Below are 108,382 nucleotides of genomic sequence, written 5' to 3' on the forward strand. Positions count from 1 at the left end.
AGCGTGGTGCGACGAGAACGGCGTGGACGCCGGAACCGATTCCGCGTCGGACATCGCCGCGGCGTTGATCGACTGGTATCTGTTCAAGGTGGACGACCGAAACCTGCTCAAGCTTTCCCTGGATGACGAGGGCCCGGCCGCCACCCCGCAATTGCAGCGGCTCGTCGGAAAGCTCGACGATATCGGATGAGCGAAGCAGGGTCGCCATCCACCCGCCCCGTCTTTTGCGCGGTCTGCAGAGCCGGAAGCCACGTGCCCCTTTTCTCTTCGGCGGCTCTCGCCTAGGGTCGCACCATGTCCTTCCTTGCTTCTCCCCGAAAGTCATTCGCTGCTGCCGCCTGCCTGATGGCGGTCTTCATCGCCGCTGGTGCCGCAAGTGCCGAACCTGCTCCGCCATCTTCGGCCGTCGCCTTTCCGCCTGCGCCATTGCCTCCCGCCGAGCCCTGGCAGCCGCTGGAACAGGTGAAGACCTATTCGGTCCGCGGCACGACCGGTATCGATCTCTACCGCTCGATCGGCGACCGGGGCCCTGCGGCCGGCGTCGGGCAGGCCGTGGCGATCACCGGATTCAAGCTTACCTGGACCCGCGATTATCGTCCCCAGCCCGACGGTTCCTGCATACTCGCCGTCGCCAAGCCGAAGCTCGTGATCACCTATACGCTGCCGAAAGCACCGTCCGGCCTGCCGCCGGTGGTCGCGACCAAGTGGAAGCGCTTTATCGAGGGCGTCGAGAAGCACGAGCGGGTGCACGGCGCGCAGATCATCGACATGGTGCGGGACATAGAGGCGTTCAGTCGCGGGCTGGCCGCCGAAGGCGACCCGAAATGCCAGAAGGTGCGCCAAAAACTCCAGGCGAGGCTCAAGGAATTCTCCGACGAGCGGGTCCGCCTATCGCGCGAATTCGACGCCGTCGAACTGACGGAGGGAGGCGCGGTCCACCAGCTTATCCTCGCGCTCGTCAACACCCCTGATTACTGATCGCAGAAAAAATCCCCCGCGACGGATGCCGCGGGGGATCTTTCTTTGGTCGGGGGAAAGCGGTTTTTACTGCTGTCCCTGGGTCTCCGTGCGCAGGCCCTCGAAGGCCGGGGCATCCTCGAGCTGCTGCCGCGTGACGTTGACGACGATCCGCTCCGGCAGGCCGTCCTCGCCGATCATGATGGCACCGCTTTCGCTGGTCGCTTCGGCCATCTGGTCGTTCCCGGTTGCGGGCATGCCTGTGCCGGTGGTGCCGCTATTGTTGGTCATCGCCGTATCCGTGCCGGTTGTGCCGGCGGCCGGAGGCGTCGTACCGGTGGCGGTACCGGTCGCGGCAGTGGTTTCTCCCGAAACACTGCCCGGCGCGGCTGCCGGATTGGACTTCGAGACTTGGTCGGCCTCGGCCTGCGTGGCGCCCGGGCCAAGCTCCAGCGCGCTGATGTCCACGGCGACGTCCTTCTCGCCGATCCCGAGGAAGCCGCCGACCCCGATGATCACGGCATTCACGGAGCCGTCCTGGCTGACGAGCACGTCGTTGATCTCGCCTATGCTCTCGCCATCAGCGCCGTAGACCGATTTGCCCTCGAAGTCGCTGACGCGCCATGCGCCGGTTTCCGGCACCGTGACGAATGGACCTTCGGTCGTGGCGCTGGCGTCAGCCGACTGGTCCATCGGTTTCGGCGTCGTCGCATCCTGGGCATTCTGGTCTGCGGCACTGCCCGGATTGGTGATCGTCGTGCCGGATTGGCCGGCTGCGGTCTGTGCCATCGCCGCCATCGGAAATGCAGCAGAGAGGAGAAGAACGGAAAGTATGCGCTTGGCCATGAGAAAGCTCCTTGTTGGGTTGTCGTTTCGCGTGTGCAAGGGACAGCGATCTAACCCGAGGGCCAAGCCATGGTTCCGGAGTGGTGCAGGTAAACTAGATGTGATGCCTCTCCCGTCAGCCGGCCTGCCGTTTGGCACCGGCATCGAGGTCGACGACCGCAAACGCCGCAGCGATGACCTCGGGCCCCGCTCCCGGCTGCGTCGAGTCGGTCGACAGGATCTGCCGGTAGCGCCGGGCTCCCGCAAAGCCCTGGAACAGTCCCACCATGTGGCGGGTGACATGGTTCAGACGCCCGCCTGAGGCGATCACCCGCTCCGCATAGGCCATCATCCTGTCGCGGAGCGTGAGCCAGTCGGGCTCCCCAAGGGGAGAAGAACGCGTCTCGCCGAAGATCTTCTCGTCCACTTCGGCCAGCAGTCCCGCATTCTGGTAGGCTGCCCGCCCGAGCATGACCCCGTCCATGACCTCGAGATGCCGGGCGGCCTCGTCAAGATCGGGGATACCGCCGTTGATGCCGAGAAAGACATCCGGGTTCTCCCGCTTCATCCGGTGGACGATATCGTAGTCGAGCGGCGGGATCTCGCGGTTCTCCTTGGGCGACAGGCCCTGGAGCCAGGCCTTGCGCGCATGGATCCAGACCCCATCGGCACCGGCGCCGGTCATCCTCGACAGGAAGTCCGGCAGCACGGCCTGCGGCTCCTGCTCGTCGACGCCAATCCGGCATTTCACCGTCACCGGCACGGAGGAGACGCGCTTCATCGCGCGAACGCAGTCCGCCACCAGATCCGGCGTCTTCATCAGGCAGGCGCCGAACGTGCCGGACTGGACCCTGTCCGACGGACAGCCGACATTGAGGTTGATTTCGTCATACCCGTAGTCTGCGGCGATCCTGACCGCTTCGGCGAGCTTTGCCGTGTCCGACCCGCCCAGCTGCAGCGCCACGGGATGCTCTTCCGGCGAATAGGACAGGAGCCGCTCGCGTGGTCCATGGATGATCGCATCGGCGACGATCATCTCGGTATAGAGAAGCGCATGCGCCGTCAGCTGCCGATGGAAATACCGGCAGTGCCGATCGGTCCAGTCGATCATCGGGGCGACCGCGAAGATCTTGCGGCCGGTTTTCAACGCCTCTGCATACATGGCAAACCTTTCATTGACCGCAGCTCATACATGAAGCGCCTCGCCTTCGCCAGTTTTGCCGAAGCGCCGCTGCCGTTAGGATAGGAGGGAATCGCCCCGGCCGAGCGCCACGGGGTCATCAGAACGGGGAGGAGATTATCATGCCGCTTTACGCCCTAGGGCCAACCCAGCCGAAAACCCCTGCCCCCGACCGTTACTGGATCGCGCCGACGGCGACCGTCATCGGCGATGTCCATATCGGTGAGGATGTCGGCATATGGTTCGGAGCGGTGCTGCGCGGCGACAACGAACCGATCCTGCTCGGCGACGGCACCAATATCCAGGAAGGCGTGATGATCCACAACGACAAGGGCTTCCCGGTCGCGATCGGCGCCGGCTGCACCATCGGCCACCACGCCATCATCCATGGCTGCACCATCGGCGAAAACTCGCTCGTCGGCATGGGCGCCACCATCCTCAACGGCGCGAGGATCGGCAATAACTGCCTTGTCGGCGCCAATGCCCTCGTCACCGAGGGCAAGGAATTCCCGGACAATTCGCTGATCGTCGGCTCGCCGGCCAAGGTTGTCCGTACCCTCGACGAGGCGGCCGTGGCGTCGCTCCGGAAGTCGGCCGCCCATTATGTCGACCGCTGGAAGCTCTACGCCCGGGACCTGCGCCCGCTCTGATATCGGCGGGCTCGCAAGGCTTACTTGATCTTCAGGAGATGGATCTTGCCGGCCATCGTGATGGCGTGCGGGGATTCTTCCGGCGTCAGCGCGCCATCCAGCGGCTTCACCAGTCCGTGTTCGCGCAGTTCCGCCAGAGTGGCCGTCGTCAGCGACTTGATCTTCTGCGGCCGCTCCTTGAAGCGGTCGTTCCTCGCGTAGGTCACCTGCGCATTGAGGTGGGTCCACTTCTTGCCTTCCTGCGGATGGACGTCGCCGTCCTTCACGAGCTTCAGTCCACGGATCTGGGTCGGCGTCAGTTCGATCATTCTTTTTGTCTTTCGTGTCGGGGATAGGGAAGGCAGAGACTGCCTTCAATTCTTGGACTGGCGCGCCTTGCGGGCCGCGTAGCGACGGTCGCGCTCTGCCTTGCGGGCAGCTTCGTCGGCGATCACGCGGGCGACGCGATCGGCTACCTCGGCCTGCCGGGCTTCGGCTCCGGCCCGTTCCTCTGCTTCGGCGGCGGCCGCCAGTGCAGCCGCTTCGGCCAGTTCGCGCTCGCGTTCGGCAGCCTTCTGCGCCTCACGTTCGGCACGCCGCGCTTCCCGGGCTAGGCTCACCGCCTCGCGGGCAGCGAGCTTCTCGCGCATTTCGGGATCTGTCGGCTTCGGCGCGGATGCGAACTTGGCCAGAAGCTGGCGCTTTGAATCTGCCGCGGCGGTGCGCCGCTCGGCAAAACCGTTATCTCTCGGATGTTTCAATCGTTGATCCTCCTGATTGTCATCTGGGTTGTCGATGGCTTCCGCCTGGCCCGGTGGTCCGGAGTGACCTTGGCCGGAAACGGAAAAAGGCCAGACGCAGCGCCCAGCCTTCTTGAACGTCTTGCCGCAATGCCAGTACATCCGTGGTCATTGGCGGCTGAAAACGTCAGGCAGCGCGAAGCTGGCCTGCGGACATCTTGCCCGACTTGTGATCGCGCTCAAGTTCAAAACCGAGCTTCTGGCCCTCGACGATCGAGCCCATGCCGGCGCGTTCTACGGCCGAGATGTGGACGAATACGTCGGCGCTGCCGTCGTCCGGCTGAATGAAGCCGAAGCCCTTGGTGGAGTTGAACCATTTTACTGTGCCAGTGGTCATAACGAACCCTTTCTTAGCAACGAGAATAGCCACCGGACGACGCCCGGCGGGGTTTCGATCTTTGAGAGAGGGAATTTCGTCAAGAAACGCGCCAGGCGCGGAAAACAACAAATATCGGCAAACAAACCATCGATGTCTCTCTATAGGCGAGAACGGCCGGGCGGTCAACTTTTGGTACGGAGGGAAAAGGATCACCGCCCAAAGCCGAGCATTTCCGGGCTGCCCGCATCACCTGCGGCTGGCCCGGAACCGATACGCAGTGCCCAGGATCAATGATCAGGCGGCGCAGGCCTGGCAGAGGCCGCGAATCTCGATGGTCGTCTTTGCGGGCCTGAAGTTGCGCTGCCTGGCCCAGTCCTCGAGCCGGTGATCGACCGCGTGGTCGTGGAATTCGACCACATGCCCGCAGCTGTCGCAGATCGCGAACGCCACGGTCCCATGGCCATGGCCGCCGCAGCACTCCTTTTCCTGGTGCGCGCAGGCCACGAAGGCATTGAGGCTTTCGAGCCGGTGCACCAGGCCGCGCTCCAGAAGCTTGTCGAGCGCACGGTAGACCTGGAGCGGCGCGCGGAAGCCCTGGTCCCTCAGCTTGTCGAGGATCGTATAGGCGCTGAGCGGCGCGTCTGATTTCGACAGGACGTCGAAGACCAGCGTCTGGTTCTTGGTCAGGGCGGCAGCGGTCATGGGCGCATTCCTCTGGTGGCGCTGTCGGTCCCGGCGCGTCTGAGCGGCAACAGGCTGACGATGAAGAGCAGCAGCGCTGCGACGACGATCGAGGGACCGGACGGCGTATCGTAATGTAGGGAGCCGAACAGCCCTCCTACAACCGCGGCAACGCCGATGAGCGACGCAAGCACCGCCATCCGCTCCGGGCTCGCGGAAAATCGCCGGGCGGTGGCGGCGGGGATGATCAGCAGCGCGGTGATCAGCATGATTCCGACGATCTTCATGGCAATCGCGATGACGAGCGCCATCAGCAGCATGAAGACGAGGCGTGCCCGCTCCGGCTTCAACCCCTCCGCCTCGGCGATTTCCTCGCTGACGGTGGAGGCGACCAGGGGGCGCCAGAGCCATGCGACGACCGAGAGCACCAGCAGGCCGCCGCCGAAGATCAGCGCGATATCGCCCGTGGTGACGGCGAGGATGTCGCCGAAGAGGAAGGCCATCAGGTCGATCCGGACCCAACTCATGAAGGCGACGATCACCAGCCCGATCGCCAGCGTCGAATGCGACAGGATGCCGAGCAGCGCATCGGACGACAATGCCTGTCGCCGCTGCAGCAGGAGGAGCAGCAGGGAGACCGCGACGGCGACCGCGAAGACGCTGACAAGAAGGTTCAGCTGGAAGAGCAGTGAGAGCGCCACGCCGAGCAGCGCGGAATGCGCCATGGTATCCCCGAAATAGGCCATCCTCCGCCAGACGACGAAGCAGCCGAGGGGACCCGCGGTCAGCGCCACGCCGACGCCGGCGATCAGGGCGCGAAGAAAGAAATCGTCAAGCATGGTGCGATGTCTTCCCGCTCCCGCTCCCGCTCCCGGCCCCGCCCTCGGCATGGTGGCCGTGCCCGTGGCCATGCGCATGGTCATGGTCGTGATGATGGCCGTGCTCGCCCTGCGGATGATCGGGACCGTGATCTTCCCCGTGGTGATGGTGGCCGTCTTCCGGATGGCAGTGGTCGGTGATCGAGCCGTCGCCATGCAGCACGCGCCCGTCCGGCAGATGAGTGTGATCATGCTGGTGGCTGTAGCGTGCCACGGCACGGGCATTGACGCCGAAGAGCCGCTGGTAGTCCTCGCTGCGGCTGACGCTGTCGGGCGTGCCGCGGCAACAGACATGTCCGTTGAGGCAGATCACCGTGTCCGTCGCGGCCATCACCATGTGAAGGTCGTGCGAGATGAGCAGGATGCCGCAGCCGGTCGTGTCCCGGATCTGGCGGATGAGATCGTAGAGCGCGGTCTCGCCGGCGAAATCCACGCCTTGTACCGGCTCGTCCAGCACCAGGAGATCCGGCTTTCGCGCTATCGCCCGTGCAAGAAGCGCGCGCTGGAACTCGCCTCCGGAGAGATGGCGCACCTCGGCGTCGGCAAGGTGCCTGATCCCGGTCGCCTCCAGGGCGGCGAGGAGGTCGGCATCGGAATGGCCGTCCGTCAGGCGCATCAGCCTGCGGACGGTCAGCGGCATGGTCCAGTCGATGGAGAGCTTCTGCGGCACATATCCGATGCGGATATCCGGGCGGCGCGTGACGCTCCCCTCGTCCGGGCGAAGCACTCCGGTGACGAGCTTGGCGGTGGTCGACTTGCCCGCGCCATTGGGGCCTATGAGGGTAAGGATTTCGCCGCGTCCGATGGAAAGATCGACGCCCCGCACGAGCCAGCGCCCGCTGCGCTGGATGCCGGCCTTCTGCAGGTCTACCAGTTGATCGGAAAGTGGTGGCCCGCCCTTGTTTTCCATCAGCATCTTTTTCTTGCGCCCTGTTGCCTGTCGATATGACACACGTTATAGCATAACGCAATTGATGTAATAACATTACGTTTGCATGCAGTCGAACCTGGAAGGAAATGCGCGATGAAAGTCCCGGCCCTGCTTCTGTCCACTTCCATCCTTTTCGGCGCCACCGCCGCCAATGCGGCGCCGAATGTCGTCGTCTCGATCAAGCCGATCCACTCGCTGGTCGCAGCCGTCATGGAGGGTGTCGGCGAGCCGGCGCTGATCGTCGAGGGGGCCGCCTCGCCGCACACCTTCACGATGAAGCCGTCCAACGCCCGCGCCGTGCAGGAGGCGGACCTGGTCTTCTGGATGGGTCCCAACATGGAGGCCTTCCTGGAGAAGCCGCTGACGGCGCTGGCATCGGACGCGACGGTGATCGAGCTCGACGAGGCGCAGGGCCTTACGAAGCTTCCCTTCCGTGAGGGAGGCGCCTTCGAGGCACACGACCACGGGGAGCACGAGGAGGCCGGGCATGCGAAAGATCATGACCACGATCATGATCACGAGGAGCATTCCGGTGAGACCGACGAACACTCCCATGACCATGGGGAATTCGACACACACCTCTGGCTCGACCCGTCGAACGCCAAGGCGATGGCCGTCGCGATCGAGAAGGCGCTTTCCGCCGCCGATCCCGAAAACGCGAAGGCCTATGGCGCCAACCTCGAGACGCTAAGCCAGAAGATCGACGCCCTCGACAGGGAAATTGCCGGAACGGTGGCGCCGGTAAAGGACAAGCCCTTCGTCGTCTTCCATGACGCCTACCAGTATTTCGAAGACCATTACGGCGTGCGCGTGGTGGGCTCGATCACCGTCAGTCCGGAAATCATGCCGGGCGCTGAGCGCGTCAGGGAAATCCAGGACCGCATCAAAACGCTGGGGGCGGCCTGCGTCTTCGCCGAACCCCAGTTCGAGCCGAAGCTGATCCAGGTGGTGACGGAAGGAACCGATGCCCGTTCCGGAACGCTCGACCCCGAAGGCGCGACGCTGGCGGAAGGCCCCGATCTCTACTTCGAACTGATGCGCTCGATCGCGACCAGCCTGAACGAATGCCTTTCGGGCGGATGATACGCTCCGCCGGGGCGTGAGGGGCGGCCGCTGCCGCCCCCTTTTCTCAGGTCACCGGCCGGCGATGATCCCCGCGATGATGCCCGAGGTGATCCCGACCAGCAGGAAGTCGTTGTCGACCTGGACCCAGCGATGGCCGCGCGGCGGCGCGGAGAGCCGGTGGCGACGATAATCCCGCACGTCGCGCATGTGGCGACGCTCGGCGGCCGACATCCGATGCCCCTTGCTCCAGCGATGCTTCCGGACCACCTTCTTGTCCATCTTGGCGGGACGCTCGACATGGCGGCCACGGTCGTGACCGCGCTGATGGTCAAAGGCGTGCGCGGCAGGAGCGGCAAGGACGGTGGCGGCAAGCATGAGCGTAACGAGCTTCTTCATCGGTCTTCCTCGTGTTGTTGACGAGAACGACGCTAGGCGCTTTGCGATGAACGAAGTCTGAACTTAAGATTACACTTATGTAATGATCGCCGCGACTTATTCATGTTGCCTTATGTACAACCTCATCCTGACAACGCCTCGTAGACGAAACGGCTGAAGTCCGCGGGGCGGCCCCGCCCGGATGTGTCGAAGGCAACCATGCCGGCAAACGCCCCGGTAAACGACCCGTGTTCGCCGCGCCCGCCCTCATCGGAAATGACGCCCGCATCGAGCGCTGGTCCGAGCGCCTGCCAATCGTTGCTGCCGCCGGCACGCCAGGAGAACTGCAGGTCATTCTCCCTGATTTCCATAGCAAGGTCGACCGGTCCGTCCGGGATCGAGACCCCGCTGTCGGCAGGAAAGACCATCCGCCCGTGCGGGAAGTCGCCGGGGCAGGAGAAGATCGTCACCACCCTCCCGAGCCTTTCGTGCAGCGTCACCACCACGGCGTGGAACTTGTGCCGGTTGTAGTAGTGCGTCAGGCCCGCCACCTGTTGATAGGTATCGGGGGTAAAGTCGATGGTCGTCTCGGCGCGGAAGGAATGATGCTCCTGCCGGCGTGCCACCAGCGCCTGCTCGAACCAGGAACCGATGCTTTCGCGACCGTAGAGGCGCAGATGCCCGGGTCTCTCCGACAGGCTGAAGATGCGCTCCGGCTGGGGCGTGCGAAGCCACTGGAATTCCATCGGCAGCGGACCGGGAGAAAACTGCGTCTCGATCCGCACCGGCTGCTCGTTCGGCTCGACATCCGTGGGCGCCGGGACGTCGACCTCCGGAACGACACCGCCCTGCGCGAGGTAAAGCCAGTCGTCGTCCTTCCAGACGCATTTCTGCAGCGCGGTTTCGCGGCCGAGCGTGCAGCGCCGCTTCGGCGGCATGGGCCGGCCGCAGAGATGCGTGTGATACGCCTGCCCGTCCGGCGTCTCGACATACTGCCCGTGCCCTGCCCTCTGCAGCACCGCGTCCGGTGCATCCTTGGACGTGATGAGATGCAGGTTCGGATGCATCTCGTAGGGCCCATCGATCGAACGCGCGCGTGCCATTGTCACGGCGTGATTGTAACCGGTCCCCCCTTCGGCGGTCGTCACGTAGTACCAGCCGTTGCGCTTGAAGAGGTGCGGACCCTCCACGAGGCCGAGCGGGCTGCCCGCGAAGATGTTGCGGATCGGCCCCTTCAGAGCCTTCGTCTGCGGGTCCCATTCCTGCAGCAGGATGCCGTCGAAGGCCGGACTCTTCGGCGCGCCGCCATAGCTTTCGGTCCGATGGTTCCACTGCATGTTCACGAACCACTTGCGACCGTCATCGTCGTGGAAGAGCGACGGATCGAAGCCGGATGAATTCACGTAGACGGGGTCGGACCACTCGTCCTCGATCCGGGGAGCGGTGACGATGTAGTTGTGGGCGTCCTTGAAGTTGCCGTCGTAGCGCTTCACGTCGGTATAGACGAGCCAGAACAGCCCGTCCGCGTAGGAAAGGCACGGTGCCCAGATCCCGCAGCTGTCGGGATTGCCACGCATGTCGAGCTGGCTTTGCCGCTCCAGGGGGCGCCGCACCAGCGTCCAGTTCACGAGGTCCCTGGAGTGGTGGATCTGCACGCCCGGATACCATTCGAAGGTGGAGGTAGCGATGTAGTAATCCTCACCGACGCGGCAGATGGACGGGTCCGGATTGAAACCCGGCAGGATCGGATTGCGGATCATGATGTCTCCTCCAGGATAATGCCCCTCCAGCCCCGTCCCCGGAGGCTGGAGCCGTTCTTCTCTAGCGTTTCGGCCCCTGCCGTTCCGCCGAGGCGGCCCACAGGTTGATGTTGCCTTCCCGGGCATGCCTGTCGATCTCGGCGAGTTCGTCCGGCGTGAAGTCCGGGTTGTCGAGAGCCCGGACGCAATCCTCGACCTGTTCCGGCCGGCTCGCGCCGATCAGCGCCGTGGTCACCCGGCCGCCGCGCAGCACCCAGGCGATCGCCATCTGCGCAAGCGTCTGGCCGCGCCTCTCGGCGATCGCATTGAGCGCCCGCAGGTTCTGGATGTTCTCCTCGCTCAAAAACTCCGAGCGCAGCGACTTGCCCTGCGCCGCCCGGCTGTCGTCCGGAATGCCGCCGAGATACTTGGAGGTGAGCATGCCTTGCGCAAGCGGCGAGAACACGATGGAGCCGATGCCCAGCTCCTCGATCGTGTCCAGCAGTCCGTCCTCCTCGATCCACCGATTGATCATCGAATAACTGGGCTGGTGGATGAGGATCGGCGTGCCGAGTTCCTTCAGGATCGCGGCCGCCTCCCGGGTGCGCTGCGAATTGTAGGAGGAGATGCCGATATAGAGCGCCCTGCCCGACCGGACGATCTGGTCGAGCGCGCCGCAGGTTTCCTCAAGCGGCGTCTCCGGATCGAAGCGGTGCGAATAGAAGATGTCGACATAGTCGAGACCCATGCGCTTCAGGCTCTGGTCGCACGAGGCGATCAGGTACTTGCGGCTCCCCCATTCGCCATAGGGCCCGGGCCACATCCCGTAGCCCGCCTTGGACGAGATGATCAGTTCGTCGCGATACCCTGCGAAATCCGCCCGCAGGATCTCGCCGAAGGCTGTCTCCGCGCTTCCGCCCGGCGGCCCGTAATTGTTGGCGAGGTCGAAATGGGTAATCCCGAGATCGAACGCCTTGCGGCAGATCGCCTGCTTGCGCTCATGCGGCGTGTCGTTGCCGAAATTGTGCCAGAGGCCGAGCGAGACGGCCGGAAGCTTGAGCCCCGAGCGTCCGCAGCGGTTGTACTCCATTTTCGAATAGCGATCGTCTGCCGGTTGCCAGCCCACGACATCCTCCTTCTGGCCTGATGCGAAGCGGGCACGGACGGCCCGCCTCGCAGTGATAGCCCATCAGCGCAGAAGCGCCAGCGCCTCGTCGATGCCGAGCGGCGCCGGCTGGGTGCAGGTCGTCGTCATTTCGATGAAGCGCCCCTCCTCGCCCGACCTGAGGATCGAGGTCAGCACGTCGATGCCGTGCAGCGACCTTTCGAGCGAGCAGCGCGGGTCGCGGTTCTCGATCAGCGCCATCGCCATGTCCGCGAGCCCGGCGGTGCGATAGTTCGCCCGGGGGCCGTTGGCATGTTCCTGGTTCGGCTTCGAGAACGGATGGTTCCATTCCGACAGCGGCTTGATGTCCTTGTCGCGACCGGACGCCTCGACGAGCCCGCCGAAGAAGTTCGGGTCGGGGACGTAGAGCGAGCCATCCGTGCCGTAGAGTTCCATGTTGCCGTGGCGATGCGACCAGACATCCCAGCTGGTCGACATCGTGATCGTCGCGCCATTCACGAATTCGAGCAGCGCATGGATGTTCGTCGGCGTCTCGACGGGAAGAACCGTGCCGGCGAGCGGCTGGCTGGTGACGGTGCGAGTGGGGCTCGCCATGGAGCTCATCGCCGCGACACGCTTCACCGGACCGATGAGATTGATGAGGTTGGCGACGTAATAGGGCCCGAGATCGAGGATTGGCCCGCCCCCCTTGAGGAAGAAGAAGCCGGGATTGGGATGCCACATCTCCATCCCGGGGCTCATCACATGGCAGGTGCCGGCGGTGATGCGTCCGACGCCGCCCTCGTCGATGTATTTGCGGGCAAGCTGGTGCGCGCCGCCGAGGAAGGTGTCAGGAGCGCATCCGATCGCCAGTCCCTTCTCCTTCGCGAGCCGCCGCAGTTCCTCGCCTTCCTCCAGCGAGAGCACGAGCGGCTTTTCCGAATAGACGTGCTTGCCCGCCTCGAGGATCGCCCGTGAGACCGCAAAATGCGCGTCGGGGATGGTCAGGTTGACGATGACGTCCAGTTCGTCATTGGCGAGCAGTTCGTCGATCGACTGCGCCTTGACGCCGTATTCCTCCGCCCGCAGTTCCGCTGCGCTGCGGTTGAGGTCGGCGCAGGCGAGCATCTTGATGCCCTTGAACAGCGGCGCCAGCGCCAGGTAGGTGATGGAAATATTGCCGCATCCGATGATGCCGACGCCGAGTTCCTTGGCCATGGTGGGCTCCGAAATGCAGTTGTCTCAATAGGTCTTGAAGGCGGCGATGGACCGGGAAATCAACCGCTCCAGGTCGTTTGGATTGTCATGCTCGACGATGAAGTGCTTCGCCGGCGTCTTGCTCCGGAGGACCTTCATCAGCCCCTTCCAGTCGACCGTCCCGTGTCCCACGTCCGCCCAGCCGTCCTCGTCGGCATTCTCGCCGGCAGGCGCGATGTCCTTGACGTGCACGGCGGTGATGCGGTCGCCGAAGCGGTCGATCCAGGCGAGCGGGTCCGCTCCGCCGCGGATGACCCAGGCGATGTCCGCCTCCCAGGAAAGATCGGGGCCTCCCTCGAAGATCCGCTCCTGCGGCAGGGTCCCGTCGGACAGCGCCTTGAACTCGAAGTCATGGTTATGCCATCCGAACGTGTAGCCGGCGTCGCGATAGCGCTTTCCGGCTTCCGACAGCCGCTTGCCGAAAGCGCGCCAGCCGGCCGCATCGGTCGGGCGAAGGTCCGCGACGAGATGAGGGCAGTAGATCGCCTCCATCCCGAGCGTTTTGGCGATCAGCAGGGCCTGTTCCGGCTGCTTCTCGAGAAGATCGAGGCCGAAATGCCCGGTCGGCATGGTCAGGCCGTTGGCCTCTAGATCCGCCTTCATGGCCTTCAGTTGGCTCTCGTCCATGCTGGCGTAGAGGGCGCCGTACCCCTCCACCTCCGCGTAGCCCGCCTTGGCGAGCGCGCTCAGGGTATCCGCGAGAGGCGGGAAGTTGCGGGCGCTGTAGAGCTGGAAGCCGAGTCTGGTCATGTCATCCTCCCTGGGCCTCGTGGCCCGTCTGCAAGAAAGTGTTCAACCCGCCGCCTGGCAGGAATAGAGGTCGTAGGTCCGGAACGCGGGCGTGCCCGCCCCCGGCACCGAAGGAGTGAAGGTGATCCTGCGGTTTTCGCCCGCAGCAAGATCGAAGGCATTGTCGGAGTAGCGCCCGGGCGTATCGCTCTCGACCATCACGAAGAGGGCCAGCCCCGAGGCCTCGACGAGGATGTCGAAGCTTCCGTCACCGGTCGGGGACACGAGGGTTTCGAGACCTGGCGGCTCGAGCTCGAGCGCCTTGTACGTCCCGGGTACGAAGTGCCCCTCGCCGCCCGTGCCGTTCGAGGCCGTAAAGCTCCAGAAAAGGATGCCCTGGGGCAAGATATCCGTCGCCGGCAGGGTTATCGCGGTCACCGCCGCATCGGGAGAGCAGACCGCCTCCACGCTTCGGAGCGACGTCCGGCGGCCGTCCAGCGCAACCATCGAGAGATTGATGGTCACGGTGATGTCGTCGATCGTGTCGTTGACCAGCGAGATGCGGATCTCCGTGCCGTCCTCCGACGGGATCGCGGCGACCGCCACCGGCTGGAAGAAGCGGCGCGCCACGTAATGGAGGATCTTCCAGCCGCCGCCATAGTCGAGGCTCGACCAGGACGCGACCGGCCAGGTATCGTTGAGCTGCCAGTAGAGCGTGCCCATGCAGTGAGGCTTCAGCGACCGCCAGTAATCCACCGCGGTGCGGATCGCCAGCGCCTGCTGCACCTGGCTGAGATAGACGAAGTTGGCGAAGTCTCGCGGGAACCGGAAATAGCGGAACATGGTCGCCGCGATACGCTCGTTGCCGCCGGCGTTCTTCTGGTGGTGCTCCATCACGGGCGAAGCGATGTTCATGTCCTCGCGTGCCGCATAGGTCTGGATGACCGGCAGCGAGGTATAGGACTGGAAGCCGAACTCCGAGCAGAAGCGCGGGCGCACGGAACGGTAGTTGTCGAACGACTTGTTCTCGTGCCAGACCGACCAGTAGTGCATGTCGCCGGACCCGTCCGCATGCCAGGCGTCGCCATAGTCGAGATAGCCGGACGCAGGGCTCGACGGCCACCAGATGGCCTCGGGTGCCGCCTTCTTCATGGCCTGCTCGATCGTCCGGTTCAGACGGTCGTAGGACACGAGATAGCGGTCGCGGTTCTCGATCGATTCCTTGAACCAGTTGAGCGCCCCGACGAGTTCGTTGTCTCCGCACCACAGCACGATCGACGGATGGCTGACCAGGCGCCGGACCTGGTAATCCACCTCCTCTGCCACGTCGTCGAGGAAATCAGGCGTCGAGGGGTAGAGATTGCAGGCGAACTGGAAGTCCTGCCAGACCATAAGCCCGAACCGGTCGCAGAGATCGTAGAACCAGTCCTGTTCGTAGAAGCCGCCGCCCCATACGCGGATCATGTTCATGTTGGCGTCGACGGCCGATTGCAGGAGGTCTTCCGTCTTTTCCCGGCTCGAGCGCGAGAACAGCGCATCCGCCGGGATCCAGTTGGCGCCGCGGCAGAAGATTTCGCGACCGTTGACCCGGAAGGAAAAGCGGGCGCCGGCCTCGTCCTCGTCCGTCAACAGCTCGACCGTGCGCAGGCCGATCTGCCGGGTCACCGTCTCGCCCGGTATCTCGACCGTCAGCCGGTAGAGATGCTGCTCGCCGCTGCCGGCCGGCCACCACAGCCGTGGGTGCTCGATCTCGAACACGTGGTGAATTACAGTCTCCCCGGCCGCGATGCCGCAATCCAGCCGGACGCGCTCACCATCCAGTCCGAAGTGGACCGGAACGATTCCCGGATCCCTGGCAAAGAGCGTCAGTGCCACATGCAGTTCGACCTTGCCGTCGACATGTCTCTGGCTGGTGACGACATGCTCGATCCGCGCCACTTCAAGCCGTCTGAGCGAAATCTCGCCGTAGAGGCCAAGCGGCGCGAGCGCGATATTCCAGTCCCAGCCGAAATGGCATTGCGGCTTTCGCAGCATGTTGCCGTTCGGGATCGGGCAATTGCCGGTGGAATAGGGAATGTAGAACGGCTGGCGGGCCTGTCGCTCGGCGCCGGCGGCGATGCTGGAATGGAAGTGGATGCGGATCGTGTTCTCGCCCGACTGCAGCGCGGCCGACACATCGGGACGGTAGCGGCGGAAGCAGTTGTCGGCCGACAGGACCGGAACGTCGTTGATGAAGACGACCGCGACCGTGTCGAGATAGGTGACGTCGAGGTACCAGCTGCCATCCGGATCATCGATCACGAACTGCCGCTCTATCTCCCACTCCCGTTGCGCGACCCATTGCACCTTGTCCTCGTTCCGGCCGGAATAAGGATCGGGAATGATGCCCGCGTCCTTCAGCGCGGTATGGACATCCCCCGGAACCTGCATGGTGGAGCGATGTGCTCCGCCTGCTTCGGCAAGCTGCCAGGTTCCGGCGAGATCGAGGTGGGAAATGGACATGAGACGTCAGATCCGTACTTCGGTCTCGGCATCGAACAGGGAGGCGACGGACATGTCGAAGGACAGCTGGAGCTTGGTCCCGGGCGCAAACCGCTTGGCCCCGCCGGTTCTGACCGACATCGTGTGGCCCGCATGCTTGAGCCACAGGAGGTTGTCGGCGCCCATGGGCTCCTCGATGTCGACCACCGCGTCGTGCATCTCGGCGCCTGCCTTGTGGTTGTCGACGTGAATGTGCTCGGGACGGACCCCGAGGATCACCTTCCGGCCGGGCGTCAGCGGCTCCGCCGTGTCGTATCCGTCCAGCGAGAAGGAAACCCCGTGGGTCCTGAAGACCGGCCGCCCGCCCTCCTCCGCCAGTTCGCCGCGCAGGAAGTTCATCGACGGCGAACCTATGAAGCCGGCCACGAAGAGATTGACCGGTCGATTGTAGATCGTCACCGGGTCGTCGAGCTGCTGGATGACGCCGCTCTTCATGATGGCGATCCGGTCGGCAAGCGTCAGCGCCTCGATCTGGTCGTGGGTGACGTAGATCATCGTGTTCTTGAGCGAATGGTGGAGCCGCTTGATCTCGACGCGCAGTTCCGACCGGAGCTTGGCGTCGAGGTTGGACAGCGGTTCGTCGAACAGGAAGACATCGACGTCACGGACCAGCGCGCGGCCGATCGCCACGCGCTGCCGCTGTCCGCCGGAAAGTTCGGCCGGCTTGCGGTTGAGGAGCGGCTGGATCTGGAGGATATCGGCGGCCCGCGCTATGCGCCGCTGGATGTCCTCCTTGGGGACCTTGGCGACCCGAAGGCCGAAGGACAGGTTCTTCTCCACCGTCATCTGCGGATAGAGAGCATAGGACTGGAACACCATGCCGATGCCGCGGTCCTTGGGCTCTTCCCAGGTGACGTTGCGCCCCTTGATGAAGATCTGCCCTTCCGTCGGCTCCAGCAGCCCGGCGATGCAGTTGAGGAGGGTCGACTTGCCGCAGCCCGACGAGCCGAGCAGGACGAGGAACTCGCCGTCGCGGATATCCAGGTTGAGGTTCTGCAGGACGCTGACCGCGCCGAAGGAGAGCGAAAGGTCGCGGATGGATACGCTGTTGTTCATGGACTGATCTACCCCTTCACTGCACCTGCGGCGATGCCGCGTACGAAAAGCCGGCCGGACAGGAAGTAGACGATCAGCGGGACCGCCCCCGTCAGCAGCGTTGCGGCCATGTTGACGTTGTACTCCTTCACACCCTGGACGGAGTTGACGATGTTGTTGAGCTGGACGGTCATCGGATAGACGTCCGGCCGGGTGAACACGACGCCGAACAGGAAGTCGTTCCAGATGCCCGTCACCTGCAGGATCATCGCCACGACGAAGATCGGCAGCGACATCGGCAGCATGATCCTCAGGTAGATCTGCCAGAAGCCCGCCCCGTCGATGCGGGCAGCCTTGAACAGTTCCACCGGAAGGGACGCGAAATAGTTCCGGAAGAGGAGCGTCAGGATCGGCATCCCGAAGATGGTGTGGACGATGACCAACCCGGTCAGCGTGCCGTAGACCCCGATTTCGCGCAGCGCGATGACGACCGGATAGATCATTACCTGGTAGGGAATGAAGGCGCCGATGATGAGGATCGAGAAGAAGAATTCCGATCCCTTGAAGCGCCAGTTGGCAAGCGCGTAGCCGCTGACCGAGGCGACCGCGATCGAGACCACGACCGACGGTATGAGGATACGGACCGAATTCCAGAAGCCGCGCGACAGGCCATCGCAGTTCAACCCGGTACAGGCTTGCGCCCAGGCCTTTACCCAGGGCTCGAAGGTGATCTCCATGGGCGGCGAAAAGATGTTGCCCATGCGCACTTCCGGCATGCCCTTGAGCGAGGTCACCACCATCACGTAGAGCGGCAGGAGATAGTAGAGCGCCGCGACGAAAAGCGTGCCGTAGAGCATGATGTTGCGGGCCGACATCGCGCGGCGCGGCCGCCGTCCGCTCGGGCCGCTGCCGACATATTCGGACACGGCATCGAAACCGGCGGCAGTGGTGTTGAGGGTGGAGATGTTAGCCACGCTTCTTCCCTCCGAATTCGAGATAGGCCCAGGGGATGATGATGATCGCGACGGTCAGCAGCATCATCGTCGACGCCGCAAACCCCTGGCCGAGGTTCTGGGCCTGGAACATGTAGTCGTAGACGTATTTCGCCGGCACTTCCGAAGCGTTGCCCGGACCGCCGCTCGTCTGCGCCACCACGAGGTCGTAGACCTTGACGATACCGCTCGCGATGATGACGAGCGTCGTGATGAAGACCGGCCGCATCATCGGAATGACGATGAAGAGATAGGTCCGCCACATCGGGATGCCGTCGACGCGGGCGGCCTTCCAGATGTCCTCGTCGATGCCACGCAGGCCGGCGAGCATCAGGCACATGACGAGGCCCGTGCCCTGCCAGAGCGCCGCGATCAGGATGCCGTAGATGACGATCTGCGGATTGTAGAGCGGATCGAAGGTGAAGCTTTCCCAGCCCATGGACCGGACGATGCCCTGGATCCCGAACTCCGGGTTGAGGATCCACTGCCACACCAGCCCGGTGACGATGAAGGACAGCGCGAACGGATAGAGGAAGATCGTGCGGAACGTGTTCTCGAACCGTATCTTCTGGTCCATCAGCGCCGCCAGCATGAACCCGATCACCATGCTGAAGATCAGCGACAGTATCCCGTAGATCGCCAGGTTCTGGATCGAGATGATCCAGCGCGACGAGGCCCACAGCCGTTCGAACTGGTCGAGACCGACGAAGGTCGCCCGCGGCAGGAGCTTCGAATTCGTGAACGAGTAGACGACGGTCCAGAGAGAGCCACCGAGGAAGATCCCGACCGCAATCAGGATCATCGGAATGGAAGCAATCTTGGCGTTGAGATTTCTGAAGAGCTGGTTCGGGCGTTTGGCAGGCGCCATACCTGTCATGTATCGATCCTCCTCGAGCAGTGGCCGCGACAGTCCGGCAGGCAGCCGGAACCGTTCCGGCGACGCCGGTCCAACCGGCCGACGCTCGCTTGGAGCGCCGGCCGGCCGCGGTCGCTTGGGATTAGTCTGCCGAGGAGATGATCTCCGCGAACCGCTCCTGTGCCGCCTCGGGTGTCATCGAGGTGCTGGAGAAGAACTCGGTCATCAGGTCCTGCTTCTGGCTCTGCGAGTCTGGCGACAGCAGTTGGTCGGTGCTGGTGAGCGCATTGCCCTTGGCAACGATTTCCAGCCCCTTCTTCATGCAGTCGTTGGCCGTTGCGAGATCGACGTCGCCGCGGATCGGCAGCGAGCCTTTCTTCAGGTTGAAGGCGACCTGCGTCTCAGGCGCGACCAGCACTTCCGCCAGCGCGTCCTGGGCCTTCGACCCTTCCTCGTCATCAAGGACGGGGAAATAGAAGGCGTCGCCGCCGGTGGTGATGTACGGGCTGACGCCCAGGCCCGGGAGGCAGCTGTAGTCCTCGCCCGCCTTCATCCCGGCGATCTGGAACTCGCCCTGCGCCCAGTCACCCATGACCTGGCCTGCGGCCTTGCCGGTGATGACCATGTTGGTCGCCTGGTTCCAGTCCTGCACATTGGTGCCGATGGAGAGTTCGCGTGCCTGCGCCGCGGCCTCGAAGATCTTGGCCACCTCGGGTCCGGCCGCAACCTCGCCGTCCTTCTCCACATAGACCTTCTGGTGCAGGTCCTTGCCGCCGAGTGCCAGCAGCAGCGTGTCGAACAGGCCGTTCGCCTGCCACGGCTGCCCGCCGAGCGCCAGCGGATGGATGCCCGCTTCCTTGAGCTTCGGGCCGGCGGCCACGAACTCGTTCCAGTCCTTCGGAACCGCAACGCCGGCCTTCTCGAAGGCGTCGTTGTTGAGCCACAGCCACTGCCAGGAGTGGATGTTGACTGGGACGCAATAGATCTTGCCGTCGATGGTGCAGCTGTCGAGCAGGCTGGCAGGCTTGATGACGTCCTTCCAGTTGCCCTTCTCGGCAACGTCGGAAAGATCACGCATCAAGCCGGCTTCGACCAGTTCCTGGGCCTGGCGCCCGTGGTTGAACTGCGTCGCACCCATCGGGTCGCCGCCGGTGATGCGGCTGATCATGATCGGGCGGGCGGTGCTTCCGCCCCCGGCAATGGCGCCGTCAACCCATTTATTGCCGGTGGCGTCGAACGCCTTGGCGAACTCGCCGACCGCGGCGGCTTCGCCACCGGAAGTCCACCAATGGGTCACTTCCAAATCGGCAGCCTGCGCCAGACCGAACGGCATGGCGACAGTGGCAGCTAGTACGGCTGCTGCGCTACGAAAATTCATGAGTCTCCTCCCTCACTGAAACGTTGCCGTAAAAACCTATTCGAAACGTTTTGAACACGCAACAGACTCGGCGAAGAAAAATATCGAGCCATCAATCTCACCACCAGGTTGCAGCCCTTGGCGTTCGCCGTTGCATGTCCCAACGGCCGCCTCCCGCACTGCAAAACAGGCCAATTTCGCCTTAAACACCGGCATTATGACGCGTATGTGGGCGATATTTCACGGCCAACGCCCTCCTCGGCATCTCGCAGATGCACAACTTCGCCGTTGTCTCCCGTCATGCAATCATCAGTAAGTCGTGCAACCAGGAGAAGACAGGCCCAAGCTATATTTCTACTGTATCGTTACAGTTTTTGCAGTTATTGCTGGCAGGACGGTCACTGACAGCGCATTGGACGAACGCGCGAGATCCTATAAAGGACGGCACGAATACGTGGGGTGGGAAATGGCTGAGGCATACGACGACGAAGGCCGGGCAAGGCTGCGCGAAAGACCGACACTGAAGACGATCGCCTTCATGACAGGCCTCGGGATCACGACGGTCTCCCGTGCGCTGAAGGACGCGCCCGACATCGGAGCCGAGACGAAGGAGCGCGTCAGGATGGTGGCCCGCCAGCTCGGCTACCAGCCCAACCGCGCGGGCGTGCGCCTGAGGACGGGCAAGACCAACGTGATCGCGCTCGTCCTGTCGATCGACGAAGAGATCATGGGCTTTTCCAGCCAGATCATCTTCGGCATTTCCGAGGTTCTCAGCGGAACCCCCTACCACGTGGTGGTGACGCCGCATTCCCACAGCAGGGATTCGATGCTGCCGGTCCGCTACATCCTCGACACGGGATCGGCCGACGGCGTCATCATCTCCCGCATCGAACCGGACGATCCCCGCGTCCGGTTGCTGGAGGAGCGCAACATGCCGTTTGCCACCCATGGGCGGACGAGCGCCGACGTCGTCCACCCCTACCACGACTTCGACAACGAGGCCTTTGCCTACCAGGCGGTCGAGAAACTGGCGAAGCGCGGCAGGAACCGGCTGGCGCTGCTTTCACCGCCGAAATCGCTCACCTATGCCGCGCATATGCGGGCCGGCTTTCAGCGGGGCCTCGTCGATTTCGGCCGCCAGGAGGCCCCGGTTGCCGTCGATATCGACATGCCGCTCGTCCACACCCGCGACGCGATCGAGGCGCTGATGCGCTCCCCGGAACGGCCGGACGGCATCGTCTGCTCCTCTGGCAGCGCGGCGATTGCCGTAAACGCGGCGATCGAGGCCGCGGGACTTCGCGTCGGACATGACGTGGATCTCGTATCGAAGCAGGGCCTGCCGATACTGAAATGGATCCGCCCGGAAATCATCACGGCGCAGGAGGACGTCAGGCTGGCCGGACGCGAACTCGCGAAGGCCGTCATCGCACGGATCGACGGCATCGCGCCCGAAATGCTGCAAAGCGTCAGTCAGCCGATCTGGCCCCCCGAGAGCAACTGAGAGCCTTGAACGCCGCTGACGCCGTTGGAAGCCTGACGTCCTCGATGTTCCCCTGAACGAGAAAAGCCCGGCGAGATGCCGGGCTTTTCGTCAGTTTTTCAGGGATCGCCTTCCTCAGAACGTCGCGGCGCCGCTGCCCCAGGGGCCGTGCGGCTGGTCGAGCCCATCGACGCGTTCGAAGCCGTGAGCACCGAAGAAGTCGCGCTGCGCCTGGATAAGGTTGGCCGTCCCGCGACCGCGCCGATATGCGTCGAAATAGGAAAGCGCCGAGGAAAGCGCCGGCACCGGCAGGCCCGAAAGGACGGCATAGGAGACGACGTTGCGCAACGCCCCGTCAGTTTCCTTGACCATCTGCGAGAAGGCCGGAGTGACGATCAGGTTGACGTCGGGATCCTTTGTGAAGGCCGAGGTGATCTCGTCGAGGAACTGCGAGCGGATGATGCAGCCCGCGCGCCAGATGCGGGCGATCGTCGGCATGGGCAGGTTCCAGCCGAACTCTGCGGAAGCCGCCGACATCACCGCGAAACCTTGCGCATAGGCGCCGATCTTGGCGGCGAGCAGCGCGCTTTCGAGGTCGGCGAGAAACGCTTCGCGGTCCTTCGGCGCAGGCGCAAGCGGCGGCAGGCCGAGGATCTTCTCGGCAATCTCCCGTTCGCCCTTCTGGGACGACAGGATCCGTCCCGCCACGGCGGCCTCGATGGCAGTCGCCGCGACGCCGAGATTCTGTGCCTCGATGACCGACCATTTGCCGGTGCCCTTCTGGCCGGCCTTGTCGACGATCATGTCGACCATCGGCTTGCCGGTGACCGGATCGGTCGCCTTCAGCACCTTCTCGGTGATCTCGATCAGGTAGGAGTTGAGCCTGCCCTTGTTCCAGCGGCCGAAGACCTCGCCGATCTCGGCGGCCTCCATCCCCAGGCCGTCGCGCAGGATGCCGTAGATCTCGGCGATCATCTGCATGTCGGCATATTCGATGCCGTTATGGATCGTCTTGACGAAATGGCCCGCGCCATTCTCGCCGAGCCATGCCACGCAGGGCTCGCCGTTGAACTTGGCGGAGATCGAGGTCAGCACGTTCTCGACGCGCTTCCAGCTCTCTTCGGTACCGCCCACCATGATCGAAGGACCGTGCCGCGCGCCCTCCTCGCCGCCGGAGACGCCCATGCCGATAAAGGTGAGGCCGGAATCCTTCAGGCTCTCGAAGCGGCGCATCGTGTCGCGGAAGTTGGCATTGCCGGCGTCGATCATGATATCGCCGGCGGAAAGATAGGGCTTCAGCGCCTCCATCTGCTGGTCGACGGGGTCACCCGCCTTGATCATGATGATGATCGGCCGCGGCGGCCGTATCGCGGCGACGAACTGATCGAGGGTCTCGCAGGGAACGATCTGCCCCTGCAGGTCGCCGGCGTCCGCGAAGAACTTCCGCGTCGCTTCGGTACTACGATTGAAGACCGCGATCCGATTGCCCTTTTCGGCGATATTGAGCGCGAGGTTCGAGCCCATGACGCCGAGCCCGATAAGGCCGATTTCTGCCTGTTCCACGGATGTGCCTCCATTGTTCATTGGGCGGCTGTTTTGGCACCGCCCGTCTTAAACGGCAAGGCTGAAACGATTAGATGGCAGCCTAATCCGCCGCTCAGCCGGCAGGACGATCGTCGTCGTCGTCGATGGCGCGCCAGGCGGCACCATCGAGATCGTCATACTGGCCGCTCTTGAGGGACCAGAGGAAGGCGACGAGCCCGAGCCCGCCGAGCAGGAGGGCGATCGGGATGAGATAGACCAGCATGTTCATGCCAGGCGCGCCTCCGTTGGTATCGGGCCCGAAGCCGCCGGCGTGGCAAGCTTTCTCTCCGCGCCCACCAGCCTGTTCAGCCGAAGTGCGTTGACGACGACGATCAGCGACGAGGTGGACATGGCGACCGCGGCAATCAGCGGGGTCGCATAGCCTGCCAGCGCGATCGGCACCGCAATGACGTTATAGCCGATCGCGAGCCCGAAGTTCTGGCGGATCAACCGCCCTGCCCGCCGCGACACCTCGATCGCAAGCGGCACCGCGTTGAGGCTCTCGTGCATGAACACGAAGTCGGCCGCCTGCCGCCCGACATCGGCGGCGGTCGCGGGCGCGATGGAGACATGGGCGGCCGCCAGCGCCGGCGCATCGTTGATGCCGTCGCCGACCATGAGCACCTTCGAGCCGGCGCGATCTATCTCCGCAACGGCGTCCACCTTTTCGCGCGGGCTCAGTTCGGCCTTCCACAGGGAGACCCCAAGCCGGCGTGCCATCGAGCTGACGACGGCAGTCCGGTCGCCCGAGAGTATCCCCGTCGCGTAGCCCCTGGCTGAAAGCCCGGCAACGGCAGCGGCGGCATCCGGACGCAAGGCATCCTCGAAGAGGAAGCGCTGCAACTCCCTGCCGTCAAGCGACAGCACCACCTCGGAGAACTCGTCCGGCTGGCCGGCAGCACCACAAGCGAAACGGCGGTTGCCGAGACGATAGACGCCGTCCGCGGTCACGGCCTCGAGCCCCTGGCCGGGCAGTTCCGCCACCTGGGGAAAATCGCCGATCGTGCCGGGAGCGCTGCGATACAGCGCGACCGACAGCGGATGGCGTGAATGGGCAGCAAGGCTCGCGGCAAGCGAGAGATGGCGGGGGGCGACCTGGGCGAGGTTGACGAGACGCGGCCGGCCGAGCGTCAGGGTCCCGGTCTTGTCGAAGAGAATGGTATCGACTTCGGCGAGACGTTCCATCGCCGAGCCGTCCTTGACCATCACGCCGTTCCGGAAAAGCCGGCCGGCGGCCACGACCTGGACGACCGGGACGGCGAGCCCCAGCGCGCAGGGGCAGGTGATGATCAGCACCGCGATGGAAATCAGCATCGCCTGCTTCCAGTCGCCGCCGAATATCCCCCAGCCGAGGAAGGCGGCAAGGGCGAGCAGGTGCACGGCGGGAGAATAGAGCTGTGCGGCGCGGTCCGCGATCCGCCGATAGCGTGCCCTGCCCCCTTCGGCGGCCTCCATCAGCGATATGACCTCGGCAAGGAAGGAATCCCGGGCGGCGGCGGTGGCGCGCAGCACGAGCGACCCGGTCAGGTTGAGAACGCCACCCTGCACGGCGTCGCCCGGTGCCGCGACGGCCGGGGCGCTCTCGCCATTGACGATGGAGAGGTCGAGGTCGCTTCTGCCGCTCTCGACGATGGCATCCACGGGAATGCGCTCGCCGGCGGCGATGATCAGCCGGTCCCCGGGGCGGATCTCTTCTATCGGCCGGTATTCCCGGCTGCCGCCCTCGCCGAGCACCATTGCCCCTCGTGGCGAAAGACGCGCCAGCCCGCTGATCGCTGCACGCGCCCTGTCGCGCATGACATGATCAAGCGTGCGGCCAATCAGCAGGAAGAACAGAAGCGATACCGTGGCATCGAACCAGGCGTGCTGCCCGTGATGCATGGTTTCCCACACGGAGACCGCATAGGAGAGCGTGATGGCAAGCGCGATCGGCACGTCCATGTTGGTGCGCCCGTGACGGACCGCATTCCAGGCGGACTGGTAGAAGAACCGCCCCGCATAGACGAGCGCGGGCGCTGCGATCATCGCGGAGATCCAGTGGAAGAGGTCGCGCGTCGAGGCATCCGCTCCCGACCATACGGATACCGAAAGCAGCATGATGTTTGCCGCCGCAAAGCCGGAGACCGCCACTGCCCTGATCAGTTCCCGCTGCAGCCTGTCGCCGGCATCTTCGGCGCTGGCGAACAGATGGGCGTCGTAGCCGGTCGCTGCGTGAATGGCCTGGACGAGGTCGAGCGGATCGGTCCGCCGTCCATCGACCTCTTCCTTCCAGACGATCGAGACGCGCTTGGTTGAGAGGTTCACCCGCGCCCGGTCCACTTCGGGTCGCGCCTGCAGCGCCTTTTCGATCGCGGTGATGCAGGTGCCGCAATGCACGCCCGGCACGCTGAGGTCCGTCTGGCGCAGTCCCGGCTGGATCTGGCGGCTCGACAGGACGAGTTCTTCCGTCGAAGGCAAGGCATGGCCCAGCCGCTCGAGCTCCACGGCTCCGTCGGTACCGGGAGCGCAGCAGGTGGTCATCTGGCTACTCCGGCAACGGAGATGCGCTGCGTGTCATGCAGGATGCGCTTGCCGTCGCGAAGGGCCTCCGCTTCGATGATCCAGGTTCCGCCCGGCAAGTCGTGGCTTGCGACGAAGACACCCTTGCCCGCGCTCCGCAGGGCAAGCTCAAAATCCTGATCCTCGCCGACCGGACGCTTGAACCGCAGCGTGACGCTGTCCGCGTCGACCGGCCCCTCCTGCGGGTGCGAAATCAGGTAGCGGATCTCGGTAGAGGCGATCTCCAGTTTTCCCGCGACGCCCGTTGCCGCAAGCGCCCTCGCCTCGGCGACCTTGCCGTTGAACTCCTGGCTGGCGATGTAGGTGTTCTTCACCACCAGCCCGCTCCAGGTATGGGTTGCCTGCCAGGCCATGTAGAAGTTCACCGAGATGATGGTTCCGAAGAACAGGCACATGACGAGGATCATGTGCCATCCGGTGAACACGAATTCCTTGCGGTCGGACGTACTCATTTCTTGGCCTCCGGGGCATAGAAGGTGGCGTCGTAGCTGTCCGCCTCGTGGCTGGAGCGGTCTTCGGCCACGAAGCTGAACCCGTCGCTGCCGTCCGGCAGGGCATGTGCCGGCACGGTGACGAACACCTTCAGCGCGGTCGCCTTGTCGGGTTCGACCGAGACGGCGAACTGGCGGTTGTTGTCGCTGGTGAGGCCGTTGATCTTCATCGTCGCCTCCGGCAAGCCCTCGAGCGACAGGAGAATGGTCCGCGGTTCCGGGATCATGTTAAGGAGGCGGATCGTATATCCGTTGCGGATCGAGCCGTCCGATTCCAGCACATACTGCGGATTGCGGTCGTGGATGACGTTCACTTCCAGCCTGTCGCGGCTGATCAGAGCGACGAGAAGCCCGACGCCGACCGCAGTCCAGACGCCCATGTAGAGGAGCGTGCGCGGACGGAAGATGATGCGCCAGTCGAAGTGACGGACCTTGTCGACGAAGCCGCCATCGGCAGTGCGAACCCGGTCGGGATTGATCGGCGTCGCGCCGTTGGCGGTCGCAAGCGCCATGTTGGCGTCGTACTCGTTCAGCGTCGCATAGGCGATCAGGCCGCGCGGCTTGCCGATCTTGTCCATCACGCTGTCGCAGGCGTCGATGCAGAGCGCGCAGGTGATGCAGGCCAGTTGCTGCCCGTCGCGGATATCGATCCCCATGGGACAGACGGCGACGCAGGCATTGCAGTCGACGCAGTCGCCGACGGGCGCGCCAGCGGCGGCCGCCTTCTTGGCATGCTTCGTCCGCGGCTCGCCCCGCCAGTCGTTATAGGTCACGACCAGCGAACTGTCGTCCAGCATGGCCGCCTGGATACGCGGCCAGGGGCACATGTAGATGCAGACCTGCTCGCGCATCAGCCCGCCGAACACGTAGGTCGTCGCGGTCAGGATGGCGACCGTCGAATAGGCGACGAAGGCGGCGTGACCGGTGACGAAGTCGTAGGCGAGCGTCGGCGCATCAGCGAAATAGAAGATCCAGGCACCGCCGGTGGCGACCGCGATGGCAATCCAGATGGCATGCTTGAGCAAGCGCTTGCGAATCTTCTCGAAGGTCCACGGGCCCGCATCCAGTTTCATGCGCGCATTGCGGTCACCCTCGACCCAGCGTTCGACGGCGAGGAAGAGATCGACCCAGACGGTCTGCGGACAGGTATAGCCACACCATGCGCGGCCGACAGCGGACGTAACCAGAAAAAGGCCGAATCCGGCCATAACGAGAAGACCCGCGACGAAGAAGAACTCCTGCGGCCATATCTCTATGAAGAAGAAATAGAATCGCCGATTGGCGAGATCGATCAGCACCGCTTGGTCGGGAGCATAGGGCCCGCGGTCCCAGCGCAGCCAGGGCGTCAGGTAGTAGATGCCGAGCGTGATCAGCATCACCAGCCACTTGAACCGGCGGAAACGGCCTTCGGCACGCTTCGGGAAAATCTTCTTGCGGGCTTCGTAGAGCGGCTCCCCGGCCGATCCCGCGTTGCCACCCGAATGAGGTGCGGCGCCTCCGCTGGCGTCTGTGTTCTGGGCGGTATAGAGATTCATGGCGTGTCCCGCTTCGCTGCCCGTCTTTTTCCCATCTGGGGCGGCAACTATCCTTGACATAAATCAAGACGCGCCGCGGCGACCGCGCGCTCATTGTCGCAGGCGCGAAATTCGGGAGGAGAATCGATGCCGACATCCGAGGCCCGCATCATCCACACCGGCATCGACCGGGACTGGCGGGAGGTATACGACTTCGCCTGCCAGCCCGCGAACATGGCGCGCTGGGCAGCCGGCCTTGCCGCGGGCCTGAGGCAGGAAGGCGAGGAATGGATCGGCGACGGCGGCCCGCTCGGCAATATTCGCATCCGGTTTGCGCCGCCGAACCCCTTCGGCGTCATCGACCACGACGTGACCCTCCCGAACGGGCTCGTAGTCCACAATGCCCTCCGAGTCGTGCGAAACGGGGATGGTGCGGAGGTCATGTTCACCCTGATCCGCCAGCCGGGCATGGACGATGCCGCATTCGCGGCCGATGCAGCAGCCGTTGCGCAAGACCTCGCGACCTTGAAGTCGCTGCTGGAGAAACGCTGACCACCGGGCTCGTGCCGCTTCCCAATCGGCCGGACCGCCCTACCATACGCATCATGTGTTTGCGTGTTGGGAGAGGTGTATGTCCGCGCTGATCAACGTCATCAACCTTGTGCTCTGGGAATATGTCCTGGTCTACGGGCTGCTCGCGGTGGGGCTTTACTTCACCATAAGGCTGAAGCTCATCCAGTTCCTGCACTTCGGAGAGATGTTCCGGGTGCTGAAGGGCGCCCCCACCGAGGACAAGGCCGGCATCAGTCCCTTCCAGGCGCTGACGGTCAGCCTCGCGTCGCGCGTCGGAACCGGAAACATCGCCGGCGTGGCCGTCGCCCTCTATCTTGGCGGACCCGGCGCGATATTCTGGATGTGGATGGTGGCGCTGGTCGGCATGGCCACCGCCTATTCCGAAAGCGCGCTCGCCCAGCTCTACAAGATCAAGAATGCGGAAGGCATGTATCGCGGCGGGCCCGCCTTCTACATCGCCCGCGGCCTGCGGGCGCCGTGGGCGGGTGGCATCTTCTCCGTCTGCCTCATCCTGTCGTTCGGCCTCGTGTTCAATGCGGTGCAGGCCAATTCGATCGCCGACGCCATGGAGGGCGCCTTCGGCTTTCCCAAGCTCGGCGTCGGCATCGTCGTCGCGATCCTTTCCGGCATCGTCATCTTCGGCGGGATTCGCCAGATTGCCCGCGTGGCGGAATTCGTCGTACCCTTCATGGCCGGCGCATACCTGCTGACCGCGATCTACGTCCTGATCACCAACTGGTCGGAGGTTCCGGGCGTCGTGAGCACAATCTTCTCCAGCGCCTTCGGCCTGCAGGAAGCTGCCGGCGGCGCCACCGGCGGCATCATGGCGGCCATGCTGAACGGCGTGAAGCGGGGCCTGTTCTCCAACGAGGCGGGCATGGGATCGGCGCCCAATATTGCGGCCGTCGCGACGCCCGAGCCGCATCACCCCTCCTCCCAGGGCTTCGTTCAGGCCCTGGGCGTCTTCATCGACACCATCCTCGTCTGCACGGCAACCGCGGTTATGATCCTGCTCTCCAGCGCGCTGGTGCCCGACAGCGGCGTCACCGGCACGCAGCTGACGCAGGCGGCGCTCAACGAGCATCTGGGCGGCTTCGGTTCCTATTTCGTCGCGATCGCGATCTTCTTCTTCGCCTTCACCTCGATCATCGGCAATTACTCCTATGCCGAGAATGCGATGACCTTTCTCGGGGCCGGCACCGGGATACCGATCATGATCCTGCGCAGCGCCGTACTGCTGATGGTCATCTGGGGAGCCTATGAGACCGTGACGAACGTGTTCAATGCGGCCGACGCGTCCATGGGCCTGATGGCGACCATCAACCTGATCGCCATCCTGCTCCTGTCGGGGACCGTCGCCAAGTTGACCAAGGACTACTTCGCGCAACGGAAGGCCGGACAGTCGCCGGTCTTCCACGCCGCAGACTATCCGGAACTCGCCGGCAAGATCGACAACACGATCTGGACCCGGGACTGATCGACCGCTTTTTCACGAAGGAGCATGATTTGGCCACGACCGAAGCCGACCAGAAGATCGACTATATCGAGTTCGACGTGAAGGACATCGAACGGGCGAAGCAGTTCTACGGCGACGTATTCGGCTGGACCTTCACCGACTACGGCCCCGACTATTGCGAGTTTCGCGACGGCCGGATCGCCGGAGGTTTCGCCCTCGCCCACACCGTCTCGCCCAAGGGCGGGCCGCTCGTCGTCATCTACGCCTCCGGCCTCGAGGAGACGCTGTCGCGGGTGGAAAAGGCCGGCGGCCATGTCTCGCGCCCGATCTTCGACTTCCCCGGAGGTCGTCGGTTCCACTTCGTCGACCCGGAGGGCTACGAACTGGGCGTGTGGTCTGATACCTGAAACGAAAAGGGGCCGCGCTTCGGCGCGGCCCCTGAAATCGACACGGAAGCCGAAGCCGCGGCTTACTCGCCGCCGCCCAGAGAGTGGACGTAGACGGCCAGTTGCTTGACGGTCTCGTTGCTCAGGCGGGTGCTCCACGCGGGCATGACACCGTGGCGCGGCGCCTGGATCTGCTGGGCAATCTCCGCCTCTCCCTCGACCTTCAGCCAGATGGCATCCGCCAGGTTCGGCGCGCCGAACTCCCGCATGCCCTCGCCGTTTTCGCCATGGCAGGAGGCGCAATTGTCGGCATAGAGCTGCTTGCCCGGCTCGATCATCGAGGCATCCCGCGGCGTGCCGCTGAGGCTGACCACATAGGCTGCCACCTGACGGACTTCCTGCGGCTGCAGCATGTCCATGAAGGCCGGCATTTCGGAATAGCGGGTATCGGGATCGACGCTGTCGCGAACGCCGTGCGCGATGGTCTGGTAGATGGCGTTGATGTCGCCGCCCCACAGCCATTCGTCGTCGTTCAGGTTCGGATAGCCCTGCCCGCCCGCGGCACCCGTGCCGTGGCACTGCACGCAGTTGACGCGGAAGGCGGAGGCGCCGCCTGCGGTCGCGAACTGGGCAAGCTGCGGATCAGCCAGGATTTCCTCCAGCGTGACCTTGGAGATCTTCTCCATGATGCCGCCCTGGGCAATGCGGGCGCCTTCCATCTCGTCGGCAAGGTCACCGCGGCTGGAATAGTTGAGGATACCCCGGGTGGCGTCGTTCAGAAGCGGCCAGGCCGGATAGAAGACCGTATAGCCGATCGCCCAGACGATCGTCGCGTAGAAGGTCCAGACCCACCAGCGCGGCATCGGGTTGTTCAGCTCGCGGATGCCGTCCCACTCGTGACCGGTGGTTTCGACGCCGCTGATTTCGTCGACATGCTTGTCGTGCTTGTCCGCCATCTATCAATCCTCCTTCAGAGGGATCTGGGCGGCATCTTTTGCAAGAGCCTTCGCGCCCGGGCGCAGGGTGAAAAGGATGACGCCGAGGAAGAACAGGGTCATGGCAAGCAGGGCCCAGCTGTCGGCGAACTGGCGGAGTGCCGTGTAGAGTTCCATCCGGGCCTCCTCAGCGATAACCGGCAGTGGCGTCATAGGTGGAGAAATCGACCAGCGTGCCGAGCATCTGGAGATAGGCGACGAGCGCATCCATCTCCGTGAGTTCGGCCGCGTTGCCGTCGAAGTCGCCGACCTTGGCCTTCGGGTAGCGGGCCAGCACGCCCGACGTATCCGCGTTCGGGTCGGCCTGCGCCTTCAGGTCGGCTTCGGCGTTCTCGAGCATCTCGTCGGTATAGGGCACGCCCACCGCGCGGTTGGCGCTCAGGTCCATGGCAACGTCGCTCACCTGAAGCGGCGTGTCCTTCAGGAAGGCATAGCCCGGCATGACCGATTCCGGCACGACCGAGCGAGGCTCGATCAGGTGCTGCACGTGCCATTCGTTCGAATAGCGGTCGCCGACGCGCGCGAGGTCCGGCCCCGTCCGCTTCGAGCCCCACTGGAACGGATGGTCGTACATCGATTCCGCCGCGAGGCTGTAGTGTCCGTAGCGCTCCACCTCGTCGCGGAACGGACGGATCATCTGGCTGTGGCAGACGTAGCAGCCTTCGCGGATGTAGATGTTGCGCCCGGCCAGTTCGAGCGGCGAATAGGGCCGCATTCCCTCGACCTTCTCGATCGTGTTCTCCAGGTAGAAGAGCGGCACGATCTCGACGATCCCGCCGATCGACACCACGAAGAGGGAGCCGACCAGCAGCAACGTCGCGTTGCGTTCGACGAATTTATGTTTGTCCAGAAGAGCCATTGTCCGCTCCTTATTCGGCCGGCTGGAGGGTCGCGGGCGCAGCGCCCGGAACCTTCTCCCGCCGCTCGTAGCCGAGGATTGTCATCGTGATGTTGAAGGCCATGATCAGCGCACCGGCGAGGTACATGGCACCACCGACCGCACGCAGCACGTAGTACGGGAACATGGCTGCGACCGACTCGGCGAACGAATAGACGAGGAAGCCCTGGTCGTCGTACTCGCGCCACATCAGGCCCTGCTGGACGCCGGCAACCCACATGACCGCCGCATAGACGACGATGCCGAGCGTTGCGAGCCAGAAGTGCCAGTTGACGAGCTGGATGCTGTAGAGGCGGTCCCGGTTCCACAGCTTCGGGACGAGGTAGTAGAGCGCGCCGAAGGTGATCATGCCGTTCCAGCCGAGGGCGCCGGAATGCACGTGGCCGATCGTCCAGTCCGTGTAGTGGCTGAGCGAGTTGACCGACTTGACCGACATCATCGGGCCTTCGAAGGTCGCCATGCCGTAGAATGCGACGGCGATGACCATCATGCGCACGACCGGATCGGTACGGATCTTGTCCCAGGCGCCCGAGAGCGTCATCAGGCCGTTGATCATGCCGCCCCACGAGGGCATCCAGAGCATGATCGAGAAGACCATGCCGAGCGTCTGCGCCCAGTCCGGCAGGGCCGTGTAGTGCAGATGGTGGGGGCCCGCCCAGATGTACATGAAGATCAGCGCCCAGAAGTGGATGATCGACAGCCGGTAGGAATAGACCGGGCGGTTCACCTGCTTCGGGATGAAGTAGTACATCATGCCGAGGAAGCCGGCGGTGAGGAAGAAGCCGACGGCGTTATGGCCATACCACCACTGCGTCAGCGCGTCCTGCACGCCGGCGAAGGCCGAATAGCTCTTCGAGCCCAGGAACGAGACCGGGACGGCAAGGTTGTTGACCACGTGCAGCATCGCGATCGTGACGATGAATGCGAGGTAGAACCAGTTCGCCACGTAGATATGTGGCTCCTTGCGCCTCAGGATGGTTCCGAGGAAGACGACGAGATAGGCGACCCAGACGATCGTCAGCCAGATATCGACATACCATTCCGGCTCGGCATATTCCTTGCTCTGCGTGATGCCGAGCAGGTAGCCAGTGGCGGCCATGACGATGAACAGCTGGTAGCCCCAGAAGACGAACCAGGGAAGATTGCCGCCGAAGAGACGCGCGCGCGACGTCCGCTGCACGACGTGGAAGGACGTCGCGATCAGGGCATTGCCGCCGAAGGCGAAGATCACCGCCGAGGTGTGGAGCGGCCGCGTGCGGCCGAAGTTGAACCACGGCTCGATGTTGAGGTCCGGGAAAGCCAGCTGCAGCGCCACGATGACGCCGACCAGAAATCCGACGATGCCCCAGAAGACCGTCGCGATGACGCCGTACTTGACCACGTCATCCAGGTATTCGGATTCGCGCGCGGCCTTCTGCGCTGCCGTGAGCGGGGCGAAGTTGGCCCGTCGCACCATCACGACCGTGCCCGCAAACAGGGCGAAGAAAAGCACCCACATATGCGAGGCGAAAAGACTGTCGTGGGCGAAAGCCACACCCAGCAAGGCCAAGAAAGCGCCGACCGCGAGGGCCAGTGTTTCTAGTGTATAGTTCATGTTGGACATCCCCCAACGGCGTGTTTCTATCCCCCACCAGTCCTCACGGCGGCTCGAATCTCTCGACGGCCGGACTCTCGGCGATTGTGCGCACCTTTGGCACCCGCGCGTAGCGGCGACCTTGACATGGATCAAGGCGGCCCAACTCTTCCTTGGTGAATCTCACCGACAGCGAAAAAATCGTGGCATCAGGCGAGGCGGAGAGAATGATTGAAAATCAGTCACATGGAGAACCTCGTCCGCAGTTTCCCTGTCGAGAGACGCTTCCCGACGCGGAACTGGTGGCGTGGCTGCGGAACGCCCATGCCGAACAGCTGGCCCTCTGTGACGAGTTGGAGGATATTGCCGATTCCCTCCCGGCCAAGGTCAGCAAGCAGAAATGCATCTATGCCGCCAAGACGCTCATCCAGATGGTTCAGGCCCACCATCGTTTCGAGGAAACCGTCCTCTTCCCCCGTGTGCATCAGAAGAACGCGGCCGCCGACAGCAGCGAGACCCTGTCACGGCTGAGATACGAGCATCTCGAGGACGAGGGCTATGCGGAGGAGCTGGCGGAGACCCTCCTGAAGCTGGGTTCCGATCGACCGGTCAACGTGGAAGCGCTGGGCTATATGCTCCGCGGCTTCTTCGAGGGAACGCGTCGGCATATCGCCTTCGAGCAGGCCCACCTGCTCAGGACGCTCGAGGGCTGATCGTCAGCCGGCGTTCCTGTGCCGACGACGGTCGGCCAGTTCCTGCATCACGACCATCGCGCCGAACTGCGTCCCCGCCTCGCTGAAGCAGGGCGACATCCGGCAGGATATGACGAGCGTCTGGCCGTCCTTCTGTTCCGCATAGGTGAGCGAGGTGCTTTCGCCCGCGAGGCATCGGTCGAGCGGAGCGCGCAGGTCGCACTGGAAATGATGCAGACCCGTCAGTTCGGCAAGATGCCTGCCGACCACCATCTCCTTCGGCAAGCCCATGCGCCTGGCATTGGTCTCGTTAGAATAGAAGACACGATAGCCGGGCACGACAACGAGGATGCGTTCCGGAATGCCGTCCAGCAGGGTCGGGTCGAGAAGCCCGCCGATCAGGTCCTCGCCTCGGACTGCCGGCTCTTCATTCGCTTCGGCCGCTGCGTCGGCGTCTGCGGCACGCTCTGTCTGGGGCGCGAGGTAGCGATCGACGAGCGTCTGCAGCAGGTGGCTGTTCCGCTGTACGCAGCCTTTGTCGTCGGCCTCGACCTTCAGGAGCGCGAGGGCGAAGTTGAACTGCGCCTGGATACCCGCCGCATCCGTCACCTGTTGACGGACGATCGCCTGAAGAAGCGGATCGATTTCCTGGTCGAGCGCACGCACGGTCGCGTTGTCGTCGCGATCCACGGCGTTCTTCAGCTTCTCGTACTTGGACCAGAAGAGGTCGATTAAAGCTTCCACAAACCACCTCTCCAGGAACGGAGATCCTCTCGCGTCACCCGGGCCGGACGCGCAGCACTGCCCATATAGGAACGCAAACTTGCGCGAGCATTGATCAATTCCTGCTCACGGGCAAGGCATGATCAGTTCGTTAGCGTCTTCTTGATCGCCCAGCGGTCGTGGTACCAGAGCCACTGGTCGGGATATTCCCGCACCCAGCTCTCGACCTTGTCGTTCAGCATCTGGGCCGTTGCATGTACGTCCACCGCGCCGCGTGCATCCCGCGGAACGTCGATCCTCGGCTCGATCTCCAGCCGATAGCGATTTCCGGGCAGGCGGATGCAGCGGGCCGGATAGACCTCCGCATCGAATTGACGCACCAGCTTTGCAAGCAGGGGGTTCGTCCGCACGGGCCTGCCGAAGAAGGTCGTGGTAAGCCCCCGACCGAACTTCTGGTCGACAAGCACGCCAACGCCCCCGCCAGCCTCCAGCCGGCGTGCCAGCGCAAAGGAAGAACCGGCATGCGAGGGCACGAGCTGCCCCATCCGGGCGCTGCGGAACGAGAAGACCTTCTCGGCGATATAAGGATTGTTCGGCGGCCGGAAGAGCACCATCACGTCGAGCCCGAAACTGTTGCCGGCGACGGGAAGCAGCTCGAAATTGCCGGTATGGGCCGTAAAGACGATGAACGGCCGGGGATTGTCGCGAAGGTCGAGGAAGATCGGGATGCCCGAGACCTCGATGCGGCCCGGCTCGGGCCTTTCCGGATCGAAGTCGAAGAGCCGGTCCAGGAAGACGTATTCCGCGGCGAGCCGGCCCATGTGGCCCCAGCTCGCAAGCGCGATCGCTTCCAGTTCGGCCTCGGACTTTTCCGGATAGGCATTGCGCAGATTTGTCATCATCAGCCGGTGCCGGCCGAGCCATGGCCCGATCAGGCGCGCGACCCGGTCCGCGAAATTGATCGCGGCATCCGCGGGAAGCAGCTTCAGCACGTTGAGGATCGCGAACACCGCGTAGGCAACCAGCCACTGCTGGAGGCGCCGCAGGCCGAGCACGATCCTCGTCAGGAACATCTTCAATGGATCAGTCCATCCGCAGGACGATCTTGCCGAAGACCTGGCGACCTTCCATCCGCTCCAGCGCGCGGTCGATATCGTCGAAAGTGACTTCCGTGTCGATCACCGGATGGACGACCCCGCGGGCCATCTTCTGCATGGCGTTCGCCATGTTCTCCATCCGGCAGCCGAAGGAGCCGAGCAGTTTCAGCTGCTGCTGGAAGAGCATCATCAGGTTCATGCTGGTCGATACGCCCGAGGTCGAGCCGCAGGTGACGAGCCGCCCTCCCCGCTTGAGCGACAGCATCGAGCCCGCCCAGGTATCGGCGCCGACATGCTCGAACACGACATCGACGCCCTTCTTCTTGGTGAGCTTGCGCACCACGCCCTCGAAGCGGTCGGTCCGGTAGTTGATGACGTGATCGGCACCCAGCGCCTTGGCGCGCTCGATCTTGTCATCGGAGCCGACCGTGGTGATGACGGTGCAACCGGTCTTCTTCGCAAGCTGTATCGCCGCAGTACCGATGCCGGAACCGCCGGCATGGACGAGGATCGTCTCGCCCGGCTCAAGCTTGGCATTGTCGAACAGCATGTGCTCGACGGTGCCGAACGTCACCGGTGCCAGCGCGGCGGCCACGGCATCGACGCCGGGCGGTGCCGGAACGAGCAGCCGGGCCGGCAGGTTCGCCTTTTCCTGGGCGAAGCCGTCCAGGTGGAAGCCATGCACGCCGGACACGTTTTCGCAAAGGTTGTCGCGCTTCTCGCGGCATGGCTTGCAAAGCCCGCAGGTGCGCGCGCCGTAGATCGACACCAACTGGCCGGGCAGGACATTGGAGACGCCGGGGCCGATGGCCTCGACGACGCCGGATGCTTCCGCGCCGATGGTCAGGGGCATCTTGCGCTTGGCGAACGCCATGCCGCGCCAGCCCCAGACATCGATATGGTTCAGCGCCACCGCCTTGACCCGAAGCGTGACTTCCCCCGGACCCGGTGCATCGGGTTCGGGAATGTCCACAGCCTCGAGCTTGCGGTCGTCGATCAGTTGCAGGGCGCGCATTACAGGTCTTCCTCCGCCCGAAGGGCGTTAAAGGTCGTCAGATGGGATTTGTGACGGTGTCTAAGCCGGTTCCAGCGTCATGACAAGGCTGGCATTCTGGCCACCGAAGCCGAACGAGTTCGACAGAACCGCATGGACCTGCTGGTCCCGCCGCTTGTTCGGCACCACGTCCAGCACGATTGCCGGATCCGGATTGACGTAGTTGATCGTCGGCGGAAGCGTGCCGGTCAGCATGGTTTGGATCGAGAATACCGCCTCGACGGCACCTGCCGCGGTCAACGTATGGCCGATCATCGACTTGTTCGACGACACCGGAATGTCCTTCAGCCGTTCGCCGAAAACCGCCAGCATGGAGCCGTACTCCATCTTGTCGTTCTCCGGCGTCGAGGTGCCATGGGCGTTTATGTAGCCGATGCCGCCTTCCTCCATCCCGGCGTCTTCCAGGGCAGCGCGGATCGTGGCGATCGCCGGCCCGCCGTCGGGAGAGGAACGTGTCCGGTGGAAGTGGTCCGCCTTTTCGCCGCATCCCTTGAGGATGCCGAGCACCTTGGCGCCACGGGCCACCGCGGATTCCAGCGATTCCAGCACCAGGGTCGCGGCCCCTTCGGCGATCACGAAACCGTCGCGGTCCTTGCTGAAGGGCTTGGATGCCTTTTCGGGCGGATCGTTCTGCGTCGAGAGCGCCGAGAGGAGCGAGAACCGGATCAGAGCTTCGGCGCTGACGGAACCGTCCGTGGCGACGACGAGCGATCGTTCGGTGCGCCCCTGCCGGATCGCCTCGACGCCGAGCTGGATCGCCGTGGCACCCGAGGCACAGGCCGTCGACAGCGTCACGGGAAGACCGCGGGTGCCGAACCTGTCGGAGAGACGCTCGGAAATCGAGCCGAACTGGACGGCCTCCAGGAAGGCCGGGTCCGGACGCTCGCGCATGGCGGCGAGGAACCGGTCATAGGCGTCCCCCTCGACACGTGACGGCGGCGCGCGGTCGGCAAGCGCGAAACGCGCCGACCATTCCGGCTCGACCGGCGGTGCGGCAAGGAAGAGCGGCCCTTCGAAATCTCCCGAAAGCCCGGCCTGTGCCAGAGCCTCGGTCGTCGTCTCGCGGGCAAAGGCGTAGGAGCGCTCGACCGAATTGTCGGCGGGAACGTCGATGAAATCGACGGTTCCGCTGATGCGCGTCGACAGGCCTTCCGTCGGGAAACGGGTGATCTTGTGGATGCCGGACGTGCCGGAGGTGAGCGCTGCCCAGTTGTCCTGCAGGCCCTGGCCCAGCGAGGTGATGACGCCCATGCCCGTCACGGCGATGATCGGGCGGCCCAGATGATCCTTGAAGCGGTTGTCGCTCATCGTTTTCTCCTCACGCGCTCGCCGAAAGGACCGCAAGGCCCTCGCCGCGCGTATAGCCGACCGTCGTCACCACCGCGCGCTGCGCGGGCGCCGGCATCGGCTGTTCTGCACCGGCATCGAACGGCGGCACGCGGAGGCCGCCTTCGAGAGCAAGCGCCGCGAGCGCCAGACCCAGCGGGAACTGCGCCTCCATGGCGTGGCCGGTGACCCCGCCATAGCCGCGCAAAGCGGCGCCCGGGAACTTTTGCGCCAGCACGTCGCGCTCGCGCGTCGATGGCTCGATCACGCCGCTCGCACCGGAAAAGACAAGCGTCTGGGAAGGGTCCGCCTCGCCGGCGAGTCCGGCAAGCCGCCCGAGCCGCTGCTCCAGTTTGCCGTCCTCGCGGCTGCCGCGGTCACCCTCGACGGCGTCGATGGTGGCATAGATGCGGGCGCCGCGGGCCTGCGCATGCGAGCGCGATTCCAGGACCAGGAAGGCTCCGACCGAACCCATGATCATTCCGCCGCCATTATCCGGCGAGCGCTGCCAGAGCGGGTGCCATTCACCGGTCGCATGGGCGCGGATGCCCTCGACAAGCAGGATGATGTCGGCGCGTTCGGCCACGAAGGCGCCGCCCACCAGCGAATGCGTGGACTGGCCGGACTTGATGCGATGAAAGGCGGTCTCGACGGCCGAGATGCCCGATCCTTCCTCGCCCATGAAGGTACGGGACGAGCCGGTGACCTTGTGCACGATCGAGATATTGCCGGCGAGAAGGTTCGAGAGCTGTGCGAGAAACAGCGTCGGGCGAAGTTCGGTCGTCAGCTTCTCGTTGAGCAGGGCCTCGCGATCGTTGCGCTTCAGCGCCTCGTCGACAATGAGGGAATCGACCTTGATGTCGCGCTCGCCACCGCCGGCGGCGACGATCATGTCCATGGAGGCGCAGGCATCCGCGTCCTCCTTCAGGCCCGCATCGTCAAGCGCCAGCCCGGCCGCAAACACGCCGAGCCGCTGCCAGTTCTCCATCTGCCGCTGGTCGCCGCGCTTCGGGATCTGCTGCGACCAGTCGATCTCCGGCATGGGATGGACGGGATAGGGCGCGAAGCGCTCGGCATCGATCCGCGGCGGCTCGACCTGCGAGGCCGACAGGAGCGCAACATGCGGTTCCTTGCCGACTCCGTAGCAGGTGACGATCCCGACACCGGTGATCACGACATCATTGTCAGACTTGCTCATCCTGTCCTCATTGCCTGGCGTTCACGCGCCAGCTTGAAGCGCGTCCATGAGCCCGACTTCTTCTGCACGCCTGCGAACGATATCGGCAAGCGGCACTTCGCTGAACGGCATGGTGCGCAGTTTCAGTTGCGCATCGCAGACCTTCTTGCCGCCCGAAGTTATCTTCGCCTTCGTGACGGCGTAGCCGGAACCCTCATGCTCCAGAAACGCCTCTATGTCGAGGACGGCTTCCGGCTCGACGAAGGAGCGCATCTTGGCACCGTCCACCGACATCAGGAACGGCATCGCCGCAAAATCGGTCGCGGCAAGAACCAGCATCCCGGAGGCCTGCGCCATCGTCTCGATCAAGAGAACACCGGGCACCAGGGGCATACCGGGAAAGTGACCTTCGAACACAGGGCTCTTTGCCGGAACGACCGACCGCGCTTTCAGCGTGCCGGTGGAAAGCTCGACAGCCTCCACCCGGTCGATCATCTGGAAATATTCAAGAAGCATGATGCCTGGGAACGGCGTCTCAGCCTTTCGCCGCCCTCAGTTCGTCGATCTTGGCGCAGAGGTTCTTGAGGACGAAATACTCCTCGGTCGAAACCTTGCCCTCGTTGACTTCCTGCGTCCACTGCTCGAGCGGAATCTTGATTCCGAATTCCTTGTCGATCGCAAAAACGATGTCGAGGAAGTCGAGGCTGTCGATGCCGAGGTCGTCGATCGTGTGGCTCTCCGGCGTGATCGTCTCGCGGTCGATCTCGCTGGTTTCCGCAATGATGTCGGCAACTTTGTCGAATGTAGCAGTCACGCCAATGTCCTCTGATATAACGATTCAGCGTCCCACATAGGGAAAACTGGGGCAAATGCCAATCCCCGTTGGCCCCGCCGGAACATTTGGCCTCCGACTGTTGCCGAAGGTGGCCGAGCCGTTTACGGTCCGGGCAAGGTGCAAAGTGTCGCAGCGACGTTTTCGCCAATTGTTGATTCAGATCAATCCGGTCCATTAGCAGTTGACCAAAATCAACTTCATATCGCAATCGCAAAACCGACCGAGGCAAACAGATGGACATGCAGATCAAGGAGACCCAGAACAGGGAAATCCCCGCCGTCTGCCGTTCCTGCGAGGCTCGGCACGGAGGCATTTGCTCGGCGCTCACGTCCGCGCAGCTTGCCGAACTGAGCAAGCACTCGTCACGCCGCAAGGTCGAGGCCGGAAACGAGGTGATCGGTCAGGGTGAGAGCATCACGTCCTACAGCAGCATCCTGAATGGTGTCGTGAAGCTGTCGAAGGTCATGGCGGACGGGCGCCAGCAGATCGTCGGCCTGCAGTTCGCGCCGGATTTCCTGGGCCGACCGTTTCTCGGGGAAAGCCGCATGAGCGCCGAAGCCGCCGTCGATACGGAAATCTGCGTGTTTCCTCGCCGCGCGATCGAGCGGCTCATGCATGATGCGCCCAATCTCGAGCGCCTCCTCCACAATCAGGCGCTCGAGGAACTGGACGATGCGCGCGACTGGATGCTGACGCTCGGGCGCAAGACCGCACAGGAGAAGGTGGCAAGCTTCCTCTGGCTGATCGCCAACCACAGCGATCCGGAGAAGGGCGACAAGAGCTTCTTCGAGCTTCCCCTCTCCCGCTCCGACATTGCAGACTTCCTCGGGCTGACGATCGAGACGGTGAGCCGGCAGATGACGAAGCTGCGCAAGGACGGGATCATCCAGATCGAGAACAACCGTCACATCACCGTGCCGGACCTCGAGAGACTGGCCGACGCGGCAGGCATCGACCAGTAACGCGCGGCTCAGGCAGCCCTGCCTTCGACAATGGCGGCCCGGATGACTTCGAGCACGCGATCGCCATCGACATCGGTGCATACGAGCTGGCTCGGGTGACCGTCCCAGTGACCGGGCGGAAATAGCTTGCCGTCCGGCTTCTGGATCGTCTGGCCATCGGCGATCCCGCCGCAGACGACCCGTACCGGCCCGCTGCGCGTCTCGAACAGGTGCGGAGCAACGAGATAGACGCAGGCGCAACTGTCGTGGATCACCATGCCGTCGCCGACGCGGTGCTTGTAGAACTCGATGTAGAACTGCGAGATATTGGACAGCAACTGCACCGCCTTGCCACCCACCGCCGCCATCTCGGACAGATAGCCGCTGGTCATCACCGTCTTCAGCGTTACGTCGAGGCCGACGACCGTGACGCGCCATGGCGCCGTGAAGACGAGGTCGGCCGCTTCCGGATCGCCATGGATGTTGGCCTCGGCCGCCGGGCTGACATTCCCGTTCAGCTCGAAGGCGCCGCCCATCACGATCACGTCCTTCACCAGCGCCGCGAAGTCCGGATCCGCCTTCAGCGCCAGGGCAAGATTCGTCATGCGCCCCACCGCAACCAGCGTCACTTCGCCGGGATTATCCCTGACCGTATCGATGATGAACCGCCAGGCGGGACGCGGGTCCGGCGCAGCGTTGATCTTCTCCGGCAGGTGAATGTCGCCGAGCCCGTTTTCGCCGTGAATGAACGTCGGCCAGTGTCCTTCCGGACGGGCGGGATCGAAGGTCACGCCGGCGCCCTGCGCGACCGGTGCTGCAATCCCCCATTCGTCCTTGAGGAAGAGCGCATTGCGCGTCGTAAGTTCGATCGGGGCATTCCCGAAGACGGTGGTCACCCCGATGAGATCGACCTCGGGATGCTTGTGGAGGAAAAGCAGCGCCATCGCATCGTCGATGCCCGGATCCGTATCGAATATGACCTTGTGCATGTTCATGCCTTGCAGAGTTGGAGAACTGGGACGGCCGGCACCATATCGGCGAATCGTCGCGATACAACCCGGTCGCGGCTTCCTCCCGGCGCCTGTCCGGCCCGGCGGCTAGAAGACCACCAGGGTGACGGCCCCGGCGGTGATCAGCAGGATGCCGAACCAGTGGGCGATACTCAGGCTCTCTCCGAGAAAAAGCACGGCGAAGATCGCGACGAGGACGATCGACAGCTTGTCGACCGGCGCGACCCTTGCCGCATCGCCCAGGCTGAGCGCCCGGTAATAGGCGAGCCAGGAGGCTCCGGTGGCAAGCCCGGAGAGCACGGGGAAAACCCATGTCCGTCCGGAGATGGTGGACGGCGCCTGCCACTGCCCGGTCGCAGCCACGATACCGGCCGTCACGACGAGAATGACCACCGTGCGGATCAGCGTCGCCATGTCCGGCGGGACGCCCGCGACGCCGAGCTTGCCGAAGATCGCGGTCAAGGCGGCGAAAACGGCCGAGAGCAACGCCCAGAAGACCCAACCCGTGGACATGGTTATCCCTTCATTCTTAGGGGGATTCCGGCAGCGACCAGGTAGACTTCGTCCGCGACCGCGGCGATCTGCTGGTGCAGCCTCCCGGCATGGTCCCGGAATTCCCGCGCCATCCTGTTCTCCGGCACGATCCCGAGGCCGACCTCGTTGGAGACGAAAATGAAATGTCCCCGCTTGCGCTCCAGATGCCGCACCAGCCCGGCCGATGCCTGCGGGATATCGGCCCCTGCCATCATGAGATTGGAGACCCAGAGCGTCAGGCAATCGACGAGGACGATGCGGTCCCCTGCCCCGACCTGCTCCAGGCACGTGACGAGATCGACGGGCGCTTCGTGGGTGGTCCACCCGGCGCCCCGGTCCTCGCGATGCCGGGCGATCCGTTCGCGCATCTCATCGTCGAAAGCCTGCCCCGTCGCCACGTAATGACGGTCCAGCCCGGCCTCGCCGGCAAGCCGTTCCGCGAAGGAAGACTTGCCCGAGCGGGCGCCGCCGAGCACGAGCGTCGCATGCGGGCTCATCGGGCAGTCAGCGTGAGGGATTGGATAAGGGCGGCTTGGAGCGCGGCAGCACAGGGGCTGAAAGCTCGGACGATTCGTAGATTCATGAGGCGTCCGCCTTGGTTCATCAGCGATGGGCTGCCGCACCTGAAAAGATGGGGGGCGACCGCATTATTGTCAATCATCGCCCACAGAACGGCCCTGATCATCAGGATACAAAGCGGCGGGTACGCACTACCTGACCCGCGCTCCGGCGAAGCAACCGTCCGCGAATGGATAATTAGCGTCACATCGTTACCGGAAGGTTATCCATCGCCCCCTGCTTTTTCGTTTTTGCCTACGACTGCACGGTGCGCGCCGCATTCGACGGCAACAACCGGTTGATTTCGGGCGCGCGAACCCTAGTGTGAAGGATGGCTGCCGGCGACGCGGCCACCCCTCGAGAGAATCGGCCGAACGCGGCAATGCCTGCAAGCGAGACAGTTTGTTGATGAACCGGCTTCCAGTCTATTTCGGCCCGCTGCTGGCAGCGATCTGGCTCAACGCAGGAACCGCGCAGGCCGCCTGCGGCGACATCTCCATCGCCGAGATGAACTGGGGATCGGCCGCGGTGGCCGCGAACATAGACGAAATCATCCTGGAGCGTGGCTTCGACTGCAATGTCACGCTCGTGCCGGGAGACACGATCCCGACCTTCACGTCCATGCTGACGACCTCCCAGCCCGACATGGCGCCCGAATTCTGGATCAATGCCGTGCGGGGACCTCTGGCAAAGGCGACGGCCGAGGAGCGCCTGATGCTGGGGGCCGAGATCCTCAAGGACGGCGCAGTCGAGGGCTGGTGGGTTCCGGCATTCATCATCGAGGCCCATCCGGAGATACGGACCGTGGATGACGCGCTTGCGCGGCCAGACCTCTTTCCCTCGCCCGATACGCCCGGCAAGGCGGCGATCCGCAGTTGCCCGGACGACTGGAGTTGCCAGGAAACCACCCGCAACCTCTTCAGGGCATTCGGCGCGGCGGAGAAGAATTTCGAACTTGTGGAGCCCGTGTCGGCGGAAGCGGTGGACGCCTCGATCGCCAAGGCATTCGAGACCGAGACGGGCTGGCTCGGCTATTACTGGGCGCCGACGGCCGCCCTCGGCAAATATCCCATGGCCAAGCTTTCCTTCGGCGTCAGGCACAACCAGGCCGAATGGGAAAACTGCACCTCCGTGCCGAATTGCGCCGCCCCGCAGAAGAACGCCTATCCCACGTCCCAGGCCTTCACCCTCATGACACCGGAATTTGCCGAGAAGGCCGCGCCTGCCATGGACTACATCAAGACCCGGCAGTGGTCGAACGCCACGATCAACCAGGCTCTCGCGTGGCAGGAGGAAAATCACGCGAGCAACCGGGAAACGGCGGAACACTTCCTCCGCACCCATGAAGACATCTGGTCGAAATGGGTCACCCCCGAGGTCAGGGACCGGGTCAAGGCCGCCCTCTGAGGACGATCGGGCGTCGGAGCCCGTCGTCGGCTCCCCCGCAGAACCCTCCGGGACCGCGATCGGCCTCGTGAATTGAACTCGCCATCCTCCCCGCCTATAGCGTCCATATGGAAACTCGCCTCCCGAACGACTCGGTCGGGCAATGTCGCGCGAGCACTGACGGCAGAAGCGTTCATCCGGAGGATGTAAGAATGAGCAACGTTGCCCCGATTGCCAATCGTGAAATGGTGGCAGAGAGCCTCTTGGGCCTGACGGAGGAAAACCGTTCCTGGCTTCAGCTCTTGATGGAGAACCCGGCCTCGGACGACGTGCTGCTCGCGGGCCTGCACCTCTATCTGGACCGGCAGGCGGAGGCTCGCTTCCTCAATTCCCTGAAGCTCGGAAGCTGCGGAGAATGGCTCGGCCAGAGCGCCCCGGCGCGCCTGCAGATCAGGCTGATGGAAGCCGCGAAGTCGAGCCAGCATGCGGCCCATGCCGCCTTCCGCGAAGGCCTTGCCCGATCCGAAGGCCTGGAGCGGGCCTTTCCGAAGGCGCAGATCTAGGCTCGACATCCCCATAACACAGGAAAGCCGGCTGGGAGCCGGCTCTCTGCGTGACGTTTCGTTCGTAAATCAACGTGCGGCGCGGTCGACACTCCGGCCCGCATCCTGCGTCGCATCGACGGCATTGGCCGTATCCTGACCCACACCGCGAATCGTATTGCCGCAGGAGCTGAGGGCAGCAGCCGTTAACAAGAGCGTGGCAATGACGGTTACTTTCTTGGACGTCATTCTCAAAGTCCTCCGATGGTTGCGGGTGCAAAGGCAAAAGTGACCTTCCGCCACACGAACGCCTCAATCGGAAAAAGGTTCAATCTATTGTGAACGTAGCGGCAAATTCACTCCGCTTCCTCGTCAGGCAGCGGCGCGGGTGATCTGGCCGTAGAAGGCCCTGATGCTCTCGGCGACCGCCTGGGCCGGCACGGCAAGTTGCGAACGCGTCACCAGCCGGACGTCGAAGGTGAATAGCTCCGGCAGGCCCTCCTGCGGGCCGAGAACGACCATGTCGTCGGACAGATAGGAGCGCGGAAACGGCGCGATGGCGAGGTCTGAGAGGACCGCCGCGCGTTGGGCCATCGTATGGGCGCTGGCATAGGCGATCCGATAGGGCCGCTTCTGCTTTTCGAGCTGGGTGATCGCCTCCTGGCGCCAGCAGCATCCCTCTTCCCAAACCGAGATCGGCAGGGGATCGCGCAGGTGCGCGTTGCCGCATTTCGCGCCGGTCCAGACAAGGCGTTCCGTATGGAGAACCTCCCCGACGCCAGTGAAGGACCGGGGAGTACAGTTGAAGAGCGCAAGGTCGAGCCTTTGCTCCTCGACACGCTTTCGCAGCGCGCCGCTCATGTCGACGGTGACATCCACCATGATGCTCGGAAACTGATCGGCGAAGCTCTTGAGGATGCGCGGAAGCAGGCGCTCGGCGATATCGTCCGGCGCACCGAGCCGCACGACGCCGCTCAGGTCCGGCATCATGAAGCGGGATACGGCCTCGTTGGAGAGCGCCAGCATCCGCCGCGCGTAGGATAGCAGGATCTCGCCGTTCTGCGTCAGGCTCACGGACCTCGCATCGCGGAGGAACAGCGTCGTCTTAAGCTGCTCCTCGAGCTTCTTGATCTGCATGGAAACCGCCGACGGCGTCCGGAGTACCACCTCGGCCGCAGTCGAAAAGTTTCCGGTCTCGGCAATGGCGACGAACGTCCGAAGGACGTCGTTGTCCAGTAATGGGAGCGGCGGTCGGAACGGAGCAGCCATGGCTCCCTCATCAATAAAACTTAACCTAACAACCATATCATTTCATTTGATTGAACGTCAATCGGGGCGCATCCTGCATCTACATACCGGGCCGGATGCCCACAAAGATCACAGAAATTCATCACTGCAATTCTTTCTACAACATTGATTGATGCATCCAGCCTGTCATCCTGCAAACCAATCCTGATGGAGGAAGACAATGGCCTCGATATCGAACATGGGACACGGCACCGGTGTCCAGTTACTGGCCGGACCCGCTCTGCGCCTGGCCCGCACTCTCCGCGAGGAGTGGGCAAAGCGCCGGACTGAACGCGTCCTCGCCGGCCTGCCGGCGGAGATCCGCAAGGACATCGGGTGGCCGACCCGCGACATGCCGGCCTCGAAGAATTTTCGCTGTGGCTGACCGCCGCTCGCCGCGCCGGGCGCATTCGCCCTACCCGTTCCGCAAGCGCTTTGCTCACACGGATGGGGATTGAACGAGAACGACGCCGGAAACGGAGGCGGGCGCAGCAGCCGCCCACTTCCCGGCGGCAATATTCCGTGCCACTCTCATCCGACCCCATCCGGGCAGGATGCCATCGCCGGAACATAGACATGAGCGTGATCACCAGCATTCCGTCGACAAAAAGGACACTGGTCTTCTTCCTTGTCCCGGAGTTCACGATGCTCCCCTTTTCCGCCGCGGTGGAAACGCTGCGGATCGCGAACCGCATGCTGGGCTATCGCGCCTATGACTGGCGCCTCTGTTCCGCCGATGGCCAGAAGGTTCTCTGTTCCGCCGGCATCGGCGTCGAGGTCGACACGTCGATCGCCCAGGAACGCAGGCATCTCGGCGACGAGAAGCGTCCGAACATGGTGCTCGTATGCTCCGGCATCGATGTCGAGGCCTACGACAACAAGAGCGTCAACGCCTGGCTTCGGGAAACCCATAACCGCGGCGTCGCCCTTGGCAGCCTCTGCACCGGCGCGCACATACTCGCCCAGGCGGGGCTCCTGGAGGGTCGGCGGTGCGCCATACACTGGGAAAACCTGCCCGGCTTCGCGGAAGCCTTCCCGCAGGCGGAAGTCTATGCCGACCTCTACGAGATCGACGGCAACATCTATACCTGCGCGGGCGGGACAGCATCGCTCGACATGATGCTCAACCTGATCGGCGAGGATTTCGGTGAGAACCTCGTCAGCCGCATCTGCGAGCAACAGCTGACGGATCGCGTCAGAAGCCCGCACGACCGCCAGCGGCTGCCGCTGCGGGCAAGGCTCGGCGTGCAGAACGCCAAGGTGCTTTCGATCATCGAGCTGATGGAAAACAATCTCTCCGAGCCGCTGTCGCTCCTGGAGATCGCCGAAGAGGCCGATCTTTCGCGTCGGCAGGTGGAGCGCCTGTTCCGCCAGGAGATGGGCCGTTCGCCCGCCCGCTACTATCTCGAGATCAGGCTCGACCGGGCCCGCCACCTGCTGGTGCAATCGGCCATGCCGGTTGTCGATGTGGCGGTTGCCTGCGGCTTCGTATCCGCGTCCCACTTCTCCAAATGCTACCGCGAAGTCTACAACCGATCGCCGCAGCAGGAGCGTGCGGGCCGCAAGCTCGCCATGGATTCCGCCAAGGCGAGCGTCGCGGCCTAGGCTGGCCCCAGGACTATGCCGCGACCGGCCGCTGATCGCCCCGCATCGAGCGGATCTGGATCAGCGTATCGAGGTTCTGGTTGACGCGACAGTAGAATTCCTCGTCGATGAAGGGCCGCAGCATGAAGTCGTTGCCGCCCGCCTTGAGGAAGCGCGCCGACAGGAGGCGGTTCGACGAGGAGGATACGCCGATGATGCGCAACTCGTGCGAACCGCGTACCGAACGGATGCGCCGCGTCAGCTCGAAACCGTCGATGTCGGGCATGTTGTAGTCGGTGACCATCAGGCCGATATCGCTGTTGGCCTTGAGGATCTCCAGGGCCTTCGCGCCGCTGTCGGCCGCGCTGACCCGAAAGTTGTAGCGCTTCAGGCGGCTCGTCAGCAGGGCCCGCGCCGTGGGGCTGTCGTCGACGATCAGCACGTGATGGCGATGGTTGGTTAGGAAGCGCGCGACGGATTCCGCCAGCATGTCCACGGCGAAGACATTGTCCTTGATGATGTAGTCGACGATGTCCTTGGCGAGGAGCTGGTCGCGCATTCCCTCGTGGAAGGTGCCGGTGAACACGATGGTCGGGATCGACAGGTCCACCAGGTATTCCAGCGCCTCCCCCTTCTCGGCTCCCGGCAGGTTGATATTGGATATCGCCAGCGTCACCGGTGTCGGCGAGCGGTCGTAGGCCAGCTGCAACTCCTCGAAATTGCGGCAGATCTCGACCTCGATGCCGAACAGCTCCTTGAGGCGGCTGCCGATCATCGACGTGAAGACGTTCGAATCCTCGGCAAGCAGGATGCGCGAGTCCGCAAGAGATTGGCCGGAATACTGCATTCCGGAAATGCCAAGGAAAGTCATGATGCCCCTTCAGTGGTTACTGCCCCAAGTTGGAACAAGATAACAGGGCGCGTTTGCATAACCGTTAATTCCCGTAGCCAAGTTGTTGCCGCAAGACGAAAAACCCGGACGACCGTTTTCATGTTGGGACGCAACCCGACGTCTAGGAACGAAGCGAGATATTCTCCGGATCATGGGGGCTCTCGGGCACGACGGTGGCATCGTATAGATCCCCGAGGATCCTGATCTTCAGCCGCGTGCCTTCGCCGGCGTGTTCCGGCTTTACCATGGCGAGCGCCAGGGACTTGCCGACACGCCATCCGTATCCGCCGCTCGTGGCGCGTCCGACCAGTTCACCGGAAAGATCGTAGATCGCTTCCGAGCCGCGTGCATCGACATCCCGGTTGCCCTCGACCACGAGCGTCACGAAATTCCACTTCAGCCCCCTCTCCCTGTAGGCGAGCATCGCATCGCGGCCGATGAAGGACTTCTCGGGCTTGAGGAACCGGTCGAGCCCGGATTCGTAGGCATTGTATTCGATCGACAGCTCGCGCCCCATGTTGCGGTAGGACTTCTCCACCGCCATGGCGCTCATCGCCCGGATGCCGAACGGCCTGATACCGAACTCCGCGCCGGCCTCCATCAACCGGTCGAAGATATAGGCCTGCATCTCGATGGGATGATGGAGCTCCCAGCCGAGTTCGCCCACGAAGTTCACCCGTAGCGCATGCGCCGTGGCGACACCGACGGAGATCTGCCTGGCGGTCAGCCACGGAAAGTCCCGGCTCTCGAGGCTTGTCCGGGTGAGCTTCCTCAACACGTCGCGGGACTTCGGACCGGCCAGCACCAGAACGCCATATTTCTGCGTGATCGGCTGCAGGACGACCGAGCCGTCCTTCGGCGCAAGTCGCCAGAGAAGGTCGTGGTCATGGGCTTCGAGCCCTCCCGCCGATACCAGGTAGAAGCGCCCCGGCGCCCATTCGTAGACGGTGAATTCGGCCCGGACACCACCGGCGGGCGTCAGGATGTGGGCAAGCGCTATTCGTCCCCGCTTGCCGGGAATGGCGTTGGCGAGGATCGACTCCAGCCAGGCGCGCGCGCCGGGGCCGGAAACCTCCATCTTGGCGAAGGGCGACATGTCGAGCACGCCGACGTTCTCGTGCACGTTCAAAACCTCGTTTCCGACGTGCTCGAAGTAGTTGGAGCGGCGGAAGGACCACTTCTCCACGATCCGCCCGTCCTCGAGCGGCGGCGCATGATTGTGGCTGGTGATCACGTCCGCCCCGACGCCCAGCTGGTCCTTCGGGACCTCGTAGCCTTCCGGTGCATACCAGTTGGCGCGCTCCCAGCCGTAGACCGAACCGAAGACCCCGCCGCGAGCCTTCAACCGGTCGTAGACGGGCGTGACCTTCAGCGGCCTGGCGGCGGCGCGCTCCTCGTCCGGGTAATGCATGGTGAAGACGTTGGCATAGGCTTCCTCTGTCTTCGCGATGAGATAGCCCTCGGTGGTGTAGGGGCCGAACCGGCGGGGATCGACGCCCATGAGGTCGACCGTCGGCTCGCCGTCAACGATCCATTCGGCGAGCTGCCACCCGGCGCCGCCGGCGGCCGTGATTCCGAAGGAATGCCCCTCGTTCAGCCAGAAATTGGTGAGGCCCGGCGCCGGACCGACGATCGGGTTGCCATCCGGCGTATAGGCGATCGCGCCGTTGTAGACCTTCTTGATACCGACTTCCCCGAAGGCCGGAACGCGGGCGATGGCCGTCTCGATATGCGGCATCAGCCTGTCCAGGTCCTCCTGGAAAAGCTCGTATTCGCTTTCCGGCGAGGGACCGTCGAGATAGCAGACCGGCGCTCCCACCTCGTAGGGCCCGAGCAGCAGGCCGCCAGCCTCCTCGCGCATGTACCAGGCGCTGTCGGCTTCCCGCAGCACTCCCATTTCGGGCAGTCCCTTCCTGCGCCGCTCCTGGATCGCGGGATGCGGCTCCGTGACGATGTACTGGTGCTCGACCGGCAGGACCGGGATATTGATGCCGACCATCTCGCCGGTCTTGCGGGCGAAGCTTCCGGTGCAGGAGATGACGTGATCGGCGATGATCTCGCCCTTGTCCGTCGTCACCTTCCAGAGACCATCCGGCTGCTGCTCGATCGCGGTGACGGCCGTGTTCCGGTAGATCGTGGCGCCGCGGTCGCGGGCCCCTTTTGCCAGCGCCTGGGTCAGATCGGCCGGCTGGATGTATCCGTCGTCCGGATGCTGGATTGCGCCGAGCAGGCCGTCCGTCTCGCAAAGCGGCCAGATCTCCTTCACCTCGTCCGGCGTCAGGATGTTGACCTTGACGCCGATCGTCTCGGCGATGCCGGCATAGTACATGAACTCGTCCCAGCGGTCCTTCGTCCGCGCAAGGCGGATGTTGGAGACACGCGAGAAACCGACATTCATGCCGGTTTCCGCCTGAAGCTCCTCGTAGAACCGGACCGAATACTTGTGGAGCTGGCCGACGGAATAGGAAAGGTTGAAGAGCGGCAGGAGGCCGGCCGCATGCCAGGTGGAACCGGACGTCAGTTCCTTGCGCTCGATGAGGACGCTGTCGCCCCAGCCCTTCTTCGCCAGGTGATAGAGCGTCGAAACGCCGACCACCCCGCCGCCGATGACGACGGCCCGCGCATTTGCCTTCATCTAACCCGCCCCTCGCGTTGACCGCCGTTGGAACGGCGGCTCATGATCTGTGAACAGGACTATGCCGTTCCTGCCCGCAGACCAGATGCCTGATTACGACATGCGAAAAGCTTGCCGCGACGGGTCACACGCCGGCGCCGTCCTCCACCGTCCCGGGCTCGTCCTTCGCGGTCGTGTAGCTCCTGCGCGGCAGGATCATGATGTCCTGCCGGGTGTAGGGGATGTCGATCCCTTCCTCTTCGAAACGCTTCAGGATTTCGGTGCGGACGCTCGCCCGGATGGGAATACCGTCCGAATAGTCGGCGAGGAAGAAACGCAGTTCGAAATCGAGCGAGGACGCCCCGAATGCGGTGAAGTCGACATGCGGCTCGGGGTTGCGCAGCACTTCCGGCACCGATCGGGCAATCTCCAGCAGGATCGCCATTACCTTCTGAGGGTCCGTGCCGTAGGCGACCGAGACGGGTATCTCCGACCGCTGCACGCGGTTGCGATGCGTCCAGTTGCCGACGGGCGAGTTGATGAGGTCCGAATTCGGCACGATGATCGACTGCTTGCGGAAGGTTTCTATCTCCGTCGCCCGCACCGAGATGCGCTTGACGATGCCTTCGGTGGTGCCGGTGACGACATGGTCGCCGACCTTGAACGGGCGCTCGACCAGCAGGATCAGCCCCGACACGAAGTTCGAGACGACGTTCTGGAGACCGAAACCGATGCCAACCGAAAGGGCCGATGCCACGAGCGCGAGGCTCGACAGGTCGATGCCGGCAGCGGAAACGCCGAGGATCACCGCGATGCCTATGCCAAGATAGCCGATACCCGTCTTGACGGAGTTGCGGACTCCGGTGTCCACATGGCTGCGCGCAAGGACGTGACTGTCGATCCACCTCTGTATCCATCTTGTGGCGAGGTATCCCAGTCCGAACAGCAGGAGTCCACCCAGTATCCCGACGATGGAGATGGAAATATTGCCGACGGTGATCCGCGTGAAGAAGCGATAGATCCAGGCCTCGATGTCGGCAACCTGGAAGCCCCAGGTCAAAAGGATCATCGGCAGGCCGAGGAGGAGCGCGACCGCGTAGACCAGGAGGCCCGCAGCAAGTCCGACCTGGTCGAGCGCAACATCGCCCAGCCCGAATCGCCTGCCCAGCCGCTCTCCAAGCGCCGTCTTCGCGAAGGCTCCCTCCTTGCCGACCGCCTTGCCGGAGAGAATACCGATGTAGATGGTAACGATGACCGCTCCCGTCAGGACGATCTGCGTCGCGACGAAGCGAGCCAGTCCGGCGTAGCCCGCCGCCACCGTCAGGATGAGGAGCACGCCCATCAGGCGCAAGAGGATCGCCAGCCACCGTGGCCAGCCACGCGCGGCCGAAGCCGCCACCTCGCCGTCCCGGGCCGAGGTCGGGATGGGGTGCGCGAAGGACAGAACGAAAAGGATGACGCCGATGACCAGCGACGCCACCACGCTCTTGGCAATCGTTAGTTCCAGCGGCGAATTGAGGACTTCGCTGACGGCACCGAGCAGATAGTCAAGGCCGTTGACGACCGCCATCGCCACGATCGCCGTTACCAGCAACTGCCCGCCTCGGTCGGTGACCCGTACCAGGCGCCAGTCTGGGTCGCGGGGGGACAGTACCGCGTCCGCGAGCTGCCAGATGAAGTAGACGAACCATATGAACCCGAAGAGAGCCGCGATGATCGGCGACACATCTCTGCGAAGCACGTTGAAGCCGTCCAGGAAGAGGTAGGATGACACCAGGAACGCCGCGAGCGAAAGCGTCCTCGTGACCGTCGTCCAGAACGCGAGCGACAGCCTCCTGATGTAGGTGGGCTCCCCCTGGGAGGGATCTCTCACGATCACCCGGGCGAAAAGTCGACGCGCGCCCAGGAGAAAGACGAGAGCCGCGCCGAGTGACAGGGCGATCGCGGCGAACAGCTGGAGTTTCTTGAACTTCCAGGCAAAGCCGACCCAGCTTTGGAGCGTGTTGCCGAGATTGCTCATCTCGCGGGTAAATTCCTGGCCGGCCTTGTCGAAGAGCTCCGGCGACAATTCCGTCCGCTTGAACAGCGTCCGGGCGAAGAGTTCGCGGCGCAGGGTGGAAATCGTGCCGACCGCCTCGGTTGCACTGTTCCTGAGGCTGGCCGCGTCGTCGATGATCACCGTCAGTTCGGCCCGCTCGGCCGTCAGGCGGTTGCGCTCCTCCGTGACCGAGGCCGGCTCTGCCGCCTGCCCGGCGACCGGCGCTTCGCCCAGGTCTCCCAGCCGCGCCTGGATCTGTGCGAGCCGGGATTCGAGCGTGGCTGCCGCAAGCTCCAATTCGGACGCCACCTCTTCCGCCTCGAACCGCAGTTGCGCTAGCGCAAGATCTTCGATTGAAGGCTGCTCGAGTCGCTGCAGCAGGGTAACGATCTTGCGGCGCGAGGCCTCTACCTTCTCCTTCATCTCGGGGTTGATGGCATCCGCAGTCACCGTCGCCGTCACGGGCTGCTGCGCGTGCAATAGGGTTCCCGGAAACGCGATGGACATAAACGCCGCTGCCAGGATGACCTGGAGAAGCAGGGCAACGCGAATGGGGGAGGCATTGCGAAACAGCATCAGCGGAGCTCACCGGATCATGGATTCGTTTGGCGGCAATCTAGTTTTCATGGCCTGCAAAGGAAAGCCGACGGCCTCAGGGTTGCCGGGAACCTTGGAACATTGTCTCGCGTTATCCGATGCAACCATCAACGGAGGGTGAGACATGGACGACGCAAGTGTAGGCTGGATCGCAGCAATCATCATAGGAGGCATCGCCGGCTGGCTGGCCGAGCAGTTCATGAAGAGCAATATGGGCATCTTGATGAACATCCTGCTCGGCATCGTCGGCGCAATCATCGCCAACGCACTGCTCGGCCTTGTCGGTGTCAGCCTGGGCGGCTGGATCGGCTATCTCATCGCCGGCTTTATCGGTGCGTGCATCCTGATATGGGTCGGACGGATGATCCGCCGATAGACCTAAAACAGCACGCTTAGAAACCGGCGCCGGGCTTTGCCAGATAGGCGAGCTCGGCGCTGTTCGATTGACGCCCCAGCATTACGTTCCGGTGCGGAAAGCGTCCGAACTCGCGAATGACGGCCAGGTGCCGCTCGGCGTAGTCGTGATATTCCGCATTGCCGAGCTTGGCGAACAGTTCAACGGAAAGCTCCTGGTCTGCGAGGCTCTCTGAGTGCTCGAAGGGCAGATAGAAGAAGCCTCGCCGCTCCTCCGGCACGCTCATGTCGGCTCCCGCCTCGAGCGCGAGCCGTGCTTCGCGCAGCGCCATCCAGTCGGCCGCGAACGCCAGCGGCGTGCCGCGATAGATGTTGCGGGAAAACTGGTCGAGCACGATGATCCCGGCAAGCCGGTCGTCCGGAGAGCCGCGCCACTCGGCCACCTTGCCCTTCGCCAGTTCCAGATGCGTCCGCCAGAAACGCTCCACGATCACGGCATCGACCTCCGCGGAGACCTGGAACCATTGCTGGCGCGTCAATTCCTCGAACCAGTAACGAAGTACCGTCTGCGGCGTTTCCATTTGCGTCTTCCTCAGTTCAGGCGCAGGGCCTCGTGGTCCTTTTCCAGCATCCGGCACAAAGCCTCGACCACCAGGTTGTGGTCCTCGCGCTGCGGCAGGCCGGATACCGTGACGGCGCCGATGCATCCCGTTCCCTCCAGGAGGATCGGAAAACTGCCGCCATGCGTCGCGTAATCGGCCGTGGCGACGCCGTATCGCGCTTCGATCGTGGTTCCCTGCTGCGACAATGCCAGACCGATGGCATAGCTCGACCGGAAGAAGCGCAGCGTCACCGCCCGCTTTCTGCGCACCCAGGAGGCGTTGTCTGCGGTCGTGCCGGACAGGGCGCTGTAGAAGACCGGCATCGAATGGAGGTGGACATCGATCACCAAGCCCGCCCTGCGCTCCAGCGCCATCTCCCGCAACAGGGAGCCGAGCCTCCACGCCGTCTCGGCGTCGAAATACGCGAAACGCAGCGCCCGCTCCTGTTCCAGTATCTTTTCCAGGTCCTTCTCGACAGTCATCCGGCTATCCGTTCCTTTTGCGTGCCGGCATTCATGACGAACCATGGGGAGAAGTAAAGCCCGCGGGAACACCAGATGTCCGATCATCGGGGAAAACGCCCCGGCGTAGGGCAGCCGCAAGTATCGCATCGGGACAGGCGCCCCCCCGTCGAAGCGACTCATGAACCGGTCCTTCACCAAGGGCTTGCCTTTCCGGGCGCCGATATTGAACATTGGTGCAAAGCGAAGTTAGCTCCAGCCAGCCGGAGAGACACCGGTCAGGGGCTCGCGGACCCACCGCTCGAAGGAGCCGGTGAGCCCCGCCAACCACACGAGGTTCCGCATGGCCGACCACCCCCACGACCATTCAGATCCCGAAAGGAACTGGCGCGAGAACGGCGTGAAGGTCATCCCCGGAGACTCACTCGATCCGAACACCGCCCAGACACCCGGCATGAACAGGGCGACGGCCATCAATCATGCCCGTGCGGGCGCCGAGAAGATCTGGGCCGGCACCGTCACGATCCACGCCAATGCCAAGACCGGCGCGCACCACCACGGAGACTTGGAAAGCATCATCTACGTGGTGCGCGGAAAGGCGCGGATGCGCTGGGGCGACAATCTGGAATTCGTCGCGGAGGCAGGCCCCGGGGATTTCATCTACGTTCCGCCCTATGTGCCCCACCAGGAAATCAACGCCAGCCGCGACGAGACGCTCGAATGCGTGCTCGTCCGCACGGGGCAAGAACCCGTCGTGGTCAATCTGGATATTGAGCCGGTCGAGAAGCCGGAAGAGGTCCTGTGGAAAGACCCGATCCACCGCTGATCCCGAAAGGAGGACAGGCGAGAGGGAAGCGTCCCTCGTGCCACATTCCTATCGCGGCCGGATCGACAGCCGGCCGTCCGCGCCGGTGACCGCACGTACGTTGCGGTAGTCCTTCAGCTCCGGATGACGCGTGTCGATCGGATGCCGGTGGGCTGCGGTGATGACGATAACGTCGGTCCCGGCGGCCTCCGCGGCGGCGATCCCGGCCGGCACGTCCTCGAAGACCAGCGCATCCGCCGCTTCGACACCGAGCCGCTCAACGCCGATCCGGTAGCATTCCGGATCGGGCTTGCCGACGATCACGTCCTCCGCCGTCACCATGATGCGGGGTAGCGCCAGGCCGGCGGCGGCAAGGCGCGCCCGTGCAAGGTCGGCGGGGGCCGATGTCACGATTGCCCATCGATCGGGCGGCAGGGACGCGAGAAATTCAGCCGCGCCGTCGATGGCGACGACGCCCTCCACGTCCTCGATCTCGCCGCGCAGGATTTCCGCTGCCTCCGCAACGGGATCGATGCCCGTAAGGTTCAGGCCGGCGATCGTGTCTATCCCGCGCTTGCCGTGCATGGTCGGAAGGAAGCTCGGCAGGTCGAGCCCCTGCCGGAGGGCCCATCGGCCCCATACCCGCTCCGCCGCGGCGAGCGAGTTGAGGATGGTGCCGTCCATGTCGAACAGAAACGCACCATAGGTCCTGGTGGAGGGAAACTGAAGCATGGGAAAGATCGGGTCCAATGGCGGGTACATCCATGCCGCGGACGTCCCCGGCAGCCCTTCCTATCCACGAGGCCCCGGTCGTGCAAGCCGGACGCGGGCCTCACTCCCCGGGCGCGGCGCCCTTCCTTGCGGCCGACAGCCAGTCCGCACTCGCCTGGATACCGCCCAGCGGAAAGATATGCACGCGCTCGATAAGGCTTGCCGGGTTCGCCGCGCGGTAGGCGGCGATCTCCGCCAGGAAATCCGACGGCTCATAGGGCACGAGGAGCTTGCGCAGGTCGAGCGCGCGCTTCTGCAGCACGCCGAGCGAGGCGCCGACGCCGCAGGCGATCGCATACTTGATGAGCGTCTGCAGCTTCGTCGGACCGGCGACCCCGACATGGATCGGCAGGGTGATGCCGGCCGCCGCGATCCGCTCCGCCCAGGCGATCACCGGTGCCGCCTCGAAGGCGAACTGCGTGACGATCGCCATCTCGGCATCCGTCCGCTCGGAGAAGGACTGCTTCCACCGGAGCGCCTCGTCGATGATCGCGGTCCCGCCGTCGCGGTCGATATCCTTGTTTCCTTCCGGGTGGCCTGCCACGTGCAGGCGCCGGAAGCCCAGCTTGTCGAAGATACCCGTTTCGAGCAAGGCGATCGAGCTGTCGAATTCGCCTGCCGGGGTCGACGCGCCGCCGCCCAGGAGGAGTGCCTGCGTGACCCCCGCCTCCTCGCGGTATCGCCTCACCCACGTCTCCAGCGTCGGCCGGTTCGGGATGATGCGCGCCGGAAGATGCGGCATGGGGTGGAAGCCTTCGTCCGTCAGGCGACGCGCGGTCGCCACCATGTCGTCGATGGGAGTGTCGCGGATATGGGCGACATAGACCCGCGTCCCCTGCGGAAGGATCCGCCGGAAATCCTCGATCCTGGCCGCCGTCCGGGGCATCACCTCGATGGAACAGTCCCTGAGCATCGATGCCAGTGACGCTGCACTTCCGGTCGTCTCGTCATTTCGAAGCAAGCTTGTCATTCCCATGGCCAACCCTGACGTCCCGCCTTGACGGGCGCTCCTCGTGAAGCAACAGAAACAGTGCGGCGGGCGCGTTCTGCACGCCCGCCGCAGCCCGGGTCAACCGGCCTTTTTCGTTCGCCAGCTGTCGGCGTAGTTCTCGCGAGCCTCGCGGGCATAGGGCGTCGCCGAGACCCGCACGCGGATTTCCGCCTGCTTGTGGCGTTCCGTCGACGTCTTGCCGGTGCCGCCGTTCGGCTCGCCCCAGACCAGCGTCAGCACGTCGCCCTCCTGGACCTCCGGGTCGACCACGCCGAGCGACAGCATGCAGCGTTCGTTGTAGCTGTAGCCGTTGAACATCGACATGCCGGCCATCTTGCCGTCATGCATGACCATGTCGGCGCTGGTGGAGGCATAGTTCGGCTGCGGGAAGTCGATCCACTTGTAGTGGTCCTCGCCGGGCCGGAAGGCGGACGCGATGACCTTGACGACATCCTCGGCATTCCACTCGAACGTCACCTTCTTGCGGTTCCGGCCGTCCTTCATCTTCTCGAGTGCCTGCTTGCCGATGAAATCGGATTTCCAGCCGATGTAGAAGCCGTAGCCCAACTCGAACGGATTGACGTAGTAGTCCTCGATATTGCTGGAGACGAAACTGCCGCCGATCGCGCCGGACGCCTCGTAGCTGTCGGCGCCGAGCCAGTCGCGGTACTCCTTCATCATCCCGTCGCCGGTATAGATGCCGGGCAGCGGGGACGGAATCCAGCCGGATTCCAGGGTGTTCGTCGAATAGGCGCGGCTGCCGACCTGGTGGAGATCGACGCCCGCATCGCGTGCCGACTGGAGGATCACGCTGCGGACATACTCAAGGTCTGCATACGGGCCCCAGATTTCAAGCCCGGGCGCGCCCGCCATGCCGTGGCGCAGCGCCTGTACCCGCTTGGAGCCGACATTGATCCAGTCGACGTGGAAGAACTTGATGTCCGGAACGGGCCCGCCGTTCATCTTCTCGAAGATCTTCGGCGCGTCCGGCCCCTGGATCTGGAAGCGGTAGTGCGTACGATAGACGGCCTTGCCGTCCGGCCGCGACGGCGAGCGCGGATCACGCTGGATGCGCACATTCCACTTGCCGATCGCCTGCTGGAACTGCACCCAGTTGGCGGTCGGCGCACGTCCGACGAGAATGAACTTGTCCTCCCGCTCGCGGAAAATGATCATGTCGCCGATCACATGGCCGGCGGGCGTCACCGGGACGAAATGCTTCGCACGGTTCAGGTCGAAGTTGGCGAAGCTGTTGATCCCGACATACTCGAGGAACTCGGCCGCCTGCGGCCCTTCCACGATCACCTCGTCCATGTGGTGCGACTGGTCGAAGAGCACCGCGGATTCGCGCCAGGCGCGCTGCTCGTCGCGCCAGTTCGTGAACTCCGGCGCCACCACCGGGTATACATACATGCCGGTTTTGGAATTGCGCAGCATCTCAACGACGTTGCCGCTGGCGCTGATCACGTCCGAAAGACTGGATTTTGTCACGATATCTCCTCCCTGAGATGACGTTGATGTATACATCATCTCCATCCGAGCGAAAACATCAAGGGCGCAGGCGCGATTTTTCGCGTGCCGGCGACCAGCCTGTATGCACGAACGTGGAAAATGGGAGAGTCTGTCGGCGCAGGATCAGGTGTTGAGGAGCGCCAGCCCGGGCACACGCAGGATCAGGTCGGGATCCTCGAGCGTCACGTATTCGAGATTGCGGCGGGCAATGCGCGCATGCTCGCGGGCGATGAACTCGGCGCGCGTCCCTTCCCGTGCGGTGATGGCGGAGACCAGGGCGCGATGCTGCTCCTGGGCCACGTGGAGCGACTGCCGAAAGACGTCGATATTGGTGCGATCCGACAGGAAGGCCGAGGGCGAGGCGAACGGAAGACGGGTAGCGCGATCGATCTCGCGCTGCAGGACGGCGCTTCCCGAAAGCTCCACCAGAATCCCGTGGAACTGCCCGTTGAGCTCGGAATAGGCCTCGAAGTCCACCTCGTTTGGCGCAGTGCCGAAACAGGCGTCGAGCCGCAGCAGCACCTCTTCCATCTCCTGCAGCCGCCGGGGCGCCGCGCCCCTCTCCGCCGCGAGCCGCGCCGCGGTCCCTTCGAGCACGCCCCGCAACTCGATCGCATCGACGACATCGGCGAAGGTGAAGCTCCGCACGATGAAGCCGCCATTGGCCAGCCGGTCGAGCAACCCTTCCTCGGCAAGCCGCGACATCGCCTCACGGATCGGCGTGCGGGAAATCTGCAGCGTCTCGGCAAGCGGCACTTCGAAGAGCCGCGTGCCGCCGGGAAAGTCGCCGTTCAGGATACGCTTGCGCAGTTCCATCAGCGCCGCCAGTGTGTGTGTCGTTCGGCCGGTATCCTCGGTCGGCATGTCCCTGCCCTTTTTTCTACTGAGCATGGAATCTACCCAGCACCCCCGCACCCCGCAAGCTTATTCGCCGGGTCTGTATACATCGTCTGACCTTGGGCTTGGTCTTTCGCTCGCCCGCTTGTAGCAAGTCGGGGCGGCTCATGGTGCCTGGCGAGTCGCGGGCAATCGGCGGCGCGCAGGCATCAGACCGGAAAACAGGGTTCAATCCATGACGACACGCTGGAGCCACGTCACGATCGCCGTTCTCGGGGGCATTGCCGCGGCCGTGCATGTCGGCAAGGTTCCGCCGGCCCTGCCGCTGCTTCGCGCTGAACTCAACCTCGACCTCGTCGCGGCCGGCTGGCTCATGGGGCTGGTCGCCCTCCTGGGCGCGCTTCTCGGGCTCGTGATCGGTCGGCTCGCCGACGCGATGACGCATCGGCGGGCGATGATACTCGCCATGGTGCTGCTAACATGCGGAAGCCTTGCGGGCGCGCTCGCAGACTCGCTTGCCGTCCTCTTCGCGACGCGGATCGTCGAGGGCTTCGGCCTCATCCTCGCGGTGGTCGCCGGGCCGGCGCTGATCAACGGCGCGACGGAAGCCAGGGATCGCGGCCTTGCCTTCGCCATCTGGGCCGCCTGGCTGCCGGTCGGCGTCGGCGGCATGATGCTGATCTCTCCATGGCTGCTGTCGCTCTACGGCTGGCGCGGCGCCTGGCTTTTCGCAGGCCTCCTCACCCTCGTCCCGCTGGCGGCGCTGCTCGTCTCGCGATGGCCCGCCTCATTACAGCAAACCGGAACGCCATCCTCCTTCCTGGAGGGCGCGAGGCTGACCGTCACCCGCCCGACCTCCTGGCTCCTCGGCGGCATGTTCCTGCTCTACAGCGCAAGCTTCATGTCCGTCTTCGGCTTCCTGCCGACCATGCTCGTCGAAGAAAACGGGCTTGCGCTCGGCAGCGCCTCGGTGATGACGGCGATCGCCGTCCTCTCCAACGTCCCGGGCAACATTGCCGGCGGCTACCTTCTGCGTCGCGGCGCCAAGCGCTGGGCGCTGATCGCCGCGGCTTTCGTCCTCCTGTCGCTGAGCGCCTTCGTCGTCTTCGCCTCGGGACTGCCGCTTGCGGTCCGATACCCCGCCGCGCTCGTCTATGCCGCCGCCGGCGGTCTGCTGCCGGCAGCGATCATGAGCGCCCTTCCCGCCTATGCCGCCCGTCCCGACCTCGTCAGCACGATCAGCGGCTTCGTCATGCAGGGCACTAACCTCGGGCAGTTTCTCGGCCCGCTCCTCCTCGCCGCTGCCGTATCGGCAAACGGCTGGCCCGCCGCCCCCTATTACGTCGCCGCAACCGCCCTCCTCGGCATCGCCCTCGCCCTCCTCTTCCGCCGGAAGGAGGCTTGAGATTCCCAGATACTCCGCTGGTCGAAAGCACTTGCCGGCTCATCCAGGTTGCGAAACCTGGGTGAGCCGGCCCTGTGGCTTCACCGGACCCCGAACAGGTAAAGGGAGCCGAGACTGATCATCGGGAAGTAGGTGATCAATGCAAGGCAGGCCACGATCACACCGACCATCGGCACCAGGTAGGGGATCATCCGGTGCAGCGACACCTTCCCGACGGCGGCCGCTGCGAAAAGATTGACGCCGAACGGCGGCGTGATCATCCCCAGTGCCAGGTTCACGATCATGATCAGCCCGAAGTGCACGGGATCGATACCGAACTGGACGGCAACGGGTGCCAGGATGGGAGCGATCACGACAATGGAGGCCGACGTTTCCACGAACATCCCGATGAGGAACAGCAGGACGTTCACGGCAATCAAGAACATAAGCGCGCTATCGAAGTTCTCGACAATCCACTGACTGATTGCAGCAGGGATACCTGCCCGGGTGAGAATGAACGAGAACAGGCCCGCCATCGAAATGATGAACATGATGATCGCCGAGGATATCGCCGACCGCTTCAGCACATCGACCATCTCGATGAAGCTCAGTTCGCGGTAGATGACCATGCTGACGGCGAGAGCGTAGAAGACCGCAATGATGGAGGCCTCGGTCGGCGTGAAAACGCCGCCGTAGATGCCACCCAGGATGATGACCGGCATCAGCAGTGCGAAGACCGCGCGGCGCAAGCTCATCGTGAACGGCATGACGGGCTTCTTCGCGAGATCTCCCGGCTTATGGAAATAGCGCGACCAGACGAGAACGAACACCATAAGTGCTGCCGCGATAAGAAATCCCGGGCCCAGGCCGGCGATGAACATGTCGCCGACCGGTGCGCTTGCCGCAACCCCGTAAAGGATCATGGGAATGGAAGGCGGGATGATGACCCCCAGTTCGGCGGCAGTCGCCTGCAACGAAGAGGCGAACCCCACGGGATAGCGTTGCGCCACCATGGCCGGGATCAGGATCGCGCCGATGGCGTAGGTCGTCGCCACGCTTGAACCCGACACTGCGGCGAAGATCATGCAGACGACGATGCAGGTGGCAGGAAGTCCGCCGCGCGTATCGCCGATGACGCTTTCCACCAGATCGACCAGGCGGCGCGATATGCCGCCCGCCGCCATAAGGTTGCCGGCGAGGATAAAGAACGGCACCGCCGCGAGCGGGAACTTGTCTAGGGCAATGTAAGCTTGCTGGGGCAGAACGATCAGGGGCAGATTTGAGAAGAGGGTCACGCCAACCAATCCGGCAAGCCCTATCGCAACGGCCACCGGAACCGAAAGCGCCATAAGGCAGACCAGCAGCAGGATCATAGTGAGCAACATGGGATGCCTCAGGTATTCTGGGTCTGATGATCGATCTCAACACGCGGGTCGAGCACATGAGCGATCGCCGCCACGATGGAGACCGCCGCTCCAAACGGCAGGGCCGCGTAGGCCCAGCTGGCGGACACGCCCAGACCGGCAATTGTCTGGAACTTGACCCGCATTGCCATCGCGATGCCAAACCAGGTCAGGCAGCCGAGGAGGACGAGAACGCAGAACAGGATGCCGAAACGCATGACCTGCCGCGCCCTCCCCTTGCTCATGCTCAGCGCCCAATCGACCGAAATAAGCGTCCCGGATCGAATGGCAGCCGCGAGTCCCAGATAGGTCATCCAGATCAACGTCATCTGGACAAGCGGCTCCGACCACTCCGCTGATCGGTGCAGCACGAAACGCGCTACAATCTGGTAAAGCCCGATCAGCGATGCCAACGCCAGGCCAGCGGTCGCCAATGCGACCGCTGATCTGGTGAGCAAGCTCTCGGCGCCCAGAAACCACCTGATCCAAGCTCGCTCCTGGTGCATCACTTGGTCTCTTTGATCGCGTCGAGGCGCTCTTTGCCAAACCGCTCTGCAAAGGTGGCGTTGAGGCTTTCGATCTTGGCGCTGAAGGATGCCTTGTCCACGTCGGTGATGATCTCCACCCCCTGGCCTCGCAGCGTATCGAGCCCCGTCTTGAGGACGGCTTCCACTTCCTGGCGATTGCGCTTCATCGCGTTCTTCGCGGCTTCGGAGAACATCTGCTTGTCTTCATCCGGCAGCGCCTCGTAGGCCGCAGGAGAGATGAGCAGGACGAGCGGCGTGAACGCATGGTCCGTCATGCTCAGATACTTCTGCACCTCTCCGAAGCGGTTGTTGATGATGGCGCCAACCGGGTTTTCCTGCCCGTCGACCACGCCCTGCTGAAGTGCCGTGTACACTTCCGGGATTGCCATTGGCGTCGGCAGGACGCCGAGTTCCTTCCAGACAGCGATATGAAGTTCGTTCTGCTGGGTCCGGATCTTCAACCCCTCAGCATCCGCGGCTGTTTTCACGGGCTTGGCGTTGTTGGTGAGCTGCCGGAAGCCCATTCCTCCAAACGCCAGGCCAACCAGGCCCTTGTCGGGAAGGCCTGCAAGCATCTCCTCGCCGATCGGTCCGCTCAGCACGGCCTCCGCATGGTCAAAGTCGCGAAACAGGAAGGGGATGTCGAACAGTGCGAACTCGGGCGCGAAATTGACGACCACCGAAGTGCTTGAGACAGTCATGTCGACGGTGCCTATCTGCACGCTTTCGATGACCTCGCGGTCACCGCCGAGTGCTCCACCTCCTTGCAGGTCGATCGCGATGCGCCCCTCGCTCTTCGTCGCGATCTCTTCGGCAAACTGCCTCAAGGCTATCGCCTCGGGCGCCTGCGCCGCCCCGATGAACCCGAGCGAAAGCGTCAGATCCGCCGCTGCGGCCGTTCCCGTCCATGTCGCAAGCGTAAGGCAAGCTGCCACCAATGATCTCTTCATAGTTCCCTCCTCCATTGTCTCTGTTTGCTGCACGTCATGCATTGAGTTCCCAGCGTTCGACGATGTACTCGCCGAGCGCCTCGATATCGATCTCTATTCCGAGTCCCGGCCCATCGGGCACGGCGATGTTGCCCTTGGCGTCGGGCCTCGGGTCGAAAATCCTGTCCCGCAGTGGGTTATGGCTCTGGTCATACTCGAAGATCGGCAGACGCAGGTTCCTGCCGTGACCAGGTAGAACCGCAGCGTATTGCAGCGACGCCAGGAAGTTGATGCCGGTGCCCCACACATGCGGCGCAACCCCCGCATTGAAGGCCTCGGCCAGACCAGCGATCTTCATCGCTTCGGTGATTCCTCCGCAGATCGCCAGATCAGGCTGCAGCACGGCAAGAGAGCCATCGACCATGATGTCTCTGAAGGCTTGCACGCCGCAGAAGGATTCGCCGCCCGACAGCGGGACGGAGATCTTCTCCGATATCCGCCGATATCCCGATATGTCGTCGTGCCGCAAGGGCTCCTCGATCCAGGCGAGACGCGCCGGCTTCGTCGCCTCGGCCAGGGCTACGGTGTCCTCGACCGTGGAAGATTCGTTGAGGTCGATCATGAGAAGACCATCGCTTCCCAAGATGGATCGGGCCGATTCGATCGCCCGGATGTCCTGCTTCATTCCGATGCCGACCCGGATCTTTACGGCGCGGAATCCCTTCGTGACATATCCGTCGATGGCGTCCTCGAAACCGGCGTAACGATCTTCCCCGACCGGCAGAAGCGGCCCGCTCGCATAGGTCGGGATTTCACCCCTAAGAGCACCTCCCAGCAGGGAGGCGATGGATCGATTGCTCGATCGTCCGAGGGCATCCCAGACCGCCATGTCGAGGGCACTCAGCGCCATATGGACCTGGCCTCGCCGATCCGGGACAGCCAGCGAAAGCATTTCCCTGTGGAGGAGGTTCGGATTGTCGACGCTCCTATCCAGGAGATATTGCGCCAGATTGCGTTTGATCAGCTCGGCCGCCGCGTATGGATAAGCCCAGGTCTCGCCCCACCCGACGTGCCCCCCGCGCGTGGTAATTCGGATCAGCAGCGCACTACGCTCACCGAACACGCGAAGCGCGTTCCCGGCCGTCGCAGGCATGGCACAACGCAGTATCAATCCTTCGATCGAGGCGATCGTATCAGCAGTCTTTGTCAATGATGGCACCCCCACAGGAGCCACCCCTAATCATTTGACATGACAGAAACAAATTGGAATATCGGACGTAAATCATCAGGAAAGCTGATATGCGCGTTACGCTTGCCCAGCTGGAAGCATTTTATTGGACCGCAACCTACCATTCCGTAGAGCGAGCAGCCGGTGCGCTCAATATTGCTCAACCCACCGTCTCGTTACGGCTGCGAGGGCTTGAAGATGCTCTCGGCTACAAGCCGCTCCAACGCGTCGGCCGGGGACTGACGCTGACACTGCGCGGACAGACCCTCCTCGATGAATGTCGGACCATATTCTCCAGCATCGAGAAAATTGAAGCTCGCCCCTCCACGCGGGAGCTGTCAGGGCCCATCCGACTCGGCTTCGCCGAAGGCTTTGCAATGATTTGCCTTCCACAAATCATGGCGCGTTTGCACTCCGAGTATCCCGAGCTCCAGCCCGAACTGATGGTGGCGACATCCGCCGAGGTGGAGCCCGAGTTGCACGCCCTGCGGCTTGACCTCGCGTTTCTCGTCCATCCGACGGAGCGTGAGCAGTTCAAGCTTGTTCCTCTGGGTACTCAGGAGACGTCATGGATCGCGTCATCGAACTTCAACCTGCCATCTATCGTTAGGCCCCAGGATATTGTTGCGCTTCCGATAATTTCCAATCCGGCTGGATCCATCAACTACCGGCAAATGATCGGCTGGTTCGCCAGCGCCGGACTGACCCCAAGCCGCATCGATTTCTGCAACAGCGTCTCGATGCTCGCCAATCTGGTCAACAATGGCGTGGGCCTCGGGATCTATCCGAACAAACTGGCGGAACCCGAACGCGAGGCAGGAAGAGTGACCGTCCTCCAAACGGAACCTCCCATTGCCGACACGCCGATCTTTGCCAAATATCATCGCCAAAGCCGCAAACCCAAGATCGAGGCGGTCCTCAATACGGTGAACTCCGTACTCGGGGAGCTCGATTACCTGAAATAGATCGGATCGTGGCTGGCAAAGCCTCATGAAAGCCAGTCGCCTGGTATAACGCCGAAGCGGAAGCCCGCCCCTGGCTACTGCCTCCCAGCAGCATTCGACGATCTGAAGCCGCTTGGCGTCTCTCCAAATGCTTTCCTAAACTCCCTGGAAAAATGTGCGGCGTCCGAGAAGCCTGTGATCTGGGCGATTTCAGTGATCGAAAGCGATCCGCCCTGAAGAAGATAATGACCGTAGTTAAGTCGCATCGTGCGGAAGGCTTTGCCGAGGGATTGCTTGAGATTTTGCTGAAACAGCCTTTCGAGCTGCCTCATCGAGATCCCGCAATAGCGGGCGATCGCTGCGCTGTTCGGCGGCTGGTCAAGCCTCTGCTCCATAAAGTGTAGGGCCTTGCGCACCCTGGCGTCAGTCCCGTCCGGCGGCAGATGAAAGAAATGTGCCTGAGGCACAGTCGCGGGACGCATGGACGTCAGCATCATGTGCCGCATGACCTGCCGTGAGCGTTCCGCTCCGCAATGGCGGGTAATAAGATAAAGCGCGAGATCTATTGCCGCGGTCGATCCCGCACATGTGATAACATCCCCTTCGTCTACAAAGATGCGGTCCAAGGAAATTCCCGCGGTCGGAAACTGCCTTTTGAAGGCTTCTATGACGTTCCAATGGATGCAGTACTGCCGACCTTTCACGAAGCCCGCCCTGGCGATCGCGAAACTTCCCGTACAAATCCCCAGGAGACCTACACCTGCGGCATGTGCCTGACGAATGAGATGCGTCAATCCCGGGTGCTGCACTTCGTTTTCGTAGCTATTCCCACCGCAGACAGCGAGGTAATCGAACTGCTCCGGTCTCGGCAGTCCCGGTTGGGTGACGACGCTGAGACCGCAACTTGAAGACACGACCTTGCCTATCGAGGAGTAGATTTCCCACGTCACGCGTATCTGCCTGCTTCGTGCGGCATCGTCGGCGGCAAGCCGGAGAGCATCTATGAACCCGGAGAAGGCTGCTAGCGTGAATCGGTCCTGAAGAATAAAGGCCACCCGAAGCTCCACGCCGGTTCCGGATTTATCAAAGACCATTGTTCCTCCGCCAGAAAATGTCGCCTGCATTCAATCATGTGTCATTTCTGTTCAAGGTGATGGGCGACCCAGCTGCTAGGGTCAAGACAAAAGACGGAATGGCGCACGCCATCAAAGCAAATTCGGGAACGTTAGGAGAACCAATGCAAAAGCGTATACTACTCGCATCAGTAGCCATCATCCTGGGTGCCGCTCCGTCCAGCCTGGCGCAAAACTCCACACAGCAGATCACGGTGGCCTATTACGGCGGCAATTGGGGCGAGGCTTTCGATGCCTGTGTCGCCCAGCCATTCACCAAGGCAACAGGGATCAAGGTCGTCGCCGAGATCGGCAACTCCACCACCACCCTGGCAAAGCTGCAGCAACAGGCCGGCAATGCCGTCATCGACGTCGCCTACATGGATGGAGGCATCAGCGAATTGGCTGAAGAAGCGGGCGTGCTTGCTCCGATCGACCTGTCCAGCTTGAAGAATGCAAGTGCCTTGCTCCCTCAGGCAGCGTATAAGAACGGCGACCACGTTTACGCCGTCAGCGCCGGCTTTTATTCACTTGGTCTCATCTACAACACCGATGAAGTGACCGAGAAGCCTGAAACCTGGGAGGAACTATGGAACGAGGTTCATGCAGGCGCCGTAGCAATCCCCTCTCCGAACAATTCAGCCGGCGTTCCATTCGTCATCTTTCTCGATAGCATCTACGGCGACAAGTCCGAGGGAATGGATGCGACCTTCGCAAAGTTGAAGACGCTGGACTCGGGTCTCCTCTACGATACGTCTGGCGCGGCATCCAATGCCTTCCAATCTCAGGAAGTGACCATCGGCGCGCACTTCAATGTGGGTGCGTGGGATTTGATCGACGCAGGACTGCCCATCGGGTTTGCCGTACCCAAGGAAGGGGTCTGGGCAACCGACGCACGAATGCACATAGCAAAGGGAACCAAGAACCCTGAAGCTGCCGCAGCATTTATCGACACGGCCCTGACCAAGGAAGCAGCGAGCTGCCTCGCCGAAAAGCTGTACTTGGGGCCTGCTATCAGCGGCGTCTCGTTGTCGGCTGATATCGAGCGGAAGCTGCCGTGGGGCGAAGGCGGTTCGATCGACAACCTGCTTCTGTTCAATTGGAATGAGGTCAATGCCAAGCGGCCCGCCATTACCGACCGCTGGAACCGCGAAATCGCCAACTGATCCCATGACGCTTCTCGCAATATCAAACCTGTCGAAGACCTTTGGGACCTTCAAGGCTTTGGATAACGTCTCCCTGGATATCAACCAGGGAGAATTTATCTCACTGCTCGGCCCCTCGGGTTGCGGAAAGACCACCCTTTTGAGGCTCATTGGCGGCTTCCTGTCGCCTACGAGCGGCCGCATTGCCATTGGGGGCGAGGATGTGTCGGCGTTGCCGCCTAACAAGCGGCCCTTGAACACGGTCTTCCAGAATTACGCCTTGTTCCCCCACATGACGGTCCTTGAGAACGTAGCCTATGGACCGCGCCGAGCTGGCTGCTCACGTGCTGAGGCTGAGAAGAAAGCTCTCGAGGCTCTCGAAATGGTCGGCCTGACAGCCATGGCGAAACGAAGCCCGAAGGCGATGTCCGGAGGTCAGCAGCAGCGCGTGTCTCTGGCGCGAGCGGTTGTGAACCGACCGAAGCTTCTTTTGCTGGACGAACCACTCTCCGCTCTTGATCTGCAACTGCGCAAGCGGATGCAGCTGGAGTTGAAGCAGCTGCAGATGCAGCTGGGGATCACATTTATCTTCGTAACGCATGACCAGGACGAAGCGATGGCGATGTCGGATCGTATCGCCGTCATGTCCTCCGGACGGATTGAGCAGGTGGATGAAGCCGCGTCCATCTACCGTCGTCCGAAAACGCGGTTCGTCGCGGATTTCATTGGAGAAGCTAACTTCGTCCCGGTGACAGGCGATCGCCGCGAGCTTGACCTCTCTCAAGAAGCCCGCGGGGTTTTACGGCCCGAGGCGCTGCGTATCTTCACCCGGGCCGAGGACATACCGGAGGGTTGGCTCTCGCTATCCGGCCAGGTCACCGCAATTACCTATGTCGGCGGCCTGTCCAATGTCTACCTGAAAGCAGGCGACCTCGAACTTCATGCGCGGCGATACCGGGCCCCGCCTCAGGGGGTCTTCGAAGGCGCCCAGGTTCTCGCCTGTTTCGATCCTGCTGAAGTCCATATTCTTGGTGCGTAGAATGTCTCAGTCGCGCACCACGATCTTATGGCTCCTGGCATTCCCGGTATGCCTGTTAACTGCATTCTTTGTAATGCCGCTTTCTGTCGTCCTGATCTCTTCATTTACGTCTGGAGAGGGCCAGTTCACGTTTGGGCAGTACGGGCGCATCCTGCTGGACAGCTATCACTGGGACGTAATTCTCGTCACGTTCAGGTTGGCTGTGTTGTCGACCTTGATCTGTGTGCTGCTTGGCTATCCCCTCGCTTGGTACCTGGTGCGGATTGTCAAATGGCGTAGCTGGCGCCGGGCATGTGTGATCTTGCTCATTCTCCCCCTGTTTACGTCCAACATTGTCCGCTCATTTGGCTGGATGATACTGCTGGGCCGGACTGGGCTTGTGAACGAATTCCTGGTCAGCTTCGGTTTTGTTGATCGACCCTTGAGGTTTCTGGGAACCGAAACCGGGATCCTGATCGGCCTCGTTTACATCCTGCTGCCGTTCATGGTTCTCACCATCGGAAATGCACTTGCCAAGGTCGACCCTGCGCTGGAGCAGGCCTCACGTGATCTTGGAGCTGGCTCGGCACGAACATTCTTCAGCATCACCTTCCCCCTAACTGCACATGGCGTGCTGGCAGGTGGAATCATCGTTTTCTCCATGGCAATCAGCGCCTACGTCACGCCCGCTCTCCTCTCTGGCGGGAAAGTGACCGTGCTCGCCATGCTTGCGTTCCAACAGTATTCGACCGTTTTTGACTTCAACTATGGGGGAGCCCTGTCGATCACGCTCCTGGTCTTCACGATAGCCCTCATTGGTATCGCATCCTGGTTGGCGAAGCCGCGTACGCCCGAACTGGAGGGCAAATGACATGACAATGGTTGTTCGCCTGATAGCGCTGCTGACACTCGGCTACCTAGTACTTCCTCTCGTCGTCGTCATAGGGGGGTCGCTGACCGACACGAGGTTCCTGGCCTTTCCACCGCAAGGCATAACCTTCGAATGGTACAACGTCATTCTGCGAGATCCGACGTATATCAATTCATTCATGATAAGCGCCCTGCTCGCCGCCGCCGCCACGTTGGTAGCGATCCTTGCGGCTGTACCTGCGGCGATTGCCATTTCGCGATACGAATTCAGAGGGAAGGCAATGCTCTCCGCGCTGCTTCTGTCGCCCTTGGTGCTTCCGCATATCGTTTTAGGCGCCGCGCTCCTGCAGTACGGCGCATCGATCGGGCTTATCCAGAACTTTCCAGCGCTGCTTGTCGGTCATACGGTTATTGTGACCCCATTCGTTCTTCGCACCCTTTTGCCCCAGTTTTCCCGGGACCAGGTCTCGCTTGAAGAGGCTTCGCGCGATCTCGGGGCGTCGGCCTGGTCGACCTTCTTCCTGGTCACTCTTCCGCAGATAAGATCCGGCCTGATTTCCGGAGCTATATTTGCCTTCATTACCTCGTTTATCAACGTCGAGCTGTCCATCTTCAACACCACAGCAGAGTTGAACACCATCCCCGTCCAGCTGTTTAACTACGTCCAGTATTCCGTGGACCCTTCAATAGCTGCGGTATCGTCCATCACCATCTTGGCTGCCGTTGCCGCCATCATCCTCATCGACTGGCTGATAGGACTTAACTTCTTGTCAGATCAGTAAATCCACCACCCAACACCACAACTAAATAGGAGGCTTTAATGCGCGTTCAGGACGTGTATAACGTAATCTATACCCATACCGAAGGCGAGCCGTTGTGCATTATTCACAGCGGGATCCCTTACCCGGCAGGTTCATCTATCCTTGAGAAGCGCGTTTTTCTCGAGGAGAATTACGACTGGCTGCGCAAGGCCTTGATGCGCGAGCCCCGCGGTCACGCCGACATGTTCGGAGTCTTCCTGACCCCGCCCTCGTCGCGCAACTTCGATGCTGGACTGATCTATATTGACGGCAAAGAGTACTCCCACATGTGCGGTCATGGAACTATTGCCGTTGCGATGGCGATGGTTGCTCACGGCATGGTTCCTCGCTCGCCGGACGGCCTGACCAAGATCCGCTTCGAAACTACCGCGGGACTGGTGGTCGCCGAAGTTGCTCACGAGGGTGATCGCGTTCTTTGGACCCGTTTCGAGAACGTACCAGCCTACGTCGCGGAACAGGATATCGAATTCGAACTTCCCGGCTATGGCCCGTTGAAAGCGGACCTCGTATGGGGCGGAAATTACTTCGGCATCATCGACCTTCGCGGAACCTCCCTGAGAATCGCCCCTGAAAACGGATCTGAATTGTCTCGGATGGGCTTGATCGCGCGTGACGCTATCCGTGCGAAGGTTAAGGTCCAGCATCCGACTGAGGGCCACATCAACAACCTCAATTTCGTGACGTTCTGGCATGAGCCGACCATCGAGGGCTGCCTTTACAAGAACGTTCACGTGTTCTCGGCGGGACAGTTGGATCGCTCTCCTGGCGGCACCGGAACTTCCGCAATGATGGCATATTTCGAGAAGCGCGGCGGCATGGGGCTGAATCAGACCATCAAGTCTGAGGGCCTGCTGGGTTCGGGCGTGTTCGAAGGCTGCCTACTTGGAGAAGTTCAGCTTGGTGCCTTCCGGGGCGTACGCCCAACCGTAAAGGGCACCGCAAGCATCCTGGGAACCGCAACCTGGACCATCGATCGCAACGATCCGGTCGGCGCCGGCTTCATGGTACTCTGACCCTGACGCAGGCATTTCGCTGAAGCGCGAGCAACTACCCTCGAGCAATGCGAAGTGCCTGCTGACGCTCGGTTGGAAAGTTCGTCCCTCCGAACGTCCAACTTTATAAGAGGCGCATGGGGCGAGACCAACTGGAACGCGAGCAACCATTTCGTCTGGACCATTATCGAGCGACGTACCACTAGGCCCATTGGCCTTTTGTTCCTCTTCATTCGGAAGGACGACGAGGGAGAGATACATTACGGATTGGGCCCTGCCTTATGGGGGCGTGGGCTTGCCACCGAAGCTGGCTCCGCAATCATGCGATGGGTCGCCGAGCAATCGAACTTGTCCGAGGTTCGCACCATCTGCGCCGCTGACCACCACGCAAGTTGCCGCGTTCTGGAAAAGATCGGATTCGTCCGAAGTCATTTCATGGAAGGAGCGCTTCCGATGAAGGCGACTGGCATAAGGATCGATGGGTGGTCATACATCTGGAAGCGCAAAGGATGACCGCAAAGGGACAGCTCCCAGTTCAGTAGTACCGCGCCGAAAGCAGTTACGGAGCAGCTATGCGACGGGGCCAAGAACTCGAAGGCCTCGTGGGTTGAGATTCGAGCCGTCTTGCCATCACACCCCGCATCGGCGAGGAATTAGGCTCAATCCACGTGACCTCCTCCGCTAGGTTCATCACTGCCCCCTCATCCGTGATGGAAAGCTAATTTTCGCTCCGATGGCCTTTTCAATAGGAGGCGGACCGAATAGGTTCCGCTTTCGTTCCAGCAATGGAATTTTGCGGCATCGGCCGGCGGAAGGACCAGCATCACATGACGATCGCGTACCTCGAGAAGCTCAATGATCGTCAGCGCGAAGCGGTTGAACACGGCGTGGGGCCGGAAGGCGCCATCGGCGGGCCCCTGCTGATCATCGCCGGCGCCGGTTCCGGAAAGACCAATACGCTCGCCCATCGGGTCGCGCATCTTATCGTCAACGGGGCCGATCCCCGCCGTATTTTGCTGATGACATTCTCGCGGCGGGCGGCAGCCGAGATGGCGCGCCGCGTGCAGCGGATCTGCCGCCAGGTGCTCGGCGAGAATTCGGCGATCATGACGGATGCCCTTGCCTGGGCAGGCACGTTCCACGGAATCGGCGCGAGGCTTCTGCGCATGTATGCCGAGCAGATCGGCCTTGCGGTCGACTTCAGCATCCACGACCGGGAGGATTCCGCCGACCTGATGAACCTCATCCGCCACGAGCTCGGCTTCTCGAAGACGGAAAGCCGCTTCCCGACCAAGGGCACCTGCCTTGCCATCTACTCCCGTGTCGTGAACTCCGAGAGCTCGATCCTCGAGGTGTTGAAATCCTCCTATCCCTGGGCAGTGACATGGGAAGCCCAACTGAAGGAACTGTTCGCGGCCTATGTCGAGGCAAAGCAGGCGCAGAACGTCCTCGATTACGACGATCTCCTCCTCTACTGGGCGCAGATGGTCTCGGATCCGGAGCTTGCGGAGGACATCGGCAGCCGCTTCGATCATGTCCTCGTCGACGAATACCAGGACACCAACCGCCTCCAGGCGTCGATCCTGTTTTCCCTGAAGCCCGCCGGTCGAGGATTGACCGTGGTCGGCGACGACGCCCAGTCGATCTACTCGTTCCGGGCAGCGACCATCCGCAACATCCTCGATTTTCCGAGGGAGTTTTCGCCGAAGCCTGCCGACGTCATCACGCTGGACCGGAACTACCGGTCCACCCAGCCCATCCTTGCCGCCGCAAACGGCGTGATCGATCTTGCCCGCGAGCGCTTCACCAAGAACCTCTGGACCGATCGCCAATCCGATGAGCGCCCCCTGCTGGTCACGGTGAAGGACGAGGCCGACCAGGCGAACTACATCGTGGAACGGGTGCTGGCGAACCGGGAGGTCGGCATCGCGCTGAAGAACCAGGCGGTGCTGTTCCGTTCTTCCAGCCACAGCGGAAGTCTGGAAGTGGAACTCACGCGCCGCAACATCCCCTTCGTGAAGTTCGGCGGGCTGAAGTTCCTCGATTCGGCGCATGTGAAGGACCTGCTCGCCGTGCTGCGCTTCGCCCAGAACCCGCGCGACCGGGTCGCAGGCTTCCGGCTGCTGCAGATGCTGCCGGGCATCGGTCCGCAGACGGCGGCAAAGATCCTCGACGCCATCGCAGCCGATCCGGAGCCGCTCCAGTCCCTGGCGGAAATCCCTCCCCCGCCGAAGAGCGGCGAAAACTGGCCGGATCTCGTGACGCTTCTGTCGGCCCTGCGCAAGGCGGACGCCGGCTGGCCGGGCGACATGGCGCTCGCACGCAACTGGTACGAGCCGCATCTCGACCGGATCCACGAGGATGCAGAGAGCCGGAAGGCCGACCTTCTGCAGCTCGAGCAGATTGCCGGCGGCTATCCGAACCGCGAGCGCTTCCTGACCGAACTGACGCTCGATCCTCCGGATGCCACGAGCGACCAGGCGGGCGTGCCTCTGCTCGACGAGGACTCCCTCATCCTGTCGACCATTCATTCCGCCAAGGGGCAGGAATGGCGCTCCGTCTTCATGCTGAACTGCGTCGACGGCTGCATCCCTTCCGATCTCGCCACCGGGACGACGGCCGAAATAGAGGAGGAACGCCGGCTTCTCTATGTCGGCATGACCAGGGCGCGCGACAGCCTGACGCTGGTCACGCCGCAGCGCTTCTTCACCGGCGGACAGAACAGCCAAGGCGACCGCCACGTCTATGCCTCGCGGACGCGTTTCATCCCGGCGACGCTGCTGCAGTTCTTCGAGGCGACGAGCTGGCCGCTGGTCAGTGCGGCGGCGGGAGAGCGGAGCGCCCGCCAGGTCAGGATCGATGTCGGCGCACGGATGCGCTCCATGTGGAAATGATGACGGAAGCGATACCCGGAGCGTCAACCGGGTGCGCAAGATCATTCAGTCGAGGGGGACGCATTCCGTGCCTCCGTCGAGCAGCGCGACAATCCCGATCTCAGGGCAAGCCTGTCGCCGTCCGCGGTTGCGAGGCGCGGGACGTTGTCGCGGCTGCAAGCGAAGTGAGGCGCAGGTAAGAGAATGCCCCGCCGTGAACGGCGGGGCATTGGAGAGCAAAGGCCATCAGCATCAAGCAATAAGAGCATTTTTTGCCTCGATCGCTCGTTCCACTCAGTTCGACCAACTGGTTTTCGCCGGGCCGAGCCTTCGTCAATTCAGGCGACCTTGGCAGCAACCCTCGCCGTTTCGTCGACAATCTCCAACTCCGACCATATCTGAGCGAACAGGCGTTGATACTCCGGGTGCGTGCGGATGTTCACCGCATCGGTCTCCGCGGTCCGGAATTCGACGTCATGCACCACCTTGACCGTTGCAGGTCGATTGGTCAGGACGACGATACGGTCGGCCATCGAAATGGCTTCGCCGATGTCGTGGGTGATCAGGATCGCGCTCTTTTGCTGTTCCTTGATGATCCGCGTGACGTCTGCCTGAAGCAACAACCGGGTCTGGAAGTCCAGTGCCGAGAAGGGCTCGTCAAGCAGGATCACATCCGGGTCGAATGCGAGCGTGCGCATCAAGGCGACGCGCTGGCGCATGCCGCCCGACAGACCCGAAGGCTTGCTGTTCTCGAAACCCGCAAGGCCGTATCGCCCGATGAGTTCCAGCGCTATCCTCCTCGATTGGGCCTTGGGCATTCCCCTGATCTCGAGACCCAGGGTCACGTTGTCGATCACGCTTCGCCACGGAAGGAGAAGGTCCTTCTGCAGCATGTAACCGACATGACCCGTTGCCTTGTCGACCTGATGTCCACCCACCTCGACACGTCCTCCCTGAAGCGGGATCAAGCCAGCAATGGCGTTGAACAGAGTGGTCTTCCCGCAACCCGATGGGCCGACCAGGGCTAGAATCTCGCCTCGTTGAAGGTTGAGGGAAATGTTTCTGACGGCCTCGACTTCCCGCCCAGTACCCTCGTTATAGACCACACGGGCCCCTGAAGCGCGAAGTACGACATCTTCGGACGTGATCATTGGATACTCTCCTGCATCAGGTAATCGAGCACAATCCGGTTGAACTCCTGCGGAAGGGTCTGCGAGGCGGCGTGGGCTCCGCCATCCATCACCTCAAGCGTCGAGTTCGGAATGAGCGAGGCCAGTTCCTCGGAGAAGTACGCCGGCGTCAGATGGTCGTCACGGACACCCAGCACCAGGACATCATTGCGGATCGTATGGAGCTTGTCGGTCCAGTCGAAGTTAAGCAGCGCGTCAATCCGGCTGTTCATGATGTCGACATCCGGATTCGCCCCGTAGACCTCCGATTCGGCCTTCTCAAGGGCTTCGATGTTGTCCCTTATCCACCAGCTCGGGTGGAGGAAAATCGGTGTCGCCTTCACATAGGCTTGAGGACCGGATTTGAGCAGCAGTTCCCGCCGCACATCGAAGCATCGGCGGAAGAAGCCGTCGGCCTTTGTCCAGGCGGAGGCCATGACGATCTTGCCCAAGCGTTCCGAATGCTCGACCGCGAGGACCTGGGCAATCGCCGCTCCTGTGGAATGCCCGACGAAGTGAGCCGCAGGTATATCGAGGATATCCATCAGCCCGAGCGTGTCGCTCGCCATTTTCTCTACGGTATAGTCAATCTTCGAGCGGCTGCTCTTGCCCGTCCCGCGATGATCGTGAACGATGACACGGTAATGTTTCGAGAACTCATCGAGCTGGGCGTTCCAATACGAACCCACGCCGCCCAATCCGGCAACCAGCATGAGCGGAAATCCGCTGCCATGCTCCTCGTAATAGATTTCGCCATCCGTCAGTTTTGCTATCGGCATTGTACTGCTACCACTTCAATTTCTTTTCGACCCAGGTGACGACCACTTCCAGCAGAAGCGCCATCGCCATCAGCGAGAAAATCCCGACCCAGACACTGTTGAGGTCGTACATCTGTCCGGCATAGTAGACCTGCTGCCCCAACCCCTCTTCCGCCGAGATGTACTCGCCGACGACCGCACCGATGAGGGCGAAGCCGACATTGAGGCGCAGCGCCGAAACCACCCAGGGAAGGCTTCCCGGCACGACCACGATCCGGAACATCTGGAGCGGGCGCGCGCCCAGCGACTGCATCAGCCGGATGAGATCGCCGTCGATCTGCTGCGTCCCCTTGTGTGCCTGGAGGAAGGCGACGATGAACGTGATGATCGCCGCGATAGCGATCTTGGACTCCATGCCAAGTCCGAACCAGACGATGATGAGCGGGGCGAGCGCGATCTTTGGTACCCCGTTCAGGGCGATGATGTAGGGATGCAGGACCTTTGCCCAGGTTGGCGACAGCCACAGCAGCAGTCCGCACAGGCTGCCGATCGAGCTGCCGATCAGGAACCCGATGACCACCTCCTGGCCGGTGACCCAGAAATGCCGGAAGAGGCTGCCGTCGCTGATCTGGTTGACGAACGCATTCGCGACGCCCGACGGCACACCATACACGTAGGGCTCCAGGAACCCGAGCCGTATCCCGGCTTCCCACGACCCGAGGATCCCGGCCAGAAGGAGAAGCTGATAGGCCAGTATCTTCAATTTGGGATAAGTGCGCCTAGATTTCGGACGCTCGGTTTGGACAGCCATGTCGATGCGCGCCATCACTCTCCTCCGCCGCTGCTGATATGAGCCGTCGAGACGATCTCCACCAGGAAGTCATCCCGGACGAGTTCCGCAAGCACGCAATATCGTGCGGGCGGATTGGAGCCGAAAAATTCGGCATACACCTCGTTGAACGCCGCATAATCTTCGCGGCGCTTGAGGAAGATCGCATTGTAGACGATGTTCTCGATGCCGCCCCCGGCGGCTTCAACGACCTTCAGTATCTGTTCGATGACAAACCGCGTCTGTCCCTTGACGTCGTCCGGGTACACGGTCTCGCCGGATTGTCCGATAGCCAGTGTCCCCGCGACATAGAGCGTCTCGCCCACGAGACTGCCCGGGATATAGGGCGCAATCGGCTTCGATGAACCGTCTGGAATGATGGGTGTGAACATGGATGCTGCCTTCCGATTTCAAGCCGCGTCAGCTCGGCTGTTTAGAACGCTACGAAGTGCCTCGCTCGTGGTCGTCCATCCGAAGAAGGTCTCGACGTTGAAGATCGTGGCATCGTGGATGTGCCGGGGGCCGGCCTGATGGCAGCAGTCGCTGACCATCACGGGGTAGTATTCGTGGCCGAAGGCATCGCGGATTGTGGTCTCCACGCAGACGTTGGTGGCTACACCCACGACGAACAGATGCTTGATGCCGCGACTGCGCAGGATCGAGTCGAGGGGCGTCCCGACGAAGCCGCTGTATCGCGATTTTGGAACCACGATATCGGCCTCCTCGGGCTGCAGGCCATCCACCAGTGCATAGTCCCACCCGCCTTTTGACAGCAGCTTCCCCATCAGGTCCGGGCGCTGCCGCATCAGCCGAAGTGCATTCGACTTCCTCTGGTTGGCCGCCTCCGGCCCTCCTGCTTCCTTGTAGTCCGGGTCCCATCCGTTCTGCAGGAAGACGACCTGCATTCCGGCGTGACGGGCAGCCGTCAGCACGTCGGCCGTGCGCGAAATGACCTCGTCGATACCGCTCAGGTCGAAGCCTGCAAGATCGAGGTAGCCTCCCTTCGAGGCGTACGCGTTCTGCATGTCGACGACGATGATGGCGGAGGACGCAGGATCGAACTCTATGGCCTCAGGTCGCGCCGGCAGCGCGACCTCGTGGGGAGTGCGCATCCTTCCACTCATGACAGGCCGAACTCGGCGGCTGCCTTCTGGGCAAAGCTGTTGTCCACCATCTGCTCGTAGGGCAGCCGCTCGCGAAGCGTCTCGGCGCCGGCCTCGTGTTCCACCAGCGTCTCCCATTCCGCCTTCGAGATCGTCGGATTGCGGGGCACGAGCGGCACGTCGCCGAAGAACCTGGACTTCGCCGTCTCGAAGACAACGGGATCCAGCTTGGGGAATTCGAGTGCGGATACTTCGGCGAAGACCTTGGGGTCCTCGTGTAGCAGCTTCTGGGCTTCGGCGATCGCATTGCAGTAGCCCTGGACCGTCTCGGGGTTCTCATCCAGATACTGCTTGGTCACGAACGACGTCGCGAACGCGGCAGGACCGAGTGCGTTGCCCAGCGAGAAGACGGTTTCCAGACCGAACTGGGTTTCGCCGATGCTGGCATCCCACTCGAACACGGTGGCGATGTCCGCGCGACCGTCCGCCACCGCCTGAAGCTGGGCACCGAACGGCAACTGGAGGATCTTCACGCCTTCCGCCTCGGGATCGAAGCCGGCAACCATCTTCATGGCATACATCGGCGTCGTGTACGTGTTGGAGGGATACTTCAGCGTCGCGATGGTCTTGCCCTTGAAATCGTCGAAGGATTCGAATTTCAAGCCGGGCTTGGCGACGACCCAGACAGAAATCTGCCCGGCGATCTTCGCGATGTTGACCATCTGGGCGCCTTCCACCGTGGCGTTCACCGACATGCCCGTACCGGTCACGGCAAACTGGGCCTGCTTCGAAATGATCGCCGGGACCGGCTGAGCGATGCCGCCGGCGGTGGAAAGGGTGGGCTTCAACCCGTGCTTTTCGAAGAGACCCTTGTGGATCGCCGTATAGACGGGAATGTAGAACCCGAGGTGGATGGCTTCCGAGATCGTCACAGGCTGCGCAGCAGCTGCCCCGCGGGGAAAACCCGCCATCCCGAATCCAGCAGCAGTCGCCATGCCTGCAATAAACGTGCGGCGTCGCAGGTGAAAACCTGTCATGAAAAGCTCCCAGTTATTGTTCACGAGCCGCAGTTCCCGGGCTGATCTTTCGCCAGCGCTCTTCGCGGTCTCGATCGAAACGTAGCAAATCAGCATACGCAGGATAGTGCTATTTTGGCAGGGTCATGTTGCGCGTAACGCAACGCTCAGCCGCGACTCGGAACGCTCGTGCTCTGGAAGCGCGACGTGAGGAACTGAAGGAATTCTCGTGCGGCGAATGATAATTCACGATCTCGGTGAATGCACACCGTGACCCGCGAATCGAGGAAGACCGGCGTGTTGACCGTGATCGATCGAAGCTTGCCGGCAGCGACATCATCTTCGACCATGAAGCCCGGCATGAATGCAATGGCAGTGCCGGTCATCGCCATTCGTTTGGCCAGTTCCAGCGAGTTGGTATTGATGCTGACACTCGGCGTAAGCTTCTCGCGGGCAATGGCTTCGTCGATCATCCGCCGCATCCCGAAACTGGTTTCTGGCAGCGCCAGGGGAAAGGCAAGAACGTCCTTAAGTGAAACTTCGGTCTTGTCAGCCAGGGGATGCCGAGGTCCGACCAGGCATTTCAACGGCTGGACAAGTTCGGCCATGGTCGCGAGATCGGGCCGGTTAGGGCCATTGAAGGTGATCCCTATGTCCGTCTCGTCGTCAACGACCGCCTCAACGATACGATCTGTCGATCCGAAGTGAACCTGGCATGAGATCGCCGGGTATTTCGTTTGAAACTCGGAGAGGACGCGTGGAAGAAACTCTGCGACCAGCCCCTCAGGTCCGTACACCGAGACCTGGCCTCTGCGGATACCCCGAAGATCGTCGATCGCCGCTCTTACCCTGTCGAGGTCCCGGAACATGCGCTGGGTCTGACGAGACAACACCTGGCCCGCCGCGGTCAGCCGCATCCCGGTACGTGTTCGTTCGAACAGTGGAGCCCCGAAATCCTGTTCCAAGACGGCGATCATCCGGCTGATCGATGATGGCGTTACATGGAGGTTCTCCGCGGCACGCCGGATCGAGCCGGTTCGCGCCGTCTCGTGAAAATATCTCAGAGGGGTCAGTTCCATCGCAGCTACTCCGTCGCAGCGGACGTTCTAACAGTTTAGACGCCAGCACAAGGCGAAAGCTGCCGGGATTGGTGCGGCGGCCGGAGGCGCTATCCGGACCGCTGAACGAGGTGCGCAAGATCATTCATCGATGAGGTACTCCCGGCACGCGGCGACGGTCTGCAGTATCTACTCCGCCGCAATAGGCCTGCCCTGCCCGTAGACGACGACCCGGATATCGGGCCGGTCTTCGGAAACGAGGACGGTGAGCCGGTAATGTCTCCAACCGGTGACGGGATCGTACAATTCCTTCTCGCTGTCGCCGGTCCGGACGACCTGAGGGTCGCTCCACCACTCCCTGGCAACGGGCAGGAGATCCATGATCGTGTCGAGAAGGCCGCGAAGGATGGGGTCCCTGCCACCCGTCAGGTAATCGTGGCGGGCCTTCAGGAACATCAGCCGCGCCACGGATGGCCAGTCGCGTACCCGTTCCCTGTATCCCTCCGAGAACAGGATGCGGAGCATGTTCGGGTTCTCCTCCGTAAAACCACCAAAGAAGGCCGCGGCGGCGTCGTTATGTGCCAGCACGTCCCACCGTCGGTTGAGAATGTAGGCCGGCTCGGGCAGGCCGTTGATCATGGTCACGAGCCCCGACGGCAAGGACGCCTGCTCTAACGAACGCGTCGCGAGATTTCGGCCCGCAAGCGCGTAAAGATGTTCCTGTTGTGCCCGGTCGAGCCTCAGCCCCCTCGAAAGGCGGGTGAGAAAATCGTCGGAAACCTGAATGTCCCGTCCCTGCTCGAACCAGGTGTACCAGGTGAGGCCGACGCCCGCCAAGGTCGCAACCTCTTCGCGGCGAAGGCCTTTCGTGCGCCGGCGCCGGCCGATGGAGATCCCGAGTTCTTCGGGAGATGCGTGCTGCCGGCAGTGGCGCGCAAATTCGGACAACTCCCGGCGCTCGGCAACGCGTGCCAATCGACCCATCATGACCTCCGTCAGGCTGTTACACGAGCAATGGCATAAAAGTCATATAGTAACAGCATAACGGCGAGCATAAGACTTCCTCCGAAGGAAGCAAACATGTCGGTTTCGGTTATAGGACTTGGAAAGATCGGATCGGAGATCGTTCCCCGCCTTCTGTCTCGCGGGGACAGGGTAAAGGTCTGGAACCGCTCCCGGAGCAAGGTCGACAGAATGGTCCAGCTTGGCGCGGCGCCGGCGGATGACCTTGACGATGCCTTTGCCTCCGATCTCGTCATCTCGACCCTCTACGATGATCAGGCCGTCCGCGCGACCATCACCCCGGAGCTGATATCGAAGGCTGCGGCGTATAGGACGCTGCATATCTGCATGTCGACCCTCAGTCCCGAACTTGCGGACGATCTCGCCGGATCGCATGCGGATGCGGGGGTCGAATACCTGTCGGCACCGCTGTTCGGCAGACCCGAGACCATACGGCAAGGGGTGGCCAATATCTGCGTGGCAGGCAAGGCGGAACTGATCGAAAGGGCCCGTCCCTGTCTCGAAACCTTCGGCCGCGTCTGGCCGGTCGGTCACGAGCCGCGCCAGGCCAACGTCTTAAAGCTCTGCGGCAACTACCTGATCGGTGCAGCCGTCGCCGCCGTGGCGGAAGCAACCGCCATCATGGAACTGGAAGGAGCCGATGTCGACGCCTTCATCAGCATGATGACCGAGACGCTGTTTTCATGTCCGATCTACAAAAGCTACGCTCCCTCCGTCACCGGTCTACGGCCGCTTCCCCCGACCGGACTGGCCTTGCCGATCAAGGACATGGAACTGCTCGCCGCTGTCGCCGGAAACGGCCTCGCCAGCGGAGAGATCCTCGCGGCATTGCGCCGGCAACTGTCCCGCGCCGACGAACTCGGCCTTGGGGCCGCGGACTGGTCGGTGGCACTCGCCGGACTGGCGCGTCACGGCTCTGGTCCCGGCCCGGGTCACGGCCCGGGTCACGGCCCAGGTCACGGCCCAGGTCACGCCCCCGGGTCCCGGCCCTGCCCGGCCACCAACGATCCATCGCCATTCCCTCAACCAGTAAGGTGAGTTCAGCCCATGCAGGCCGCCTATTATGACCGTCAGGGTCCAGCTGCCGAAGTTCTCGTGGTGGGAAATCTCCCCGACCCCGAACCCGGCTTTGGAGAGGTGCGGGTAAAGGTAGCCTTCTCGGGTCTCAACCCGACGGATATCAAGGCGAGAACCGGTTTTGCCGGAATGCTCATGCCCTTTCCGCGTATCATTCCCCATCAGGATGGCGCCGGTACGATCGACGCCGTGGGTCCCGGTGTCCCGCAATCGCGGATCGGCGAGCGCGTCTGGGTCCACAAGGCGCAATACGGTCGCCCGTTCGGGACCGCCGCCCAATACGCCGTCATCCCGAGTGAGAACGCAGTACCGCTTCCGGACAATGCGTCGTTTAAGACCGGAGCGTCGCTGGGGGTTGCGGCGATCACCGCGCATCGCTGCCTGTTCGCCGACGGAGATCTCCGTGGCCGTCGGGTTCTGGTCCAGGGTGGCGGCGGAGTGGTCGGAACCGCCGCCATTCTGCTCGCGAAATGGGCTGGGGCGTGGATCGCTGCGACGGTCAGCCGGCCGGAGCAGGAGGCGGTCGCCCGCAACGCCGGCGCCGATCTCGTCATCGACAGGCATTCCGGGGACATTTCGGCGCAGGTCAGGAGCGCGACGAAGGGTGAAGGCGTGGATCGGATTGTCGATGTCGACCTTGCCGGCAACATCGATACCGATATTGCCTGCCTTGCTTCCAACGGAGTGGTCACCGCATATGCGACCGAGGACCCCGCCGCCATGCTGACAATGCCCTTCCGGTCAACCATGATGGGAAACTGCGTCTTTCGTTTCGTGTTCCTTCCCGAAATCCCCGAAGAGGCACTTCGAAGCGCCGTCAGGGAGGTGACCGCCTGCGTCGCAGCGGGCGCCTATAGTCCGCACATCGGCCTGGAACTGCCACTCGACAGGATCGCGGAGGCGCATGTCGCCCAGCAGTCCGGCCGGACCGTCGGAAAGATCCTCCTTCGACCCGCCGACATCTAGGCCCGCTCGAACACGGAATTCATCGCCTCGCCGAGGACGTCGGAACAATATCAAAATTTGACTGCGAAAACAGATACTTAGAAGCCCATTGGCGACCCCTGCAGCAGTACCAAAAGTAAGCGCGGTCAATATCTTGGATGAAGGTGGGACCAAATCGCGCCCCATTGCTTTCATTGAGGAATTCAGAACGCCCGGTCGCACCTCGGAGGTCGCCCGAGGGATCGCCAGGACATTCGCGGAAGCGGCAGACAGCTACCTGCAGTTTGGTGGTAGCGATCGCTTCCTGACCCCAATCATCAATCACCTAGGCGGACGGAAGATGTTCGAGATCTTCCCCTTCGACATCAAACAGATGTCGATCGCACTTTACCCGAATCACTCCGCCGCCACCCGAAACCGCCAGGCTATAACGCCGACGCGAGCCGTGTTCTTCCATGCCTACGAACGGGGCTGGGGCCCCGCATTGAAGATCCGCAACTTCAAGGAAGATCCACCGGCGAGGAAGAAGGCAGCTTCCCATGCATGGCTGCATGCCTTCATCCGGCAGGCAGAGCGGGATGGCTTGCCACACCTGGCGGCACTGGTCATGTTCATGAGCCAGACGGCAGCTCGGGTCAGTGAAGCCATCGATCTACGATGGACTGAGGTGGACCTTCTGCACCGCAGCGCGATCCTTCTCAAAACGAAGACGAGCACCAACTCGCGGCGCGTTATGACCGACCAGATGGTGGCGAGGCTCTATCCGATGCAGAAGGGTGCAGATCCGAAGGATCGGGTTTTCCGCTACACGAGCCGCCACTCTGTCAACGAGCGGATCAAGGCCGTTTGTGGACGAGCGGACATTCCATACAAGCCGAGCCACACCTGCGGTCGCCACGCCTTCGCCAACAACACCCTTGCCCTCGGCGTCGACGTGAAGACGGCAATGGACGCCGGCGGATGGAAAAGCCCGGGCGTCTTCCTCGGCACCTACGTCAACCCGTTGAACGCCGGTCGCATGGTCGCCGAGAGGCTAAACCGCTACCAGTACGACGCCGATCTGTAGATTGGAGTCTTCGAGAGGATAGGCACGCCGCGAAGCAGGGATGTTGTAGCCGGCGACAATAAGGAATTATGGCTTCGTCAGCCCTATACCCAGTCCCAGGCGCTCATTGAGATGCTTCGCCAGTCGTGGAACGATTTGCGAAGACTGCTCTGCGTCTACCTTTGCGCGATGCACAAGTTGCTGAGCGATCTGATCGACCTCGTAGATCTTCCGCGCGAGATCCCCATCCTTTTCGAACGCAAATTCAGTGCTCCCCTCCTCCGAGTTGAACTTGGCACCTTCCATCAGAACTGACATAGAATTGCGCTCACCTGCATACAGCGTCCAGACTGGCAATACGCTATTGTGGATCCTGTCTAGGTTCATCACGTCGTTGAAGAGATCATCATCCTTCAGTTTCAACAGCATCGCCATTTCGGGAGGAGCGAATTCAACAGCGGTCGGCGGATTCGCGAGGGCGAACATCACAGCGGATATTGGCGCCTTTCTTTGAGAAGATAGCTGCTCGGCCTCTACGACGTGAGACCGGAAACTGCTTAAGTTCCCGTCGATCGCCATCGCCTTGAAGAGCAAAGAGTACGCAAGCGCTTGATCGTCACGAAGGCGATCCTCGTCCCGGAAGCGCCTGGCTGCATTCATAGAAGAACGCTGCATAGCGAAGGCTATGACCCCGCCTACAATTGCGCCAGCAATAGCAGACCAGAACTCCGTGCCAAGTACTTTCAGTAGGGAGAAGACCGCAGTCGCATTGCTAGAAATCGTGGATACGAGCCACTCGCCGCTCTCCATGTCGCCCCCAAGCCGATCAATCTACAAGACTTGTAAGCTACAGAGCGGCCTCAGCACAACTTGATACCCACCACCGGTATGAGGAAGCGGGAGCTATGCGGAGTCCCGGAGGAATTCTGGAAAGGCTGAGCTTTCAGGTCTTTCCGAGGATGTGGGACAGAAACAACGCGAATGATGTAGGTATGCTTTCTCGCTTGAATGTCCCACCATTGACGGATCTCGTCTATGTTTCACGTCTCTCCCACGCCACTCCCAAGCAACTACGTTCTCCAGCCCGGTTCATGGGGAACGAAGCTGAAGACCATCCTTACCACCGGAAATCAATCGACTATCTCGTCAACCTTGTTTTGGGAAATGGCACTGGAGACCGCTCGATACCAGATCGATCCATTTTTGCCCTCGCGCCTCAACTGCGTTTTTCTCTCTCAAAGCATGGATGACGCAGTCGGCTTTCGGGACCAGTTTCGGCCAGGAGGCCACATTTACGAGGTCGAAATGATGGATGACGTCCCTTTTCATAGGGGCGACTTTTCCCTTCTCTCGTACAACTCGCCGAATGTTTCATTTCTCGATTTTATGCCTCAGTTCTGCATCCGGTATTGGACAGAGCAGCCATCAGGCATAGTCGAAGTCATCTACCCTGGTCGGGCGAAGATCGTAGGTCAGGTCGACGAACCTCAGCATGCTTTAACGCCCCCTTAGCCTCAAGCTCTTGATCATCCACACGTCAGTTACCGACGCCTCCAGAACCCCCTTGACCAACTGACACAGCCCCGGTCTATGAACATCGGGGCTAGGGGGAAGTAGATTGCAATACCAAGATAGACTGAAGCACATCGACGCGATGCGCGCCGTTGCCGTCCTGCTCGTGGTCTGGATGCATTTCGCAGAAGGATTGATGCCTGTATCCGGCTCTCAGCTGTGGCTTGGCCATAGCGCGGAAGCGCTGAACTTTGGCCGGATCGGCGTCGTGGTGTTTTTTGCGATCAGCGGAATGTTGATCCCCTACAGCCTTCGATCCGCACCTCGCGCCATACAGCGATTTGCCGTGCGAAGGGTCTTTCGGCTCTTCCCGGCATTCTGGATATCGGTGATCGTCTACTGGCTGATTATCCCAGGAGATGGGTCCGTCGAGCAACTGCTCGCCAACCTGACGATGCTGCCTTGGCTATTCGGCGAAGCTCCCTTGCTGGGTCTCTATTGGACGTTGGAAACCGAACTGTATTTTTACGTGCTCTGCGCAATAATCTTCTGGTCGGGGCGCCTGCACGACGAGCGCGTAATCTCCTGGCTTACCGTGTTCTTGGCGGCCGCGTTCATCATTTCCAGCCTGGCTAGGCTCTACCCCGACGATCTGCCAGGACCGTACAAGGGTTTGCTCTTGCATCTCGCGATCATGTTCTGGGGCGCTTCATTTCGTCATGCATGGGCCTCCGGACGCTATAGAAGCGCGCCCTTCCTGATCGCCTCTGCGGCGATAGGATGCGCTGCTGGCGCTGTACTATGCTATGGCGCCCTAACATCTGACCCAAAGCAGATAGCAAACGGCGCGGCATACTTGATCGCGCTGTCGCTGTTCGTGGCGATGGCGACGGTGGCGCGTATCACCTTCCGGCCCCTCGTCTTCCTGGGCCGGATAAGCTACTCGATCTACCTCCTGCATGGTGCGACGCTAACGGGATTTCTCGGCGCCATCGCAATGGCCGGAGAGACAGGTCGCGGCCTTGGCGTCTACATGATCATGTGCGCGGCGCTCGCAATCGCTGTCAGCTTCTTGAGCTATCGTTGGGTAGAGCAGCCCGGTATCGCCTTGGGGTCCGGATATGCGAGACGTTCCCCCTTGCCGGTTTCCCCAAGCTCTTGATCTTCCCCAAGCGGGTTACCGGTGCGGGTAGATCAGCCTTGACCAGCGGCGCTTCTCGCGCCATTTGACCCGCACCCGAGTGGCGGCGGGACAACCAGGACCGATGCGGCGGTCTCGACACAAGAGACACCGCCATGACCGAGAGCCGCTTCGTCCCCTACCCCTGGTTATCCCATCACGCGATCTATCAGTTCCCTGCCGGGACCAGCTTCGTGGCCAGATGCAAGAGCTGCGGAGTAGCCCGGGACGTATCGCGGGAGTACCTTGAGGAGGTCGGGCGGATGAGCAGCCTGCCGAAGATCGCCCCGCGGCTCCGGTGCTCGCTGTGCGGGAAGAAGGATGCGGAACTGATGGCCGGGGATTGGGAAGGATGAAGGACTGGCTTCTCAATGCGATACTGGCCGTCCTGTTCGTCAGCGCGGCAATCGGTGTCGCTGCCTCCTTCGGCCTGCTCTAGCGGTCCCGCCGGATCTCGCGCTGGATGCGAAGCTCTTCGCGGATCCTGTCCGCCTCGATCGCCAGCGTGTTGAGGTGGCGGCTTCCCTCATGAACCGTCTCGGTCAGGCGCTTGGTCGCTTCCGTATGCGCCTCGAGCGCCGCAGTCGCCTTGTTGAGAGCCGTTGGGTCGACGATGACGGCCGCAACCTGTGCCGAGGTGCTGGAGGAGGCTGGCGAGCTTTGGCGGCCCTGCCAGAGGCCAAGGTATCGAACCGCGAAGATGACGGCGAGCACCGCTCCGAACGTGACCAGGGCGGGCGTCGGCAGGTTAGCGAGCTGCTGTTCCATTCCTGATTTCCCCCTCGTCGTGCGCCGCACGGTGGATGTTGACCAGCTCGCCTATGGCAAAGAGCGGATAGATGGCGAGCCATGTCGAGACGACATCGGAGGAATAGAACCCGTATGTGATGCCTGCCCAGATAAAGCAGCCAATCCCGGCCGATATCTGCCTGATCTGCGGTGTGACGTTCTTCCGGGCGCCGTTGATGACAAGCCCGACGATGCGCAGGATACCGACGAAGAACATGATCCAGCCGAGCAGGTCTTCGGAGTGGAAGATGTCGCGGAAAGACTTCCACGCCGGCTGATTGAACGTCTGCGCCGGCAGGAGCAGGATGCACCCGAACAGCATCATGTGGCCGGCCATGAACCATTCCATCATGCGGGGGCCGAAGCGATGCTGGATCCTGATCCAGATCCCGGGGCCGGTGTAGCCATCGCTCACGGCCTGCCCTCCCCGTGCCTTTGGCATTCCTCGCGGGTCCAGACATCCGCAGCGCAGATTCCGACCACCGTCCGGTCGATCTTGCGCTGGTCGGCAGGCGTGGCCCCGCGGGCGCCGATGAGGTCAAGGCCCACCACCCGCCTAAGGCCGTCGACACTTCTGGGTGCCGAAGTCCCACATGCCGTCAGGGCAAGCGTCAAACCAAGAGCGGTGATCATCCGAAGCGTTACCTGCTGCATTGTTCTGCCTTTCGACCTGGTTGAGGGCATCGTCGCCGGCCTTGTTCCAGATCCAGCCGACGACGAGCACGAGGGTGATGACGATGGCGACAGCGCCGACGATGCGGGGAGAGGTGAGCATCTAAGCCTCGATCTCTCGGCGGATGGACTTCACGCGGCGCACGATCCACTCCCCACCGAAGAGGATGAGGCCAGCACAAAGCAGGCCGGCGGCAACGAGGATGATGATCAACTGCGGGTCCGCATTGGCGAGCCACGTACCAAGGCCACCCAGCGCACCGAGCGCGGTCGTGAACCAGGCGCCCCAACCAGACTTCTGCCGGACTTCCTTTTCAACCTTCTCCGGGACGACTGGCTTTTCGACCGTCACTTCCTTCTCGATGATCGAGGGCTTCTCCGGGGTAGGCTGTGCGGCCATGACGAGAGCTTCGGAACGGACGCCCTCCACGCGCGATCCCCATCCCTTGCCGAAGACCTTCCACTGCTCGCCCTTCTTGATGCCCTTGAGGAACTTCAGGCGCCGGTCGCAAAGCTCGTTGACGATGCGGTGCGCTGGCATGGCTGCAACCGCAGCAAGCGTGGCGGGGCCGATCTTCCCATCTTGGGCAACGCCGACGACAGCCTGGAGGTACTTCGCCGCCCGTGCCGGCCCGCTGTTCACTGCGAAGTCGAAGACGGCATAATCGACGCCATCGGGAAGCTTGGCGCCGAGCACGGCGTCCCAGTAGTGCCGGCGGTAGACCGTCTCCAACTGCTCGGCCGTGATCTTCCGCAGGTCGTCCTTGGTTGCGTTCGGCTTCACGAAGGAGCGGAAGGTGGCGAGGGTGACACCCTTCATGGTGGCGCCGCCCGGGTCTTTCGGATGATCAGCCCAGCCGCCCTCGTGCTTGAGGACGAGCGAAAGGCTCCGCTTGAAGTTGCGGTCCATGGATATCTCCTGATGTTGGGAGGTTTAGTCTCGGGTATGAAAAAGGCCCCCGTCAGGGAGCCTCTTTCGTCAAGCTATGTTGCGGCCACTTATGGCCTGATGTACGACGATGGCGCGGGAAGGATTTCCCCGGACAACGGGACGCCCAAGGACGCGATCCAGAAGAAATAGGTCAGCGCCGATACGGCAAGAAACGCGAGTACAAAACTCCGCTGGGCCATAGTCATCAACAAGTCTCCGGCTTTTGCTCCTTTACCGACCTTATCCTTTTCCTCTAAGAGCGCAATCCTGCATCCCCGACGAACGAGTAAAAGCATGATCCCGAAATATGCGCCAGCGGTCGCCCTTGCTGTCATTACGGTCGTGTTCGCTGCTCTCAATATCTCGCTTGTCATCGAGGCTGGAGCCCTGTCCGCTCCTCCGATCTACGACGACAACGGCTACCTCCTGGACGCATACCAGAGGCTGGCATTCGACGGGGTCAATTCGATCTGGAGCCTGATCGGAAACTTCCTTCAAGCTCCCCCTCACTCCCCGGTGGAGACGCTTACCGCCCTGGCCGGCTATTCCATTTTCGATCGAGGGAATGAAGGGCCTTACATCGCGAAGGTTTGGGTTCTGGCCGCTTATGCGGCAATCATGTTCAAGGTGGCGCGCGACCGTCTCTCACCGTGGGCGTCTCTCGCGGTCGTGACCGTCATGCTCTTCGTTCCAGCGGCCGGCGCCATCATGGGCGAGCTGCGTCCGGATCTCACAGCGGGGCTGTTCTTCGGCTTCGCCGGGTATCTTCTCATCCTGAAGCCGATCGAGGGCCGATCCATTGCGTGGACACTCGCCCTGGGCGTCTTCTGCGCCCTTGCCTGCGTCATCAAGCTTAGCGCCGTCGTCATAACCGTTCCGATGCTTGGCGCCGCATATCTGCTAAGCTCCGGCCTGTCGTGGCGGATCGACCTCAAGAGGGCGGTTGCGCTTTCGGCCGGGGCTCTGTCCGTCCTCGTCCCGGTTGCGCTGAGATGGGGTCCGCAGACATACACCTATGTCTGGAATGCTCTCGTGACGAACAAGGACATTTGGTACACCGCCGGGGGCTGGGGATACCACCTCGCCTATAGCGCCTTCGGAGACGGCGGAGGACGTGCGCTAGGCCCCTTCTTCTGGAGCGGTGCCCTGCTCATCGCCGCGGACATTGTCATCTCCCTGGTGCGTCCGAAAGAGCCCTTTGCTCGGGCTGTCGCCTATTACATCTGGTGCGGGATCATATTCCTCGGCATCGCATCCGCAGCCGATAAATCGATCTACCAAAGCAGCTTCTTCTTTTTCCCGTTCCTGATCGCCTCCGTCATCGCGGCGGGAAGGCTTTTAGGCCGTCTCCCTTCACGCTGGGAAGCGGCTCCGGCACTTGGAGCCCTTGCGGTCTGCCTTGCGTTCCTGCCGGCGGCAAACACCTACCAGCTTAACCAACACCGCGCTTACACCCAGCCAATGCTGGCGCAGATCAGCCCTATCATTGCCGAAGCATCCGCCGCGGTCCCGGCCTGCAGCGGCGAGACTCACGCTCTTTCCGTGGTGGGCTCCTACCCCATTACGGCGGAGGCCGTAGCTCTGGATGTCGCTCAGAAGTTCGGCGCCAGGACAACGATCTATCATCTCTTCATCATGCGCAGTTACGAAGAGATGATGGGCTTTATCGATCGCTCCAACTTCGTTGTCTTCCCCAACGAGGAGGGGATGAAAGAGGCCGTGAACCAGCACCTCCCCGGCGTTCAGTTCAGCGACCAGATCCGGGAAGCCCTTAGCCGTGATGATCGATGGGAGGGCCGAAGCATAGAAGCAGCCGACCCTCTCATGGTATTCACCCGCAAGGCCTGCTAGGTGGCGGCAATGGTCGAGCGCGGCAGGCCGTAGCTTGAACTCTCAAGCGTCGGATGGGTGCCCATGATGGTCCCGCCGCCTCGCGTTACATCGATCAGCACCTCGCTCCATGACGCGCCGCCGATCGAAAGAACTCCTTCCATCCCGGCGTCAGCCTGCATCCCCTGAATACGAAGGCGCGATCGGTACTGCATTCCGGATGCCACCACGAAGACACGCGATCCAGGCGCGCCCCCTCCACCGAACTGCCCGCCCATGATCACGATATCGCCGACCACATACGAGCCGCCGCCCGCGCCCTGATAGAGCCATACGCTTTCTTCCATGCCGCCGTTGCAGTCGATGAAGGTGTTTCCGGTGCCCGAGCCGGTGTTGAAGATGAAGCCGCGCTTGTGGTGACGGCTGAACGGCATGAAGGTGATGTTGTGGAACTGGTTCCAGCTCGTCGGCCCTTCGTTCCCGTGGACCGTCACATGATGGCCGGCGGACGACACGAAGAACGAGTAGAAGCCGCATGAGACAATGTTCTTTAACAGGCTCCAGGAGAATGCACTGTTGGTCGGCCCGCTTACGGAGATCAGTACGCCGGTATGCGCGATTGACCCGCTGCTGAACCATGCCTGTGCCGCGAAGTCCCTGAAGCAGGACTTGTCGACCGTGTTGGAAGGTGCCGTCGCTAGGTTAATATTGAACAGCGTTCCGACATGATCCGTGCAGCGGAGGACCGTCAACGGGCCGTCCCCATAGAACGTGAACTGACTGTCGATGGTGATCGTCTCGCCCGCCGGGAAGTGGTAGGTCCCGGCCGGCGCATAGACGGCGCATCGCTTGCTCTTCGCATAGGCGAATGCCGCTCGGAATGCGTTGCCGTCGTTGTAGGTCCCGGCGGGAGCTTCAAGACCGAGCGCGCCGAACTGGCGGACGTTTGCAATTTCCGTTACGAGTTCGAACTTGCGCCCGTTGGCTGTGACGACGAACGCGTTCGTGGCCGGCGTCTCATTGGCCTTGTAGATGCCTCCGCCGCCGTCGCCAGGCGAAGCCCAGCCGAGCACGACAACGGAATTGACGCCGATCGGCGGGGATGTGCCGATGAATTCGGCGCGGCTTGGATAAACGGAACCGCCGCCGACACTGCCGCCGCCGGAAAGCATTTCAGGTGCAATTTTCGTAACGTCCATTTGAAATTATCCTTTGATTTCTTCGACGACAAGACGGACGCCAGCAGCGCCACCGAACAGCCGGCCGGTGGTCGGGTGCCCGTTCAGCCGAAGCTTTTGCGCGGAATTGGTTACACCGACACGAAGCGAAATAGTCTGCGCGGTTGTCACGCCGGGCGTGTATTCGACCTCGCCGGCGAACGCGTTATAATGGCCGGCAGCCGAAGAGGTTGACGCTCCCGCGTGTATAGCGTTTGCGCTGCCGTTGAACACCGCGTGCGCCCATGCCGCTATGCCGTCGACGCCGCCAAACCCGCTATATCGAATGCGCAGCTTGTTTGCGGCAGATTTCGGCGTCAAGCTGACGGAAATGATCTGCACACCTTCGCCGATCTGCGGAATACTATCGTCCATCGGAATAACGGTACTGATATCCGTATTCGCCGCATAAGTTCCTATCACGCTATCGATGACGGAACCGGCGGGGAAAAACAGATCGCGAAGCTGTGCTGCGGTGATTTCGCCAGGATCGCCGGAGCCGGCGGCAACGCGACCGAGCAAACGAAGCGTTTCAATGTCCTGCAGCTTGGCGAAGGAGACGCCGTTATTGGCGAGCTTGGCAGTGGTGACGGAACCGTCAGACGGCGCCCCGACCGGGATCGCATTGCTGACGCGCACCTCGAATGGAACGTCCTCCGGGACGTTGATGCGAATGAATGCATCGCTCCCGTCATAGACCAGCGCATAAGAGCCGGTGAGCTGCGAAACCCCGCCAACGATGACGAACATATTGTTTGGGGAGCCGGGATCGATCGACAGGAGATAATCCTCCTCCTCGCCCGTCCCCGTGAACGGACCGATCACGGCCCAATTGTTGCGGGCGAAATCCGCATAATCCGCCGCCGCTTCAGCAGCCGCTTCAGCTTCTGCGACGAACTCCTCGACCTGCGTCAGCAAGGCGGCGCTGGCCTGATCCGACCGCATGAAGAAGTTCGAACCGATCTTCACACCGGATACAGGCATCCCCTCAATCAGGCCACCGACAGCCGGGGAGTTGCCCGACGCCGTCTTGATCGTCAACGGCGCGTCACCGTCGAAAGAGACGGTAACCGTCGCGCTCGTGTTCGTGGCCGGCACGACGAATTCGACAAGCGCCACACCATCCCCGAACGGTAGTCGGGGGTTTGTGTCCATGGTGTAGGCATTCGCCGTGCTGTCGCCGTCATCGGTCGCGGTCACGAACTGGTAGCCCGGGAGGAATGTGGTGATCTGGTTCCACGATCCGGCACCGGACGCCCCGGCCTTCACATACAGCCCATTATTTGCCGAGACGGCGTCACCGTAGACCGCGGCCACCCTGCCGGCGGCATGAGCGAGATCCGCGGTCAAGAGCGCCTTGGTTTCCTTCCACACCGCGCCCCCGAGACCGCCTGCATTGAGCAGGAGTTCGATGTTGCCGCCCCATGCCCGGATATCAGGCTTCCGGGGATCATGCGGGCCAGACGACGGAACGCCGTCCGTCACATAGTCGCGCCAAACTTCTGCTGCTGTAGGAGCCATGTTATCCCTCATGCGAAAGCGCCCCGGCTGTGAGCCAGAGCGAGGATTGATGTTGCGGGGTTAGATCAGGTGACGACGAACGAGCCGGTTGCCACTTCGCCGGCGGCAACCCCGGAGGAGTTGATCGCGACAAGCCAGCCGTATTTCGTGCCGGCCGTCAGACCCGTGACGACGCGACCATCCGCGATGTTCGGCGGGCCGTATTCAGTGGCTACGAGTGTCGCGCCGCTGAAGCTGTTGGTCGTGTTGACGTAGATCCGGACTGCTGAGTAGTTCGAGGAGTTGGGCGCTACCCACGAGAAATTCGCCTGCCCTGCCCCTGCCGAGACGGCAGCACCGGTGACGGCGCCCGGAGCCGTAGGGTCGGCGACAGCAGTCACCGTCTGGTAATCCGTCCATGCCGAGGGAGTACCCCCGCCCCAGGCGCGAAGCCTGACGCGATATTGCTGACCGTCCACCAGGTAGCCAGACCGAACGAAGTTCTCGCCATCGGCAGCGTATACCGACTGAGCGCCGGTCGAGCCGCTGGTCCGCTCATATTCCATCTCGTAGCGGAGCGTATCGCTTGCGGCTGTCCACTGGCCGCGGAGGAAGGCAGCCGTGCCTCCACCCGTGACCACCTCGTTCAGGACGGTGACCGTGAAGCCTACAGGGGTAGGCACGCCCCCCGTCTCGATAACGGGAATGGCGTTGCCAGGCGTTCCTTCTTCGGTCGCGGCGTTGAATGCGTAAAGGTTCGTTGGGACGACGATCCCGCTGAAGGTTACGCGCATGTTGCGAAGATCGAGGGAGACGGTGGAGGTGATCTCGATCGTCGCCTCCACAAGCCCGCGACTCGGATAGTGAACCCGGATGAAACGGCGATAGGCGCAGTTCTTGGCCGCACTATAGTCGGCCGTGATGGTCACGCGGCGAGCATTGGCGCGGATGAAGGTGAGCTTCTGCTTCCGCTGGCAATGATTGTGCGACTGGACCGCGGCATTGTCGAACGTCTTGGTCCGCTCGGTCTCGTCAAGCTCTCCATAGGGATCGCCGTAGATCGCCGCGTCTTCGGTATTGTAGTGGTTGGCCGGGTTCTGGTAGCGGCCGCGCACAGCGAGCACCGTCGAGGACAACCGCTTGTTCTTGTCGACCTCGATTGCGAAGATATGGGCCTGCGTCAGTCGGACATCGGGCGTGACGAACTCGCCGGCATGGACGCCTATCCGCCCATCGTTGCGCTCATAGACGACAAGCTCGCCGGACTCGTCCAGCGTCTTTCCGACATCGACCGGGTCCGTATTGGCACGGAACCACATCCCCCCATGGTAACGGGGCTCAACCCCTCCGGTGCGGTTCGTCACCGCCTGGTCGCAAACATTCGCGGCGTTCATCCAATCGGGCATGTAAAGCCGATCGTAGCCGAGCTTGCCGCCGAACGGCTGCGCAAGATGGTCCAGCCGCATCAGGGCGATATTGCTGGAGAACTCCCAGGAGTTGTGATCCCATGTCCGGTGCGATCCGGAGCCCCCAACGGTGGAATCCTTTCGCGGGTCGTAGAGCAGCATCCCGTCGCCGATGGCCGAATGCTCCGGCATCTGGTTCGGGAAAACCTCCATGTAGTATTTGTCTTTCGGCGTATAGGCCCACATGCGCACCGAGGCCAGACCGTCGCCTCTGTGATTGCTGGTCCATGCAGGCGAGAAAGCCGTCACCACTTCGGGATATGCGGTTTCGGCGTCGAGGCCCACTCGGGTGACGATGTTTACAAATGCGCCGTAACCGGATTTCCGATAGTGCGATATCACGTTCCCGGCGCCATCCACCGTCAGCGGATTGTCGTGGCCGTAGTGTCGAACGAAGCCATGGATACGCCGCCCGCACCAGACTATGATATGGTAGGCGATGCCCCCCTTCTCCTCAAGGAAGACGTAGTCTCCGCCCTTCTTCACCCGGCCGTAGACATACGGCAGCGACGGGACGTTCTGCTTCAGGTTATAGGAGCCGTCCTCCGGCTTAGGAACTTTCGGCTTCTCCACGAACATGGTCGAGGCGTAGGCAATGCCGCCGTAGGCGAGCGCGAGCGTTCCGAGATACAGAGCGTTTGCGGCAAGGGTCGTCGTCGCGATGGAGGATACCATCAGCGCAATCGTTTCAATGATGCCCACCTAGAGCCTCCAGATCGCCAGCGGTCTGGCCGTAACGCGCTTGAACCCGTCCGGCGCCCGGGTGAGCCACCCTTGCCCGTCATGGATCGCGCCGAACTGTCTTGTGATGGTCTTGAGGCTTCCCACGGCCCCGAAGTCGCCCGCTCGGGGCTCTGAAACCGGCACAGCCCCCAGAGGCAGCACGCAGCTTTCTATGAGGCGCACCGCACCGCCGCACTCGGCCAGGATGTCTAACTGCCCCTGCCCCGGCTCATACGCGCCGCGGAGATTAGCGGCCGGGTCGGGGTAGCCCAGCCACTTGATCCACTCCGCGATGATGAGGCAGCAATCCACCTTGCCCCCCGGCGTCCACGGCTCGCGCTCGTAGGCGTCGAGAAAGGCCCGCAGCATCACCAGTTCGGCCATCGGATGGTCTTCTCCCGCAGCCCCGGAACGCGCTCGCAGAAGCGGTCGAGCTGTCCCGCCAGCCACGCTGCAGGGTTCAGGCGCTTGGAGCGCTCCTTCTGGTCTACGTCCGACAGCACCTGACCGTTGGTGACGACGCGGAGCGTGAAGGCGTTGACGATGTCCACCGTGACGGCAGAGCGGCTTTCCTCGTCGGCGCCCTGGTCGGCAACCTTCATATTGTCGATCGTGCCGGTGAACTTTACCTCCGGCTCTCCGGTGATTTGCTCGTAGTCGTCCAGTTCCTGGATCTTGATGATGACGGGAGAGCCGGCAACGGTGTTGCTCTCGTCATAGTCCCAGATTTGGTCGCCCGTGGACGTGTCGAGGTTGATCAGCGACAGCGTGAGGGTGAACGCCTCGCCGTTGATCGCCGCTTCGATGTTCTGGAGGGCGTCCTCGGTAAACTGAGCGGCACGATAGATGTTGCCATCGTCATCGACGAACGCACCGCCGGAGCCGTCCCAGAGCCGCACCGTCGTATCCGGGAGCATGATCTCGACGAGGATCTTGAGCGAAGCCATCAGACGAGCCCCAAGGCTACCTGGTTCCAGTAAAATGTGTCCTCGACAAACGACACGCTGGCTCGTTCGAAGCGGTCGGCGTTCATGGACCTCTGCATCCCGGCATCTTCAATGAGGTTGCAGACGCAGGTCGGCCGGTCAAACTCCAGATCAGCCCCGGCCGGGATCAGCTCGCGGATCGTTGGCGTGATCCGAACCGTCCAGATGTCGTCCTCGACCGAAACCACCTGCCCCGTCTGGTAGAGCGCGTGATTGTAGGAGAACCGCACGCCGGACAGGTCAGCCGCGCCGTTGATCAGCCGCATGGACATTACAGTGGCGCCGATGGCCGTTACCCCGACAGAGACCACAGAGATGGCGTTCTGCTGGTAGGCGGAGCCATCGGAGAAGGTCGAGCCGTCCGAATGCGGAACCTCAATCAGAGGTTCTTCCTTGCCGCTAGCGTAAGGCGCGCTGTCCATGGCCCATGCAGGCACGGCGATGCGACCGGATGCCCCACCAAGATAGGCGGAGATGGCGTCCCAGGTCCGGCGCTTGTCCTGTCCGTGGAGGGGAACGCCGATGATATCGACCCGCCAGTAGCCAAGGTCCGTTCGCGTCGATGGCTTCACCCCCCCAAGCGTTCGGCCACCGGAGCGCGTAAACGGCACGAGATAGGCCCTGCACTCCAGCGGGGACAAGAGCTTTTCAGGCCAGACGATTACCGCCATTCGGAACCCGCCTTGTCATTTTGCCACTTGGACATCGTAGGAACGACGTTCCGGTTGGCCTGTCCCACTATGGAGGGGGCGGCATTCGCCACGCGGCTGTCGGAAATCTGCTCGACCTTCGCTTGCCAGTTGCCGTTGTCGTCCACGAAGACCCGGACATCAGCCACGCCACCGCGACCGCTGTTGAGCGTCTGACCCGGCTTTGTGACGTCTACCCGTTCATTCGGAGACTTGCGGAACATAACGAGCTGGCTATCCACGCCGCCCGCACCGCCAGGGAGGATCGTGCCGCCCCGAGCAAACCCGAAGATGCTGCCGAATAGACCGGACAGGAGCCCGCCGAAGCCGCCGCCACCGGCTCCGCCGCCAAGCCCGGAGAAAGCACTTTGCGTCAGCATCCCAAGAACGTCCTTCAGGACATCCTTCCAGCTCTTGGTCCCGGCGATGGCTGCCCCGATCGAAGAGCCGATGTCCTGGAAGGCGCCCTCGATTTCATTGGCAACGCCGACGACACCGGACTTCACATCAACGCTCTGCATACCGTTGTTGAGGCCCTGCATGATGAACTCGCCCACCTGGTGCATGACGCGGGAAGGCGAGTGAATGCCAAGGGTGCTCTTGATGCTGGTCGTAATGCTGTCAGCTATGCCGGTCACGCCGGCCTTTACGCTTTCCCACTTCGCCTTGATGCCGTTCCAGAGCCCGTCGATGATCTGCCCGCCAATCTCCATCATGCGCGCCGGCAGGGCCATGAAGGCGTTGACGATGTCCGTGGCGATCTGGACGACGCGATCCTTGAACGCGATGAAGGCCTGCGTTGTGCTTTCGACGCCCGCCTTGATCTGTGCCCAGATTTCTCCCGCAAGTTGCTGGAGGTAGGGAATTGCGATCTGAAGCGCCTGATAGAGCGCCACCATGCCGGCCGTCGTCGCAGCGATTGCCGCCACTGCCGCCAGGACAGGCGCGCTGATGGCGGAAACTGCCGTGAGCATGAGCCCCAGCGCCACCACGACAGGACCGATAGCCGCAGCAATACCGCCGATGACCACCCCCCACTGAAGGATTTGCGGGTTTGTCTGGGCAAGCATCTGCACCAGTTCGGTGCCCTTCTGGACGAGCCCCGTGACGAAATCGATGATCCCGCTCGTGGCGAGCGCAATGGTCAGTGCCTTGACCGCTTCCCCAAACGCCCGCATCGCGTCGTTGTAGGCCTTCAGCCCGCCGGCCTGTTCTTCGGTGACGACGGCTGCACCCTCGCCCAGCTTGCGGAAGCCTTCGCCCCCTTGAGCCAGCAGAGGAATAAGAGCTGTCGCGTCGGAGGCCATCGCCTCCAGATAGAACGTCATGTCCTGCTGAGATGCGCCGGCCTTGACGAGGCTGTCATAGTAGAGCTGGAGGGCTTGCGGCCCGGAAAGGTTCTTGAACGCTTCGGCGGTGATCCCAACCTTGGGGGCGATGTTCTCGAAGAAATCCGCCATCGGCCCGCCGCCGGTCGCATTGAAGTCACCAATGCGGTCGTTCACGTCCTTGAAGATATCGGAGAGCTTGTCGCCCTCTATCCCGACCGAGCGGGCAGCGAAGGCGAGCTTCTGGAACTCCTCAAAGCCCACGTTGGAGATCTGCGCCGCCTTGCGAAGCTCGTCTATGTCCTTCGCCAGGCCGGCGGCAGCAGCCGCGACCGCTCCACCCGCAAGCGTCAGGGGCGCAGTGATGTAGGTGGACATCTTCGTGCCCCAGCCCTGCATTTGCTTGCCGACGCGCTGCATTGACGCCTGCATCCCCTTCAGCCCCTCACTGAATTGGGCCGTATCGAGCGACAGGTTGACGCGCAGCGCGCCGATAACCGCACTTGCCATTGATCACCTATTTCCTGTGCCGGGAGCCGAGCCAGCCGCGTACGGTGGCCTCAATCTGTTCAGGCGTCTGTCGCCTACCTGTCGGGCGCTTCTCTGTCTGGAGCAGGTCGTCCAGCTTCGGGAAGCGTTTCATGCGATCCAGCGCCACGATGTGCCAAGCCAGGATCATGTTCTCGTTCCGCTCCCTGCGAAGCCTTGCAACGGCGCCGTCGAGGATGACGCTGATTTCTCTCAACGTGAGCCGCCAGAAAAGCGAAGGGTCCTGCCCGCTTTCTACCCATGATCGGAGCAGATCTAGCGGCCTGAAGCCTTCGCCTTCTGAGGGTTTGCACCTGCCTTCGCCGCCTCCGGGAAGGCAAGCTGGAACGCCTTGCTGATTGCGTCCATGCAGGTCTGAAGTCCCGCCTCGGTGGCAATCTTGCCGGCCTGCTTCTCGTCAACGTCGTCGTGATGGTCCTGAAGGCCGCACATGACCAGCTTGCGAATGTTGGTCATGCTGACGTTGGCAGGGTCATCGAAGAGAGCGCCGATGTTCTGGACAGTCATCCCGCCGAACGCAGCCTCAAGCTCGCAGAGAGCATTGACGGAGAACGAGACCGTATAGGCCGTGTCGCCGGCCTGGAGGGCGACGGAGCCGCGTGCCGGGTTTGCCATCAGGAAGCCGTCCCCCAAGTTTCAGCGCCGGAGACCGCAACCGTGATGGTGGCCGTCATGCGGTCATCGATCGGGATGGCCTTGGAGAAACCGATGATCGAAGCCTCGTAGGTGACAGTCGGGCGCGCTCCCGTAGCTGCCGGAAAGGTGATGCGATGCTGCACCGTATCGCCGGACTCGAAAAGCTCGCGAAGCAGAACGTCGGTGTCGCTGCCCGGAACCCAATTGATTTCGAAGCTCGCCTCGCCGTTGTCGATCAGGCCGGAGATATATTCGCGGCGACGGTTCGGGCTCTGCATGTGGGTGGCGTCGATCCGGTCGGCCGTCGCTTCGCCAGGCGTCACGTTGATTACTTCGGCCACCTCAACGAAGGCCGGAACGGTGAGGCTGGCATCCCAGATTTCATAGATGGTGCCGTAGCCAATGCGGGCGTCAGTCATGGGTTTTCTCCGTGGTGAACAGTGATGTCGATGGATGTGCGGAACAGACTGGTCACTTCCCCGGCGTCCGCGGCCGGAAGATTGCGTTCGCTCTCGATGAAGATGGCTTGAATGCTGCCGCCCTTGTGTCCGGAGAGCAGCGCCTTGACCTGCCGCGCCAAGGTGGTAGCGGCGGTAAACGTGTCGGCGTAGGCGTCGATCTGCACGCGGCTGGAGACAAAGCCGGACGCGCCCTGCATGTGGTAGTTCGGCAGGCCGTCGATGCGGGTGAGGACGATGAAGGGGCGCGCCGCCGTCTGCGGAGCCCTGCCCCAATAGCGGCGCCCGCTGGCAACGGATGCCAGCAGCGAAGTAAGTGTCTCTTCCATCACTTGCCCTTTGCCGCCTTGCGCGCCACCCGCGCCGCCGCCTGCTCGATACGAAGCCAAAGAGAGTTCGATATCCGCTCCAGGGTCGGCATCTTCTCGGCGTCCCATGCTGGACGCATGAACGGCTGCGCTGCATGACGCTCGTTGCCGAACTCCTGCTGCACGCCTGCGGGGTTATTGGTCCCGACGAACATCTCGGAGAACGTTTCCGCAGCCGTCTCGCGGTGCATCGCCCGCTGGCGACGGTTCAGGCGCGTAGAGACGTCGATGCTCTCATAGAGGTGATATTCATCCCGTGGAGCAAGTTGACGAGCCGCACGGGCCATAGGCTCCGCAGCATCGCGTAGCACCTGACGTCCGACCGACTTCGCAACAGACTTCGGGAGCTGTCCGAAGGCGCGATCAAGCTCCTTCAGGCCGGTGATCTTAACCGTCGTCTTCGCCATCAGTCCGCGTCCCGCACTGCCTTGATGACAAGAAACCGGCGCGGAGCCTCGATGTGCTCCATCTTCTCGATGATCGACCACAACCCGCCGTCGTGACTGATGCGGTCGGTCTGCTTAATATCGTCTGTCTGGCTACTCCGGCGAACCGTGAAGCGCGCCATCAGGAATGCCCCTACCTGTCCCGCTGCTTCCTTTTCGCCCGAGCTTGCGTCCTCACGCTTGGCCCAGACGGTTGCGAGATCCGCCCATGTCTCGACCGGCTCATTGAACTCGTTCGGGACCGTTGTTGCCCGCTGGATGGTGATCCTGCGGTTCAACTCCTGCGCCGTGGGTGCGCCTGCCATCAGAGAAGCTTCCGATATTTGGAGGTCAGGTCTTTCTCGACCCGATCGAGGATGTCCCAGTTCGACCGCGCCGCCTCGTCCAGGTGCTTCTGCACGAAGAGGATGATCGCGGTCTGGATGTCGGACGGAACCTCTTCCCAGCCGGCGACGTATTCGATGGAAACCGGAGCATCCTCGTAGAGGTCAACCGGAGCCGTGAAGCCGCGATCGAAGCGGACGTAAGCCTGCCCGCCGCCGTCGTGCTTCAGCGTGTAGCTGTCCGAGGGAACCGTCGAAATCTGGCCCTGGTCGTTGCGGTACTTGACCGAGGCGATCGAGGAGACCGGGCCGACCTTCAGGCACATCTTGTCTTCGAACCGCCCAAACTCCTGCCGCCAGGTCTGCTCTACGATCGCGATGCCGAGCACGCCGCTCCATCCCTCGTAGTGGGCGACAGCAGCCTTGATCAGCCGCTCGATCTCCGCGTCCAGATCCGCCTCCGCACGCAAGGCGTCCCGGACCTCTTCAACGGAGATGGGAAGGCTGGCCGGGGCGGTGACACGGACGGGACGGAACATAGGCACTACTCTTCCTCGGGCCATACAGCGAAGTCATGAAGTACGCCATCGACGCGCAGGGCTTCGATCTCGGCCGGCGGGTTGAAAGGCGTCACGCCGTCCATATTCCAAGGGTGGCCGTAGTAGGGCACGACCCACTGCCCGAAGGCATCGTTCCGGATGTAGGCGAAGATGCCGCCCGGCTCAAACGTTGCGGCGAAGTGAGTATCACAGGCGGCCCGGTAAGCCTCGGCCTCGGCCTGCTTTGATGTGGGGAAGATAACAACTTTGTTCGCCATTAGAGTGCCCTTCTAGGCAAGAGGAATGTTCGAAGCTTCGCGGCTTCGTCGGGGGTTAGGGGGAGCGTCATCACGACATCGCGAATTTTGCCCTGCCAGAGGTTGAATGCTCCCGCCGCACTGCCTCCGATCCGAAACGTCGTCGTTCCTGTGCTTGGGACTCCAGCAATTGGAGCGGTAGCATTTCCGTCTACTTCGGTAACTGTTGACGTGCTCCCGACTATAGATCGGACCACGTGTCTCCCAGACAGGTTGATTGAGAGTTCTGTAACCGGGATGCTGGTTCCTGCACCGGTACCGACACTAGTTTGGAGCCGGTTGATCCCGCCGGATACTGCCCTACGCAGGTCTCGGCGCACGTCGAAGGCCGAAGCCCCGTAGGAGACTGCCATACGATTTGAGGTGTCTGCGGGTAACGCGTCTTGCTGTACCACTCCCCAGACATCGGTCGCAGCCGCGCCAGATGGAAAGGGATGGTTAGATAGAGACAGCTCATCGTCATTGCCGTCAAAGATAAGCCCCGGAGCTCCGCCGAAACTGTCAACGGCCCAAGTAGGACGCGCGGAACTCACCCCCTGCGTGACAGCGTAACCGCTCTTCCGATCCGCCCACGCCGTCACCTGGTTGCCCGAGAGTGTCACGCCTTGCGAGGCATCCCACCACGCGAGCAGCTTGTTGCCGAGATTGAACGGAGACCACCCGCCCCTACTCCGCGATGAAAGTCCCTTTAACGGTTCGATCAGGGGGACCGTGAGCGGCCCCGTCAGCCGATTGGTCGGCCTAAGCACTGAACACTCCGCACGCCTCACCGGCCTTTCGGCTGAACCGATAGGTGCCACTGCCCGCGATAACCACGGCGCGCTTGGACCCGGTCAATGCGTCTACCCGGAAGTACTGCCCAGCGTCATCCTTGATCAAGATATCCACCTGGGCGGACGTTGCCATTTCAGGGCCTGCGGCCGTTTTTAGCGCGACCGTGAGGGGCGCTGCGGCATCCACGACCACATCCGCCGAGTTCGCAGCGGTCGTTCCTATAGACAGAATGTTCGTCGGCATGGCGTCGCCCTCGTGTTCGGCTTACTTGTTCTTCGGTGCGGCCTTCTCGGCCTTGTTGGCAGGCGCGGCTTCGGCCTTGCCTTCCTTGATCGGCACGAGAGTGAGCGGAACGAGATGCTTCAACTCCGTCTCGTTGCCCTCGCGGACATCCCCGATGGCATAGAACTTGTCCCCGTCATGGGGGCGAAGGACACGGTATTTCATGGCGCTTCTCCTTATGCCGCGATGACTGCGGCGGTTGCCGAGCTGGTCCGGGACGTGGAGCCCTTCTGGTTCCGGCCCGTGACAGTGACGGTGATGGTCTTGCCGACGTCGCCTGCAACCGGGACGTAGGTTGCGCCGGTCGCGCCAGCGATTGCCACGCCGCCGGCATTCCACTGGCGGGTGAGCGTCGGCGTCGGGCGCCCGGTCCATGTTCCGGTCGTGGAGGTGAGCGTCTGGCCAACCTGTGCGGTCCCGGTGATCGCCGGTGCCGCGGTGCTGACGGGTGCGGCCGGACGGCCACCGTTCTTGCCGATGAAACCGGCCATGCTGCGCTTTGCCTGTCGCGTGGTGGTGATTGCCATGGGGATTTCCTTCCATCGGTTCAGAGAGCGGGCAACCGAAGCTGCCCGCCTTACTGAGCCGATCCGTCAGGAGACGTAACCGAGGTCACCGTAGATGAAGGCTTCCGGGCGGTAGACCGCCAGAGCCACCCGCTCTTCTCCGAGGATGGTGACGAGGTTCTTGGTGAAGTCGTCGTTCTCGTAGCCCACCTCGACGCGCGCATCCCAGCGATCGAAGAGCTGAGCCCCGAGACGGAAGGCGCCCGTCAGGAACTTGTCGACAGTGATGGCCTGAGTTTGCACCACCGGAAGCCCCCAGAGGGTCGCCCCGATGTTGCCCTGCGGCACACCGATGATGTAGTTGCCGCCGGCGTCCTTGGTGAGTTCGATGCGCGCCCAGTCGATGGGGTTCATCACCGTGCCGGTTGCCGGGTACTCCGCCAGGGCCGCCTGCAGCATGGCAAGGCGGATCGTGTCGATCGCCGTGCCGTCCGTGGGCGTGAACGGTGCCGAGTATGCCGTCGCCTGCGGGATGATCCCGTGCAGGTTCTGGCCTGTCCCGTCGCCATTCAGGAGCTGCGTCTCTTCCTTGTAGGCAAGGCCGTAAAGCAGACGCTGGTCGATCATCGAGGCGAGCTGCGGGATGTCATCGAGCACCTGGCGCGAAGCCTTCATCCAGTGCGCGATGACCTTCGCGGAGGTCGTCACCATTGCGAGCTTGATGTCGGACGAAGGCTTTGCCGCCCCTTCCGCCACCATGCCGGCGTTGTTCGTGAAGCCCGTCTCCTTCACGTACTCCAGCGAGTTGCCGTCCATACGGCCGGGGGAGATAAGATCCCGGACCGTGAGGCGGCGCTGCGGGAGCGCCAGAATACCAGGAAGGCGGGTGCGCTCGATGGCAGCGCCTACCGAGCCCCCGGCGTCAGTCGTAAGCGAGGTCAGGGTTGCCTTCGCCCGCATGTCGACTTTGCCGCTGGAGGGGCTGCCGGCAAGCCACGACTTCACGTTCTCGGCCTCGGTGAATCGCTCACCAAGGGACTTCGCTGCTTCGTCGCCTGTGCTGCCGGCGCGAGCCATCTTCTGCTCGAGTTCGGCCATCTGCTCGGAAAGACCGTTCATCTTAAGGAGGGCGTCGTCTGCCTTCTCCTTCAGGGAGGCGGTCAGTTCCTCGCCGGACTTGGCCTTGCCGAGGGCTTCTTCGGCAATTTCCTTGACCTTGTCGACCGAGGCCTGGAACTGGGACTTCACCTCACGAGCGAGGTTTTCCAGTTCACCGGCTGCAGCGCCGCCGGCAGCGGCTGTTGCGATGGTGAGGTGATCACCGCCGAAGACGCCGATATCAGCGCCCGAGACGGTAGCGATGGCTGCAACTACGAGAAGCAGCCCGAGGATGCCGAACGAAAACGCTCGGCTCATGAAGAGACGATTCATAGTGGTAACTCCGTGAGTGTTTGAGAGGGTCAGGCGTTGGCCCCGAGCAGCGCCCGGAGGAATTTTGCCTGGTCGTCCGCCTTTTCGCCCTCGGACTCACTCCGAATGGCCTTGGCATAACCGTGCGAGGCGATCGCAACGGCCATGCTTTTCGGAACCCCTGCCTCGCGCAGGATGTCCTCGAAATCCTTGATCGGCATGGGGTCGCCATCGCGCAGCCGGCGGGCGAACTCTTCCATGCGTTCCGACTTCACCGCCGTCACGTTGGCGCGGCGGTTGGCCGGGAACGAAACGACGCTGATCTCCATCAGGTCGAGCTTCTTCAGGATGCGGTTGTTGCCGTCCGGCTCCGCCTCAAGTTCCCGGTAGCCGATCGACAGGCCACGGATGGCGCCGGCCTTGAGCAGGGCATGAGCCTCGCGGCCTCGCGCCGTCTCCAGCACGAACCGGCCGGTGCCCTTCAGCCCCTTGCCGTCTTCCGCCAGGTTCTCCCAGACGCCAATCGGCTCGTCGGAATTGTGCTGCCACAGCATGAGCGGCTTCGTGCCCTCGCGCTGATGGCGGGCAAGGCTCTCGCCAAAGGCACCGGGGGCGACCTTCTCACCGTAGCTGTCCACGTTGTTGAAGATCGAGCCGTAGCCCTCAAAGGTGCCTTCTTCCGACACGTCCTTGACGTGCAGG

General features: G+C 62.6%; 118 protein-coding genes (2 of these 118 running past the window's edge). 31 read left to right on the forward strand and 87 right to left on the reverse strand.

Annotation, left to right across the window (positions count from 1 at the left end; all coding sequences use genetic code 11):
- A protein-coding gene (locus ACWGPT_RS06245; protein ID WP_452604731.1) for a hypothetical protein crosses the window boundary here: on the forward strand, positions 1-190 show its 3' portion. Its footprint begins 77 nt before the window's first position; 190 of the gene's 267 nt are visible here — the last part of the coding sequence; the start codon falls outside the window, past its left edge; its stop codon occupies positions 188-190.
- A 104-nt stretch (positions 191-294) separates the two neighbouring features.
- Entirely contained in the window at positions 295-978 is a 684-nt protein-coding gene (locus ACWGPT_RS06250) for a DUF922 domain-containing Zn-dependent protease (protein WP_452604732.1), read from the forward strand.
- Positions 979-1,044: 66 nt separating this feature from the next.
- Here the strand turns inward: ACWGPT_RS06250 and ACWGPT_RS06255 are convergent, their stop codons facing one another.
- On the reverse strand, positions 1,045-1,803 hold the full coding sequence (locus ACWGPT_RS06255) for a PRC-barrel domain-containing protein (RefSeq protein WP_452604733.1): 759 nt from the start codon (positions 1,801-1,803) through the stop codon (positions 1,045-1,047).
- A 115-nt stretch (positions 1,804-1,918) separates the two neighbouring features.
- A complete protein-coding gene (gene dusA, locus ACWGPT_RS06260) occupies positions 1,919-2,944 on the reverse strand; it encodes a tRNA dihydrouridine(20/20a) synthase DusA (RefSeq protein ID WP_452604734.1) in 1,026 nt (341 codons plus the stop codon).
- A 140-nt stretch (positions 2,945-3,084) separates the two neighbouring features.
- Here dusA and ACWGPT_RS06265 point away from each other — a divergent pair, with 140 nt between their 5' ends.
- On the forward strand, positions 3,085-3,612 hold the full coding sequence (locus tag ACWGPT_RS06265) for a gamma carbonic anhydrase family protein (protein WP_452604735.1): 528 nt from the start codon (positions 3,085-3,087) through the stop codon (positions 3,610-3,612).
- A 20-nt stretch (positions 3,613-3,632) separates the two neighbouring features.
- On the opposite strand, the gene ACWGPT_RS06270 is transcribed toward ACWGPT_RS06265, so the two are convergent.
- From ACWGPT_RS06270 to ACWGPT_RS06295, 6 genes are all read right to left on the reverse strand, one after another.
- Positions 3,633-3,920, reverse strand: a complete 288-nt coding sequence (locus ACWGPT_RS06270) for a hypothetical protein (RefSeq protein WP_452604736.1) — start codon at positions 3,918-3,920, stop codon at positions 3,633-3,635.
- Between the two features lie 45 nt (positions 3,921-3,965).
- Positions 3,966-4,352, reverse strand: a complete 387-nt coding sequence (locus ACWGPT_RS06275; RefSeq protein ID WP_452604737.1) for a DUF6481 family protein — start codon at positions 4,350-4,352, stop codon at positions 3,966-3,968.
- A gap of 166 nt (positions 4,353-4,518) precedes the next feature.
- The gene (locus ACWGPT_RS06280) at positions 4,519-4,728 is read right to left on the reverse strand and encodes a cold-shock protein (protein ID WP_452604738.1); all 210 of its coding nucleotides are present in this window, start codon (positions 4,726-4,728) and stop codon (positions 4,519-4,521) included.
- A gap of 276 nt (positions 4,729-5,004) precedes the next feature.
- The gene (locus tag ACWGPT_RS06285; protein WP_452604739.1) at positions 5,005-5,412 is read right to left on the reverse strand and encodes a Fur family transcriptional regulator; all 408 of its coding nucleotides are present in this window, start codon (positions 5,410-5,412) and stop codon (positions 5,005-5,007) included.
- Positions 5,409-6,230: a zinc ABC transporter permease subunit ZnuB gene (znuB, locus tag ACWGPT_RS06290; RefSeq protein WP_452604740.1), complete on the reverse strand. Its 822-nt coding sequence runs from the start codon at positions 6,228-6,230 to the stop codon at positions 5,409-5,411. The genes ACWGPT_RS06285 and znuB overlap by 4 nt, the downstream gene beginning before the upstream one ends.
- Positions 6,223-7,185, reverse strand: a complete 963-nt coding sequence (locus tag ACWGPT_RS06295; RefSeq protein ID WP_452604741.1) for an ATP-binding cassette domain-containing protein — start codon at positions 7,183-7,185, stop codon at positions 6,223-6,225. The genes znuB and ACWGPT_RS06295 overlap by 8 nt, the downstream gene beginning before the upstream one ends.
- 108 nt (positions 7,186-7,293) lie before the next feature.
- Between ACWGPT_RS06295 and znuA the strand changes: the two genes are divergently transcribed.
- Positions 7,294-8,283, forward strand: coding sequence for a zinc ABC transporter substrate-binding protein ZnuA (znuA, locus tag ACWGPT_RS06300; protein ID WP_452604742.1), 990 nt, complete (start codon positions 7,294-7,296; stop codon positions 8,281-8,283).
- A 51-nt stretch (positions 8,284-8,334) separates the two neighbouring features.
- Here the strand turns inward: znuA and ACWGPT_RS06305 are convergent, their stop codons facing one another.
- From ACWGPT_RS06305 to ACWGPT_RS06350, 10 genes are all read right to left on the reverse strand, one after another.
- Complete coding sequence (locus ACWGPT_RS06305; protein ID WP_452604743.1) at positions 8,335-8,661, reverse strand: RcnB family protein; 327 nt, start codon at positions 8,659-8,661, stop codon at positions 8,335-8,337.
- Between the two features lie 122 nt (positions 8,662-8,783).
- Positions 8,784-10,400, reverse strand: a complete 1,617-nt coding sequence (locus ACWGPT_RS06310) for a glycoside hydrolase family 43 protein (protein WP_452604744.1) — start codon at positions 10,398-10,400, stop codon at positions 8,784-8,786.
- Positions 10,401-10,461: 61 nt separating this feature from the next.
- Complete coding sequence (gene mgrA / locus ACWGPT_RS06315; RefSeq protein WP_452604745.1) at positions 10,462-11,505, reverse strand: L-glyceraldehyde 3-phosphate reductase; 1,044 nt, start codon at positions 11,503-11,505, stop codon at positions 10,462-10,464.
- Between the two features lie 63 nt (positions 11,506-11,568).
- Complete coding sequence (locus tag ACWGPT_RS06320) at positions 11,569-12,702, reverse strand: Gfo/Idh/MocA family protein (RefSeq protein WP_452604746.1); 1,134 nt, start codon at positions 12,700-12,702, stop codon at positions 11,569-11,571.
- Positions 12,703-12,726: 24 nt separating this feature from the next.
- Positions 12,727-13,491, reverse strand: coding sequence for a sugar phosphate isomerase/epimerase family protein (locus ACWGPT_RS06325; protein WP_452604747.1), 765 nt, complete (start codon positions 13,489-13,491; stop codon positions 12,727-12,729).
- Positions 13,492-13,533: 42 nt separating this feature from the next.
- Entirely contained in the window at positions 13,534-15,972 is a 2,439-nt protein-coding gene (locus ACWGPT_RS06330) for a beta-mannosidase (protein WP_452604748.1), read from the reverse strand.
- A gap of 6 nt (positions 15,973-15,978) precedes the next feature.
- On the reverse strand, positions 15,979-17,067 hold the full coding sequence (locus tag ACWGPT_RS06335) for an ABC transporter ATP-binding protein (protein WP_452604749.1): 1,089 nt from the start codon (positions 17,065-17,067) through the stop codon (positions 15,979-15,981).
- An 8-nt stretch (positions 17,068-17,075) separates the two neighbouring features.
- Positions 17,076-18,020: a carbohydrate ABC transporter permease gene (locus tag ACWGPT_RS06340; RefSeq protein ID WP_452604750.1), complete on the reverse strand. Its 945-nt coding sequence runs from the start codon at positions 18,018-18,020 to the stop codon at positions 17,076-17,078.
- Positions 18,013-18,915, reverse strand: coding sequence for a carbohydrate ABC transporter permease (locus tag ACWGPT_RS06345; RefSeq protein ID WP_452604751.1), 903 nt, complete (start codon positions 18,913-18,915; stop codon positions 18,013-18,015). The genes ACWGPT_RS06340 and ACWGPT_RS06345 overlap by 8 nt, the downstream gene beginning before the upstream one ends.
- Positions 18,916-19,036: 121 nt before the next feature.
- Complete coding sequence (locus ACWGPT_RS06350; RefSeq protein ID WP_452604752.1) at positions 19,037-20,272, reverse strand: ABC transporter substrate-binding protein; 1,236 nt, start codon at positions 20,270-20,272, stop codon at positions 19,037-19,039.
- Between the two features lie 445 nt (positions 20,273-20,717).
- On the opposite strand from ACWGPT_RS06350, the gene ACWGPT_RS06355 reads away from it, so the two are divergent.
- Entirely contained in the window at positions 20,718-21,752 is a 1,035-nt protein-coding gene (locus ACWGPT_RS06355; protein WP_452604753.1) for a LacI family transcriptional regulator, read from the forward strand.
- A gap of 114 nt (positions 21,753-21,866) precedes the next feature.
- Here ACWGPT_RS06355 and gndA read toward each other — a convergent pair whose 3' ends face one another.
- The 5 genes from gndA to ccoG all read right to left on the reverse strand — a co-directional run bounded on the left by gndA (position 21,867) and on the right by ccoG (position 27,900).
- Positions 21,867-23,294 carry an NADP-dependent phosphogluconate dehydrogenase gene (gene gndA / locus ACWGPT_RS06360; protein ID WP_452604754.1) on the reverse strand — a complete coding sequence of 476 codons (1,428 nt, stop codon included), beginning with the start codon at positions 23,292-23,294 and terminating at the stop codon, positions 21,867-21,869.
- Positions 23,295-23,388: 94 nt separating this feature from the next.
- A complete protein-coding gene (gene ccoS, locus ACWGPT_RS06365) occupies positions 23,389-23,544 on the reverse strand; it encodes a cbb3-type cytochrome oxidase assembly protein CcoS (RefSeq protein ID WP_452604755.1) in 156 nt (51 codons plus the stop codon).
- Positions 23,541-25,835, reverse strand: coding sequence for a cation-translocating P-type ATPase (locus tag ACWGPT_RS06370; RefSeq protein ID WP_452604756.1), 2,295 nt, complete (start codon positions 25,833-25,835; stop codon positions 23,541-23,543). Before ACWGPT_RS06370 ends, ccoS begins: the two co-directional genes overlap by 4 nt.
- Positions 25,832-26,326, reverse strand: a complete 495-nt coding sequence (locus ACWGPT_RS06375; protein WP_452604757.1) for a FixH family protein — start codon at positions 26,324-26,326, stop codon at positions 25,832-25,834. The genes ACWGPT_RS06370 and ACWGPT_RS06375 overlap by 4 nt, the downstream gene beginning before the upstream one ends.
- Positions 26,323-27,900: a cytochrome c oxidase accessory protein CcoG gene (gene ccoG, locus ACWGPT_RS06380; RefSeq protein WP_452604758.1), complete on the reverse strand. Its 1,578-nt coding sequence runs from the start codon at positions 27,898-27,900 to the stop codon at positions 26,323-26,325. Before ccoG ends, ACWGPT_RS06375 begins: the two co-directional genes overlap by 4 nt.
- A 126-nt stretch (positions 27,901-28,026) precedes the next feature.
- On the opposite strand from ccoG, the gene ACWGPT_RS06385 reads away from it, so the two are divergent.
- From ACWGPT_RS06385 to ACWGPT_RS06395, 3 genes are all read left to right on the forward strand, one after another.
- On the forward strand, positions 28,027-28,431 hold the full coding sequence (locus ACWGPT_RS06385; RefSeq protein ID WP_452604759.1) for an SRPBCC family protein: 405 nt from the start codon (positions 28,027-28,029) through the stop codon (positions 28,429-28,431).
- Between the two features lie 79 nt (positions 28,432-28,510).
- The gene (locus tag ACWGPT_RS06390; protein ID WP_452604760.1) at positions 28,511-29,929 is read left to right on the forward strand and encodes an alanine/glycine:cation symporter family protein; all 1,419 of its coding nucleotides are present in this window, start codon (positions 28,511-28,513) and stop codon (positions 29,927-29,929) included.
- A gap of 29 nt (positions 29,930-29,958) precedes the next feature.
- Complete coding sequence (locus ACWGPT_RS06395; protein WP_452604761.1) at positions 29,959-30,315, forward strand: VOC family protein; 357 nt, start codon at positions 29,959-29,961, stop codon at positions 30,313-30,315.
- 62 nt (positions 30,316-30,377) lie between these two features.
- Here ACWGPT_RS06395 and ccoP read toward each other — a convergent pair whose 3' ends face one another.
- From ccoP to ccoN, 4 genes are read right to left on the reverse strand one after another with little or no spacing between them, the layout of a single operon-like run.
- The gene (gene ccoP / locus ACWGPT_RS06400; RefSeq protein ID WP_452604762.1) at positions 30,378-31,250 is read right to left on the reverse strand and encodes a cytochrome-c oxidase, cbb3-type subunit III; all 873 of its coding nucleotides are present in this window, start codon (positions 31,248-31,250) and stop codon (positions 30,378-30,380) included.
- Between the two features lie 3 nt (positions 31,251-31,253).
- Positions 31,254-31,406, reverse strand: coding sequence for a cbb3-type cytochrome c oxidase subunit 3 (locus tag ACWGPT_RS06405; RefSeq protein ID WP_452604763.1), 153 nt, complete (start codon positions 31,404-31,406; stop codon positions 31,254-31,256).
- Between the two features lie 10 nt (positions 31,407-31,416).
- Positions 31,417-32,148, reverse strand: coding sequence for a cytochrome-c oxidase, cbb3-type subunit II (ccoO, locus tag ACWGPT_RS06410; protein ID WP_452604764.1), 732 nt, complete (start codon positions 32,146-32,148; stop codon positions 31,417-31,419).
- A 10-nt stretch (positions 32,149-32,158) separates the two neighbouring features.
- Entirely contained in the window at positions 32,159-33,781 is a 1,623-nt protein-coding gene (gene ccoN, locus ACWGPT_RS06415; RefSeq protein WP_452604765.1) for a cytochrome-c oxidase, cbb3-type subunit I, read from the reverse strand.
- 206 nt (positions 33,782-33,987) lie between these two features.
- Here ccoN and ACWGPT_RS06420 point away from each other — a divergent pair, with 206 nt between their 5' ends.
- Positions 33,988-34,473 carry a hemerythrin domain-containing protein gene (locus ACWGPT_RS06420; RefSeq protein ID WP_452604766.1) on the forward strand — a complete coding sequence of 162 codons (486 nt, stop codon included), beginning with the start codon at positions 33,988-33,990 and terminating at the stop codon, positions 34,471-34,473.
- 3 nt (positions 34,474-34,476) lie between these two features.
- Here ACWGPT_RS06420 and ACWGPT_RS06425 read toward each other — a convergent pair whose 3' ends face one another.
- From ACWGPT_RS06425 to ACWGPT_RS06455, 7 genes are all read right to left on the reverse strand, one after another.
- Positions 34,477-35,196 carry a PAS domain-containing protein gene (locus ACWGPT_RS06425; RefSeq protein ID WP_452604767.1) on the reverse strand — a complete coding sequence of 240 codons (720 nt, stop codon included), beginning with the start codon at positions 35,194-35,196 and terminating at the stop codon, positions 34,477-34,479.
- A gap of 122 nt (positions 35,197-35,318) precedes the next feature.
- Complete coding sequence (locus ACWGPT_RS06430) at positions 35,319-36,254, reverse strand: lipid A biosynthesis lauroyl acyltransferase (protein ID WP_452604768.1); 936 nt, start codon at positions 36,252-36,254, stop codon at positions 35,319-35,321.
- Positions 36,255-36,258: 4 nt separating this feature from the next.
- The gene (locus ACWGPT_RS06435; RefSeq protein ID WP_452604769.1) at positions 36,259-37,287 is read right to left on the reverse strand and encodes a zinc-binding dehydrogenase; all 1,029 of its coding nucleotides are present in this window, start codon (positions 37,285-37,287) and stop codon (positions 36,259-36,261) included.
- A 60-nt stretch (positions 37,288-37,347) separates the two neighbouring features.
- Entirely contained in the window at positions 37,348-38,634 is a 1,287-nt protein-coding gene (locus ACWGPT_RS06440; protein WP_452604770.1) for a beta-ketoacyl-ACP synthase, read from the reverse strand.
- Positions 38,635-38,644: 10 nt separating this feature from the next.
- A complete protein-coding gene (locus tag ACWGPT_RS06445) occupies positions 38,645-39,850 on the reverse strand; it encodes a beta-ketoacyl-ACP synthase (protein ID WP_452604771.1) in 1,206 nt (401 codons plus the stop codon).
- Positions 39,851-39,871: 21 nt separating this feature from the next.
- Positions 39,872-40,345, reverse strand: a complete 474-nt coding sequence (locus ACWGPT_RS06450) for a 3-hydroxyacyl-ACP dehydratase FabZ family protein (RefSeq protein ID WP_452604772.1) — start codon at positions 40,343-40,345, stop codon at positions 39,872-39,874.
- Between the two features lie 19 nt (positions 40,346-40,364).
- Positions 40,365-40,643 carry an acyl carrier protein gene (locus ACWGPT_RS06455; RefSeq protein WP_003502893.1) on the reverse strand — a complete coding sequence of 93 codons (279 nt, stop codon included), beginning with the start codon at positions 40,641-40,643 and terminating at the stop codon, positions 40,365-40,367.
- A 254-nt stretch (positions 40,644-40,897) separates the two neighbouring features.
- Between ACWGPT_RS06455 and ACWGPT_RS06460 the strand changes: the two genes are divergently transcribed.
- Positions 40,898-41,626 carry a Crp/Fnr family transcriptional regulator gene (locus ACWGPT_RS06460; protein ID WP_452604773.1) on the forward strand — a complete coding sequence of 243 codons (729 nt, stop codon included), beginning with the start codon at positions 40,898-40,900 and terminating at the stop codon, positions 41,624-41,626.
- Positions 41,627-41,634: 8 nt separating this feature from the next.
- Here the strand turns inward: ACWGPT_RS06460 and ACWGPT_RS06465 are convergent, their stop codons facing one another.
- The 3 genes from ACWGPT_RS06465 to cobU all read right to left on the reverse strand — a co-directional run bounded on the left by ACWGPT_RS06465 (position 41,635) and on the right by cobU (position 43,646).
- Positions 41,635-42,594 (reverse strand): nucleoside hydrolase, encoded by a 960-nt coding sequence (locus ACWGPT_RS06465; RefSeq protein WP_452604774.1) that lies wholly within the window; start codon positions 42,592-42,594, stop codon positions 41,635-41,637.
- Between the two features lie 108 nt (positions 42,595-42,702).
- Complete coding sequence (locus ACWGPT_RS06470; RefSeq protein WP_452604775.1) at positions 42,703-43,128, reverse strand: EamA family transporter; 426 nt, start codon at positions 43,126-43,128, stop codon at positions 42,703-42,705.
- A gap of 2 nt (positions 43,129-43,130) precedes the next feature.
- Positions 43,131-43,646: a bifunctional adenosylcobinamide kinase/adenosylcobinamide-phosphate guanylyltransferase gene (cobU, locus tag ACWGPT_RS06475; protein WP_452604776.1), complete on the reverse strand. Its 516-nt coding sequence runs from the start codon at positions 43,644-43,646 to the stop codon at positions 43,131-43,133.
- A 469-nt stretch (positions 43,647-44,115) separates the two neighbouring features.
- Between cobU and ACWGPT_RS06480 the strand changes: the two genes are divergently transcribed.
- Positions 44,116-45,114: a glycine betaine ABC transporter substrate-binding protein gene (locus ACWGPT_RS06480; RefSeq protein WP_452604777.1), complete on the forward strand. Its 999-nt coding sequence runs from the start codon at positions 44,116-44,118 to the stop codon at positions 45,112-45,114.
- 191 nt (positions 45,115-45,305) lie between these two features.
- On the forward strand, positions 45,306-45,656 hold the full coding sequence (locus ACWGPT_RS06485; protein WP_452604778.1) for a hypothetical protein: 351 nt from the start codon (positions 45,306-45,308) through the stop codon (positions 45,654-45,656).
- A gap of 69 nt (positions 45,657-45,725) precedes the next feature.
- On the opposite strand, the gene ACWGPT_RS06490 is transcribed toward ACWGPT_RS06485, so the two are convergent.
- Complete coding sequence (locus ACWGPT_RS06490) at positions 45,726-45,884, reverse strand: entericidin domain-containing protein (protein ID WP_452604779.1); 159 nt, start codon at positions 45,882-45,884, stop codon at positions 45,726-45,728.
- Positions 45,885-46,007: 123 nt separating this feature from the next.
- The gene (locus ACWGPT_RS06495) at positions 46,008-46,904 is read right to left on the reverse strand and encodes a LysR substrate-binding domain-containing protein (protein WP_452604780.1); all 897 of its coding nucleotides are present in this window, start codon (positions 46,902-46,904) and stop codon (positions 46,008-46,010) included.
- A gap of 199 nt (positions 46,905-47,103) precedes the next feature.
- Here ACWGPT_RS06495 and ACWGPT_RS06500 point away from each other — a divergent pair, with 199 nt between their 5' ends.
- Positions 47,104-47,307 (forward strand): hypothetical protein, encoded by a 204-nt coding sequence (locus tag ACWGPT_RS06500; RefSeq protein WP_452604781.1) that lies wholly within the window; start codon positions 47,104-47,106, stop codon positions 47,305-47,307.
- Between the two features lie 191 nt (positions 47,308-47,498).
- Positions 47,499-48,527 carry a GlxA family transcriptional regulator gene (locus tag ACWGPT_RS06505; RefSeq protein WP_452604782.1) on the forward strand — a complete coding sequence of 343 codons (1,029 nt, stop codon included), beginning with the start codon at positions 47,499-47,501 and terminating at the stop codon, positions 48,525-48,527.
- Between the two features lie 13 nt (positions 48,528-48,540).
- On the opposite strand, the gene ACWGPT_RS06510 is transcribed toward ACWGPT_RS06505, so the two are convergent.
- The 3 genes from ACWGPT_RS06510 to ACWGPT_RS06520 all read right to left on the reverse strand — a co-directional run bounded on the left by ACWGPT_RS06510 (position 48,541) and on the right by ACWGPT_RS06520 (position 54,626).
- Entirely contained in the window at positions 48,541-49,377 is an 837-nt protein-coding gene (locus tag ACWGPT_RS06510) for a response regulator (protein ID WP_452604783.1), read from the reverse strand.
- Positions 49,378-49,519: 142 nt separating this feature from the next.
- Entirely contained in the window at positions 49,520-52,033 is a 2,514-nt protein-coding gene (locus ACWGPT_RS06515) for a GcvT family protein (RefSeq protein ID WP_452604784.1), read from the reverse strand.
- Between the two features lie 124 nt (positions 52,034-52,157).
- Entirely contained in the window at positions 52,158-54,626 is a 2,469-nt protein-coding gene (locus tag ACWGPT_RS06520; RefSeq protein ID WP_452604785.1) for a mechanosensitive ion channel domain-containing protein, read from the reverse strand.
- A gap of 145 nt (positions 54,627-54,771) precedes the next feature.
- Between ACWGPT_RS06520 and ACWGPT_RS06525 the strand changes: the two genes are divergently transcribed.
- Positions 54,772-55,023: a GlsB/YeaQ/YmgE family stress response membrane protein gene (locus tag ACWGPT_RS06525; protein WP_452604786.1), complete on the forward strand. Its 252-nt coding sequence runs from the start codon at positions 54,772-54,774 to the stop codon at positions 55,021-55,023.
- Between the two features lie 16 nt (positions 55,024-55,039).
- Here the strand turns inward: ACWGPT_RS06525 and ACWGPT_RS06530 are convergent, their stop codons facing one another.
- Together ACWGPT_RS06530 and ACWGPT_RS06535 are read right to left on the reverse strand one after the other, a co-directional pair.
- Positions 55,040-55,582, reverse strand: coding sequence for a DUF924 family protein (locus tag ACWGPT_RS06530; RefSeq protein WP_452604787.1), 543 nt, complete (start codon positions 55,580-55,582; stop codon positions 55,040-55,042).
- A gap of 11 nt (positions 55,583-55,593) precedes the next feature.
- Entirely contained in the window at positions 55,594-56,085 is a 492-nt protein-coding gene (locus ACWGPT_RS06535; protein ID WP_452604788.1) for a heme-degrading domain-containing protein, read from the reverse strand.
- 322 nt (positions 56,086-56,407) lie between these two features.
- Between ACWGPT_RS06535 and ACWGPT_RS06540 the strand changes: the two genes are divergently transcribed.
- Positions 56,408-56,890, forward strand: coding sequence for a cupin domain-containing protein (locus ACWGPT_RS06540; protein WP_452604789.1), 483 nt, complete (start codon positions 56,408-56,410; stop codon positions 56,888-56,890).
- A 48-nt stretch (positions 56,891-56,938) separates the two neighbouring features.
- Here the strand turns inward: ACWGPT_RS06540 and ACWGPT_RS06545 are convergent, their stop codons facing one another.
- From ACWGPT_RS06545 to ACWGPT_RS06560, 4 genes are all read right to left on the reverse strand, one after another.
- Complete coding sequence (locus tag ACWGPT_RS06545) at positions 56,939-57,601, reverse strand: HAD-IA family hydrolase (RefSeq protein ID WP_452604790.1); 663 nt, start codon at positions 57,599-57,601, stop codon at positions 56,939-56,941.
- A gap of 100 nt (positions 57,602-57,701) precedes the next feature.
- A complete protein-coding gene (locus ACWGPT_RS06550) occupies positions 57,702-58,610 on the reverse strand; it encodes a methylenetetrahydrofolate reductase (protein ID WP_452604791.1) in 909 nt (302 codons plus the stop codon).
- Positions 58,611-58,709: 99 nt separating this feature from the next.
- Positions 58,710-60,122, reverse strand: coding sequence for a vanillate/3-O-methylgallate O-demethylase (gene ligM / locus ACWGPT_RS06555; protein WP_452604792.1), 1,413 nt, complete (start codon positions 60,120-60,122; stop codon positions 58,710-58,712).
- 144 nt (positions 60,123-60,266) lie between these two features.
- Complete coding sequence (locus ACWGPT_RS06560) at positions 60,267-61,034, reverse strand: GntR family transcriptional regulator (RefSeq protein WP_452604793.1); 768 nt, start codon at positions 61,032-61,034, stop codon at positions 60,267-60,269.
- Between the two features lie 181 nt (positions 61,035-61,215).
- Here ACWGPT_RS06560 and ACWGPT_RS06565 point away from each other — a divergent pair, with 181 nt between their 5' ends.
- The gene (locus ACWGPT_RS06565) at positions 61,216-62,385 is read left to right on the forward strand and encodes an MFS transporter (RefSeq protein ID WP_452604794.1); all 1,170 of its coding nucleotides are present in this window, start codon (positions 61,216-61,218) and stop codon (positions 62,383-62,385) included.
- An 80-nt stretch (positions 62,386-62,465) separates the two neighbouring features.
- Here the strand turns inward: ACWGPT_RS06565 and ACWGPT_RS06570 are convergent, their stop codons facing one another.
- Genes ACWGPT_RS06570 through ACWGPT_RS06585 form a run of 4 tightly spaced genes read right to left on the reverse strand, consistent with a single transcriptional unit; the run spans position 62,466 to position 66,433 of the window.
- Entirely contained in the window at positions 62,466-63,749 is a 1,284-nt protein-coding gene (locus tag ACWGPT_RS06570; protein ID WP_452604795.1) for a TRAP transporter large permease, read from the reverse strand.
- An 8-nt stretch (positions 63,750-63,757) separates the two neighbouring features.
- Positions 63,758-64,273, reverse strand: a complete 516-nt coding sequence (locus ACWGPT_RS06575) for a TRAP transporter small permease (RefSeq protein ID WP_452604796.1) — start codon at positions 64,271-64,273, stop codon at positions 63,758-63,760.
- Complete coding sequence (locus tag ACWGPT_RS06580) at positions 64,273-65,244, reverse strand: DctP family TRAP transporter solute-binding subunit (protein WP_452604797.1); 972 nt, start codon at positions 65,242-65,244, stop codon at positions 64,273-64,275. The genes ACWGPT_RS06575 and ACWGPT_RS06580 overlap by 1 nt, the downstream gene beginning before the upstream one ends.
- Positions 65,245-65,278: 34 nt before the next feature.
- Positions 65,279-66,433, reverse strand: coding sequence for a mandelate racemase/muconate lactonizing enzyme family protein (locus tag ACWGPT_RS06585; RefSeq protein ID WP_452604798.1), 1,155 nt, complete (start codon positions 66,431-66,433; stop codon positions 65,279-65,281).
- An 89-nt stretch (positions 66,434-66,522) separates the two neighbouring features.
- Here ACWGPT_RS06585 and ACWGPT_RS06590 point away from each other — a divergent pair, with 89 nt between their 5' ends.
- Positions 66,523-67,416, forward strand: a complete 894-nt coding sequence (locus ACWGPT_RS06590; protein WP_452604799.1) for a LysR family transcriptional regulator — start codon at positions 66,523-66,525, stop codon at positions 67,414-67,416.
- Between the two features lie 74 nt (positions 67,417-67,490).
- Here the strand turns inward: ACWGPT_RS06590 and ACWGPT_RS06595 are convergent, their stop codons facing one another.
- The gene (locus ACWGPT_RS06595) at positions 67,491-68,489 is read right to left on the reverse strand and encodes a GlxA family transcriptional regulator (protein WP_452604800.1); all 999 of its coding nucleotides are present in this window, start codon (positions 68,487-68,489) and stop codon (positions 67,491-67,493) included.
- Positions 68,490-68,632: 143 nt separating this feature from the next.
- Here ACWGPT_RS06595 and ACWGPT_RS06600 point away from each other — a divergent pair, with 143 nt between their 5' ends.
- From ACWGPT_RS06600 to ACWGPT_RS06630, 7 genes are all read left to right on the forward strand, one after another.
- Positions 68,633-69,673: an ABC transporter substrate-binding protein gene (locus ACWGPT_RS06600; RefSeq protein WP_452604801.1), complete on the forward strand. Its 1,041-nt coding sequence runs from the start codon at positions 68,633-68,635 to the stop codon at positions 69,671-69,673.
- Positions 69,674-69,677: 4 nt separating this feature from the next.
- Positions 69,678-70,691, forward strand: coding sequence for an ABC transporter ATP-binding protein (locus ACWGPT_RS06605; RefSeq protein WP_452604802.1), 1,014 nt, complete (start codon positions 69,678-69,680; stop codon positions 70,689-70,691).
- Position 70,692: 1 nt separating this feature from the next.
- The gene (locus ACWGPT_RS06610; protein ID WP_452604803.1) at positions 70,693-71,541 is read left to right on the forward strand and encodes an ABC transporter permease; all 849 of its coding nucleotides are present in this window, start codon (positions 70,693-70,695) and stop codon (positions 71,539-71,541) included.
- A 1-nt stretch (position 71,542) separates the two neighbouring features.
- On the forward strand, positions 71,543-72,322 hold the full coding sequence (locus ACWGPT_RS06615) for an ABC transporter permease (RefSeq protein WP_452604804.1): 780 nt from the start codon (positions 71,543-71,545) through the stop codon (positions 72,320-72,322).
- A gap of 38 nt (positions 72,323-72,360) precedes the next feature.
- The gene (locus tag ACWGPT_RS06620; protein ID WP_452604805.1) at positions 72,361-73,374 is read left to right on the forward strand and encodes a proline racemase family protein; all 1,014 of its coding nucleotides are present in this window, start codon (positions 72,361-72,363) and stop codon (positions 73,372-73,374) included.
- 54 nt (positions 73,375-73,428) lie between these two features.
- Complete coding sequence (locus ACWGPT_RS06625; RefSeq protein ID WP_452604806.1) at positions 73,429-73,866, forward strand: GNAT family N-acetyltransferase; 438 nt, start codon at positions 73,429-73,431, stop codon at positions 73,864-73,866.
- Between the two features lie 314 nt (positions 73,867-74,180).
- Positions 74,181-76,247: an ATP-dependent helicase gene (locus ACWGPT_RS06630; RefSeq protein WP_452604807.1), complete on the forward strand. Its 2,067-nt coding sequence runs from the start codon at positions 74,181-74,183 to the stop codon at positions 76,245-76,247.
- A gap of 317 nt (positions 76,248-76,564) precedes the next feature.
- Here ACWGPT_RS06630 and ACWGPT_RS06635 read toward each other — a convergent pair whose 3' ends face one another.
- The 8 genes from ACWGPT_RS06635 to ACWGPT_RS06670 form a co-directional block, all read right to left on the reverse strand.
- Positions 76,565-77,377: an ABC transporter ATP-binding protein gene (locus tag ACWGPT_RS06635; protein WP_452604808.1), complete on the reverse strand. Its 813-nt coding sequence runs from the start codon at positions 77,375-77,377 to the stop codon at positions 76,565-76,567.
- On the reverse strand, positions 77,374-78,108 hold the full coding sequence (rutD, locus tag ACWGPT_RS06640; protein ID WP_452604809.1) for a pyrimidine utilization protein D: 735 nt from the start codon (positions 78,106-78,108) through the stop codon (positions 77,374-77,376). The genes ACWGPT_RS06635 and rutD overlap by 4 nt, the downstream gene beginning before the upstream one ends.
- Before the next feature lie 73 nt (positions 78,109-78,181).
- Positions 78,182-78,979 carry an ABC transporter permease gene (locus ACWGPT_RS06645; protein ID WP_452604810.1) on the reverse strand — a complete coding sequence of 266 codons (798 nt, stop codon included), beginning with the start codon at positions 78,977-78,979 and terminating at the stop codon, positions 78,182-78,184.
- On the reverse strand, positions 78,979-79,374 hold the full coding sequence (locus ACWGPT_RS06650) for a Rid family hydrolase (RefSeq protein ID WP_452604811.1): 396 nt from the start codon (positions 79,372-79,374) through the stop codon (positions 78,979-78,981). The genes ACWGPT_RS06645 and ACWGPT_RS06650 overlap by 1 nt, the downstream gene beginning before the upstream one ends.
- An 18-nt stretch (positions 79,375-79,392) precedes the next feature.
- Complete coding sequence (locus ACWGPT_RS06655) at positions 79,393-80,094, reverse strand: cysteine hydrolase family protein (protein WP_452604812.1); 702 nt, start codon at positions 80,092-80,094, stop codon at positions 79,393-79,395.
- An 8-nt stretch (positions 80,095-80,102) separates the two neighbouring features.
- Entirely contained in the window at positions 80,103-81,056 is a 954-nt protein-coding gene (locus tag ACWGPT_RS06660) for an ABC transporter substrate-binding protein (protein WP_452604813.1), read from the reverse strand.
- A gap of 212 nt (positions 81,057-81,268) precedes the next feature.
- A complete protein-coding gene (locus tag ACWGPT_RS06665; protein ID WP_452604814.1) occupies positions 81,269-82,180 on the reverse strand; it encodes a LysR family transcriptional regulator in 912 nt (303 codons plus the stop codon).
- A 168-nt stretch (positions 82,181-82,348) separates the two neighbouring features.
- Positions 82,349-83,143, reverse strand: coding sequence for a helix-turn-helix transcriptional regulator (locus ACWGPT_RS06670; protein WP_452604815.1), 795 nt, complete (start codon positions 83,141-83,143; stop codon positions 82,349-82,351).
- Between the two features lie 96 nt (positions 83,144-83,239).
- On the opposite strand from ACWGPT_RS06670, the gene ACWGPT_RS06675 reads away from it, so the two are divergent.
- From ACWGPT_RS06675 to ACWGPT_RS06685, 3 genes are all read left to right on the forward strand, one after another.
- Positions 83,240-84,220 carry an NAD(P)-dependent oxidoreductase gene (locus ACWGPT_RS06675; RefSeq protein WP_452604816.1) on the forward strand — a complete coding sequence of 327 codons (981 nt, stop codon included), beginning with the start codon at positions 83,240-83,242 and terminating at the stop codon, positions 84,218-84,220.
- A 9-nt stretch (positions 84,221-84,229) separates the two neighbouring features.
- Positions 84,230-85,225 carry an NADPH:quinone reductase gene (locus tag ACWGPT_RS06680; RefSeq protein ID WP_452604817.1) on the forward strand — a complete coding sequence of 332 codons (996 nt, stop codon included), beginning with the start codon at positions 84,230-84,232 and terminating at the stop codon, positions 85,223-85,225.
- Positions 85,226-85,313: 88 nt separating this feature from the next.
- Positions 85,314-86,270: a tyrosine-type recombinase/integrase gene (locus ACWGPT_RS06685; protein WP_452604818.1), complete on the forward strand. Its 957-nt coding sequence runs from the start codon at positions 85,314-85,316 to the stop codon at positions 86,268-86,270.
- Positions 86,271-86,336: 66 nt separating this feature from the next.
- Here the strand turns inward: ACWGPT_RS06685 and ACWGPT_RS06690 are convergent, their stop codons facing one another.
- Positions 86,337-87,059 carry a hypothetical protein gene (locus tag ACWGPT_RS06690; protein ID WP_452604819.1) on the reverse strand — a complete coding sequence of 241 codons (723 nt, stop codon included), beginning with the start codon at positions 87,057-87,059 and terminating at the stop codon, positions 86,337-86,339.
- An 808-nt stretch (positions 87,060-87,867) separates the two neighbouring features.
- On the opposite strand from ACWGPT_RS06690, the gene ACWGPT_RS06695 reads away from it, so the two are divergent.
- Both ACWGPT_RS06695 and ACWGPT_RS06700 read left to right on the forward strand, forming a co-directional pair.
- Positions 87,868-88,923, forward strand: a complete 1,056-nt coding sequence (locus ACWGPT_RS06695) for an acyltransferase family protein (protein ID WP_452604820.1) — start codon at positions 87,868-87,870, stop codon at positions 88,921-88,923.
- A gap of 134 nt (positions 88,924-89,057) precedes the next feature.
- A complete protein-coding gene (locus tag ACWGPT_RS06700) occupies positions 89,058-89,297 on the forward strand; it encodes a hypothetical protein (RefSeq protein ID WP_452604821.1) in 240 nt (79 codons plus the stop codon).
- 79 nt (positions 89,298-89,376) lie between these two features.
- Here the strand turns inward: ACWGPT_RS06700 and ACWGPT_RS06705 are convergent, their stop codons facing one another.
- The 5 genes from ACWGPT_RS06705 to ACWGPT_RS06725 are packed head-to-tail and all read right to left on the reverse strand — an operon-like array spanning position 89,377 to position 91,312.
- On the reverse strand, positions 89,377-89,709 hold the full coding sequence (locus tag ACWGPT_RS06705) for a hypothetical protein (protein ID WP_452604822.1): 333 nt from the start codon (positions 89,707-89,709) through the stop codon (positions 89,377-89,379).
- Complete coding sequence (locus ACWGPT_RS06710; RefSeq protein WP_452604823.1) at positions 89,690-90,145, reverse strand: hypothetical protein; 456 nt, start codon at positions 90,143-90,145, stop codon at positions 89,690-89,692. The genes ACWGPT_RS06705 and ACWGPT_RS06710 overlap by 20 nt, the downstream gene beginning before the upstream one ends.
- On the reverse strand, positions 90,142-90,384 hold the full coding sequence (locus ACWGPT_RS06715) for a hypothetical protein (RefSeq protein WP_452604824.1): 243 nt from the start codon (positions 90,382-90,384) through the stop codon (positions 90,142-90,144). The genes ACWGPT_RS06710 and ACWGPT_RS06715 overlap by 4 nt, the downstream gene beginning before the upstream one ends.
- Complete coding sequence (locus ACWGPT_RS06720) at positions 90,287-90,505, reverse strand: hypothetical protein (protein WP_452604825.1); 219 nt, start codon at positions 90,503-90,505, stop codon at positions 90,287-90,289. The genes ACWGPT_RS06715 and ACWGPT_RS06720 overlap by 98 nt, the downstream gene beginning before the upstream one ends.
- A complete protein-coding gene (locus tag ACWGPT_RS06725) occupies positions 90,506-91,312 on the reverse strand; it encodes a glycoside hydrolase family 108 protein (RefSeq protein WP_452604826.1) in 807 nt (268 codons plus the stop codon).
- 315 nt (positions 91,313-91,627) lie between these two features.
- Between ACWGPT_RS06725 and ACWGPT_RS06730 the strand changes: the two genes are divergently transcribed.
- Positions 91,628-93,184, forward strand: a complete 1,557-nt coding sequence (locus ACWGPT_RS06730; protein ID WP_452604827.1) for a glycosyltransferase family 39 protein — start codon at positions 91,628-91,630, stop codon at positions 93,182-93,184.
- Here the strand turns inward: ACWGPT_RS06730 and ACWGPT_RS06735 are convergent.
- The 20 genes from ACWGPT_RS06735 to ACWGPT_RS06830 form a co-directional block, all read right to left on the reverse strand.
- On the reverse strand, positions 93,181-94,362 hold the full coding sequence (locus ACWGPT_RS06735) for a glycosyl hydrolase family 28-related protein (RefSeq protein ID WP_452604828.1): 1,182 nt from the start codon (positions 94,360-94,362) through the stop codon (positions 93,181-93,183). The two genes, ACWGPT_RS06730 and ACWGPT_RS06735, sit on opposite strands and share 4 nt — an antisense overlap.
- A gap of 6 nt (positions 94,363-94,368) precedes the next feature.
- The gene (locus tag ACWGPT_RS06740; RefSeq protein ID WP_452604829.1) at positions 94,369-95,901 is read right to left on the reverse strand and encodes a hypothetical protein; all 1,533 of its coding nucleotides are present in this window, start codon (positions 95,899-95,901) and stop codon (positions 94,369-94,371) included.
- A 65-nt stretch (positions 95,902-95,966) separates the two neighbouring features.
- Positions 95,967-98,048 (reverse strand): hypothetical protein, encoded by a 2,082-nt coding sequence (locus tag ACWGPT_RS06745; protein WP_452604830.1) that lies wholly within the window; start codon positions 98,046-98,048, stop codon positions 95,967-95,969.
- Positions 98,049-98,453 (reverse strand): DUF6950 family protein, encoded by a 405-nt coding sequence (locus ACWGPT_RS06750; RefSeq protein WP_452604831.1) that lies wholly within the window; start codon positions 98,451-98,453, stop codon positions 98,049-98,051. It abuts the gene before it with no gap.
- On the reverse strand, positions 98,438-99,016 hold the full coding sequence (locus tag ACWGPT_RS06755; protein ID WP_452604832.1) for a hypothetical protein: 579 nt from the start codon (positions 99,014-99,016) through the stop codon (positions 98,438-98,440). The genes ACWGPT_RS06750 and ACWGPT_RS06755 overlap by 16 nt, the downstream gene beginning before the upstream one ends.
- A complete protein-coding gene (locus ACWGPT_RS06760) occupies positions 99,016-99,726 on the reverse strand; it encodes a hypothetical protein (RefSeq protein WP_452604833.1) in 711 nt (236 codons plus the stop codon). The genes ACWGPT_RS06755 and ACWGPT_RS06760 overlap by 1 nt, the downstream gene beginning before the upstream one ends.
- A complete protein-coding gene (locus tag ACWGPT_RS06765) occupies positions 99,717-101,582 on the reverse strand; it encodes a phage tail protein (protein ID WP_452604834.1) in 1,866 nt (621 codons plus the stop codon). Before ACWGPT_RS06765 ends, ACWGPT_RS06760 begins: the two co-directional genes overlap by 10 nt.
- Before the next feature lie 7 nt (positions 101,583-101,589).
- A complete protein-coding gene (locus ACWGPT_RS06770; protein WP_452604835.1) occupies positions 101,590-101,817 on the reverse strand; it encodes a hypothetical protein in 228 nt (75 codons plus the stop codon).
- Positions 101,818-101,876: 59 nt separating this feature from the next.
- Positions 101,877-102,236 (reverse strand): GTA-gp10 family protein, encoded by a 360-nt coding sequence (locus ACWGPT_RS06775; RefSeq protein WP_452604836.1) that lies wholly within the window; start codon positions 102,234-102,236, stop codon positions 101,877-101,879.
- On the reverse strand, positions 102,236-102,676 hold the full coding sequence (locus ACWGPT_RS06780) for a phage tail tube protein (protein ID WP_452604837.1): 441 nt from the start codon (positions 102,674-102,676) through the stop codon (positions 102,236-102,238). The genes ACWGPT_RS06775 and ACWGPT_RS06780 overlap by 1 nt, the downstream gene beginning before the upstream one ends.
- On the reverse strand, positions 102,673-103,044 hold the full coding sequence (gene gp17, locus ACWGPT_RS06785; RefSeq protein ID WP_452604838.1) for a tail completion protein gp17: 372 nt from the start codon (positions 103,042-103,044) through the stop codon (positions 102,673-102,675). Before gp17 ends, ACWGPT_RS06780 begins: the two co-directional genes overlap by 4 nt.
- The gene (locus ACWGPT_RS06790; protein WP_452604839.1) at positions 103,044-103,490 is read right to left on the reverse strand and encodes an HK97-gp10 family putative phage morphogenesis protein; all 447 of its coding nucleotides are present in this window, start codon (positions 103,488-103,490) and stop codon (positions 103,044-103,046) included. Before ACWGPT_RS06790 ends, gp17 begins: the two co-directional genes overlap by 1 nt.
- Positions 103,490-103,834, reverse strand: a complete 345-nt coding sequence (locus ACWGPT_RS06795; RefSeq protein WP_452604840.1) for a phage head closure protein — start codon at positions 103,832-103,834, stop codon at positions 103,490-103,492. The genes ACWGPT_RS06790 and ACWGPT_RS06795 overlap by 1 nt, the downstream gene beginning before the upstream one ends.
- Positions 103,834-104,391, reverse strand: a complete 558-nt coding sequence (locus tag ACWGPT_RS06800) for a head-tail connector protein (protein WP_452604841.1) — start codon at positions 104,389-104,391, stop codon at positions 103,834-103,836. The genes ACWGPT_RS06795 and ACWGPT_RS06800 overlap by 1 nt, the downstream gene beginning before the upstream one ends.
- 5 nt (positions 104,392-104,396) lie before the next feature.
- Positions 104,397-104,669 carry a hypothetical protein gene (locus ACWGPT_RS06805; protein WP_452604842.1) on the reverse strand — a complete coding sequence of 91 codons (273 nt, stop codon included), beginning with the start codon at positions 104,667-104,669 and terminating at the stop codon, positions 104,397-104,399.
- Between the two features lie 780 nt (positions 104,670-105,449).
- Entirely contained in the window at positions 105,450-105,725 is a 276-nt protein-coding gene (locus tag ACWGPT_RS06810; RefSeq protein WP_452604843.1) for a hypothetical protein, read from the reverse strand.
- Positions 105,726-105,746: 21 nt separating this feature from the next.
- Entirely contained in the window at positions 105,747-105,929 is a 183-nt protein-coding gene (locus tag ACWGPT_RS06815; RefSeq protein WP_452604844.1) for a hypothetical protein, read from the reverse strand.
- A gap of 11 nt (positions 105,930-105,940) precedes the next feature.
- Complete coding sequence (locus ACWGPT_RS06820) at positions 105,941-106,291, reverse strand: hypothetical protein (RefSeq protein ID WP_452604845.1); 351 nt, start codon at positions 106,289-106,291, stop codon at positions 105,941-105,943.
- 66 nt (positions 106,292-106,357) lie between these two features.
- Positions 106,358-107,701, reverse strand: a complete 1,344-nt coding sequence (locus ACWGPT_RS06825) for a phage major capsid protein (RefSeq protein WP_452604846.1) — start codon at positions 107,699-107,701, stop codon at positions 106,358-106,360.
- A gap of 29 nt (positions 107,702-107,730) precedes the next feature.
- On the reverse strand, positions 107,731-108,382 hold the 3' portion of the coding sequence (locus ACWGPT_RS06830) for an HK97 family phage prohead protease (RefSeq protein ID WP_452604847.1). Its footprint extends 23 nt past the window's final position; only the last 652 of its 675 coding nucleotides appear in the window; its start codon lies off the right edge, out of view — the gene reads right to left on this strand; the stop codon is at positions 107,731-107,733.

It is taken from the genome of Pseudorhizobium sp. NPDC055634 (assembly GCF_053618655.1).

What these genes read in the sequence shown, in the direction of transcription:
- znuB (WP_452604740.1), bottom strand. Translation starts at nt 6,230, where the DNA reads ATGCTTGACGATTTCTTTCTTCGCGCCCTGATCGCCGGCGTCGGCGTG.
- ACWGPT_RS06350 (WP_452604752.1), bottom strand. Translation starts at nt 20,272, where the DNA reads ATGAATTTTCGTAGCGCAGCAGCCGTACTAGCTGCCACTGTCGCCATG.
- ACWGPT_RS06550 (WP_452604791.1), bottom strand. Translation starts at nt 58,610, where the DNA reads ATGACAAGCTTGCTTCGAAATGACGAGACGACCGGAAGTGCAGCGTCA.
- ACWGPT_RS06805 (WP_452604842.1), bottom strand. Translation starts at nt 104,669, where the DNA reads ATGGCGAACAAAGTTGTTATCTTCCCCACATCAAAGCAGGCCGAGGCC.
- ACWGPT_RS06500 (WP_452604781.1), top strand. Translation starts at nt 47,104, where the DNA reads ATGGCCTCGATATCGAACATGGGACACGGCACCGGTGTCCAGTTACTG.
- ACWGPT_RS06295 (WP_452604741.1), bottom strand. Translation starts at nt 7,185, where the DNA reads ATGCTGATGGAAAACAAGGGCGGGCCACCACTTTCCGATCAACTGGTA.
- ccoO (WP_452604764.1), bottom strand. Translation starts at nt 32,148, where the DNA reads ATGGCTCTTCTGGACAAACATAAATTCGTCGAACGCAACGCGACGTTG.
- cobU (WP_452604776.1), bottom strand. Translation starts at nt 43,646, where the DNA reads ATGAGCCCGCATGCGACGCTCGTGCTCGGCGGCGCCCGCTCGGGCAAG.
- ACWGPT_RS06460 (WP_452604773.1), top strand. Translation starts at nt 40,898, where the DNA reads ATGGACATGCAGATCAAGGAGACCCAGAACAGGGAAATCCCCGCCGTC.
- ACWGPT_RS06575 (WP_452604796.1), bottom strand. Translation starts at nt 64,273, where the DNA reads ATGCACCAGGAGCGAGCTTGGATCAGGTGGTTTCTGGGCGCCGAGAGC.
- ACWGPT_RS06530 (WP_452604787.1), bottom strand. Translation starts at nt 55,582, where the DNA reads ATGGAAACGCCGCAGACGGTACTTCGTTACTGGTTCGAGGAATTGACG.
- ACWGPT_RS06310 (WP_452604744.1), bottom strand. Translation starts at nt 10,400, where the DNA reads ATGATCCGCAATCCGATCCTGCCGGGTTTCAATCCGGACCCGTCCATC.
- ACWGPT_RS06815 (WP_452604844.1), bottom strand. Translation starts at nt 105,929, where the DNA reads ATGAAATACCGTGTCCTTCGCCCCCATGACGGGGACAAGTTCTATGCC.
- ACWGPT_RS06465 (WP_452604774.1), bottom strand. Translation starts at nt 42,594, where the DNA reads ATGCACAAGGTCATATTCGATACGGATCCGGGCATCGACGATGCGATG.
- ACWGPT_RS06675 (WP_452604816.1), top strand. Translation starts at nt 83,240, where the DNA reads ATGTCGGTTTCGGTTATAGGACTTGGAAAGATCGGATCGGAGATCGTT.
- ACWGPT_RS06620 (WP_452604805.1), top strand. Translation starts at nt 72,361, where the DNA reads ATGCGCGTTCAGGACGTGTATAACGTAATCTATACCCATACCGAAGGC.
- ACWGPT_RS06330 (WP_452604748.1), bottom strand. Translation starts at nt 15,972, where the DNA reads ATGTCCATTTCCCACCTCGATCTCGCCGGAACCTGGCAGCTTGCCGAA.
- znuA (WP_452604742.1), top strand. Translation starts at nt 7,294, where the DNA reads ATGAAAGTCCCGGCCCTGCTTCTGTCCACTTCCATCCTTTTCGGCGCC.
- ACWGPT_RS06780 (WP_452604837.1), bottom strand. Translation starts at nt 102,676, where the DNA reads ATGACTGACGCCCGCATTGGCTACGGCACCATCTATGAAATCTGGGAT.
- ACWGPT_RS06735 (WP_452604828.1), bottom strand. Translation starts at nt 94,362, where the DNA reads ATGGACGTTACGAAAATTGCACCTGAAATGCTTTCCGGCGGCGGCAGT.
- ACWGPT_RS06385 (WP_452604759.1), top strand. Translation starts at nt 28,027, where the DNA reads ATGCCGACATCCGAGGCCCGCATCATCCACACCGGCATCGACCGGGAC.
- ACWGPT_RS06825 (WP_452604846.1), bottom strand. Translation starts at nt 107,701, where the DNA reads ATGAATCGTCTCTTCATGAGCCGAGCGTTTTCGTTCGGCATCCTCGGG.
- ACWGPT_RS06440 (WP_452604770.1), bottom strand. Translation starts at nt 38,634, where the DNA reads ATGAGCGACAACCGCTTCAAGGATCATCTGGGCCGCCCGATCATCGCC.
- ACWGPT_RS06760 (WP_452604833.1), bottom strand. Translation starts at nt 99,726, where the DNA reads ATGGCGGTAATCGTCTGGCCTGAAAAGCTCTTGTCCCCGCTGGAGTGC.
- ccoG (WP_452604758.1), bottom strand. Translation starts at nt 27,900, where the DNA reads ATGAATCTCTATACCGCCCAGAACACAGACGCCAGCGGAGGCGCCGCA.
- ACWGPT_RS06820 (WP_452604845.1), bottom strand. Translation starts at nt 106,291, where the DNA reads ATGGCAATCACCACCACGCGACAGGCAAAGCGCAGCATGGCCGGTTTC.
- ACWGPT_RS06450 (WP_452604772.1), bottom strand. Translation starts at nt 40,345, where the DNA reads ATGCTTCTTGAATATTTCCAGATGATCGACCGGGTGGAGGCTGTCGAG.
- ACWGPT_RS06650 (WP_452604811.1), bottom strand. Translation starts at nt 79,374, where the DNA reads ATGTTCACACCCATCATTCCAGACGGTTCATCGAAGCCGATTGCGCCC.
- dusA (WP_452604734.1), bottom strand. Translation starts at nt 2,944, where the DNA reads ATGTATGCAGAGGCGTTGAAAACCGGCCGCAAGATCTTCGCGGTCGCC.
- ACWGPT_RS06270 (WP_452604736.1), bottom strand. Translation starts at nt 3,920, where the DNA reads ATGATCGAACTGACGCCGACCCAGATCCGTGGACTGAAGCTCGTGAAG.
- ACWGPT_RS06725 (WP_452604826.1), bottom strand. Translation starts at nt 91,312, where the DNA reads ATGGACCGCAACTTCAAGCGGAGCCTTTCGCTCGTCCTCAAGCACGAG.
- ACWGPT_RS06470 (WP_452604775.1), bottom strand. Translation starts at nt 43,128, where the DNA reads ATGTCCACGGGTTGGGTCTTCTGGGCGTTGCTCTCGGCCGTTTTCGCC.
- ACWGPT_RS06520 (WP_452604785.1), bottom strand. Translation starts at nt 54,626, where the DNA reads ATGCTGTTTCGCAATGCCTCCCCCATTCGCGTTGCCCTGCTTCTCCAG.
- ACWGPT_RS06370 (WP_452604756.1), bottom strand. Translation starts at nt 25,835, where the DNA reads ATGACCACCTGCTGCGCTCCCGGTACCGACGGAGCCGTGGAGCTCGAG.
- ACWGPT_RS06795 (WP_452604840.1), bottom strand. Translation starts at nt 103,834, where the DNA reads ATGGCAGGCGCACCCACGGCGCAGGAGTTGAACCGCAGGATCACCATC.
- ACWGPT_RS06765 (WP_452604834.1), bottom strand. Translation starts at nt 101,582, where the DNA reads ATGGCAAGTGCGGTTATCGGCGCGCTGCGCGTCAACCTGTCGCTCGAT.
- ACWGPT_RS06730 (WP_452604827.1), top strand. Translation starts at nt 91,628, where the DNA reads ATGATCCCGAAATATGCGCCAGCGGTCGCCCTTGCTGTCATTACGGTC.
- ACWGPT_RS06405 (WP_452604763.1), bottom strand. Translation starts at nt 31,406, where the DNA reads ATGGAACTCTACACGGCACTCCGCCAGTTCGCCGACAGCTGGGCCCTG.
- ACWGPT_RS06800 (WP_452604841.1), bottom strand. Translation starts at nt 104,391, where the DNA reads ATGTTCCGTCCCGTCCGTGTCACCGCCCCGGCCAGCCTTCCCATCTCC.
- ACWGPT_RS06595 (WP_452604800.1), bottom strand. Translation starts at nt 68,489, where the DNA reads ATGGTCTTTGATAAATCCGGAACCGGCGTGGAGCTTCGGGTGGCCTTT.
- ACWGPT_RS06660 (WP_452604813.1), bottom strand. Translation starts at nt 81,056, where the DNA reads ATGGCGGGTTTTCCCCGCGGGGCAGCTGCTGCGCAGCCTGTGACGATC.
- ACWGPT_RS06375 (WP_452604757.1), bottom strand. Translation starts at nt 26,326, where the DNA reads ATGAGTACGTCCGACCGCAAGGAATTCGTGTTCACCGGATGGCACATG.
- ACWGPT_RS06655 (WP_452604812.1), bottom strand. Translation starts at nt 80,094, where the DNA reads ATGCGCACTCCCCACGAGGTCGCGCTGCCGGCGCGACCTGAGGCCATA.
- ACWGPT_RS06740 (WP_452604829.1), bottom strand. Translation starts at nt 95,901, where the DNA reads ATGGCTCCTACAGCAGCAGAAGTTTGGCGCGACTATGTGACGGACGGC.
- ACWGPT_RS06580 (WP_452604797.1), bottom strand. Translation starts at nt 65,244, where the DNA reads ATGAAGAGATCATTGGTGGCAGCTTGCCTTACGCTTGCGACATGGACG.
- ACWGPT_RS06715 (WP_452604824.1), bottom strand. Translation starts at nt 90,384, where the DNA reads ATGCAGCAGGTAACGCTTCGGATGATCACCGCTCTTGGTTTGACGCTT.
- ACWGPT_RS06355 (WP_452604753.1), top strand. Translation starts at nt 20,718, where the DNA reads ATGGCTGAGGCATACGACGACGAAGGCCGGGCAAGGCTGCGCGAAAGA.
- rutD (WP_452604809.1), bottom strand. Translation starts at nt 78,108, where the DNA reads ATGCTGGTTGCCGGATTGGGCGGCGTGGGTTCGTATTGGAACGCCCAG.
- ACWGPT_RS06630 (WP_452604807.1), top strand. Translation starts at nt 74,181, where the DNA reads ATGACGATCGCGTACCTCGAGAAGCTCAATGATCGTCAGCGCGAAGCG.
- ACWGPT_RS06680 (WP_452604817.1), top strand. Translation starts at nt 84,230, where the DNA reads ATGCAGGCCGCCTATTATGACCGTCAGGGTCCAGCTGCCGAAGTTCTC.
- ACWGPT_RS06305 (WP_452604743.1), bottom strand. Translation starts at nt 8,661, where the DNA reads ATGAAGAAGCTCGTTACGCTCATGCTTGCCGCCACCGTCCTTGCCGCT.
- ACWGPT_RS06700 (WP_452604821.1), top strand. Translation starts at nt 89,058, where the DNA reads ATGACCGAGAGCCGCTTCGTCCCCTACCCCTGGTTATCCCATCACGCG.
- ACWGPT_RS06325 (WP_452604747.1), bottom strand. Translation starts at nt 13,491, where the DNA reads ATGACCAGACTCGGCTTCCAGCTCTACAGCGCCCGCAACTTCCCGCCT.
- ccoN (WP_452604765.1), bottom strand. Translation starts at nt 33,781, where the DNA reads ATGAACTATACACTAGAAACACTGGCCCTCGCGGTCGGCGCTTTCTTG.
- ACWGPT_RS06635 (WP_452604808.1), bottom strand. Translation starts at nt 77,377, where the DNA reads ATGATCACGTCCGAAGATGTCGTACTTCGCGCTTCAGGGGCCCGTGTG.
- ACWGPT_RS06510 (WP_452604783.1), bottom strand. Translation starts at nt 49,377, where the DNA reads ATGACTTTCCTTGGCATTTCCGGAATGCAGTATTCCGGCCAATCTCTT.
- ACWGPT_RS06445 (WP_452604771.1), bottom strand. Translation starts at nt 39,850, where the DNA reads ATGAGCAAGTCTGACAATGATGTCGTGATCACCGGTGTCGGGATCGTC.
- gp17 (WP_452604838.1), bottom strand. Translation starts at nt 103,044, where the DNA reads ATGGAAGAGACACTTACTTCGCTGCTGGCATCCGTTGCCAGCGGGCGC.
- ACWGPT_RS06610 (WP_452604803.1), top strand. Translation starts at nt 70,693, where the DNA reads ATGTCTCAGTCGCGCACCACGATCTTATGGCTCCTGGCATTCCCGGTA.
- ACWGPT_RS06490 (WP_452604779.1), bottom strand. Translation starts at nt 45,884, where the DNA reads ATGACGTCCAAGAAAGTAACCGTCATTGCCACGCTCTTGTTAACGGCT.
- ACWGPT_RS06755 (WP_452604832.1), bottom strand. Translation starts at nt 99,016, where the DNA reads ATGGCTTCGCTCAAGATCCTCGTCGAGATCATGCTCCCGGATACGACG.
- ACWGPT_RS06645 (WP_452604810.1), bottom strand. Translation starts at nt 78,979, where the DNA reads ATGGCGCGCATCGACATGGCTGTCCAAACCGAGCGTCCGAAATCTAGG.
- ACWGPT_RS06600 (WP_452604801.1), top strand. Translation starts at nt 68,633, where the DNA reads ATGCAAAAGCGTATACTACTCGCATCAGTAGCCATCATCCTGGGTGCC.
- ACWGPT_RS06775 (WP_452604836.1), bottom strand. Translation starts at nt 102,236, where the DNA reads ATGGCAAACCCGGCACGCGGCTCCGTCGCCCTCCAGGCCGGCGACACG.
- ACWGPT_RS06505 (WP_452604782.1), top strand. Translation starts at nt 47,499, where the DNA reads ATGAGCGTGATCACCAGCATTCCGTCGACAAAAAGGACACTGGTCTTC.
- ACWGPT_RS06750 (WP_452604831.1), bottom strand. Translation starts at nt 98,453, where the DNA reads ATGGCCGAACTGGTGATGCTGCGGGCCTTTCTCGACGCCTACGAGCGC.
- ACWGPT_RS06515 (WP_452604784.1), bottom strand. Translation starts at nt 52,033, where the DNA reads ATGAAGGCAAATGCGCGGGCCGTCGTCATCGGCGGCGGGGTGGTCGGC.
- ACWGPT_RS06285 (WP_452604739.1), bottom strand. Translation starts at nt 5,412, where the DNA reads ATGACCGCTGCCGCCCTGACCAAGAACCAGACGCTGGTCTTCGACGTC.
- ccoS (WP_452604755.1), bottom strand. Translation starts at nt 23,544, where the DNA reads ATGAACATGCTGGTCTATCTCATCCCGATCGCCCTCCTGCTCGGCGGG.
- ACWGPT_RS06690 (WP_452604819.1), bottom strand. Translation starts at nt 87,059, where the DNA reads ATGGAGAGCGGCGAGTGGCTCGTATCCACGATTTCTAGCAATGCGACT.
- ACWGPT_RS06320 (WP_452604746.1), bottom strand. Translation starts at nt 12,702, where the DNA reads ATGGCCAAGGAACTCGGCGTCGGCATCATCGGATGCGGCAATATTTCC.
- ACWGPT_RS06495 (WP_452604780.1), bottom strand. Translation starts at nt 46,904, where the DNA reads ATGGCTGCTCCGTTCCGACCGCCGCTCCCATTACTGGACAACGACGTC.
- ACWGPT_RS06720 (WP_452604825.1), bottom strand. Translation starts at nt 90,505, where the DNA reads ATGCTCACCTCTCCCCGCATCGTCGGCGCTGTCGCCATCGTCATCACC.
- ACWGPT_RS06540 (WP_452604789.1), top strand. Translation starts at nt 56,408, where the DNA reads ATGGCCGACCACCCCCACGACCATTCAGATCCCGAAAGGAACTGGCGC.
- ACWGPT_RS06525 (WP_452604786.1), top strand. Translation starts at nt 54,772, where the DNA reads ATGGACGACGCAAGTGTAGGCTGGATCGCAGCAATCATCATAGGAGGC.
- ACWGPT_RS06345 (WP_452604751.1), bottom strand. Translation starts at nt 18,915, where the DNA reads ATGACAGGTATGGCGCCTGCCAAACGCCCGAACCAGCTCTTCAGAAAT.
- ACWGPT_RS06590 (WP_452604799.1), top strand. Translation starts at nt 66,523, where the DNA reads ATGCGCGTTACGCTTGCCCAGCTGGAAGCATTTTATTGGACCGCAACC.
- ACWGPT_RS06665 (WP_452604814.1), bottom strand. Translation starts at nt 82,180, where the DNA reads ATGGAACTGACCCCTCTGAGATATTTTCACGAGACGGCGCGAACCGGC.
- ACWGPT_RS06420 (WP_452604766.1), top strand. Translation starts at nt 33,988, where the DNA reads ATGATTGAAAATCAGTCACATGGAGAACCTCGTCCGCAGTTTCCCTGT.
- ACWGPT_RS06390 (WP_452604760.1), top strand. Translation starts at nt 28,511, where the DNA reads ATGTCCGCGCTGATCAACGTCATCAACCTTGTGCTCTGGGAATATGTC.
- ACWGPT_RS06535 (WP_452604788.1), bottom strand. Translation starts at nt 56,085, where the DNA reads ATGACTGTCGAGAAGGACCTGGAAAAGATACTGGAACAGGAGCGGGCG.
- ccoP (WP_452604762.1), bottom strand. Translation starts at nt 31,250, where the DNA reads ATGGCGGACAAGCACGACAAGCATGTCGACGAAATCAGCGGCGTCGAA.
- ACWGPT_RS06435 (WP_452604769.1), bottom strand. Translation starts at nt 37,287, where the DNA reads ATGCGCGCCCTGCAACTGATCGACGACCGCAAGCTCGAGGCTGTGGAC.
- ACWGPT_RS06570 (WP_452604795.1), bottom strand. Translation starts at nt 63,749, where the DNA reads ATGTTGCTCACTATGATCCTGCTGCTGGTCTGCCTTATGGCGCTTTCG.
- ACWGPT_RS06565 (WP_452604794.1), top strand. Translation starts at nt 61,216, where the DNA reads ATGACGACACGCTGGAGCCACGTCACGATCGCCGTTCTCGGGGGCATT.
- ACWGPT_RS06605 (WP_452604802.1), top strand. Translation starts at nt 69,678, where the DNA reads ATGACGCTTCTCGCAATATCAAACCTGTCGAAGACCTTTGGGACCTTC.
- ACWGPT_RS06265 (WP_452604735.1), top strand. Translation starts at nt 3,085, where the DNA reads ATGCCGCTTTACGCCCTAGGGCCAACCCAGCCGAAAACCCCTGCCCCC.
- ACWGPT_RS06255 (WP_452604733.1), bottom strand. Translation starts at nt 1,803, where the DNA reads ATGGCCAAGCGCATACTTTCCGTTCTTCTCCTCTCTGCTGCATTTCCG.
- ACWGPT_RS06250 (WP_452604732.1), top strand. Translation starts at nt 295, where the DNA reads ATGTCCTTCCTTGCTTCTCCCCGAAAGTCATTCGCTGCTGCCGCCTGC.
- ACWGPT_RS06615 (WP_452604804.1), top strand. Translation starts at nt 71,543, where the DNA reads ATGACAATGGTTGTTCGCCTGATAGCGCTGCTGACACTCGGCTACCTA.
- ACWGPT_RS06670 (WP_452604815.1), bottom strand. Translation starts at nt 83,143, where the DNA reads ATGGGTCGATTGGCACGCGTTGCCGAGCGCCGGGAGTTGTCCGAATTT.
- ACWGPT_RS06545 (WP_452604790.1), bottom strand. Translation starts at nt 57,601, where the DNA reads ATGCTTCAGTTTCCCTCCACCAGGACCTATGGTGCGTTTCTGTTCGAC.
- ACWGPT_RS06705 (WP_452604822.1), bottom strand. Translation starts at nt 89,709, where the DNA reads ATGGAACAGCAGCTCGCTAACCTGCCGACGCCCGCCCTGGTCACGTTC.
- ACWGPT_RS06485 (WP_452604778.1), top strand. Translation starts at nt 45,306, where the DNA reads ATGAGCAACGTTGCCCCGATTGCCAATCGTGAAATGGTGGCAGAGAGC.
- ACWGPT_RS06790 (WP_452604839.1), bottom strand. Translation starts at nt 103,490, where the DNA reads ATGGCGAAGACGACGGTTAAGATCACCGGCCTGAAGGAGCTTGATCGC.
- ACWGPT_RS06335 (WP_452604749.1), bottom strand. Translation starts at nt 17,067, where the DNA reads ATGAACAACAGCGTATCCATCCGCGACCTTTCGCTCTCCTTCGGCGCG.
- ACWGPT_RS06280 (WP_452604738.1), bottom strand. Translation starts at nt 4,728, where the DNA reads ATGACCACTGGCACAGTAAAATGGTTCAACTCCACCAAGGGCTTCGGC.
- ACWGPT_RS06810 (WP_452604843.1), bottom strand. Translation starts at nt 105,725, where the DNA reads ATGCCGACGAACATTCTGTCTATAGGAACGACCGCTGCGAACTCGGCG.
- ACWGPT_RS06560 (WP_452604793.1), bottom strand. Translation starts at nt 61,034, where the DNA reads ATGCTCAGTAGAAAAAAGGGCAGGGACATGCCGACCGAGGATACCGGC.
- ACWGPT_RS06480 (WP_452604777.1), top strand. Translation starts at nt 44,116, where the DNA reads ATGAACCGGCTTCCAGTCTATTTCGGCCCGCTGCTGGCAGCGATCTGG.